The organism is Lysinibacillus sp. YS11 (assembly GCF_002896375.1).
Classification (GTDB): Bacteria; Bacillota; Bacilli; order Bacillales_A; family Planococcaceae; genus Lysinibacillus; species Lysinibacillus capsici.
In genome coordinates this window covers 1,526,617-1,641,959 of the sequence record NZ_CP026007.1, presented here as the reverse complement: position 1 = coordinate 1,641,959, position 115,343 = coordinate 1,526,617, and the positions used below count along the sequence as shown (strand labels likewise).

Here is a 115,343-nt window from a genome sequence, read left to right as displayed (position 1 = left end):
AAATCTACAGGGGCATTTTGTTCAAGTCCGTATGGAAGCCATCCTTATATTTTAATGTCTTGGAATGAACAAATGAATGAAGTCTTTACACTTATTCATGAGCTTGGTCATGCTGGACATTTTGCAAATACGTATGAACATCAATCTTATCTTAATAGTCGACCATCTCTATACTTTATTGAAGCGCCATCGACAATGAATGAAATGCTGTTAGCGAATTATTTACTAACACATAATGAAGATCTGCGCTTTAAACGTTGGGTAATTTCCAATATTGTAGCGAAAACATATTATCATAACTTTGTTACACATTTACTAGAAGCTGCCTATCAACGCAAAGTATATGAATTAATTGATGCTGGAGAAGCAGTTAATGCAACCATCCTCAATCAATTAAAACGTTCCGTGTTGGAAGATTTCTGGGGCGATACAGTCGCTATTTCTGAAGGTGCTGAACTCACATGGATGCGTCAGCCGCACTATTATATGGGCCTTTATCCATACACATATAGTGCAGGGTTAACCATCTCCACACAAGTGTCTCAACGTATTTTAAAAGAGGGCGCTCCAGCTGTTGAAGATTGGCTAGCAGTTCTTCGGGCTGGCGGTACAAAATCACCAGTGGAGTTAGCGCAAATGGCTGGTGTTGATATTACGACTGACCAACCACTTCGTGATACAATTGCTTACATTGGCCATTTAATTGATGAGCTTCAACGTCTAACAGTGGAAATCGAAGCGGTTCAGCAATAATTTAACTAGAAAACGGTCCTGCCTATTCAAGGTATTGATCGTTTTCTTTTTTAGTTCTAAGTATAAAAATACGTACATATACTAGAATCAGGGCGTCCCTCTATATTTTTTAGATATTTCAAAATAGACAATCATTTTTCTTCATACAAAAGTACCGTTATTATTAAGAGTACGCAAATTATTTAGCAATATACGATTAACAATGATTAAAGGAAGTGTTCTAATTATGGTAAAACGTAATGATCCATGCCCATGCGGTAGCGGCAAAAAATATAAAAAATGTTGTGAAGGCAAACAACAAGTAACAGTGGAAGCAGTACAAATCGAAGAATTAGAGCGTGTGCTACAAACATTTTACTTAGAATATCCAGAACGTAAAGATGTTCGTGCCTATATTGAGCATGTGGGCACATGGCAGCCTAAATTAGAGAGCGTTTTACAGCGAGAGCTTATTGAAGCCATCGCTTTAGACGACTTTTTCTTCCATCAAGAGCCATCTATTTGGAAAAATTATTTGAAGAAAACGAAGAAAAAAGCGGTAAGACCTTCTACAGTCAAAGTACTTGAAGATTGGTCTCAGCCTACTTTATTTATTGGTACGGTGTCTGTTGTTGAGGAAAAATATTTCAAGGCTAATCATATACTTACAAATGATGAACTTTATATTCGACGTGAAAATAACAAACCGATTCCTGAAGGTATGCATGTATTTGCCTTCATTTTACCAGATGGCACGAAGAAATCGGCTCATTATTTAGCTGTGTCTACACTGATTTTCTTCCCAGAGGATCATGCGAAGGTCTTTGAAGAATTTAAGAAGCGCTTTGAGGCTTCAGAGAAGAAGGTTGGCTCCTTCTTAAAAGAAGAGCACCTAGCATTTTGGGAGTTATTAGTATCAAATGGCTATAAAGGTGAGGAATTTTCAAACTTTGAGAGCAATGTCCTGACACAAGTAAAAGACTTCCTAGAGCAAAATGAGCGTGAAACAGCACCGATGCTTGAGCTTTTAGAAGACTATTTAATTGAAGGTCAACCGACTGCGCGTAAAGAAGCGGCCATTGCAGCTGGTGCTATTCGTTACGGTCAGGAAAAGGAGCTGTTTGAGTCCCTTTCTATGACGGTAAAAGAAATCGCTGCGACATTCGATATTTCGGCTTCCTCTCTTACAAAGTATTACCAAGATCTAAGCAGCTATGCTGAAACGAAATAATCTTGACAATTAAAGAAGCTACATGTACTAGCGTTTTGCTAATACATGTAGCTTTTTCTCATGTGTTTATTTGCTATAAACTTTTAAAAGTTCTTCCCCTAGGAACTGTAGCTTTTCTCCAACTGAACAGGCTTCAATGCAGAAACGATGAGCCCCTGGTTTACCACGTTCTTTACGTAATTGCTTAATCACTAAGCAATCCGAACAATACGTATCATGCAGTTCATCAATATCCTTCATAACCGTCACTTTATCCATGTTGAACTCTCGCTCCTTTCACGTCCAAAATTCACTTCCTACTATTATGAAGCGTTCAATTTCAACAAGCAACTATTTTGTTTACTTCCAACGTATTTTTTTCAAACACGAATTGCCCCACAAGGATGCTTTGCCCATAGCCTTGTTGTACAATTATAGAGAAGTCAAAACGCAAAGTAGGGATGATATGTTAGAGGTTTATATAGATGCTGCCAGTGCAGGAAATCCCGGGCCAAGTGGTATAGGAATATTTATTAAAGGTGAAGGTCACCAGATCCAAATCAGCGAGTATATTGGGGAAACAAACAACCATATTGCTGAGTTTTCAGCATTGGTTCGTGGTCTTGAAGAAGCACAAAAGCTAGGCTCCCCTCTTGTCTCGGTGCGTTCAGATTCCAAAATCGTTGTTGCTTCTATGGAAAAAGAATATGTGAAAAATGAGGAATTTAAACCTTATTTAGAAAAAGCTTTAGCGCTTGCTACTAGCTTTGATTTATTCTTTATCAAATGGGTGCCCGACTCACAAAATAAAGCGGCTGATGCCTTGGCACGAAAAGCAATCCAAAGCAAAAATGGCTAGCTCATTTCACAGGACTGTTCTATTGGAGCAGTCCCTTTTTCTTTTCCCTATTCTTCAGTTACTTACTTTCCCCCAATTTCATAATTTTATGATATTCAAAAAAATGCTAGATAACGCTGCTCATTTTCTGATTAATCGAAAACGATATTGACATTGTTAGAGTACGATGTTATCCTTTAACACATTAGTAGTTTAGCAAACGAAAGCGTTAGATTATAGGGGGAAACTAAAATGAAACGTGTATTGACTTTATTTATGATGCTGACAGCTGTCATCGTTTTAGCAGCATGCGGTACTTCAAAAGAAAAGACAGCAGAAAAAGACGAAACAGCAGCAGATCAAGAAAAAATTATTATTGGAATTGACGATAAATTTGCACCAATGGGCTTCCGCGATGATAAAAATGACATCGTTGGATTCGATATTGATTTAGCTCGCGCTGCAGCAGAGCATATGGGCGTTGAAGCAGAATTCCAGCCAATCGATTGGAAAACAAAAGAGGCTGAATTATTAAGTGGACGTATTGATTTAATATGGAACGGTTATACCATTACAGATGAACGTAAGGAAAAAGTTTTATTTACAAAGCCTTATCTTGAAAACTCTCAAGTTGTAATAACAAAGGCAGATTCAAAGATTACGAAGCTAAGTGATTTAGCTGGACAAGAAGTAGGTATTCAATCCCTTTCTTCTGCAGCCGATGCATTAAACGGTAATCCAATTCACAAAGAAGTGAAAAAAATTACAGAATTTGCGGATAATGTTTTAGCATTATCAGACTTAAAAACAGGCCGTGTTGATGCTGTGGTAATCGATGCTGTAGTTGCAGAATATTACATGACACAAGAGCCTGACACATTCAAATTATTAGAGGAATCACTCGCACCTGAGCAATACGGTATTGGTGTGAAACCAGGAAATGAAGCCTTATTAGAAAAACTACAAGCCGCGTTAGACAAAATGAATGAAGACGGTACTGCGGCTGACATTTCAACAAAATGGTTCGGTGAAGATAAAGTATTAAAATAATGACAGGATACATCAACTGTAAGAGTTTCCTTAGCGGAACTCTTACTCTTTTTGGAGGGACATCGTTATGGCGGATTACTGGCAAACTATGATATTACCGATGCTAGAAGGGGCAAAAATGACAGTTTTACTGTTCTTCATTGCCATTCTGGTATCGATTCCATTTGGCTTTTTACTAACACTCGCCGTAAAAAGTCGGATAAAACCACTCGCTTGGCTTGCACATACGTATATTTATATCATGCGTGGTACACCACTATTACTACAATTATTATTAATTTGCTTTGGTCTACCTATGCTGCCAGTAATCGGTGAATATTTAGTATTGGATCGTTTTGTGGCCGCTTGTCTTGGCTTTATTTTAAATTATGCTGCCTACTTTGCAGAAATATTCCGTGGTGGTCTTCTTGCCATCGATAAAGGACAATATGAGGCAGCCCAGGTACTCGGCTTATCCAAATGGCAAACGACGACACGTGTTATTTTGCCACAAATGTTTCGTGTCGCCTTACCCGCTTTATCAAATGAATCCGTTACACTAATTAAGGATACAGCCCTACTTTATGCAGTTGCTGTTCCAGAATTACTACATTTTGCGCAAACAGCTGTCAATCGTGACTTCACAATTACACCGTTCTTTATTGCTGGTGCAATTTACTTAGTCATGACCCTTGTCTTGACGGTGTTCTTTAAATGGCTAGAAAAACGCTTTAAATTCGAATAGAGGTGACACATATGGCATTAATGGAAGTAACAAATTTGAAGAAATCTTTCGATCAGGTGGAGGTTCTGAAACAAATTACATTTTCAGTAGAGAAGAATGATGTCATTGCAGTTATCGGTCCCTCTGGATCTGGGAAAAGTACAATGCTTCGAAGCTTAATACATTTAGAAGAAATCGATGGTGGCAGTATTGTAGTAGATGGCGATTATTTAGTGCAAGATGGTCGATATACAAAGCCACAAGACATCAAAGCAATCACAGCTAAAATGGGGATGGTCTTTCAACACTTTAACCTGTTCCCCCATTTAACCGTTCAGCAAAACCTTGAAATGGCACCGAGCTTATTAAAAACAGAATCGACAGAAGCCATGACAAAACGCTGTCAAGATTTACTACAAAAAATTGGTCTTTCCGACAAGGCCAAGGCTTTTCCAGCTAATCTTTCTGGCGGCCAAAAACAGCGGGTAGCAATTGCACGTGCCCTTATGATGAATCCTCAAATTTTATTATTTGATGAGCCTACCTCTGCCTTAGATCCTGAGCTGACAGGCGAAGTATTAAAGGTTATGAAAAGCCTAGCAGAGGATCAGATGACGATGATTGTGGTAACACACGAAATGGGCTTTGCACGAGAGGTAGCAAATAAGGTCGTCTTTATGGATGGTGGTCAAATTATCGAATCCGATCATCCAGACAACTTCTTTACAAACCCTCAAAACGACCGTACAAAGGCATTTTTACAAAAGAATTTTAACTAAGTTAAGGGAGAGTTGGCTTATGCCGCTCTCTTTTTTATCTTCTTTACGTACACAAAAGGAATAGGACTCGCATGTATCCTATTCCTTTATTACATTATTCATTTGGAAATTTCGGTAGGTAAATCATGACCTTAAATAAATCACCATCTACTTGAACTAAGAATTTGCCATTCTGGATGTGAATAAGGCTTTCAGCAATCGACAACCCTAATCCGCTACCTTGACTTGATCTTGATTCGTCACCTCGTTTAAAGCGTTCCATTAACTCATCAACTGAAATATTTAATTCATATGCTGAAATATTTTTAAATGTCACAAGTATTTCATTCCCTACGTCTTCAACACCAATATATACCCTTGATGTAGGCAGTGCGTATTTAAAAATATTCGAGAATAAGTTTTCGATGGAACGCCATAGGAGTTTACCATCAGCCTTCACATACACTTTTTCTGTTGGATGGGCTAACTTAAAATCTAATGACGAGGCTTCAATTTTTTCATCCATTTCTCCAATTCCTTGCGTTAGTAATGAGACGATATCAATCCGTTCTAACTGAACAGGTATACTACCACTTGATGCTTTAGCCGCTTCAAATAAATCATCCGTTAAAAGCTTGAGTCTTTTCGATTTTTGATCTAACACATCTACATATTCTTCAATCATTTTAGGATCGTTTTCTAATTTCAATAAATCAACATACGTAATAATTGACGTTAAAGGCGTTCTAATATCATGCGAAACATTCGTAATAAGTTCTGTTTTTAAACGCTCACTCTTGATTTCACTATCCACTGCCTTTTTTAACCCATCTGTAATACGGTTAATATTTTCTGCAAGTTGATTAAACTCCCCTTTTCCGTCAACTTCAATTCGATGATGAAGATCTCCATTTTTAATTTGCTCTACGCCCTCTTTAATGCGGTTAAACGACTTCACCTTTCTCATTGCCAACCAGGCAGCAATCCCCATCGTAATAGGAAACATGAAAAACGTAGCTGCCACTACTAATGGATAGCCAATAATTAGCAGCACAATTTTGACGCCTGTACTGCCACTGTCAAAAACATGTTTCAGCAAAATAAATAGCTTTTTGAAAAGTTGATAGAGGAGTGTATGCTGAAATAACGTTCTATTTTTAATATGCTTTACGAGTGATAAAATCAATAGTAAGCCAATGATAAAAATAGGCACGGTGAAGAACATGTACATATCACGGAAGACTTCAACAATCATGGCGATCCACATCGCTGTTAAGCAACCGATAAGCACAATATTAAGATCATTATAAAGTTTATCTATGGCATGGAAATGAATTTCTTCTTTATCAAATGGCGTTCTTCCAATAACTATGATTAAATACACAAAACATAAAATAAACCCTGCTAGAAATACTATCCATTCATTCAGAAAACCTTGGGCAGCCGCTTTATCTTTTTCCCATTCCGATATTTTTTGCTGTAGGTAAGAATCTTTAAAGGCCACATAAATAACATCTGTTTGTGGGTTCAACATGTTAACTTCGTGTGTAAAGTAATCCAAGTATTGACTTTCTTTCACTTCATTTGGGTAAAGCTTTTGTTGATAATCTTCAAATAACATATAGGCATCAAAGGATTCAAATTGCTCTTTCTTCGTGAGATCACTATTGGAGAACTTATGTTCACCGTCACTCGCATAAAACACAATTCCTTCATAGGCTTCGAGCGAACTGCGTAATTGATAAAAATTTCTTACCTGTTCTGTCATACTTTCTTCTTTTGTTCTAGCAATGTCTTTTGCATATTTTTCCTGATAGATGTGCTTATTTTCCTCTTCACTCAAATTAGGATTATATCTGTAAGAATTGCGAAAATCATAATATAATTCCTCTTCGATTCTTCTATTATCCTCTTCTGTTAGTGTCTTCCCACTTAAAATATATTCTTCACTTTTGTATTTTCCGATTAATTGCGCTAAAGGAGCAATAATGCTGTAACTTTCATCTGCGAATGCTCGACTTTCAAAATAGTTATCTTGATTTATACTACTAAGATGAATCTCATTAAATTCCATGTTAATCATTACTCTCGCTATACCAGTTAAACAAGCGACAGCAATTAGAAACACAACTACTTTCGTAATAAGTGCATGACTAATACTTCTCAACTTTCTCAACCTTATACCCAACTCCCCATACAACTTTTAAATACTTCGGCTCTTTTGGATTAATTTCAATTTTTTCTCGAATCTTTCGAATATGAACCGAAACCGTATTTTCAGGATTAATAGCCCTGACATTCCATACCTTTTCATAAATTTCTTCAATCGTGAATACTCTTCCAGCATTGGCTGTGAGAAGCTTTAAGATTTTATATTGCACTGGTGTCAAATGAACCTCTTGTTTATCAACAGTAATGATTTTCTGTTCATCATCAATCACAAGACCACCCGTTTGAAATACAGCACTACTCCTCTCAAGACTTCCAAAGGTCGTATACCTTCTGAGCTGCGATTTCACTCTAGCCACAAGTTCTAATGGATTAAACGGCTTGGCCATATAATCATCTGCTCCGATATTTAATCCCAGTATTTTATCATAATCCTCTGATTTAGCAGAAAGCATAATTAACGGAATCATATTATCTTGCCGAATCTTCATCGTCGCCGTAATCCCATCCATTTTGGGCATCATAATATCCATAATAATAAGATGAATAATGTGATCTCGAATAAGATCGATTGCCTCTATCCCATTGTAAGCTTTGAATACTTGATAGCCCTCATTTTCTAAATAAATGCTAATCGCCCTAACAATTTCTTTATCATCATCACAAATCAAAATGTTCAACTACATTCACTCCTCCACCGCTTTAGGTTCATGTCAATCACCCCTATAGGATTCGTATAAGGATATAATACTAATTAAATCTTAACAAACTCAGACATCAATTCTTAAGATTTTCTTAGTGTTTTCCTTTATGCACACTTTATGTCAAATACAAATTCGAAAAAATCGAAGAATACATAAAAAATGGAGAGCTGGTTTGAGCGGCTCTCCTTTAATCGTCAAATATACAATTCATATTATTCAGCTTGAGATTTCAATCAAAATAGGTAGGTAAATGTAGATTATTTAAATGACCAAAAGCTAATTTTACTTGTGATTCGGTATTTCTAGCCATTGATAGAGAGGGCGTTCATTTTCAGCTAAGAACGCAACAGCGTTAGTTTCCATGCCTTCTTCTGCACGTCCTCCAATGATTTCACATTGGATAAACATTTTATAGACATGGTAGAGAGATGGTGGCTGAGGGTGGCACTTCTTATCAAATACACTTATGAGTTTGATTGCTTTTACATCAAATCCCGATTCTTCTTTCGTTTCTTTGATGGCTACTTCACTAGGTGTAAAGCCGATGTCGCCCCAGCCACCTGGTAATGACCAATCACCATCCATTTTTTCTTTAACCATTAATATTTTATTGTCCCTAAAAACCACCGCCCGAATATCTATTTTGGGGGTCGCATAACCCGTCTCATTAGCAAATAAATCACGTATAACTGTCTTATCGATATCTGTATGGTGTGCTATAATGTCAACGCTTATTTCTCTTAATGATTCAAACCCTTTCCAAGTCATAAATATCCTTCGAATAAGTTAGTCCTGCCTGTGCAATTGATTGTGGCTGTTTTGCCCACTCAAGCCATTTAGGTTCCATATATTTTGTTTCCCAAAAATCATTGTAGTCAATGACAATTAAATTTACATTATTTGAAAAAAACCGTTTATCCATGTTATAATTCTTAGTGAAGATGTATATAAGTAAATAAGACCATTGGTGCTGGAACACCAATGGTCCTAGTAACAAGATGAATCGCTTCAAAGGCGATTTGCAAAGTGATGAAAGTAAACCATCTCACATGCTGGCGAGGCAGGGGCGGTTTACTTTTTTTGTGTAAAAGTAAATGACAATGCAAGTACAGAAACAATAAGTGTTGAAAGACTTATCGCAACCATTATTGCTTCAAAAATAGTCAAAGGCATCAACTCCTTTCTCTTCCATAAGTTGAATGAGATAGGTTAATATTGTGCCAACCGCCCATGAAACCTCTATCTAGTTACTCTCTTATTATACCATATTTTGGTCTAAAACGGCCACGCTACATGATTGCCTATAATCATAAAAACAGTTGGGACAGGCCCAACTGTTTTACTATATATTCACTATTTTTTTCGGTTTCATCTTTGCAAGTCGTAATAGATAAATAATAAAGACAACCCCTAGTAAGCCTGCACCTGACAAGTAAACTGAAGCATAGCCTGCCTGCACGGCTACCATTCCTAAAATATAAGAACCTAGTGCGATTCCAAGGTCAAACATCGTAAAATAGGTTGCTGTAGCATAACCACTTCGCTGGATGGCTGTGGATTGAACGGCTAATGCTTGCAAGCTTGTCGTCACAGCACCATAGCCGAAACCTACAAAAATTGCAGCACTCAAAAATAATACGGGCCCCTCTACAAAAGCGAGCATAACGAGCCCGATGGCGAAGGAGATAATGCCGGGAATAATAACAAATTGTGGTCCCTTCGTATCATAAAGTTTACCTGTGTACGGACGCGTAATTAACATGGATGCAGCAAACACCGCATAAAAAAGACTGGCCACAGCCATTAAATCCTTTTGCTGTGCATAAACCGATAAAAAGGATAAAACACTGGCATACGAAAAGGCTACTAAACTAGCAATCGCAGCAACAGGTAACGCTTTTCGCTCAAACAAATCATCAAATTTAAAGGTTAGTTTTCCTTCATGTGCAGGTTTCGGTAAATCATCAGTATTGACCGTTAACGCTAGAATTCCTCCTGCTAGAATACAGATACTCATAACGATGAACAATACGTTAAAGGTACTATATTGTATTAATAATAGTCCGATAAATGGACCAATAACGACAGCTAGATTTGTAGACATCGTGAAATAGCCAAGGCCTGCTCCTTTTCGTTTAGCTGGAACGATATCAGCTGCTAAAGATCCTGCAGCTGTTGTAATAATACTAAAGAAAATCCCTTGTATAAAACGTAGACCAAGTAAAAGGCCGAATGGATGAATAAATAAATATAAGACGGTACATATAAAATAGCCCACGATTGAGAGGACTAACAGTTTTTTCTTACCAAATACATCCAACAGTTTTCCTGAAAACGGGCGTACAATAATAGCTGACAATAAAAAGCCAGACAATAGAAGCCCTGCCTCCTTATCTGTCTGATGTAGCTCCCCTATTGCATAAAGCGGCAAAGTCGTTACAAGTCCATAAAATACAAAAAAAACTGAGATATTCGTTAAAAATAGACTAATGAAACGCTTCGTCCATATTTGTGTATTCTCTTCTTGCTGCATGTCCATCAACCTTTCATTTTTTCCAATAGCTTCAGAAATTGCTCTTGTTCTTCAGCAGTTAAAGAACCTACCATTTCCTCCTCAAACGCTCGAATAGTCGCTGTAATGGCTGGTAGGCGCTCCTCTGCTTGTGTGGATAAAGTCACTATCTTTTCTCGTTTATCCTCACCATCTAATCGTTGTACCCAGCCCAATGCCTCAAGCCTTGTAATCGCTCTGGTGATACTTGGCGCTTCCACATTTAAATATTTCCAAATTTGCGTCAATGTCATCGGTCCATTTTTATGTAAGCAATATAAAATGGTCCACTGAGAACTATATAAATGATGCTGTTTCAGCACTTCATTTAAGCAATTAGTTAAATAGCGATTTTTTTGGAATAAAGCATGGAAAATTGGATTCATCACTATCAACCTCCTAAAATTATTTACCTAGCTAAATAAATACTATACGCTTCATTTTTTTCTTTGTAAAGGAAGTAATTTGCCAAGATGGCTTGACCAGCAGCAGGAAATTTTTTGCATGTGTCGAATAAAAGTTAATAAACTTACAATGTAAAGGAGATGGAATCATGGGGAAAAAAGTTTTAATACTTGCAGGAGATGCCGTAGAGGCTTTAGAGATTTTTTATCCTTATTATCGTTGTCTTGAGGCAGGCTATGATGTCACAATTGCAGCACCATCAGCTAAGAAATTACAAACTGTACTACACGACTTTGTAGATGGCGTCGATACATACATCGAGCGACCTGCCTATGGTTTAGAGGCACATGCTTCTTTTGCTGATGTTGATCCAACCCATTTTGATGGATTGATTATTCCTGGTGGTCGTGCGCCCGAATACATTCGTTTAAATGAGCATGTGCCACCACTCGTATCCCACTTTTTCGAAACGAATAAACCGATTGCAGCCGTTTGTCATGCAGCACAAATTTTCGCAACGATTCCTGAAGTGCTAAAAGGACGTGAGTTGACAGCCTATATTGCTTGCAAGCCAGAGGTGCAAGTGGCTGGCGCTACTTATATTGATGCCAATCTTCATACAGATGGCAATTTAGTAAGTGGACATGCATGGCCTGATTTACCAGGCTTGATGCGTGCGTTTATTCAAAAGCTTGAAAATTAAATGAATGAGGATGCCTTTTCTGGGCATCCTTTTTTTCATGACGTGCTTTCTTGTAATTCAATTTTTTCTACCTTTTGTGTTGCACTTTGATAACTAATCCTTACATAGACACCAAATTCCTTATCGGGTTGCTTGAGCCAGAGCTTAAACTTTTCGATTGTTGACGCCCCATGTACTTCTCTACCCTCATGCAAATAATCGATAATTTTGGCTGAAGGATATTTTGCCTTTACCTCTTTGATGGCCATTTGTCCCCATTTGGCATAGGCTGGAGGTGTTTCTTGTTGTGCATTTGCGACCATTGCTGTTTGTATGAACACAGTAAGACAAACAAGCACAATCCCAAGTAAATATAACTTCCGCACTTGAATCACTCCTTTTAAAAAATAAGCGCTCCAAAAAGCTTTGGAGCAGCTTGTCTTTATTGCTTTGGCTGTTGAGGGTTATTATGAATGACTTGGTTAAACTCTGCTGAGTACTCTTCACGATCATTCCTTTTATGTGTATCTTCCTTCTTTTTCTTTTTAAAGCTTGTTTTTCTCTTCTTTGCCATGATTTGTACCTCCGTTATTTCGTTTTATTGGACTGCTGGTTTTTATCATGATTCGTTTTATTGTTTTTATTTTTAGCTTTTGCATCAAATTCTGCTGCGAATTCTTCGTTTAAGTTGTCATTCGGATTGTTGTTATTGCTATTACTTCGATCAAGATCCTTACTTTTGTAGGTACCAAATGGATTATGCGTTCGCATATTCATGGTTTTACTGTTATTTCGATTATTACGTTTCCCCACGTAACATCACCTCCTGCACATAATTTGTTCAAATTGAGGCGTTACTATGTAGGTCAGTTTCTTCGCTAATTGTAAAAAAATGAACATGACTAATATGTATTAGTCATGTTCATTCATATTTCGCCCTAGACAATTGTATATTCTGTGATGTTGAGCAATGCTCCGACAGCGCCTGAAAAACCATGATCGTTAATAAAGACAGGTGTATGCTTTTTCGTACGTGTATAATTTGCAATCACACGGGCAAGATGAGCATTATTGCTGAGAGTTGATCCAATATAGACAATATGCTGAGCCTTTTTTTCTTCCGCATATTGAATGCTAAGCGTGGTAATAACTTCACCTACTAGACCCTGAACAGTCGCTATAATATCCTCTGCAGGATGTTTCATGGACTGGGTAATGCCTACTTTCCCAAAATTACTTGCAGTTAAATGACCATCAATAGGTGTATCCATGCCCTGATAAATGTCCTTAACTAATAAATCAATGCTCTCACGATGGCCCTTGTCAGCCATTTCTCGTATTTCATTGTAATCTGTAATCCCTGTTGTAAGCGCTGACAATCCAATTAACGTCCCACCACCAACACCTGTCCCGCCAACGCGAATATGGGTATTGCCCTCCATGTAATGAATGGAAGTGCCTGTCCCGATATTGGTAATCATGCTACGCTCAAAAAAGTAGCCTTCTTTATTTAGTAAAAATCGGACACCCTTTAATGTTGCTTCAAATTCCACTATATAATGAATCGATTTCATTGTTTTAATGACATCAAGTAATTGCTCTGTACGTCCCCCCGTAACACCAATATCCTCAATATCTGGATGATCGATAATCCATTTTTTTACAGATTGCAGATCATTAGACGGAAAGGTTGTTAAAACAAGTTCATTGTGTTGATCTAAATAAGCAACCTTTGTCAATGTGCCGCCTGCATCAATACCTATAGCCTTTGGCATACAATTCTCCTTTGTTTTTATTACGCAACTTTGTCATATAATGATTGCAGTTTACGCGAAGATTAAGGCAACTATTAAAGTACATGCCCTCTTTGGTACGAAGGATTTTGCAAGGAGTTTTGTGTGCCAAAATCCTGACCAATTAATTTGTTCGTACAAAAGCTAAACGCTCAGTACAATCCCCCAAATTGTGTAATGACATTTTCGCCCTTTCTAAACTTTAACGCTGTTGAAATGATTGTGCAATAACTTCGTAAACTTTCATGAAAAAATCATGGAAAATATCAAATTTTTTCTATATGATAGCTGAATTTTAATGCATTTCTAAAGCTTTATTATCATTCTACTAAAAAAATAAAGCTTTGTTAAAGCATAATGCTGTTTTTGAAATTTAACGAATATTCTAAAGCGGAATATGAAGATTTATATAAACAGATTCCAGGAGAGCACTCATTAGTGCTTGAAATGAAGAGATTAGCTATGCACGATGCCTATCATATTAAGGCGCTTTGGGTGGTTCATGAAATAGTGATGGGAGAGTCCAAATCGGACGTTCCACTATTTAAATCTTGAAATGTAAAAAAAAGTGAAAATGCACTGCTTGAACAGGCACTTTCACTTTCCTAAAACGATTAATTAGCGTGCTGAATAGCCACCATCAATGACAAGCTCGGCACCTGTAATGTAAGAAGCTTCATCAGATGCTAAAAATAAAATAGCATTCGCTACTTCTTCTGGTTGACCAAGGCGACCCATTGGTGTTGCTCTTACTAACATATCCATTGCTTCTTTTGCTTCTGATAATTTAGCAGTCATTGGTGTTTCAATGACACCAGGGAATACTGTATTGACACGAACATTGAAAGCACCAAGCTCGGATGCCGCTGCACGAGCAATCGCACGTAAAGATCCTTTAGAGGCTGTATAGGCATTAAAGCCAGCGCCAATAATTGCAGTGTAAGAGGATGTATTAACGATAGAGCCTTTCCCAGCTTCTTTCATATAGTTAGAGGCATGTTTAATGCCCAGGAAAGGTCCAAAGGCATTGATATTATGCATGATTGACCAATCCGCTTGTGTAATTTGATCTGGCCCTTTTTCGGATGAAATACCAGCATTGTTAATTAAAATATCAATGCGACCATATTTCTCCACAATGGCTTTCGTCACTTCTGCCCAGTTTTCGTCAGAGGAAACATCTAATTTCATCCCCTCTACATGGTCAAGCTCAGAAATTTTTGCTAGGTTATCTTCATTAATATCAGCTGCAATTACCGTAGCACCCTCTTGGGCAAACAATTTCGCCATTGCTGCACCCATACCAGATGCGCCACCAGTAATCATCGCAATTTTGTTATCTAAACGTCCCATTTTTCTAAACTTCCTCTCTTCTGTAATGTGGTTTAACTTATACTTTCGTCCACAAAGAAAGTATAAACTTAAATAGTTTACTATTAAACTATATCACTTTTAGGAAACGTTTTCAAAGAATATCTCTCTAAATATGAACAATCTGTTTTATCTTTCCCTATTTTTACGATACGATATACTATAGATGTGGAACCATTTGAACGGAGGAATACAAGTGAACGAGCAAAAAAGACTTTACAAAGAAGCGATGCAGGTTTTGAAAGATACAAGCCGCACGTTTTATATACCTATTACATTTTTAAAAAATGATTTAAAGATATCAGTGGCTGCAGCCTATTTAGCAATGCGTGCTATTGATGAAATTGAAGACCATGAAGAACTTTCTAATGATGTAAAATTTGATTTACTGTCAGCTACGAGTGAATTACTAAAGGACAATTTCAATAACGAAGCCTATCAGTCATTACTTGCACCTTATGCAGAGCTATTACCTGAAGTATCCCTTCGTTTAGCAGATTGGCTGACATTTTGCCCTGAGGAATCCAGAAAAATTGTACAGGCTTCCACAAGTGAAATGGCTTTTGGGATGGCAAAATGGGCAAAGGCGAATTGGCAGGTCCGCACACGTGAGGATTTAGACGATTATACATACTACGTGGCTGGGCTTGTAGGGACGATGCTGTCTGAGCTTTGGGCATGGGGTGCAGGCGTTCAAACGGATCGCGAGCTAGCAATAGGCTATGGCCGTGGATTGCAGGCTGTCAACATCTTACGTAATCAGCATGAGGATTTAGATGAACGTGGTGTAAGTTTCGTACCAGAGGGATGGACACGCGAGGATTTATTTGCGTATGCAGAAGAAAATTTAGCCAAAGCAGATTTATATATGAAGGATATCAATAAACGTACTATTCTGCTATTCTGTCGCCTACCACTTGCCTTAGCGCACAAAACACTAAAGGCAATGCAAGAAGGACGAGAAAAAATGACTCGTGCTGAGGTAGAGCAAACTGTTGAAGAGGTACAGGCAGACTAACATGAAAAGCCCCAGTAAACGATTACTGGGGCTTTTCTTATTTATATCGCATCAATAAATCTTACAATTAATTCATAGCTGAAATAGATGGATAGCATCGATAACAACATCAGTACGATACCTTCTACCTTGCTACCAGTTTTCGTTGTAAGTGGAAAACGAATGGAGACAGTCGCAGGGAAAAATAGTTTAACCCCTTTTTTTGTACACATATCAAGTATGATATGACTAGCCATCCCGATAATTACTCCAATAGATATCGCTCGATAGGGAATTAACATATGTAATAAAACCATCATGCTTATTAAAAACAACAAACTATGTGTAAAGGAACGATGTCCAAATACTGTAGTCACTAGCTTCGCGATGAGGGGAAATGTTCGACCTATTTTACTACCTCTATGACAAATATCTGGAAGTAATGCACCAATAACCCCTGCACCAACTAAGACAAGTGGGTTATCATTTGAAAACTGAGCAAAGGCAAGACTTGCTGTAATGCCCCCAACGATATGGGTATTCCCTTGCATAAATTACTTCCACTCCTTTTCTCTTTTTTTTCCTTCTTAATGTAACATAATTCGACACAAAAGGGAACATACATTCCGAACGTACGCTCGAAACTTTTTCCACTCTGATTGTATAGCTAGTTAAATTATGGATAAACATAGTGATGGAGGTTAAATATGAGAGCCTATAAAGGAATACTTTTTATTTTCATCATTTTGTGTGGTAGTGCTTTGCTTTGGTATTTTAGCAAACCGATGGCACCGATTCATCCGTTGAACACACTTAGTCATGTCATTGGTGGCTTAGCCATAACTTGTTTATTTCTTGTATTCTTATTAGCTACACGAATAAAAATGTTAGAGCAATGGTTTGGTGGTCTTGAGCATGTCTATTTTTATCATAAATTACTAGCAATCCTTTCACTTGTATTGATTCTTATTCACGGGCAATTACAAAAAATGATTCCTGATGAAGAGCTAACGCAACAAACACCACTCAACGAATTCGCAAAAGATCTTGGCGAGCTTGCTCAATACGGCTTTATCTTCCTAATCATTCTTGCCTTTATTGCAAAATTCCTGAAGTACGAGCATTGGCGCTGGCTTCATCGCTTATTACTTGTACCCTATACATTGGGTATTTATCATGCTTATTTTTCTAGCAACTATGATTTATTACAACCCTCAGCTTTAGGGATTTTTACAGCATTAACAACTACAATTGGATTTATGTCAGCCCTTTATATGCTGACAATGTATCAGGATATGTTCTTTCCCTATAAAGGTCAGATTTCATCCATTCAAAGGCTGACTCCTGAGATATTGGAAATTAAGTTGAAGCTTACAAAACAGCTGGATTATCGACCAGGACAATTTCTCTTTCTGAAAGTCTTTCAAGAGGGTATCGAAAAAGCACCACATCCCTTCTCTATTTCTGGAGGGTGTGGACAACAAATCAATCTTACAATGAAAGCTATTGGAGATTATACCAAACAGGTCTACAACCTTATTCAGGTTCATACAGAGGTTGCTGTAGATGGCCCCTATGGTCATTTTGACTTCGGCAAGGGGAATGCACAGCAGCTATGGATTGCAGGTGGTATGGGCATCACCCCATTTCTTGCCTATTTACACACGCAGCCTGATAAGAAAATTGACTTATATTATTCTTTTCACGGGCAAGACAATGTCATCTACAAAGATTTTTTAGAGGATTATGCACAAGCAAATGACCATTTTAATGTCACATTTATTGATACAACACAGCGCAATAGACTCTCTGTTAATGAGTTATCCGTTTCTCCACAAACTAGTATTTATATATGTGGACCAGAAAAAATGATCAAGCATTTCAAATCGGCTGCACCTAAGAAAAATGTAAAATGGGAAGCTTTTTCATTTAGATCTTAAAAAGGTGTACACCTAAATCTAGATGTACACCTTAGCACTAAATCGTGAATTTAGTTGCTTCTTCTTGCAGATTTTGAGCAAGTTGCGCTAATTGCTCTGAGGCTACAGACATCTCATTCATTGTCGATGCCTGCTCCTCCGTGATGGCCGATACATTTAATGTATGATCATTTGTTGCAAGTGCCTGTTTGCTAATTTCCTGTACTTTTTCGGTTACTGCCTGCAACTTTTCAAAAGCATCAGATGTCGTTTTGCTTGTCTTTTGCATGGTGTTTTGGAGACCTTCAGTTGCACTGGCAATTGTATCGAAGGTCATGCCTGCCTGTTGAACAGAGCCAATGCCTTGATGAGCTATTTTTCGACTTTGCTCCATCATCTCTACCGCGTCATTCATTTGTTCCTGAATCGTCTGCACAACCTTTGCAATATCTAACGAAGCACGGCTAGTTTGTTCAGCCAGTGCTTTAACCTCTCCTGCAACAACGGCAAAGCCTTTCCCTGCTTCCCCTGCTCGTGCTGCCTCAATGGCAGCATTAAGTGATAGTAAATTAGTTTGGTCGGTAATAGCCGAAATGAGCTGACTCATCTGCTCTATTTGAATCGAATGCTCCTTCAACCCATTCACCAGATTGGCACTACTGTCAACCTGTGCATGTAGGTGGACAATATCATTCACGAAACCATGTATTTTTTGTGATCCGCCAGTAGCGAGTTCAGAGGTTTTTTGTGATTGTTGGACAGCTTCATGTAAATCGTCCATGGCGGTCTTCATATCCCCACCTAGTTGTGTTGTTACACCCTCTAACTCCCCACTCACCTGTTGTTGTGAACTCGTATTTTCTGCCACCTCTTGCATAGAAATCGCAACTTCTGTGACAGTTTTATTGACCTCTTGCACACTTGCCGTTAATTCCTCTGCAGTAGAAGCAACTGTCTCGGTTTCAGCTACAATGCGCTGCATCATCGAACCTAATGCTTCCACAGAGTCATTATAATACTGCGCCATTTCACCAAATTCGTCCTTCGTATGAACGGCCATTTGTTGCGTTAAATCACCTGTAGCAAGATAGCCTAAATGAGTATTCATTGTTTTCACTTCCCCACGGATATAACGAGCAAGGAAATAAATACTAATTGCGATAAGTAAAATTAGAACGACACTGATCACGATTTGCTGTTGAAGCATTGCCTGTATTTCGCCGTAAAGCTCAGTTGTCGGAACCAGTAAAACTAACTTCCACGGCATATCTTGTATTTGCATAAATTGTAAGGTAAAATCACTACCCTGACTGCTTGTATGTATTAACTTTTTTTGATCAGAAATCTGCTCCACAGGCATGTTCAACAACTGCTGGATCGTTTCTTTATTCACTTTATTTACATCAGGGTGCGTTAAAATTTTGCCACTATCATCAATTATAAATGCATAACCACTCTCTCGAATTTTCACGTCAGAAACAATGGATTGAATTGAATCTAATACATAATCCCCTGTAATAACGCCAATGGGCTTAGAATCTTTGACAATTTGTGTACCAAATGAGATAAACATTTCCCCAAGAGCTTCATCAAAATAAGGTGCAGTATGAACTACCTTATTAGATTGGATACTATTGCGATACCATTCTTGCTCGTGAAAATGATAGGCAGGATCTTCATAAGCATCCGTAGAGACAATTTTTTCTTCTTCCTTATAGGCATAAGGCCCGAAAATCTCTCCTTTTGCCACATCCTCCTCTAGCCATAATCCCATACCATACGTTTCCTTATTGAAAGGCAATAGCTGCTGTACGTAGCGAATAAATTGCTCTCTGGTCATCATACTGTCAGCCGATTCTATTGTTGTCTTTGCACTATTTATGAGCTGAATGTGTGCATGCAATTTGCTCTCAACGGAACCTGCAACATCATCCGCTAGTATAGACATTTCATTTTCAATAGAGCTTTCAAGTTCATTGGATACGTTCAAATAGTTAAGGAAGGTCATACCACCTAAAAAAACAGTGATGACAGGAATAAGCATTGCGATTTTTGCCATAATATTTAAATTTCCTAATAGCTTTTTCATTCACCTTCACTCCATATCTATTATTATTGCTCTATTCCATCTCTAGTATAAATGGATTATACGTACAAAAATATGTTTTTTTTGTAACTTTTAAATCCTAGTTTCAAGACTCTTTAATTCGAGCAATTTACTTGGAAAATGAATTCATTTATCGTATAGTAAAAAACGCATCATACCATGAAGGAGACAAAATAATGACAGTGACAAAAAGTTCTTTAACTAAAGTTATGCACGAGCGTAAATCCGTTCGTAAATACGATGAAAATTTTAAAATACCGCAGCAACAATTAGAAGAATTACTTGTAGAAGCAACGTCTGCTCCATCGTCTAGTAACCTACAGCCTTGGCGCTTTTTAGTAATTCAGGATGAAGCGGTCAAAAAAGAGCTACGTGCTATTGCCAATAACCAAGAACAAGTAGAAACTTCCTCAGCAATTATTGCCGTTTTAGGTGATACAAAGATGTACGAAAATGCCGAGGCCATCTATACAAAGAACTTCGAGCTTGGCTATATCAATGAGGCAACAAAAGATTTAATGATTAACAACTCAATCAATCTATATTCTCAACTTCCCCAAGAAGTGTTAAAAAATATCGTTACATTTGATGCTGGTCTAATTTCCATGCAAATCATGCTACTAGCTAAAGACATGGGCTATGATACAGTGCCAATGGGTGGATTTAATAAAGAAGCCTTTGCTCAACGCTTTGAATTAGCTGACCATATCGTCCCAGTTATTTTAATTGCCATTGGTAAGGCAGCCGCACCTGCTTACAATTCTTCCCGCATTGAACTTGAGCACATCGCCAAATTCATTTAATACACGTGAAAATAGTCATCTTACAATGTAGTTAAGATGGCTATTTTTATTTTTTGTGGCATTTCTTGTGCAACTACCATCATAGGATAGTAATGTTTTTGTACGTAATTTTTGAAATTAATAAAACGGAAAATGATTCTCAAAAACTAGCATAATAATGTTCCCGAGGATATTTTTTGCATTTTTATCACAAGGCACTCAAAAAATCATCATTAAAGTCTTAAATAATCAACTTCATTCTAGTACATTTGTGCGATTTCTACTAAATATTACATCTAAATTGTTGTAGCTTTAACATTTGAGGATTGTTATGATTAGGAGGTATTTTCATATGAAGGGAGGTTTTTCTGATGAATTATGACTATAATGATTCTTATTATTACTCAGATTTAGATGCAGCCATGGGTGGTTTATTTTTTATCTTTATACTAGCCGCTCTTGCTATTGGTTTAATTGCCTACATTATTAGTGCACTTATTTATTTTATGACATCTAAAACAAATGGTTTTGGAGATGTAGCCTATATTGCTTGGATTCCCATTATTAATGTATATAGTCTCTTCCTGCTGACAGCTGGTGGGGATACTCGAGAAACAATACGTGCAACAGCTTTAAAAAATACCCTTATTTATGCAGGATTGATCATTGTTTCGTTTATTCCATTTATCGGTATTCTGGCTTCTTTAGGAGCGGCAGGCTTTACACTGTATTTCACGTATCGCCTATTCTACCGCTGGTGTGGCGAAACAGGTAAGGCAGTATTATACACAATCTTAATGGTAATAACAGGTGGATTGTTCTTTGCCATCTACGGCTTAATGCGTATGAACAGACCTTTCGTTGCTTAATTGTTTAAAACCTCTTTATGCCCTTAGGCTAAAGAGGTTTTTTACGTAATTTCACAGAGTAATGGTGCATGGATTTAGGAATTCCCTTTAATTCAAAAACCCCGCTATATACTAAATAGCGAATTCTATATTCTAAAAAGAAGATATTTGGGGGGGCATCCATTCTTGTTAATAGCTCTGAGATGAATTCACCTGTTTGTATAAAATCAGTACCCCCTTGCTCCTTATGAAGTTGTTCCATCGTTGACATAATCAAATTATCATAATAGTTCTCTTGGACTGCTTCAATTTGTCGATGTAGCCATAGACGACAAACATCCTTTGTCTGTGCTAAACTTTCCCACTGTTGCTGAAAAATTAGACGCTCCTTTGCGGACATTCGCTTTATATCATACATTTCCATGTTCCATTGATGGTTGATAGCCCGCTGTTCACCTGTGTTGATAAGAACAACTTCATTGGCTTTATCACGTAATAAATAGAGTAGAAATCTAATACCACACTGTTCTTCTGCATTGTACCCACACCAAATGTAAATCTGCAGGTTGCTTGGAATATCCTGTATCTCTCTGATTGTGTTCATTAATTTATTTCGGTTTACAAAATCATCCATTCCATCATTAATATTTTCTCTTAGCCACTCATCACGGAATGCCTGTCCTCTTTTTTCATCGAGTTTCCACAAAGGTCCAATCGACAAATCCTCTGGAAACCCGATCACATATTTCGGTGGAGCAAGTGTCGCTCGTAAGGAGCCTGCTGCAGATTCCGAGCAAACAATATGTACCATCTGTGCTGAAGCAGTAGTTATGACCTGCTGAATATAATCATTAATAATTTCTACCAACTGATAGAGCTCTTCCTGCCCCATAAAGAAAGACCATCCCTGCTGAGGTGTGCTTTGTTCATGATGAAATGCTGTAAAAGATTCAGATGGCTCAAGCTCATACCCCTGCCATTCCCCCTCCCTCATCACCTCTGCTATTGTGATATACTCTAACGCTTGAATTCTATATACTAGCACCTGGTTTGTGTCGTAGAAGAAATAGATAAATGGATAATGCATGGATGTTTCCATTCGCACTGCCTCCTTTTTAAAAATTGTACCACAATGACAATCTCTTCCATCATTTTTCAAAAAAGTAGTTAGCTAGCACCATAAATATGCTATTATTATAGTTAGAAAATTTTGAATTTCTAGCAAAGGGGATAAATGAATATGTATGAAAATATTTTAAGACATCCGGGGCCAACACCGATTCCAAAAAAGGTACAGCTTGCGATGAATCGGGATATTTTTAGTCATCGTAGTCAGGAATTTGTAGAATTATACCGAGAAACAATTGAATTAGTAAAGCCTGTTTTCGGTACGACACAGGACATCTTACTTTTACCTTCGGGTGGGACAGCCGCGCTTGAGGCTGCAGCTGTTAATACTGTATCTGCTGGTGAAGAGGTTGTCGTCATCACAGTTGGAGCTTTTGGCGACTATTTCGTTTCAATCTGTGAGCAATATGGCTTCCATGTACATAAGCTCGAAAAAGAATGGGGACAGGCTTGTACAGCCGAAGAGCTTCGAGCATTTTTACAGCCATTACAAACTATTAAAGCCGTTTTTGTGACGTACAATGAAACATCCACAGGTATTTTAAACCCTGTTGCTGAACTAGCTCAGGTGATCCGTGAAGAAACAGATGCCCTCGTTATCGTTGATGGTGTAAGCTGTATTGGTGGCGTTCCTGCTGAAATGGATGCTTGGGGCATTGATATTCTGGTGACAGGCTCTCAAAAAGCCATGATGCTCCCACCTGGACTCTCTCTTGTCAGCGTAAGCGAAAGAGCTTGGGAAGTCATTGAAGAAAATCAAACACCTGCTTATTACTTAAATCTTCAAAGCTATCGTAGCTGGGCGGAAAAGGGCATGACTCCTAATACACCTGCTATCACACTGATTTATGGACTGCATGAGGTGTGTAAGTTAATCGAACAGGAAGGTGGCTTTACGCAAACAGTTGCCCGACATGACCTCATGAAAAACATGGTGCGAAATGCAATGAAAGCATTACACATGGAGCTATTAACTGAAGATCAATACGCTTCTCCAACAATTACAGCAATTAAAACACCTCAAGGAATTGATCTTGGTGAATTTTTGACGCATCTTAAGCAACACTATCATTTAGATTTCGCAGGCGGTCTAGGTCAACTACAGGGTAAAATTTTTAGATTCGGCCATATGGGCTATTGTTTCCCAAGTGACATTTTACAAGCCGTTTCCCTACTTGAGGCTGCCCTACAAGATTTCTCCTATGATTTCGAACCAGGAGCAGGCGTCCTTGCCGCACAAGAAGTATACTTAGTCGCACAACGTAAAGCACTACAACGTTAAACAGCAAAAACAGGTGGAGAAAAATGACTCCACCTGTTTTTTAATTTGATTTTGTTTCTACTAAACTTGAAATTGCGTTACGCGTTTGTGGACGCTAATCTAAGCGGGTTGCTTCACTTTTTGAGAGCTTAAGACCCCTGTTTGAGCGGATCCACACATTTTGTGAGCGCTTTGGTCTCCTATTGGAGCGGGTCATCTCACTATTCGAATGCTTTACTGCATGCTCGAGCGGGATATCACTAATAGAGGTCGAGCTTCCATCCAAACCTAGCTTCACATCGTCTTTAATTAAATTCCTTGGCCTTTGCTAAATAAGCAGCTCGCATCGTAGATGGGACCATACTACCGCCAGTTGCCCATACAAGATGTGTGGCTTGTGGTAGATGGTTTACTAATGCGTTCTTTTCTAGATAGGATTGACCTTGTTGTAATAAACGAATGGCTCCATACATTCCTGCGTGTGCAGATGGCTCTAAAAATAAACCTTCACTTTCCATCGCTAATCCCAGAGATGTAAACAGCTCTTCATCTGATACAGTATAGCAACCACTTATATACGTCTCCATCACTTTTCCTACAAATTTGGAGGCACGACCAACGGCTAACCCATCCGCTTCTGTTCGATTGTCAAGGCCAATATCTTCTACACTAATTGTATCATGTAAGCCTGTCATCAGCCCGATCGTCATACAAGGAGAAGCGACAGGTTCTGCAAAGAAAATATGCACATGCTCACCGTAAATTTCTTTTAATCCATAGGCAACACCACCTGGTCCTCCACCTACGCCACATGGTAAATAGACGAACAATGGATGTGCTTCATCCACTGAAATATTCGTCCTTTCTAGCTGTTCCTTTAAACGCTTGGCAGCTACGGCATAGCCAGCAAATAAATCCTTAGAATTTTCATCATCAATAAAATGACATTTTGGATCTTGCTCAGCTTCCTGTCGCCCCTGCTCAACAGCTACACTGTAATCAGCTTCATATTCAATCACTGTCGCACCCTTTTCACGCAGTAAGGCTTTTTTCCACTCCTTGGCATCACTCGACATATGTACAACGACATTAAAGCCGAGCTTCTTGCCCATAATGCCGATACTTAATCCTAAATTCCCCGTAGAGCCTACTGCAATCGTATATTGTTGGAAGAACGACTGAAATTCTTCTGTTGCTAAAATTGCATAATCATCCACTTCTTTAAGTCTTCCACTTGCCAAAGCTAGCCTTTCTGCATGTTTTAATACCTCATAAATTCCTCCACGTGCTTTGATCGAGCCAGAGATCGGTAATGCATGATCACATTTTAAAAGCAATTGGCCGGGAATCGCCACATCATATGCTTGTTCAATAGCACTTTTCATTGCAGGAATTTCCTTAATCGTTGATTCAATTAAACCATCACTTTCTAGAAGCTCTGGAAATGCTACTTTTAAATAAGAAGAAAAACGTTGTAATGTTGCTTCCGCATCATCCACTTCAGCCATAGTAAAGAGCGTTGTTTCAGGATTTTTCATCCAATTTGTATTTTCCCACAATACAGTAGCCTTTTTTGCTAGTTCGTTCAACTGCGGATATTGTTCGAATAGTTCGTGTTTATGTTCATTTTTCACCTGTAGATTCCTCCAGTTTATGGGCTAAAATTGCTCGTTCACAAATTTGTCGAAATTTCATTTCAAACGAAATATTGTTTTCTTGTGTTCTTTTTTTAGGTCCCTTTGTTCGTCCACCTGCCCTTCTAATTTTTTGACCAACATGCCGCATATCGAGCAAACGTTCGATGTTTTCATTAGACATTTCTCGTCCATTTTGATCAATCGGATACCCTCCTCGTGCTAAAACCATGGCTGCTAATCCGTAATCCTGTGTAATAACAATATCGTGTTTTGAAAGCGCGTTCACTAGCGTAAAATCAACCGAATCTGGACCTTTGGGTACAATAATTGTTATTACATTATCACGTTCAACACGATGTGATGTATCGCAAAACAAGATAGTTTCTATCTCAAACTCAGATGATATAGATAGCGCTAAATCCACTACTGGACAGGCATCAGCGTCTATAAGAACCTTCACAATAAGGCATCATTCCTTTCTCGTAATTAGATGAATCACTTAGAACTAAATTATTTTAATATAATTTTAAAACAACCTCTCTTGCTCAATTTTTCACAAACTTTAAAAGTATTTTATTGAATAGTTTGAAAAATAGATATACGATACATCTATCAACTAAATGGGGGTTTTATTTATGACAATTACAACTGTTAGCAATGAACAATTAGCAAAAGAATACGTAGATGGCGTATTTGAGCAACTTAAACAACAGAATAGTCATCAAGCGGAATTTTTACAAGCAGCTGAAGAAATTTTCATCTCATTAGTACCTGTATTCGCGCAACATCCTGAATATATTAAGGCCAATATTTTATCTCGTATTGTGGAGCCAGATCGTATTATTTCTTTCCGTGTAGCATGGCAAGATGATAACAATCAAGTGCAAGTGAATCGTGGCTATCGTGTACAATACAGCAATGTCATGGGCCCATATAAAGGCGGTCTTCGCTTCCATCCTTCCGTAAATGAATCCATCATTAAGTTCCTAGGCTTTGAGCAAATCTTTAAAAATGCTTTAACAGGGCAACCTATCGGTGGTGGTAAAGGTGGTTCAAACTTTGATCCGAAAGGTAAATCAGATTCAGAAATTATGCGTTTCTGCCAAGCATTCATGACTGAATTATACCGTCATATTGGTCCAGATGTCGATGTTCCTGCTGGTGATATTGGCGTAGGTGCTCGTGAAGTAGGTTATTTATGGGGTCAATATAAGCGTTTAACAAAAGCAAATGAATCAGGTGTATTAACTGGTAAGACTCCTGGCTACGGTGGCTCTTTAGCACGTAAAGAAGCAACTGGTTACGGTACTGTTTATTTTGTGAACGAAATGCTAAAGGATGCAAATGACTCATTCGAAGGAAAAACAGTAGTTGTTTCTGGATCTGGTAATGTGTCTACGTATGCGATTGAAAAAGCGCAACAGTATGGTGCCAAAGTGGTTGCTTGCTCGGACTCTTCAGGCTATATCTACGATCCAGAGGGCTTAGATTTAGATGCTATCAAAGAAATTAAAGAAGTAAAAGGTGACCGTATCTCAACTTACGTTAATTACCGACCAAATGCTACTTTTACAGAAGGTTGTACAGGAATTTGGACGATTCCTTGTGATATTGCCCTACCATGTGCTACGCAAAATGAAATTAACGGTGAGTCAGCTCGTACATTAATTTCGAATGGTGTGAAAGCAATCGGTGAAGGTGCTAATATGCCATCAGACCTTGAAGCAATCAATGAATTCCTAGAGGCAGGCGTATTATTTGGTCCAGCAAAAGCAGCGAATGCTGGTGGAGTTGCGGTATCTGCTCTTGAAATGGCACAAGATTCTAGTCGCGTATTTTGGTCATTTGAAGAAGTAGATGCGAAACTTCATCAAATTATGAAAAATATTTATACAGACAGCAAAGCGGCAGCAGAAAAATATGGCTTCCCAGGTAACCTAGTAGTTGGTGCAAACATTGCTGGCTTTATCAAAGTAGCAGATGGAATGCTTACTGAAGGCGTCTATTAATAACCTTCTATTTTCAATGTTTCCTAGGATTTGATTTCGGAATATTCTTAATTTCAACCGAGGTGGTAACGAACATTCGTTATCACCTTATTTTTTATTTGCAATTCCGTTATAAAACATCAAAATAAACGTTTTAAACGAACATTTTTATCATTAAATATTTAGAACATTCGTGTTATAATTTTAGAGTACTATGAAAAATATTGGAGGGTTTTTTGTGGAATTATTGTATACAGGTAAAACAAAAAATGTGTTCAAATTAGAAGATGGTCATTATTTATTAAAATTTAAAGACGATGTTACAGGAGAAAACGGCGTGTTTGATCCAGGTGCAAATACTGTTGGTTTAACAATTGATGGGGCTGGCTTGGCTGGTTTACGTTTAACTTCTTATTTTTATTCAAAATTAAACGAACAAGGAGTTCCTACTCATTTCGTTGATGCTAACTTTGAAGATGCAACAATGACAGTAAAACCGGCAACTGTTTTCGGTAACGGTTTAGAAGTGATTTGCCGCTTTAAGGCAGTTGGTTCGTTCCTACGCCGTTATGGTGCCTATGTAAAGGAAGGACAAGATTTAGACTCCTTTGTAGAAGTAACAATCAAAGATGATGATCGTTTAGATCCTCCAATTTCTGAAGATGCTTTAGCGATGTTAAACCTGTTAACTCATGAAGAATACGCCATTTTAAAACAACGTACAATTGAAATTTCCAAATTTGTAGCGGCAGAGCTTGCTAAAAAAGGCTTAACGCTTTATGACATTAAATTAGAATTCGGCCGCGATGCGAAAACGAATGAAATTTTATTAATCGATGAAATTTCAGGCGGTAATATGCGTGCTTACAAAGGTGATCAGTATATTGAGCCGTTAGAACTTGAGAAAATTATGTTAGCTGAATAATAGAAACAACCCTAAAAAGAGTCGACAATTACGACTCTTTTTTTATGTGTGGGCTTATTTTTATTTTCCATGAAACTTTTCTTTACTTCACTCGTATATTAACTATATGTAACAAGCAATTATTCTATTATTTTGGAGGTAGTTTGATGGAAAACTTGAATGAGACATCAAAAGAAGAAAGGTCAAAACTAAATCCATTTTTATCGGTTTGGATGCATCCAAAGCAAACGACTCGTTATATGATTAATGAAAAATCTATCGGCTTTGCAATTTTGGTTTTGTCTATTGGTTATATTGGCTCCCTTATGTCTGGATTAATTGATTCAGAATTTCTTCCTGATTTTTCGCCATGGCTTTTAGTCCTATTATGTGTCATTTTTGCTCCTATCGCAGGTATGATTGGCACAGCTATTTCTGCACTCATCTCTTGGCTATTCGGGAAATTATTTAAAGGTACTGGGACTTACTCGGACTTATTTAAGGGGTTAAGCTTAACTGCAATCCCATATATCGTACTGATTCCACTTTATATTATTTGGTTAATGACTTCACCCGATTCATTATTGGATCCTAATTTTATGGGTTCATTACCGTGGATTTTTTGGCCAACTATTTTAGTAAGCATCATTGTGACGATTTGGTCATTTGTTATTTCTGTAGGTGTAGTCGCTGAAGCACATCAAATTTCAAACTGGATGGCTTTCTTCACCATCTTTATTCCAGCCATTATTATCTTCATCGTATTATTTGTTCTTTTCTTTGTCATACTCATCGGAATTATTGGTGTTGGCATGATGTAAAAACATCTCCCCTCTCATTTAAGAGAGTGGGAGATGTTTTTTATAGTTTGAATTGAGCAATGAGAGATTTCAATTGTAATGCTAATTCTGATAGTTGAGCAGACTTTCCAGCCATATTCTCCATTGAGCTACTTGTCTCTTCTGTCGTAGCTGTTGTTTGCTCGACCCCTGCAGCAGATTCCTCTGCCACCGCAGCAATTTCTTGAATAGAGTTATTCATTTTATGGCCATCTTCTGTAACTTTCGATAAATTCGTTGAAATTAATTGGACACTCTCCACTACATCATTAATGGAGTGGCTAATCGTGTTAAATGTTTCAGTAGTAGCTTTTATTTGATTCGTTCCCTCTTTTACTTCTTGGTAACCATCCTCTAAAGAGTTCGTGACAACATCAAAATCTTGCTGAATATTCGTGACGATGGATGTAATATCGTTTACTGAAAAGGCTACTTGTTCGGCAAGCTTACGTACTTCATCTGCCACTACAGCAAATCCTTTGCCATGCTCTCCCGCTCTTGCCGCTTCAATCGCAGCATTTAAAGCCAACAGGTTCGTTTGATCTGCAATATCCTTAATGACCACGACCAATTTAGAGATTTCCTGTGCTTGAGCATCTAATTTTTTCACTTTCTCAACGGCATTTTGCACGATGCTATCAATCTTTTCCATTTGAGAATTAGAGGATGTCATTAGCTGACTTCCTTCATTCGTTAATGTTAAAACTTCTACTGAAGATTGATGAATATGTGCACCATGCTGATTCGTTTCCTGTAAATCTGCTGTAAAGCGCTCCATTAATGAAGTTAATGCACTAGAATGGTGAGCTTGTCCCTCAGCACCCGATGCTAATTCATGCATCGTAATCGCAACTTGCTCCGCTCCCATATTGACTTCATTTGCTGAATGCGTTAGCTCTTTACTAGATGTATTAATTAAGTCTGATGCTTGGGCAATATTATGAATCATATCCTTCAACCTTATTTGCATTTGATTCATGGCGTTTGCCAGTTTTCCAATTTCATCTTTTGAACGTATAGCCATACTTTCTTGAGATAAATCTCCCTCTGCAAAACGCTCCATCGCTTGAGCCGCTTGGTTAATAGGCTTTGTCATACTACTCGCATATTGCCAAATGATCAATATCCCCACCATAATGGCCAAGCCAATTACTATAAGTGTTATCTTAAGAATACTTTGTGCTGGTTTATTGAAGTCCATTAAATAGGTGCTCGCACCAATGACCCAACCCCAATATGGATCTGTTTCTGCATAAACCCCTTTGTCCTCTAATTGACCTGAATTGGGTAACGGCCACGAATATGAAACAAATCCACCACCTTCATTCCCTTTAGCAATGATTTCTTGTATGTACTTAACGCCTTTATCATCCTCTTCATCCCAAACACTCGTACCCTCTATATTTGGATGGGCAACGGACATCCCTTTTTGGTCAACAACAAAAATATAACCATTGTCGCCAAGTTTAATGTCCTTATTAATCGGTCGCTTTCCTTCACTATCCTTTTCTCCTAAAATAGCAATCTTTACTTTTTCCTGAGCTTCCTCTAATGATAAATTGCCTGCTTCTACCTCTTGATTGAATTGCTCAATCATAGCAATCGTCATTTCGACACTATTTTTTAGATTTTCTTTCCCTACTGTTTCTAGGTTTGATTTACTTTGCTGATAGCTTATAAAACCTAAGATAAGTAACGGAATCATTAAAAGCAGCAATGAAAAAGCGATTAGCTTCGTTTTAATAGATCGAAATTGTACGATTGATGTCATTTTCCCTCATCACTTCTTTCAATTTTAAATGGACTTAAGACTTATTTTTTTAACCTAAATCTGTCATCAATAAGTATTTCTTCTCTTCAATCAACTATGTAAAACATTCCATTTTACTTAATCATTTTATTACATAAAACACCAAAAAACAACAAATTTCGAGCATATTTGATAAAAAACAGATAGAGAAAAAGCAATACACTTTTCCCTATCTGTTCTAATTCCCTATTCAATTTTATTAAACAGATAGTGCTGTACTTTGCTGGAATAGCTCAGATACGCCAGATTCTACAGCTGCCCCACTTACTGCGCGTGAGACGATTGCCACAACGCGTTCGTCCAAAGATTTAGGCACAATATATTCTTCCTTTAGTTCTTTATCACTCACAAGGGAGGCAATGGCTTCTACAGCAGCTAGCTTCATCGACTCATTAATATCCGTAGCACGCACATCTAAAGCTCCCCGGAAAATACCAGGGAATGCAAGAACATTATTAATTTGATTTGGATAATCTGAACGGCCAGTTCCCATAACACGTACCCCCCATACTTTGGCATTTTCATACGTGATCTCTGGATTTGGATTGGCTAAGGCAAAGACAACTGGATTTTCATTCATGGACGCAATATGTGCCTCTGTTAATAGATTGGCTACAGAAACTCCAATAAAGACATCTGCACCTGTTAGTGCATCCTCTAGTGTACCATGTTGCTTCTCTGGATTCGTCAAATGAGCAACCGCTTCTTTAATCGGATTCATCCCCTCTGTACGACCCTCATAAATAATACCCTTTGTATCGCACATATAAATATTCTTATAGCCCATTTGTACAAGTATACGTAAGATCGCAATGCCTGCAGCACCAGCACCGTTAATCACAACCTTCATCGTTGCAATATCCTTTTTCACAATACGATTGGCATTAATCATCGCTGCTCCTACAACAATCGCTGTTCCATGTTGATCATCATGAAAAACTGGAATATCACATTCTTGACGTAGGCGATCTTCAATTTCAAAGCATCTTGGTGCTGAAATATCCTCTAAGTTTACCGCACCAAATGTCGGGGCAAGCGCCTTCACAATGCTGACGATTTCATCCGTATTTTTTGTATCTAAGCATATTGGAAAAGCATCAACATTGGCAAAACGCTTTAGTAAAATCGCCTTCCCTTCCATTACAGGTAATGCCGCTTTCGGTCCGATATCTCCTAACCCTAAAACCGCTGTCCCATCCGACACAACAGCTACCATATTACCCTTCATTGTATAGTCGTACACAAGCGAAGGATTTTTCTCAATCTCCACACATGGCGCTGCTACCCCTGGTGAATAAGCCAAGCTAAGATCATAGGAATCTTGTACAGGTACCTTTGAGCTCACCTCTAATTTCCCGCTATAGTGTGCATGCATTTCTAAAGCCTTTTTCATTACGTCCATTCCATCCCATCCTTTTCCCTTTGATTTTTTTATTATATTTCAGAATCATAATACTTTGTGAAAATATAGTCAACGAATTTTCTGTCAATTTATTCTTAACTTCAATAATTCAATGTTTAATGACTTCCATTACATTTTTCTGTCAAATTAAACATTTCACAATCAATTATTTTAAGATAATTAATGCGATTATTAACACATTATAAAGTGTACACATAGAGCCATTTAGCCTGTTCAACTTTTCACATAGTATTTTTCTTATGTAAATGAGAATTTTTTCACAAACTTTTGTAAGCGCATCCATTGCCCTGATTGACTTCGTCACAATTTATTCACATTTTTTCACAAAGTTTTTTATTATACAGATCAAAGTATTTGTGAAATTCTTAACAAGATAAAAAAGAGCCCTATATAAAGGACTCTTCGGTAAAATGATTAATAAAGGCCGTGATGATATGCTTGGAAGACCATTGCTCTCCCGAAACTTTTGTAATCGGATAATCACGAGGAAAAATGGTTTTGGTGATTTCCTCAACAGAATAACCTTGCATAAATAATTGCTTCACTTTTCCTTGCATGTCTTCCAAATAAGCAATTTTTTCTTGTATTTTCGTTCGACCATCCACTATAAAGCCTGCATGACAGCAATAGACGACATCGAAATCATAGTTTACTATTTTCCTTAAAGACGCCAAGGTATGGACAATGTTTTCTTCATCAAGCACAACCTTTGTCTTTGGCTGGATAAACAAATCACCTGTAAACATAGCGCCTGTTTCCCGATTGTAAAAAGAAAGATGATCTGTAGTATGCCCAGGTGTTTCAATAACATCCCATGTTGCTGCGTTCGTTTGTAAGGTTTGACCAAATGGTTGGGCAACAAACGCGGGTCGTTCCCCCCACAATGCCTGACGATAGAGTGGATAGTCTCCATCTTCAGCACAAAGATTGACTGAATCACGATGAATATAAATAGGTACATTCTTATGATGTTGAATCCACGCTGCATTTCCTGCATGATCCTCATGTGAATGCGTTAATGCCAATTGCTCTATAGGTATACCCTTAAAAAAGGATTGAAATTCCTGCGATAGTGAGTAGGAACCTGTATCAATTAGTAACCCATCCACAAAAAAACTGTACACACTCATACCAACCCCCTGCACCGCAACTTTCCCATGCGCACATTGTACACCGCGATGATGCTGAATCTCGATACTTTTCTCCCGTTTAAACATCCTGCTCCCCCTTTGCCCCTTGTACAAAAAGTGTAGCATAAAATGAATGGTGAGTCATTTTTGTAAGTAGGTAACAACAAAGGATTTGTTTTTTACATGTTTACGAAGTGCTAACACATGAAGAAATAATCGTATATTTACAGCCAATAAAAGCAATGCGCCTAGGAACAATAATCCCATCTGCCAATCATTTGTAACATTCATTAACAGCGTCCAACTTATAATGACAGCAAAGGTAATCGCTATATATTTTTTCATCACTCTTGTAGTGGAACCCTGTATATCGTGTTTTTGTTCAATGCTTAATAAAATTTTTCCAAATTCCATTATGATCAGCAATTTAATTCCTTGAATTAAAACCGTACTCCAATAGAAGAGAAGATGTGAAGAAAAGAAAGTACTCATCAAGGCAAGAATCATAGCGCAAGCCATATATTTGCTGATAGGTGTTTTTTCTTTATAGAATGAAAGACTTTTTAAATAGGCCCCATAAACAAGGATATCTTGTAGAAGATTAGCGTATTTAAAAACATTTAAATAGATAAATTGAAAAAAGAGCGCCACTGCAAACCATTGTAAAAGTTTTACCTGTTGTTTAGATTCACTCATTGTTTTCACGCACCTTTTCTACCAAATTCGACGTAAAATACGCTTGTGAATATAATCTTTTAGTTAAATAACCATCCGGGCCACTAAAACCTATGGATGTATTGATATCTAAGGGGTCTTCCTTAAATTGAATAATCATCTCCAAGCGTTGACCTTTCGTCACTGAAAAAGGAAAATCACTTGCTGTGTAGCGCTGACCGTTTAATCGCCATTCTTTCAACAGTATTTTCTCCTCTAATGTAGCTGGAACATAAAATGCATCAAAAACTGCATCCTGCTGAAGGGTAAATGATATGATTTGTTCCGAATCATGTTGTGACTGACTATAGCTATTATTCATGATCTGATTTTCATCAATGAAGGTTTCCCTCGTAAAATGAATTGGGGCAGGTAATTTCACCCCGTCATTTAATACAAGATAAATAGTTTTACTTGCCATCACTTTTTTCATCGTGTTTAAATCAAACTGAAAAAAAGCTAATCGAATATTTTGATAGCGTAAATCTTGAGAAGTATCCAATGGATAATAAAAGCCATTGACTAGATTTGCTTGCTCTGTTTGATCATATACTATTGGTAATTGCACGTCTTCTGCCTGTAAATATTTCACATATCGATGGTCATCTTTGTTTGTAATATAGCGTACCTCTAAAGCATTCTGTAAGCTATCTGTAACTTCAATTGCAGCAGGTATCACTATCGGTTTTATGAATTGATGTTGTAAAAAAATCGTACTGTTACCGATCAGTAAAATCAAAATCATGGCAACACCAATCGTCTTTTTCTGATCAGCGCCAACTTTAAGCTTTTTCCTAGAGATGTATAGTATGATGCATACGCAAAAAATAGCCAAAATCCAGTACATTGGCGAAGATAAATGATCTAATTGTGACATTAACGCACTAGCCCGATCATTATCTACGTGTTGTTCCCCCACCATGAATGCCACAAATCCACCCGTTGCAAGTGTTACAGCAACAGTCAAGCCTTTAGGTACCCAGTGCAAAGGCTTATGCTGCTCTTTTGTTGCTTGTTCAATACCTTGTAGACTACGCTGATGTAACGATTCTGGAATGTCTATTTGATCCATCTGCTTTTTTAGATCGTTCACCCTGCCCCTCCTGTTCCAGTGCCTGCTTTAATTTTTTAATGCACGATACAAAATGGTTTTCGTCGTCCCTAATTTAAGCTGCAATACCTGAGCCACGTGAGACAATGTATAATCATGATAGAATCTCAACAAAATAATATCCTTTTCCTCCTTTGTGAGCTTTGTCATCACATCTTCCAACGCCCACCTCTCAGGAAGTTCTTCATGCGGTTCTTCACCTAGTTCTGACTCCAGCTCAAACTCGACGATCGGTTCACGCTTTTTTAGCAAATTTATTGCACAGTTTATGACAATCCTTATTAACCATGTTTTTAAATAGGATGAACTTTGAAGAGAATGTATGTATTTAAAGCTACGGTAAGCGACTTCCTGTACGACATCGAGTGCATCTACCTTTTGATCAAGTATAAAATTCTATCCCCTACTTTAAAAGGGGTATCCTTCACTTTTTCATTTTTATCCGTCACTTTGAACAGGTTATCCGCTACATTAAATTTTATCCGTCACTTTGAACGTTCTATCCTCCACTTTTTCATTCTTATCCGCCAATCTGAACAGGTTAGCCGCTACATTAAATTTTATCCGTCACTTTGAACGTTCTATCCTCCACTTTTTCTTTCTTATCCGCCAATCTGAACAGGTTAGCCGCTACATTAAATTTTATCCGTCACTTTGAACGTTCTATCCTCCACTTTTTCATTTTTATCCGTCACTTTGAACAGGTTATCCGCTACATTAAATTTTATCCGTCACTTTGAACGTTCTATCCTCCACTTTTTCTTTCTTATCCGCAACTTTGAACAGGTTATCCGCTACATTAGATTTTATCCGTCACTTTGAACGTTCTATCCTCCACTTTTTCTTCCGTATCCGCCAATCTGAAGAGGTTATCCGCTACATTAAATTCTAACCTCTACTTTACGCTCTATCCACCGCACTATAAAAAAACGCCCACCGAAGTGAGCGTTTCTTTTTATTCGTTTGTGCCTTTTTCCACGTCATATTCTGTAATCCAATCACTGAAGCTACCTACATATAATTGGATGTTGTCATAGCCTTCATCTGCTAATACGGCATAAAGTGGAGAGGCGGTTACGCCGCTGCCACAGTAAACCACAACCGGTTCATCAGCTGCAACTTTTTGACGTAATGCATCGTTTGCCTTTAGTTGACCATTTGACTTCAATTGCTCCCAGTCAAAGTTTTTCGCAGTTGGGATATGACCTGCTACTTTATCCAAAGGCTCTACTTCTCCTCGATACCTTTCAGCCGCGCGGGCATCGAGTAAAGTAGCTTTTACCTCTCCATCTACAATGGCTTTTACGGCTTGGCGTGGAGCATAAAGCTCATCTTTCCAATCAAACTCAATGATAGTTGGAGGATATTTAATAATATCCTTGGTAAAAGGAATTTTTGCCTCTAGCGCAGGGGCACCTCCGTTGACAATCACTACATTTGGGAAACCAGCATATGTTAGCATCCACCAGGCGCGTGGGGCAAATGGAGCTGCTCCTTGGTCATAAACTACAATCTGATCTTCATACCGTAATCCTAGTTCTTGAAAAACGGATGCCAATTTTTCTTTGCTTGGCATTGGATGACGACCTTCTTTGCTGTCCATATCCGATAACTGCTGTTCTAAATCAATATAGATAGCACCAGTAGCATGACCTTCCTCGAATGCTTTTTTGCCAGCCTCTTTGTCCTGAAGATCGAAACGAGCATCGATAAAACGGACGCCATCATACTGAATTTCATCCACTGATTTGAATACTTTTCCCATTAGAATCACCTCATGCGTATTGTAATTGTGCGTAAATCGCTTTCCAAGAAGCTAAACGACTCTCTTCTTGTAAGGCTAATCTTTCTGTGTCAATTTGTTCAAGCGCTTGATGATAAATATAGTAACGTAATTTTTCGGCTTCCTCTGCTATAAACGTAATCGCCCATGTCATGAGAGAAACTTTCTGTGCATCTAAATAGTCTTGTGCATCTGGCTTTGTTACAGCCTCTAGTGCCTCACTTAGCTTCACTTTTTCATTCTTTTCAAAGAAAGCTTTTTGATTGCGGAAATGAGATTTTACGCTAGCATATTTGGAAATATCCGCAAACGGTCCTTCAAAATCCAATAAATTTGGCTCAGAGGATTCAAAGGCTAGGAATGAGAAGCTTCGATTTAACTCTTTCAATTCGCGCACTTCATCTTTAAAACGTTGTTGCATCTTTTTGCTAATGAATTGCGATAAACGGAAGTTTGTTACACGCATTTCTTGAGTAAAATCAAAACGCAAGCTTTGCATCACTTCTTTTAATGCATGCTCCAACGCTTGCTGTGCGGGCATTGCAGCAAAGGTAGAAGGATTGTAGCCTTCCTTAAAGAACTCAGGGTAACGATAATAAACACGCTGAAGAACATAATAGAGTAGCTCATCAAGCTCCTGCTTTGTTTCACTCTCTAACATGCTCGTATTCAGCACACTGAACTTCGATTGAATATGTTGTTCAAGTGTTGCTAATTCCTCTAGTCGCTCATCTTTACGTTTTAAGTTTTCCTCTGTTTGGGCAATTAAATCCGCCAAACGTTGCTCTGTTTTATCAACTTCCTCTGCAAGAGCTTGAACGGCTAATGCACTCAATTCATCATTTAAGAATGTATGGAAGTCTTTTTCAAATGGTGGCATACCTGATGTTAAATCGGCACCTTCTACCTTTTCCTTCAACGCTAAAAGACTAGATACCCCATATAGTCTTGGGAAGCGAATGCCAAAGCGTTGTAACTCTGAGCGTACATAGCCTTTTACATCTTCCTGTTCCTCACCCGTTGTTGCCAAATCAATTGCATTGACAATAAAGAACATTTTATCTAGCTCAAATGCATCCTTCACACGACCAAGTTGAATTAAAAACTCTCGGTCAGCTTTGGCAAAGGCATGATTATAGTACGTAATAAATAGGATGGCATCAGCATTACGAATATATTCAAATGCTACGCCTGTATGGCGGGCATTAATAGAGTCCGCTCCTGGCGTGTCAACAAGTGTCACGCCCATACGTGTTAATGGACTATCATAATAGAAGTCGATATTATCAACAAAGCAAGATTTATTTTCTTGTGCTACAAATTTTTCAAACTCTTCACGGTCTACGCGGAGGATAGAACCAAACTCAGACTTAAAGGTTGGATAGCCTTCTTTATAGGCACGAATAAATGATTTATGAACATTTAAGCGTTCGTCCGTTAACTGCACTGCAAGCCCTTCATCAGCACGATTATAGGCTTCCTCCAATGTCGATACAGACAAACCAATCGCCGCATAGGAGCCTTGAATATCCTCTAGCATTTGTTCCGCAGTTTTAAGCTGTACATCCGCTGTTTCATGTGGGTGTTCAGGTGTAACTGGACGAATTTTATTGATGGCCGCAGTTGTTGGGTTTGGTGATACAGGTAACACCTTGGCTCCCATTAAAGCGTTTGAGAAGGAAGATTTCCCAGCACTAAATGCGCCAAACAATGCAATGGTAAAATCCTTTTTCTGTAGTCGTTCTACTTTATTTTCAAGGTATTGGGCTACTTCAGCAAAGCCTTGCACCTCTTTGACTGCATTGGCAGTATGGAGTGCACGATTAATCACACCATCGATTGGTAGAGTCGTTGCACTAGTAGCTTGCTGAGCTTCCTCTTGTTGGATGATTTGCTCTTTTGGCTGCAACATGGACTCGTCAAATAGACGAATTTCTGCTAAATCTTGCTTAAATGATTGTTCCCAATTTGTAAGCTGTTGATTGGCAACTTTACGAATTTCATTGCTCGCTTGATGCATAGTGCTTGCACTATATTGCTGATAGCCTTCAATTTCAAGGACCGCATTAATGGCATCTACTTTGTCCTGCATACCCGCCATTTTTAATTTTGATGGTGCGGCAGTTTCTGTTGCTACAGCTTCAAGAGTTGTCGCTTGCGCATTTTTCCAGCTATCTGTCTCCTGAATGAAATAGCGCTTTGTTGCTTCTGCGATACGGTTAGCGAAGTTTAACACAGCATCACCTGTTAAAATAGCGCCTGTTTGAACTTGCTGCTCAATCAATGAAAAAGGTAAGTCAAATACATAGGCATCAATAGCAGCGGCACGTTCCTCATTTAATGCACCAACGTCCTTCAATGCCTTTTTCATAAGACCTTTTAAATGCCCCGTGATTTGTGCATGGACCACATTTTGATAGGCACTATACGCATTTTCTTTACGTCTGTTTCGCTCTTCCTCTGTTTTTTTCTTTGCAGTAAAGAGCCCTCCAACTTTAAAGCCTTCCTGCATGCTTTCTAAATAAAGGCGTAAGTGATCGCGTAAATCAGCTGGCATAATTGCAGCATTCGCGAGCAACTCCTTACGTTGCTCCTCAAACGTTTCGTTCCAAGCTTCTACTGAAAATAATTCAACCTGACGATTTAATTTATTGTATTGCTCTAAAATATCTTGATGGTGTGCCCAGTCATCCGCACTTAAAATTTCTTCATCAATTGCTAAACGATCCTGTCTTTCTTCCATTAAATAATTGTCATGCTCGCTTTGCAATAAACGCAATGTATTCGTAGCTGTTTGCACAAGCTGCTCCTGCCAGTCATTCATACTGTCCATCACGATTTTCTTTACTGCCTCAAAATCATTATGTGGATGCTCTGGCTCTCTTAATGATGTAAAGAAAACACCCTTCGGTACAACACCCCATGCTGCAAAGGACTGATGAACAGTTGCTTTAAATTCTTCGAAGCTCAATTCATTATCCTTATGCTTATCAATCATATTGACAATTAAATAAACATTTGGATTATATTTCATTAATTGCTTTGTGAATTGGAAATTTAATTCCGACTGCACATGGTTGTAGTCCATTGTATAAAATACGATATCGGCAATATGTAATGCTGATTCCGTTGACATGCGATGTGCATCATCTGTGGAGTCTACCCCTGGCGTATCCATTACAGTAACACCTAGTGGTAGTGTAGAGGCACTGTGTCCAATCTCAATCTGTGACACTAAATCCCCATTTTTACTTAGCTCTTTTACTGTTTTAAAATCATAGCCAGCCTCAAATTTTACGGGCTTTTCATTGTGCATATAAACAATTGCATAGTCTTCCTCTGATTTATGAACTTTGACGATGTTCGCACTTGTTGGAATTGGACTAGATGCTAGTAGATTTTCACCAGACAGCGCATTAATCATACTTGACTTCCCTGCAGAGAAATGGCCTGCAAAGCCAATCACATACTCTTTTTGCTGAATTTTTCGAGCAAAAAGTGATGTTTTATCCATGCGCTCTGTATCACCATTATGCTGATAAATTATGTATTGCAAAGAGGCTTGCTTTAATAGCCCCTCCAATTGTTGTTCAAAATCTTTCATGAAACCAGTAACCCCTTTTTCATTAATTATTCATAATTAGTATTCTACCTTATTCAACTAGCAAAGTATAACACTAATTTAAAGCATATATGCCAACGTTTCCATCCTTACAAAAACATGTTTATACAAAAAATCTATGCCAAATGATAGATGGTCAACTAGTTCTTTTTATATTTACTTCATATTTTATAGTAAGCATATTCGGGGCAAAGTTATATTTTTTATGAAGGGAGTGTGATGCCATATGATAAATCCTAAGTCTCATCAAATCATTGAAAAATATTGTTCATGTAACTGTGAGGATCGATTTATCTGGCCCCGTATAAAAGCAACAAACGGAATACCCATGGATCCTCCTGAAATAGTCCCTGAAGGTATGATTATACCAACGATCCAACGATATTTTTATATCGTTACAGCTGATCTTGATCTATCGAATGGGGCAACTCTTCCAGCCGATCTCTTTTGGAATGATGAAGCAAATTCCGTTACTGAGTTTACAATTTTTTCACCTAATGGTTACGTTAACCTTTATATTAATGCAGTAATGCAGGAAGGCGGTATTTATACGGTAACCCCAGCCTCCCTGACAATCGTACCTTATAATGCGACATTGTATAGAGGAACACCCATTATTATTGAATCGCTAGGCTTTACAACGAAATAAAGGAAATGAAAGGAGGTGAATTGGGTGGCACTTTCCATTATTAATATTCACGTCAATGTTACAGGTAGTTCTACAAGGTTTTTTAACGTCTTAGCTGCACCCCTTGTCATTGCAGATGGCACGACAGTCGCTGCAACAACGTTTTTAAATGATAGCGGTACAGCCGCAACAGCATTCCCAGAAGTCGCAAATGGTTACTATAACTTATATATCAATGGTGTTCTTCAGGAGGGTGGTGCCTATACAGTTTCTACAACTGAAATAACGTTCAATACTGTCACAGGTACACTTTCTGCTGGTACGCCAATTGTGCTAGAAGCTGTGGAGCTAGTGACAACAATCTAAATAAAATGGATGCCTTATTTAGGGCATCCATTCTTACATTTTATTGTAATTGCTTTCTAAGACCTGCAATTTTTTTCGCATAGTCTAGCGCATGTGGGCCATCTCCATGTATACATAAGGTTTGGACTGCCACTTTAATTTTTTTGGACTGGACCGACATCACTTCATTCGCAGTCAAAATTCCTTTTACATGCACTAGCATTTCCTCTTCCGATTGTATGAAGGCATTTGGCACCTGTCTGTTCACTAATGTGCCATCTTCGTTATAGCGTCGATCCGAAAAAACCTCCTCATATACTTGAAGCCCTTGGTCTCTAGCAATCTCTACGATGAGGCTACCAGATAAGCCATATAAAATAAGCTGCGGATTAAGATCATACACTGCATTGACTACAGCTAACGCTTTTTCACGATCATTCGCGCATTGATTATAGAGTGCGCCATGTGGTTTAACATGATGAAGCATACCATTTTCAATCTGTACAAATGCTTGTAAGGCACCAATTTGATAAACCATCATATCGTAAATTTCAGCTGGGCTACATTCCATGTTACGGCGACCAAATCCCTCTCGATCGGGATAGCCTGGATGTGCACCAATGTGAACGTTTTTACGAATGGCGCTGCGTACAATTTGATGCATAATTGAATGATGACCCGCATGATAACCGCATGCAATGTTGATGGAAGTTACATAGTCTAATAGTTCTTCGTCCTTACCCGCGATAAAAGCATCATAGCTTTCACCCAGATCACAATTGATATCAATTGACATCATGGTTCCTCCAGTACAAAGTGAATTGTGTTAAACATACGCATTTGCGCTACTTTATGTAAATCTTCTTCATGAACTGTTGCAATAATAGGATAGCCTCCTACTGTTTGAGCATCAGCCATTAGGATAATGGGATTACCACTTTGAGGCACTTGGATTGTTCCGAACTGTGTAGCTTCTGATAGAATATCCTTCATCTCCTGAAATTGTAAGGTAGGTCCTTTGATGTAGTAGCCCATACGATTGCCGCCGATAAATTGAAAAGGATCTTGTAAAAATTGTCGCTGACTCTCCTCAGCAAATAAATGGAAATGCGGCCCTTTAAACAGTCGAACCGTAATCGAACTGTCAAAACCTGGACGATAGGGTGCATATAGCCCTCTATTATATTTTAAAGATGCTGATACCTGCCCATATAAAATACTTCCTTTTGTAATGCATGTTCCCAAATTTCCAAGTGGAAGGTAGGATTGGCTACCAAGCTCATCATTTGTACGAAAACCTCCTAATGGAGTTAAGTAAACAATAGAGCCCTGATGGACACCCTTGATAGATAATCTATCTCCCCTCGTTAAATGGAAAGTTTTCCACATTTCGATTGGTACATGATTAACCAAGCATGTACTATGCCCCCCTGTTAATACATAAACACCATCAGCAAGCGCCTCAAATTCAAAACCACCCACAAACATTTCAAAAGACGTTTGATCATGGTGATGCTGTAAGATTCTTTGAGCTGCTTGATATGAACGGTAATCCATTGGTCCAGATAGCGGAATACCAAATGCCCGATAGCCGAACCTTCCTTTGTCTTGTAAGCTACCATACACCCCTAGTTTTGTTACGAGCAGAAGTGGCTCCAATTGCTACACTCCTTTGCTTTTTACTTCCCAAAATTGCTGTTTGGTTATTTCATAAAATTGAACTTCATCACCAAGTTCAAATAAAAATGGCTCTTTGCCATGAACATGAAATAAATCCAAAGGTGTTTTCCCTATAATATTCCAGCCTCCAGGTGAATCAACAGGATAGATGCCTGTTTGTCCACCACCAACCCCAACTGAACTCGCTGATACAGATGCCCTTGGTTTCTGTAAGCGGGGCACAAATAATTTAGCATCAAGCTCACCTAAGTAAGGAAAGCCTGGTAAAAAGCCGATTAAATAAACATAATAGCTTTTGGACATATGCAAAGTTTTAATATCCTCAAAAGGTAAACCTGTGAAATCCATGACACGCTTTTGATCTAAAGCAAATTCCTCATCATAGCAGACGGGTATTTTTAAAAGTCGATTCGTTCCTTTATTAATTGTTGTGGAGGCTTGCATCTCAAGCCACTGCGACCTTAAACGTTCAATATCTATTTTTTGTTTAATATAAGCTGTTACTGTATGGTAGCTTGCAACACTTTCAATTAGGTGATGCTGTAGCTGCTGTTTCAGAAACCGATTAAACGCTTGGACCGCGTGAAAGTTTGAGTGGGAAATTTCCTCTTTGAATGCAAAACGAATAGTATGTTGACTAATCCACATTGAATGCGGAAAATCAATGATTGGTTGCACGTGCCGTCTCCTCAATACAAAGCTGTACCGCAGCTACTAAATCTCTAATACTCCAGCCGGGAATTTTGCCATGTTGGATTGCCAGCTCAAATGATGCTGGAATATGAATAAAGCCAGCACGAACCCCTTCATGTTGCTGTGCATAAGCAAGCCCCTCATACATAATGTTATTACATAAGTATGTACCCGCTGTATTAGAGATTTCCGCTGGATATCCTTCTGCCTGCAAACGATTTACCATACTGCGAATTGGTAAGTTTGTTAGATAAGCATCTGCCCCCTCCTCATGGATACGCTCATCAACTGGTGTATAGCCATTATTATCAGGCTCTCCGTCTTTCACATTAATAGCAATGCGCTCTGGTGTTACTTTAAAACGTCCTCCAGCCAATCCTAATGAAATAATGATTTGTGGTTTCACTTCTTCTATATGTTGTTTTAATTGCTCCGCTGATTGCTGAAAATCTACAGATAGAATTCGTCCGACGATATCATAGCAATCTATTTTCTTTCCGTTTAATTCTTCCACAATTTGCATCGTTGGATTTATTTTATAATCAAGAAATGGCTCAAACCCTGTTACTAATATTTTTGTCATATTTGTCACCTGATTTCTTTAAATAACCTTAAAGGTTTGCTTCATTTTACAATAGATTTCTGAAAAAACAAATATTTCCTGCGAACAAAAACATGTAAAAAAGAGGAGATTCTTTCCCTACACTATTGGTAATATGGAAGAAAATTTTGTAGCCTAATTAATTGAAGCGGAGACAGCGTCATTCCTAGGAGATTAGTGTTACTGATCAGATTCTAGAGGGTAAGTTAAAATGGACACTGGCGTAACAGGAATCACCTCTCGCCTTGCTAAAGCCCTTTTCTGCACGTGCTATTTTCTTTTTTAACAACATGAAAAAGAGTATGAAGCATAGCAGCTTCATACCCTTTTGTTTAGCTCTTATTTCAAATGTGCAGTTGCCTGGTTCATGACGTATTTTCCAACTCCAATATAGATCACTACAGCTGCTCCAATCAATACGAATGTCATTGCGAACCGCTCCTTCTTAGTTATTTTTCGTTAAGTTTTCAGACGTTTACATTGAATTTGAAAATCATTCTCATTAATATATTATAAATTTCATGTGAATTCGTCAAGACATACTTTCATCTTACCCTTTTTACATGGTAAGATGTAGAAAAGTCGGAAAAAGGATGCGGTAATGATGAGTAATTCGAAGTACTTTCAAACTATTTTAAACGGGACAATTCACGCTTTAAAAACCATTCTTCCTATGGATATAGAAGTAAAGTCGCCTAGTATTATTTCTGAACCCTTTCAACAACAACAAATGGGCGTATTAATTGGCTTAATCGGAGATTTAAAGGGACGCGTCATCATTGACTCCTCTCCCGAAGTGTTCAGCGGGATCGGTAGTACCATGTTCGGTATGCCGCTTGAAGGAGAAATGCTAGAATCCTTTACAGGGGAATTTGGTAACATGATTGCAGGAAATTTATGTACAGCTGTTGGGCAAGAAAGCTTAGAAATTGATATCACTCCGCCAACGGTGATGGTGGGCAATACAAAATTATATGGCTTTGAAAAGGCATTTGCTCTCCCAGTTTCGGTCCCAAGCGTCGGTGCCCTAACAGTTCTATTAACGATTGAGGAAGAAGAATAGAAAACAAGATTTGAGGAATGTTCCAAATAAGACATTGTATGCTCAAACAGACAGCACACATGCAAAAGATTTATCATTTGCACAAAAAAGAATGTACTTTCCTACCAATCTCTTATTTTTACTAAAATTAAGCAAAATATAGTACGGTGACAAGCTATCTCAATGACTTTTGAGATAGCTTGTTTTTTTTTCTTCGTAATTCTTCACACTTTTTTCACATAATTCCTCTAGAAGTGTGATTTTTTTCACATCAAAATGCAGGGGATTTTTATATGATGACTGTAAGAAACAACAATAAAAAGCGTAGGAGGAGCAAAAATGGCAAATAAAAAGAAGTCAGATGAAAATTTAAAAGGTTCACTCTATGCAGTTTTTGGAGTAGGTATTATCATCATTTTACTTTGGGTGTACTGCTTCGATTTGTTCATTGGACGGTTTTAATCTACGAAGAAGGGACAGAAATATATGCACATACATAAGTATGAGAAATACTGGCTTGTGTTTGGAGTTACCACTTTAGTGGCATTCCTGATCATTCTCGGTATCGGAGCATTTCATCAAGGCTCCCATCCAAACAATGGTAAAAAAACACTAGATTACGAGAAAGTGAAAGAGACAGCGCCTTTTGATAATCCAGGTGTCCATAAGGTTGAAGGTAAAGATTGGGATTACGAAGTGGTAGTAGTTGCTTCTGCATTCAATTATAATCCTCCACAAATTGAGGTTCCACTTGGTGCAAAAGTGAAATTTATCGCGACAAGCGAGGATGTTATGCATGGTTTTGAGGTTGCAGGTACGAATATCAATATGATGCTTGAGCCTGGCTATATTTCGGAATATGTGACAGAAGTCAATAAGGTTGGCGAGTTTTTAATCGTATGTAATGAGTATTGTGGTACAGGACATACGATGATGCACTCTATGCTAAAGGTGGTGGATTCAAATGAGTCACACTAATTCAATGACAAAAGTGGATCGTCGAGATGCAAAGCTAGCAATGGCACATATTTACGTGGCATTTATCGCATTGTTATTAGGTGGTCTTGCAGGTTTATTACAGGTTTTTGTACGTTCTGGTCAATTTACATTACCAGCAGGCATTGGTTATTATCAAGTATTAACAGTTCATGGTGTCTTACTCGGTCTTATATTAACTACATTCTTTATTTACGGCTTCCAAATTGCAAGTGTAAGTCGAACATCTGGTACATTCACTGATACTCAGAGAAGACTTGGCTGGATTGGTTTCTGGTTAATGACGATCGGTACAGCTGCTGCCGCAACGATGGTTTTATTGAATAAAGCAACTGTTCTTTATACCTTCTATGCACCATTAAAGGCACATTGGATTTTCTATTTAGGTCTTACATTAGTCGTAGTTGGTTCTTGGGTTGGCGGCGCAGGTCAAATTTTACGTTATGTCCAATGGCGCAAAGAAAATAAAGCGAGTGGACAACGCAGCCCGTTACTATCATTTATGGTAGTTGTTAATAATTTAATGTGGTTCGTGGCAACGCTTGGTGTTGCAGCTTCTGTTTTAATTCAATTATTACCATGGTCTTTAGGTTTAATTGAACGTGTCGATGTGGCATTATCGCGTACCCTTTTCTGGTATTTTGGTCATGCACTTGTATACTTCTGGTTATTACCTGCCTATATGGTTTGGTACGTGATTATTCCAAAAGTAATTGGTGGAAAAATTTTCTCCGATTCTTTAGCAAGACTTTCATTTATGCTATTCTTACTCTTCTCTATTCCTGTTGGGATTCACCATCAGTTAACAGAGCCTGGTATTGATGGTACATGGAAGTTCATTCAAGTTGTTTTAACATTTGCTGTTATCGTACCTTCTCTCATGACAGCCTTCTCGATGTTTGCCATGTTCGAGTTACGCGGACGTGAATTAGGTGGCAAAGGACTATTTGGTTGGTTTAAAAAATTACCTTGGAAGGATGCTCGTTTCTTCGTACCATTTATCGGTATGGTGTCATTTATTCCAGGGGGTGCAGGCGGTATTGTCAATGCCTCTTATCAAATGAACCAATTAATTCATAATACCATTTGGGTTACAGGGCATTTCCATTTAACGATTGCAACAGCTGTTGTTTTAACTTACTTCGGTGCGGCATTCTGGTTAATTCCACATTTAACAGGTCGTACACTTTCGAAGTCTTTAAATAATCTTAGTAATTTCGCTGGTATCTTATGGGCTACTGGTATGACGATTATGTCTTCTGCAATGCATATTGCTGGTCTAATTGGTGCGCCTCGTCGCTCAGATTACTCAGAATATGGTGGCGCTCAGCAGGCTTACGATTGGATTCCTTATCAAATCGCGCAAGCTGTGGGTGGAACAATCCTCTTTATCGCCATCCTAGTGATCATTTATATCGTCGTGAAATTAGCTTGGTTCGCACCTAAAGGTGACGAAGAATTCCCTGTAGGTGATGTACATGAGCTTAGCGGTCCAACACCAGCTATTTTAGAAAACTTTAAAATATGGCTTGTTATTTTAGTAGCCTTAATTTTATTCGCTTACACAGTACCAATTATCGATATTATTTCAAACTCACCAGCCGGCTCTAAAGGCTATCAATTGTGGTAAGCATCCAAACGCATCTTCCTATAAAAAAGCGATTTCTCTGTAACGAGAAATCGCTTTTTTCACTTTATAATCAAAGCTTGCTCTTATTGAATGGCATCGATTAAATTTTTAAAGTTCGATAATTTTTGAAACTCTTGTTTTACAAAGCACCTCGTTAACTCAATTAGTAATACATTATTTAACCAACGTTTGAAGACTTATTAACACGGGGGGCATACACAATTAGTGGAATAAGCAAAATTACTGCACCAATTTTTTTATTCCCCTTTTGTAATAGTAAAAGAGTAGTAAGAAAAATAATGGATAAATAATAAAAGTAATTATTAATACACCATCAACTACTTGATACAATTTTCCTGTAAATGCACTTATGAATGGGATTGAAATCCATTCTAGTACGCAAAATGCAATAACCAATATCCACAACCATTTAAGTGTCACCATAATCACCCCTAAATTTTTAATTGGTCAAAAAGTAAAAACTATATACGGTTCATCATACATAAGCTACACAAATAAATATTTACTCAACAATCTGGCCAGATTGTTTAACACAATAGTTCAATTTAAAAATGACTCTTTATAATGTTGAACATTATATAAAAAATATTGATGTAACATGAAATGTAGCTTACTTTAAATCTTGACTTGTAATTTTAGTAGCCTTATTTATATTAGCTTACACAATTCCAATCTTCGAAATTATTTCAAATTCACCAGCGGGCTCAAAGGCTTTAAGCTTTGGTAAGAATATTTTCAAAGCAACAAGCGATTTCTCATTAGTAGAGAAATCGCTTGTTTTTTATAACTGATATAGCTTTGTATATTTTTCTTGTAAGTAGTCTGCCAGATACTTGGCATTTAAGCCTTCCCCTGTCGCTTCTTTCAGCAATTCAAATGGCTTTTTCAATGCTCCATATTGATGAACTTTTTCAGTTAGCCACTCTCGAATTGGCAGTAGCTCTCCCTTTTCTAGTAATTCATCAAAATTAGGAATATCCTTGTCCATTGCATGCTTCCACTGTGCTGCATAAATCATCCCCAATGCATAGGATGGGAAATAGCCAAACATACCGCCTGACCAATGCATGTCTTGTAGCACTCCTTGTGCATCTGTCTCAGGACGAATACCTAAATATTCCTCATATTTATCATTCCATACCTGTGGTAGATCCTTCGCCTGTAAATCCCCATTGAACAGGTCACGTTCAATTTCATAGCGAATCATGATATGTAATGGATATGTTAGTTCATCTGCTTCAATGCGAATCAATGATGGTTCTACCATATTAATGGCAAGTAAAAAATCGGCTAACGCTACATCACCAAATTGAGCTGGTGAAAAATGCTGAAGACGACCGTAGTTATGCTCCCAGAACTTTTCATTTCTGCCGACAAAGTTTTCATAAAATAATGATTGTGATTCATGAATCCCCATCGATGTACCAGTCGCTAATGGCAGTCCTGCAAGCTTCTCATCAATATTTTGTTCATACATCGCATGACCACATTCATGAATTGTGCCAAAAATAGCTGAACGGAAATCATTTTCATCATATTTCGTCGTAATACGCGCGTCACCATAGTTTAAGCCAATCATGAATGGATGGACACTTTCATCCAAGCGACCAGCATCGAAGTCATAGCCGAGCTGAGCAAGCAATTCTAACGATAATTCACGCTGTGCCTCACGCGGGAAATGCTTAAATAACATGGTAGTATCGGGTTTATTCGATGAATGAGCAATTTTTTGAACAAGCGTCACAATAGACTCTCGTAATTCACCAAATACTTGATCTACGACATCTGTTGTCATATCTGGCTCATATAAATCTAGTAATGTATTGTATGGAGATCCATTTTTAATGCCCCAATATTGAATGAATTTTTTCTGCCATTGTATGATTTCTTCTAGGTATGGTAGGAATAGAGCAAAATTATTCTTCGCCTTCGCTTCTTCCCAAGCCGTTTCTGCCTTCGATTGAAGAATGACGAATTCTTTATATTCATTCGCAGGGATTTTTTTATTTTGATCGTAATTCTTTCTTACTTCTTCTACTAAACGTAGTGTTACATAGTCAAGATCAGCTTTTTGTGCCTCTAATGCTGCTAGAAGCTCTCCTAGTTCCTCACTCGTCTGCATATCAAATAAGGAGGCTGATAATGTACCAATTACCTCAGAACGTTGTGCTAACCCCTTTTTCGGTGCACCCGTCCGCATATCCCAATAAATCACATTGAGCGCTTCCTCATAATGCTGCATTTTCTTCACATAGTCTGTAAATTGTTGAACAGTCATGCATTCATCCTCCTTTTCACGTTATAAGTTTATCATATTTTCGAAAATTTTGTATATTGCGGACTTTCTAGGATAATTATTCAGAATATTCCTTTTTTAATTTCTCTATTATTTTGATGTATTGTCTATCCCCTAATCCATAGTGTGGAAATAGGGAAAACAATTGCTTTAACAGGTCATTTTGAGATAGATTGAGGTGTTTTTTTATATACGTAGTGATCTCATTCTCTTCATTTAAATAGCTGAAAAATAATTGAATGCCCTGATACATGACAGGTATAAACGTTGTCTTGGGTAGACGATGGTGCATTAAGACCTCTTGATAGACCTCCCCATACGGTCCAAGTTCTATCTCTGTTTCTTCCACATCATAGGTCATTTCCTTGACCATATAATAATAGACTTTGCCTTGATACCTTTGTTGCTCTAGGAAAGCAAGGACGGTCAATAAATTCATCTGACAAAACATATCATCTCCAAACCATAAAACAATACATTTATAGTCATTTGTTAACAATGGCTTCAACGGGTTCAATGTCACCTGCTCATATTGCTGTAAAGACACCTCATGCCCTATAGCACGCAGTTTATTAAATTCTTCACTGAAAATCGGACTAATCGTTGGATTCGCACACATCGCTTCATTGAAAGGAACGTAATCACTGTTGCCCATTAATTTTTGTTTTGCGAACTCCTCATACATCATTTGACCATTTAATACATTCAATAGCTCTTGATCGTATTGCGCATTCATCTTCTCTTGTAATGCTTGAATTTTAAATTTCTGAGAAATATCCATCGTCAACCATCCTCCATCATCCTGTAATCTCAACTTTACAAAGGTTTGTAAAGGTTGAGGAGACTTTCTGTAATCATTCGGACTTATACCAAAGTACCTTTTAAAAGCTCTAGAAAAGGATTCCTGCGATGAAAAGCCGTAGTGAAAGGCGATGTCGATTATTTTCTTTTGGGGATCTTTTAATGCAATAGTAGAAAGATAAATTTTACGTAGTGATCTATATTTTTTAATCGTCATCCCTGTCGTCTGATGGAATTTAAAAGAACAGTAATAAGGAGAATAACCTATATCCTTTCCTAATTGCTCTAATGAAAATCCTTCTAATAGATGAAGCTCAATCCAATCAATCATCTCCTGTACAATGTTGTTCATCCACATCCCTCCTAATTTCATTATAGTAGAAGCGATTATGATTTTTTTGATATAAGTTGTGAATAAAAAAACTGCAGCAAACTTTACAGTCTGCTACAGTTTCTGCTCTCATAAATAGTGGAGAGCTTTCTATATAATTGGGGATTTATACTAGCCTTCAAGTCATGTTCGGTTTCCAATCAAACATTTTTTGAGCTATCATGAAGTTTTATTGGAAAGAAAGTTGGGGATCCTTTCGATCCATTTAAAAATAGAGTCTGTTTACTCTATTCAATGTTTTGGCAAATAGCAATTACCTGTTTCACAGCCTCTGCAGAGTGCTGAAGGGCTGTTTGTTCTTCATTTGTTAGGTGCAATTCGATGACAGATTCGATGCCATTGCCACCTAAAATAGTTGGTACCCCTAAAAAGAGATCGTGGTACCCATATTCTCCTTCTAATAGGGCAATAGAAGGGATAATTTTTCGTTGATCTTTGATAATAATTTCAACCATTTGGGCACACGCTGCGGCTGGAGCATAGTAGGCACTACCATTACCTAGTAAGCCAACAATTTCACCGCCGCCTTTACGCGTACGCTCCACGATTTGCTGTAGTCGTTCCTGAGGAATTAGTTTCTCTAATGGAATGCCGCCTGCATAGGAATAACGGATTAATGGAACCATTTCATCGCCATGTCCTCCTAGGACGAAGCCTGATACATCCTCTGGTGCAATGTGAAGCTCCTGCGCCACAAACGTGTTGAAGCGAGCTGTATCTAACACACCAGATTGACCGATGATACGATTTTTGGCAAAGCCTGTTTCCTTATGACACACATACGTCATGGCATCAACAGGATTACTCAACACAACAACAATACTATTTGGAGCATAGTGTTTAATTTGTCTTGAAACCTGTTGAATAATTTTAGCATTTGTTGTGACTAAGTCATCACGACTCATCCCTGGTTTACGTGGAATACCTGCTGTAATGACAACAATATCCGCGCCTGCGATATCTTCATATTGACTCGTGCCTTTAATGGACACATTGAATTTTTCGATGGGGCCTGTTTGTAGCAAATCCAAAGCTTTCCCTTTTGTCGGGTTCTCGGCCTCTGGAATATCAACAAGCACTACATCGCCTAATTCTTTCTGTGCTAAAAATAAACTCAGTGTGGAACCGGTGTGGCCTGCTCCAATAACAGCGATTTTATTTTTACGAAATGCCATTATGCCTCACCTCGATTATCTGTCGCCAATGTTGTTTCTGTTGTTTTTTTAGCACGCGTTGCTGCTGGTGCAGAGACAGCCTTTTTCTTTGGTGCCTCTGGTCCTTTAATCATTTTAAAGACATCTTCATCAGGTCTCGGAATGACGTGAGCGCCTAATAATTCACCAACACGCATAGCGGCTGCTTTTCCAGCCTCTACTGCAGCTTGTACAGAACCTACGTCACCCTTCACGACAATCGTCACGATGCCACCATCCACAAACTCTTGTTTGACGATTGTGACGTCTGACGCTTTAATCATCGCATCAGCAGCTTCATAAGAGCCTACTAATCCTTTTGTTTCGATCATTCCAATTGCGCTACTCATTGTCCTCACCTCTCATTACTTCCGTAGAATCAATAATACCAATGACAACTGCATCAATCGGTAACGGATTATCTTTCATAATATAGCGAGATGACCCACCACTTGTAATCAGGACATCATCACCAATACCCGCTCCTATACGATCAGCTGCAACCATTTCTGTGCGAATCGGCTGTTGATTGGAATCAATAGGTTGAATGATTAGTAGCTTTAAACCATTCAGTCCCTCTTCCTTGCGTGTTGCCCATACACTGCCTATCACTCTTCCCATTTGCATGAACTTCACCCTCTTTATGCGACACACATTGTCTAACTACTCTGAACGAATCGTTAATGTTTTATTTAACTCTCGCAGCTTATCATAAGCCAATGCTGTCACAATGGTTTTCTTTGGAACGACAATTTCTTGTGCATCGATATCGAGCACTTCTATTTGTGAAAGTAGCTTTTTGTCATAATGATAGACGGACGGTTGCTCTACTTTCTGTACGACTGGCGACTGCTCTTTCACAGTGATCATAGGTTCACTTACTTGATGATGCACGATTTCTGCAAGCGTTCCTTGCTGAATTAACCCTGCATTTGCTTCATCTGTATCAATATGCATTTCTAAGCGATAGCGCTCTGAAACACGGATAACCACATTCGATAAAATAATTGGGCGAATACCTTCTACCTTAATTTGGACAGATTGCCCATCTACGACTTGGAATCTCGCACTATCCGCTGGGGACATATGAATATGTGCCTGTGCAATAATGAGGCCTTCATTTAACACAACACTTCCCTTTGGACCAATTAATGTAACAGGACTGGAACCTTGAATATCACCAGAAATTCTTAATGGTGGCTTCAGACCTAATTTCATAGCATCTGTCCAGCTTACTTCCACTTGCGATAAGGAACGAGCGGGACCAAGAATACGCACGCGCTCAATTGACCCTTTTGGACCTGCAATTACTACAGTTTCCTCCGCAGCAAATTGCCCTGGCTGTGAAAGCTCGAATTTCGGTGTGAGCTGATAATTTTCACCAAAGAGCTGTTCCACTTCTGCTTGTGCAAGATGGACATGGCGGGCAGATACACCAATCGGAATTTTACCGTCATGTGGAGGGGAAGACTGATTTTTTAAGACCTGTTGCAGAACTTCTTCCACAATTTTTTGCACTAAATTTTCTTGCATCTTGCCTCCTCCTTACGATGATACTTTTATTAATTTACCCTGTGCCTGCTGTTCGATAAAACCAGCATTTGCTTCATCTGTATCAATGTGCATTTCCAGACTAAAATCATTGGAAACACGTACAACGACACCTCGGAAAGTGACAGGTCGATCACTTACAACTTCTACTGAAACTATTTCATTATTGCGTACTTCCAATGCTTTGGCATCTTCCTCAGTCATATGAATATGCGCTTGCGCAATGATGACTCCCTGCTGGATCTCTATTTCTTTGTCTTGAGAAAGTATTTTAATGCCCGCAGAATTGTCTATATCACCTGATTGGCGTAAAGGTGGTGTCACTCCTAGCTTCATGGCATCAGTGCGGCTTACCTCTACTTGGGTTGCTAGTCTTACAGGTCCAAGGACACGGACATTATGAATAACGCCTTTAGGTCCCTCAATAGAGACGCGCTCTTTTGCAGCAAATTGCCCTGGCTGTGATAAGTCGAAATCTTTCGATAGGGTTGCATTTGGACCAAAAAGTGCTTGTAAATCCGCTTCACTTAGATGGATATGACGAGCCGAAATGGCCACTGGAAAAGTTTTTGTTGCTGTTGTCATGTTAGCCACCTCTTTATTTTGTTGATTATTTTATCAGGACAAGGTGAGAGCTGTTCTAGAGTTAGATCCAGCTCTCTTCTATAAATGGTAGTTATTTTTCCATCTATAGCGTTTGAAAGAACATGAAATTATGCTTCTGCTTTTGGTAAAATCATTTCTAATTCGTGGTGTGGACGTGGAATTACATGGACAGATAATAGCTCTCCTACACGTTGTGCTGCTGCTGCCCCTGCATCTGTTGCTGCTTTTACTGCACCTACATCACCACGTACAAGAACTGTTACGATCCCGCCACCTACATGTACTTTGCCTACTAAATTAACGCTTGCTGCCTTTACCATTGCGTCTGCTGCTTCAATTGCTCCTACTAAACCTTTTGTTTCTACCATTCCTAATGCTGTACTCATTTGTCATTCCTCCAAATAATTTATTTATTTTGTAATGTGATTTGTTTTAATACTTGATCGACAATTTGTTGAACCATCGTTGTATCAAGAGTAGGTTCTTGTGAAACTACCGATTCAACAACGGACTGTACTTCGAATTCTGGTTTTGGCACTTCGACATCTTTAATGCCATACGCCATACGTTTGATATTTAATAAATGTCTTGCTGTAATGTTGTCTGACGTAATATTGCCGCCAAATGTCCCACAGCCTAATGTAAAGGATGGTGCTAAGCCCGTTGTGCCACCTACTGCACCAATTGAGGATAATGTATTAACCACAATTCGTGATACTGGTAATTCGACAGAAAATTGCTCTGCTAATGCTGCATTTTCAGTGTGAATTGAGCATGTATGTCCGCGTCCTCCAATATTGAGCAGGTCAATCATCACCTGCTTGGCTTCTGTACTGTTTTCAACAACATAAAGCGCAAAGATTGGTGATAGTTTTTCAAGAGAAAACGGAATATTTTTACCAATCATTGTTTCGAAGCCCACAAGAACTTTTGTATCGTCTGGTACCGTGATACCAACAGAATCAGCTAGGCAAGTAGCTGATTTACCGACAATCTGGGGATTTACTTTCCCAGGAACTGGCGAGATCAATTTTTCCATTTTAGCTTTTTCTTCGGCATTTAATAGATAGGCACCATTTTTCTTTAATTCTGTTTGCACTTGCTCGGCAATCACCTTATCCACAATAATAGCTTGCTCTGTTGCACAGATTGTGCCATTATCGAACGATTTACTTTGCACCAATTGGCGTACAGATTTTTGAATATTAGCCGATTTTTCAATGTAAGCTGGTACATTTCCTGGTCCAACCCCATAGGCAGGTTTGCCAGAGCTATAGGCTGCCTTGACCAATGCACCACCACCCGTAGCTAAAATTAAATGGATGTTTGGATGCTTCATTAGCTGCTGTGTTGCTTCCATGGAGGACATTGTTAAACATTGTAGTAATCCTTCTGGCGCGCCTGCTTTCTCAGCAGCTACTCGACAAATATCTAAAGCCTCTTTTGTACATTTCACTGCATATGGGTGTGGACTAAGCACTAAACCATTTCTCGTTTTTAAAGAAATAAGTGTCTTAAAGATCGCTGTAGAGGTTGGATTTGTTGTTGGCACGATACCAGCAATGACACCAAAAGGACTTGCAATTTCGGCTACTTTTTTCATCCGATCATAGCCCACAATACCAACTGTTTTTAATTCTTTAATATCTTCATAGACATCTCGTGAAGCTACTTCATTTTTCATCTTTTTATGGTTAGGAATACCCATTCCTGTTTCTTGCACAGCCATTTTTGCTAAACGCTCTGCTTCCTTAAAGGCAGCATCCGCGACAGCCTTTACAATGTTGTCTACTTGTTGCTGAGAAAATTGCATATAGGCAGCCTGTGCTGTATTAGCATGTTTAACGGCATCTCTCATTTCCTGAATCGCTAATAAGTCTTTGTCTAATGTGGCCATAAAGCCGCCTCCTTTCTAAATCACTGGGTTTCTAGCTATATTTTCAATAGCTTCTCTGAATGCATGTGCCGCAGCCTCGCATGAAGATTGGCTGCCAGTTAATAAGCCGCCCCCAAAGTTAGTTTCAGATGGAGGACCAAAGAAAACCTTTAGCTCAACATCTGCAGCCTTTAATGCTGCATCTAATCCAACAACCGCTTCAAGCGGCGGAGCAATTAAATAAGCAAGTGGGGTGCCAACCTTTACATCTGCAAGCTCAGCAAGATACGTCCCACAGCTTGCCACGGTATGGGCAAACAAGGCATGATTGTCATTATTATTAATAGCTTCAAAATACGTATCAAATTCAATTTTTTGTTGAATGGCATCAAGACCACTACGAATTTCATCAGGTGAGCTTCCAGCAATAATGCCAATTACTTCACCTGACAATGGACCAGACGCATGTGCCGCTCCAGCATAAAAGCTTTTTGCATAAACAACATCGACATCTGCCTTTTTCGTCGCCTCATCTAAGGCAACATAGCCAACATCGTCGATTGTCAGTGTGACAAGCCCAATGCTATGATGATGTGGCTTTAAATCTAACTGCTCTGCTAGTTCACTGTTGACTCTTGGAATGGTTTGCATCGCCAAGATTTGCGCCATAATTTTTTGAGGATACATATTTCAGCCTCCTAACCTTCTTTTGCGACAAGCTCTACGCCACTTGCCTGATAACGCAGGATTTTTTCTACGACTGTGCCAAGATAAGCTCCCGCTTCTAATGGTGGGATACCACCCTTATGGATATTTGAAATTACCATACGTTCCGCTTCCACTGTCCCAATTCTTGGCTTGTAGCATAAATATGCACTCATCGATTCTGCTGATACGAGCCCTGGACGCTCACCAATTAGATAAACAATAACCTCTGCCTGTAGCAGCTCACCAATCTCATCCATTAAAGCAACACGCCCTTTATCGATATAGAACGTAGTACCAATGTCAATATTTAAATTGCTAAGACTTTGCTGAAGGGCTAAGTAAACATCTTGAACATTCTCCTCAATCGCACTTGCACTCAAGCCATTCGAGATAATAATCTGTACCTTTGGCTGTGGTTTACATTTTTGCTGAATCAATGCCTTTGATTCTTCTGATAAACGACGCCCTAAGTCAGGTCTTGTAATGTATTCTTCTTTATCTGTGACTTTCGTTGTGACCTGAAAGACATCAAGCTTTTGTAAAAGATCTTCTGTCACTTCGCCATATACAGCATCTACCGCAGCAGCATGATCAAGTCGGAATTTTAACCAGGTTTTCGTTTTCGGTCTTGTCCCTGCTCTTCCTACACCAATACGAGCAGGTGTATGTTTCTTAGCAGCCTGCACACTTTCACTTAACGAGCCCGCCTCAAACTGAAAGGGCTTGATCGGCACAGCGTCATTTACTGGTTGTTCGAAAGTAGCAGAAGTAACCGTCGTTACTTGCTGTGGAGCTCCATGCTGATACAGCTGAATTAATGGCTCCTGTGATGTTGCTATAGCTTCTGTTGTTCCTGAAAAACGATTTTCTACTGTATCATAAAATTTAATAAGTGGTTGTTCTGTTGGAGTAGCTGCTATTTCAGGTGTTTGGCTACCTGTACTTTTCTCCATCTTCTCCATGACAAGCTGTGTAATCATAGAAACTAATTGATCATTCACTTGACTCACCTACCTTTCAAAAATGGATAAATCGCCAGCTCTTGCTGACAGTCGACCATTTTCATAAATGCCCATTTTCTCTAACCATGCTAAATACTCTGGTGCTGGTTTTTTACCAAATGTTTGGAGTAATGTAGCCACATCATGGAAGCTCATCGATTGATAGTTGAGCATCACGTCATCGCCCATTGGCGCAGCAATAATAAAGTTAACACCAGCAGCTGTCAGCAATACACTCAAATCTTCCACATCATTTTGGTCTGCCTTAATATGGTTGGTATAGCAAATATCTACCCCCATAGGAATACCATGCATTTTGCCCATGAAATGATCTTCGAGACCTGCTCGAATTACTTGTTTATTGTTGTATAAATACTCTGGGCCAATAAAGCCAACTACAGTGTTCACAATATAAGGATTAAAATGTCTAGCAAATCCATAATTGCGGGATTCCAGTGTTACTTGGTCAATACCCATATGTGCCTCTGCCGATAGCTCTGAGCCTTGACCTGTTTCAAAGTAGAATAAATTTGGACCAGTACCTGTTCCTTGTTTTTTAATGAGCTCCTCTGCTTCTCGTATTAAATCAGCAGAAATACCGAACGAACGGTTAGCAATTTCTGTCCCTGCGATACTTTGGAAAATCATATCTGCTGGGGCGCCTTGTTTAATTGCCTTCATCTGTGTTGTAATATGAGCTAATACACAGTTTTGCGTAGGAATGGACCAATCATTGATGAATTCCTTTGTAGCTGTAAGCACTTTTTTGACACTTTCAACTGAATCATCTACAGGATTAATGCCGATAACAGCATCCCCAATACCATAGGACAATCCTTCTTTTAGAGAGGCGATGATGCCATCAATATTATCTGTCGGATGATTTGGCTGTAGACGAGATGACAGCGTCCCTTTTTGACCAATCGTAATATTACACGTTGAAAGTATTTCAACTTTATTGGCTGCATGTACAAGATCTAAATTGGACATTAGTTTTGTAACAGCGGCAATAATCTCGGAATTCATCCCTTTACTTAAACGCTTTAATTCACGATCACCCGTGTCATTTGATAAAATGTATTCACGCAGCTGCTCGATGCTCCAGTTTTTGATTTCTCCATATATTTGCTCATTAATATCGCCCTCAATAATGCGTGAAACCTCATCATTTTCTTGTGGCACTAATGGGTTTTCGCGGATATCTTTAACTAAAAGCTCACTTAATACTGCCTTTGCTGCGATCCGTTGTTGAACCGTCTCAGCGGCAATACCTGCTAGCTGATCGCCTGATTTTTCTTCATTGGCCTTAGCCATAACATCTTTTAATGATTTAAAATTATATTTTTCTCCACCAAATATCACCGATAAGTTCACATTCATCCTCCTTACTTTGAATGGAAGGCAAGGGTCTTCACCACAACAGGAACGACGCCAGATGGCAGAACCTCTCCAATGTCGATGTAATCGCCCGTTTCCACTTTAATTTGATCGATGCAAATAATTGGTACTGTCGCATTTATGGCTTGTATGGTCTGTCCAATAATCTTTGCATAATCTGATTGAATGACTATGATAATTGGTATGTCCTTAGAGCATCTTGTCGCCAAATGTAACAAAATGGCCTGACACAATGCATGTACATCCTGAAAGCTTAAATATGGCAATTCACTAAAATAGAGGGCAAATGGCGAACGATTGTCCTGTATAGAAAATAGATCATTTGCTCTCTCTACTGCTGTCTTCACCGTCGAGTTAAAATCTGTTGAAGAATCTATATGACAATTGAAGACAGGTACATTTTTTAGTGGTAATACTTGGGCATCCACCTGAATGGTTGCCCCACTGATTTCAGTGGTTTGTGTACCAGCACCAGTCACTGTTGCACGTGCTGTTTCCTCTGGTCGTAACCATAAAAATGATTGTAGCTGTTCATGCTGAAGTAGCATTTTCGCTAATTTTTCACCAATATCATCATATTGACGCTGGGTACATTCATTTTCATAAATACAAGAGGCCACACCACCCGTAAAAACGATGGCATCCACAGGTTTATGCCAGTTTGGTAAATGCCCTAGTAATAATGGATGCTTTTCATCTCTGCATTGCCCATGAAGAATCATGGCAAGTGTTTGCACCATTTCTTCAATACAATGTGTCACTCGAATATCTTCGGCCGCATCACCGACCGCTAACGGATTAGCCCATCGTTCCATCAATCGCATGAGTGGCGGAGAAATTGATTGAATCTTGCCATCCTTAAACTCAATCAATCTACCACCAACATGTAAGGTACATGTACCAATGACCTCTCCAAATTGCATAACAGCAATATTCGCTGTCCCTCCACCAATATCGATATTGGCGATGACTTTGGATGAATTCTTTGATTGCTGTAAAGTACCTGCCCCTTTGGCAGCAATGATGCCCTCTAAATCAGGACCTGCGGTAGCAACTAAAAAATGACCTGCGCCATCTGCAATGGTATGGACAACCTCACTTGCATTTTCCTTCGTGGCTGATTCACCAGTAATGATGATGGCCCCAGTTGCAATATCAGATGGAGCAATTTGTGCCAATTGATACTGTTGAGAAATAAATTCCTCTATCTTTTTCATATCAATGATGTCTTTATTGATAAAAGGGGTTCTAATAATTGGACTTTGATGCAACACCGTTTTCTCAATAATTTCAATCCTTGGCACATGTGTTACGCCAGCCACATTCTTTAACAGAAAACTACTGACAACCATTTTTGTGGTACTTGTCCCAATATCAATGCCTGCACTAAATATTTTTTCAGTTTTCACCCTACACCTCCCTCTCGCTACTGTGAGCAATACATGAGATACGGACTATCGCTTTCCTTAACAAATTGTCGAATTTCTTCATTTGACTTGAGTTGAATCAATGGTTCAATCAATTCAATGCCAAGCTTTTGCCAGGAAGAGGTTTTCACGATAGGGCCCTGCGTCATAACATTTTTTAATAAGGCGGTAGCCCTTTCTACATCTGCTTCAGGGGCATCAATCTTGGTAATAACCCCTATTTGTATTTTGGGAATCCCTAAGCTGAATTGCGGAGGGAATACACTCCTTGCTGATGTGGCATCCTGCAAGTAAATCACATGGGTTACTTCCAAAGATGTTGCCATAATATTTCTGTAATACATTGGATTTTCAACATATTCACCTGGTGTATCAACAATCCAGTCATCATAAACGAGTGCTTGTGTTTTGTTGGCACTGCTTTCTTTGCCCAACAATGTATTCATCAATGTTGACTTTCCTGCTTGCACACCGCCAATTATCATTACTCGATTTTTCATATGACACATCCTATGATTTTGTTATTTTTGATGGTGTATAACCTAATACCTCGGATAAAAAACGATTGATTTCTAACATCGCCATTTCTACCTCTGACACACTACCAACAATAACGAGACTACCTGTAAAACGATCTAAAAATCCTAGTTTGACATTGGCAGCCTTTGTTGCTAAGTCTCCTGCAATAATTACCGTTTCACTTGGCGTACAAGTCATAATGCCAAGGGCACCTGCTTCTTGGATACCTAGCTTTTGAAACATTTCTGGATCAGGATTGGCAATAAGGTGACTCAATGTTAGCTGTTTACCCGGCACAAACTCCTGAATAAATCGTTTTTTCTCTTCACTCACACGTCATCACCTCACTTTTTAATCAATTAAGATTTTTGATCTGTTAAATACTCGCCTTCTTTGATAATGCCAGCCTTACGATCTTCAATTTCCAACCTTAATGCAGTTGGTACTGAAAGCTTATAGGCTAAAATAATCGCAATAACACCCGCTAAAAACTTCCCTGCAATAACAGGTAAAATAATGGTTGGCTGGAAGTTCGCCGTGAATGATAAGTGATCACCTAATAAAAAGGCGGAACATACACCAAATGCAATGTTAATTACTTTGTCTTTTGGTGGCATATGGCGAATTAGTGTAAACATCGCTAAAATATTCGCAATCGTTGCTAAAATCCCAGCACTTCCTACAGAGGATAAGCCTAATTTTTTACCAGCTGCTTCAAGTGGCTTGGAAGCATACTTTCGAATTAGATACACCATTGGGAAGGCACCCGCTAGCATAATCCCGATATAACCAGCTGTTTCTAATGCTCGGAACTGATCGATTTCATCAGCCATGATTGGATCGAAGCCCCACGCGCCAAAAATCTTTGTAAAAATACCTGTAAAAATCTCAACAATAGAGAACACTAACACCAGTTTAATTCCCGCATCCATTACACGACCGAATACCATGAAGCCAGTAATCATGCCGTTTGGAATAAGCTTTAAGCCTAGTGCGATTAAGATAACGAAAATGAATAAAGGTAGTAAGTTAATTAATATTTGTAAAACAGAAATGGCAAATACATATGTAGGAGCCTCTGTTGTACTAATGACTTCACGTACTTCTGTGTTGAATAGCACAATCATGATCGAAGAAATAAATGCACCAATCGGAATTGTTAAAACGCCAGCCATAATTCCTAGCGCCATGTATTTATGATCACGCTTATCCAACATCGCAAGGCCCATTGGAATTGAGAATACGATAGTAGCACCTGACATAAAACCAACAACAAGAGCCATTACCCATCCCTCATAAGACTCCTTTAATGCATTGGCTAATTGGTAACCACCCATGTCCGAGGCTAAAATCGTCGTCGCTGCAATCGCAGGATCTGCGCCAATTAACTCAAAAATCGGACTAATAAAATGACTAATAAACCATGTTAAGTAAGGTATAGCTGCCATGATCCCTGCTGCTGGGACAAAAATATGACCAACCGTATGGATCCCATTCATAAATTCTTTCCCAATTCCATACTCAGCATCTCGGATAGCTCCGATTGCCCCTAAAACAGCACAAATCATAATAATATAAACGATAACCGTTCCTATCATTGCCATCTTACTCATCACCCCTTTTTTATTTATAAATTTATATAAAAAAAGGCACTTTAAAGAAGAAATCTCTTTAAAGCGCCTTTGCTTCAACTATTGACTTGTAAGTTGTTAATAATTTGCTGTGCAATATGCACCATTTCCTGTTGTGTTTGCATGCTTTCATTGCGAATCTTACGGTAAGCCTCGTCCTCGCTTATATTTTCAGCCTGCATCAGCAAGCCCTTCGCTCGTTCAATGACTTTTCGCTTATCTAATTGTGTTTGCTTATGTAAGATCTCCCCATTGAGACGGTTGAATTTATCAATTTGATGAAAAGCAACCTCAAGCACAGGCAACACATTTTTTTCAGAAAACGGTTTCATTACATATCCTAATATATTATCCTGCTTCATGTATAGCAACAATTCTTTTTCACTATAGGCCGAGATGAAAAGAACGGGTATACCAAGCTGTTGTTCAATAATTTTACTTGCCTTTAAACCGTCAAGTTTAGGCATTTTAATGTCCATTAAGATTAACTGTGGTTTGTGTAAAAAGGCTAATTCAATGGCTGTTTCCCCATTGTTCGCTTGTGCTACAACTTCGTAGCCGTTATCTTCTAACATAAACTTCAAATCAATCGCAATCAGTGATTCATCTTCGACAATCATAACTTTCCTAGTCATTTACGATAAATACCTCCTCACTTACAGGGAACTGAATTTGAGTATGTGTACCTTCATTACTAGGGATAATTGAAAATGAGCCAGCTAAATCATATTCTACAAGCCTTGTGATAATCTCCATACCAAAAGATGCCTTCACCTCTTGCATTCCAACGCCGTTGTCAGAAATATGAAGCGAAATTGTAGAATCTTCCTGAATGAATTGAATATCGATAACTCCTTCATCACGTCCGATAAACGCATACTTTAATGCATTTTGCAGTAGCTCACAAATAATGAGTGCTAAAGAGACTGCCTTTTTTGAATGGCAGAACAGCTGCAAATTTTCATGATGAAAGGCTAGTTGAATAGTTGCTGTATTAGACGTACCAATCATTTTATGACCAATTTTTTTAGCTAATGCGATAACGTCTACTCTTTCTTCAGCGTTATCTTCATTTTCTAAAATCAGCTCATACACCGATGAAATACTATAGATTCGATTTAATGCCTCTTGAAACGCACTTGCATTTGAAGCAGACAGATCATTTCGCATTTGCAAACGTAATAGACTTGTCACTGTCTGAAGATTGTTTTTCACGCGGTGGTGAATTTCTCGTATCGCAAATGTTTTCATCATTAGCTCATTTTCTTTCAGCTTAAGCTCTGTTAGATCATGAATAATGAGTAGCGTGACTTTCTCGTTATGACTGCGAATAGGAATCTTCTTCACAATAAAGGACTTACGATCAATCGTAATTTCTAGGAAAAAGACATCGTCGCCTTTATCATAGACCTCCTGTAAAAAAGGTAAGATTTTATCCAACGCTATATTGTCAAAATTTTCTAATCCAGATAGCTCCGAAATAAAATGATAGCCTGCTGGATTACTATAAATCACTTTATTTTCGTGATTTGTGAGAATAATCGACTCTACGAGTAAATCAGAAACAACTGGAATTGGTTGAGAATTAGGTTCGACAATATGCTCAATTAATGCAAACGGCATATTTTGAAAATCATCCTTCGGTGTCGTTTGCATCTTCACCATTTTTTCCTGAATCAACACAGCAATTACTTGCTGCTGCTCATTAAAAATGGGAATGACATTTTGCTCCACCGTTATGCCTTCCTGCGTAATTGCTCTGGAAATGGATGATTTTTCTTTATGTTTAAACGCAGCAAATACGGCTGGTTCAAAACTTTCAAATACGAATTTTCCGATAACTGATTTTTCGTATAAACCAATCTCTTTCTTCGGGAATGCCTCTGCCACAACAATTGCATGCGGTAAATTCTCCAACAAGCAATCTATGAACATGTAACAATCTGTCAACTCAGCATAATACGTTAGCGTAGCCTCTATTTCTATTAACTTGTCAATATCCGTTGCCGATAGATTTGTATATTTTCTACACAATGATTGAATGTTCGACAGGTTTAAGCCCCCTATCAAGGAATAGTCAGTAAGCAATTTGACTATTCTTAAAAATCTTTGTCATTATTATAAACCTTTTGTGAAATTATTTTCAATATAAAAAATATATTCTTTCACAAGATTTCGTTGCATTACAAAGAACTATATAGCTTAAAAGAGAAATATTCAACAGTTTTTTAAAGATCCATAATTTAACTACACACATAATGTTATTTCGATATAACAAAAAACGAGCTTACCGTTTGGGTAAACTCGCTTCTTTCTATTTTATTTCTGGTACAACTGCTACTATATTTTCAAAGGCTGCGCGCTGCTTTTGTTCATCTTCATTTAATAAAATGTGAATATCACCATGGTCATTCGATGTACGAATTAAGCGCCCCATCCCTTGCTGCAAGCGTAATTGCATGAAAGGTAATTCTACTTCCTCAAATGGGTTTTCGGCAAATGTACGTTTCGCATCAAATAATGGGTCCTGTGGAGGAAATGGTAAATCATAAATAATCACACGTGTTAATGCTTCCTCAGGCAAATCTAACCCCTCCCATAAATGATATGAACATAATGTTTTAACTGTTCCTTGCTGGAAGTCTCGAACAATGGCTGATAGCTCTCGATCTCCCTCAAATGCTACATACATACGTTCCATTAGTGGTAATTCTGCCTTGAAGTTTAGCATGGCTTGCTTCGATTTAAACAAAATCAACGTTTGCTCGCCATCACGCAGCAACTGCTGAACACGCGCTGTTTTGTCTCGTTGTGTAAGCTCATGTAAATAGATTTTCATAACTTCTTCATAGTCGAATGGGGATGGCACAGAAAATGATTGGTAATCTCGAATTCCTAAACTATAGGCAATATAAGAAAAGTCTTTATTGACCGATAGAGTGGCAGAAGAAAAGACGATTGGAAGCTTTTTAGAGAATAATTTTTCTGCTAAAACTTCTGTGATTAAACGAGGCATAATGACGAGCGTTTCTTCACCATCTGTTTCCTCTAACCAATCTACTGCATCTCCCTGTGCGATGAAAATACGCAACGAAGCCTCATATTGTTCTAAATATTCTTCCGCCATATTTAGCTCATATTCAGGTATCATGTACATTTCTGATTCAAAAACGAATTCTTCCATCAATGTTTCTACATCATCTATTAATTGCTTCCCGTAAGCAAGCAATGTTTTTGATTTGTTTATGCGTTTGCGATCTTCATTAGAAGCGACGATATCATCACGAAGCTGATCAAAAATAGTTCATGATCATCCTGTAATTTCTCCATTGCATACAGTGTGCGCTCGCGTACACCATCTACCATCAAGCGCTCCAATAATTGCACGATAGTCGTCGCCTGTACTTTATAGGTCATCGCTTTTTGCGCAGCATACTCCAATAAATGTCCTTCATCCAGCACCATCATTGATACCTCAGGCAGTAATGCTAACTGACCTTCACGCTCACGAGATTCCTTTGTAGCCAAATGCTCCATTAGAAAATCTTGTGAACAAATAACAAGATCGGTTGATTTTCGATAATGAGAGCGATGCAATGTTTGCCCACAGCGATTACGAAGGTCACAAACCGAACATTGCATAATCGAATTGTAATTAACCTTTTGCCAATCCTCATCACTGACTGTTGGATAATTACTGCGTTCCCCATATGGATGAACAGCAATCATCGAACCTTGTGCATAAACACCATCAGGGATAGAAAAGGAAATATCATCAATCCATTCATCCGACTCCACTTTCTCTGCTTCCTCAAAGCGTTTTAAGCATAAATACTGATCTCTCGATTTTGCAAGTCGAACATCAATATCAAGTCCTAACGTTTTTTGGAGTTTATAAATATCGCCCCCCTCTTTTACAAGTTGGTCGATTAATGTTTCATCTGCACAAGCAATCAACGCAGGTTTCCCTGTGTAACGTGCGTAGGAAATAGCTGGAAGCAAATAAGCGATCGTTTTGCCAGTTCCCACTCCTGCCTCTGCAAAGAGAACATTTTTTTCTTTTAGTGCTTGTTCTATTTGATAAGCCATAAAGATTTGCTCATCACGGCATTCAAAGCCCTTTTCTGGTAATTCATCATAAAGAACATCGCCCATCCAGTCACCTAATGAATCGAAAAATGAACGGTCCTTTGATAATGCAAATGGTAAAGATTTACGCAATTAATGTTCCCCCTCTAACTATCTGGTGCTATTATACGCGACGAAACGGAAGATAAGAAAAAATCTTATCTTCCGTTACTATTCGTTAATCTCTTTTAGACTTTTGACCCCAGAACTGATAATAATTTGTTTCAATAAAACCATTAAATAATTTACGTTTTTTCGTCGCTTGGCGTCCATATAATTCTTCAAAATTCTTCATGGAGGATAGCATATATACAGACCAAGTTGGATAGTTTTTCATGACCTTCCCAACATCGCGAATCACCTGTTCCACGACTTCCACATCACCAATACGCTCTCCGTACGGCGGGTTCCCAATCATGACACCATCCGTTAACTGTGTTGTAAAATCACGTGCTTGCATTTGCTTAAACGTGATTAACTCTCCAAAGCCTGCTTCCATTGCGTTTTCTTGCGCAATGCTGACCATACGGTGATCAATATCGGAACCAATAATTTCTAAAGGCTGATCATAGTTCGCTAAACTATCTGCTTCATCACGAACCGTATCCCAGATTGCAGCTTTCATCCATGGCCATTCCTCAGAAATAAATTCTCGGTTATAGCCTGGAGCTATATTTTGTCCAAACATCGCCGCTTCCAATGCAATAGTACCAGAGCCACAGAATGGGTCAACAAACGGGCGATTTGGATTCCATTTTGAAATTTGTACAAGTGCAGCTGCTAATGTTTCTTTTAATGGTGCCTCACCTTGAGCCTGACGATAGCCACGCTTATGTAGGCCAGCTCCAGATGTATCAATCGTTAGTGTCGCCACATCTTTTAAAATTGAAACCTCAATTTTGTAAGTCGCTCCAGATTCATCTAAAAAGCCAAGACGCTTATAATGCTGTTTCATTCGCTCAACGATTGCTTTTTTGGTAATGGCTTGACAATCAGGTACACTAAATAATTTCGATTTTACGGACTTTCCTGAAACAGGAAAAGCAGCGTCCACTGGTAAATACTTCTCCCAAGGGAGTGCCTTTACACTTTCAAATAATTGTTCGAACGATTTTACTGGGAATTGCCCAACAACAATCTTTACACGATCCGCTACACGTAGCCATAGATTGGTACGCGCAATCGCCGTTTCATCACCTTCAAAATATACTTTGCCATTGTCAACGGTTGTTTCATAGCCAAGTGCTTTTACTTCTTGTGCCACAATAGCTTCTAAGCCCATTGCTGACGTAGCTACTAATTGATAGTTTGCCATAGATTATTTCCTTCCTTGATGCTCAATTTCCCAATACTCCATAAACTCCATCAATTCGTTTAACGGGAGTGGTTTGCTGTAATAATAGCCTTGGATAATATCACAGTTCATTTTACGTAGTATATCCACTTGTTGTGCTTGTTCTACACCTTCAGCAACAACTTTCATTTTTAAGCGATGGGACATTTGAATAATCGCATCTACAACTGCCTGTTTTTCATCGAGTGATCCAATATGCTGGATAAAGCTACGATCAATTTTTAAACAATCTAATGGGAAGCGAACCAAATAGCTTAAGGATGAATAGCCAGTCCCAAAATCATCGATTGAGATTTTAAAGCCTAATTGTTTTAAACGAACCAATTTACTAACTGTCTCATTGGCACTGTTCATCACCGTTCGCTCTGTCACTTCTATTTCAAAATTGTTAGCTGGCATATTATAGCGCTCTAATATTGTTTGTATCGACTCCAAAAAATTCTGCTGTTTAAAGTGAATGCTCGAGATATTAATGGCGACAGGTGTTTTCCAACCATATTGTTGCATTTGAATGACTGCCTCACAAGCTTTTTCGATAATAAGCTCACTTAATGGAATGATTAGACCTGTATCCTCCGCATAAGTGATAAACTCAGCAGGCGAAACAAAGCCTAGCCTCTCGCTATTCCAGCGGACTAGTGCTTCTAAACCTTGAATCTGCTCATTTTCCATAGAAATCTTTGGCTGAAAATGTAGCTCAAATTCACGGTTTTCTATTGCTCTTCTTAACTCAGAATCTAGCAATAGCACTCGTTGTGCGTCGGTTTGCAGTTCATCAAAATAGAAGGAATAGCCGTTTAGTTCATTCTTTTTTGAATAAGTCATCGCTCTATCTGCACAATTGATCAGTTCTTCTGTGTTTTTACTATCAACTGGATAAACGCTAATACCAATACTTGTAGAAATAAAAACTTCCTGATCATTTATCATCATTGGCTGTTCAATACTACTAATAATTTGTTCAGCAAATTTTGCAGCCTCTTTCACATTTTTCACATTGGTTAATGTAATGACGAATTCATCTCCGCCATATCTTGCAATAATATCTTTATTTTTCAGTAATTTTTTTAGTCGATTTGCTACTTCTATTAAAATTGAATCTCCAACAGCATGGCCTAATGTATCATTAATTTGCTTAAATCGATCCAAATCTAAGAAATAGATCGCATGCTGCACTGAATGAGAAATAGCAGAAGTCGATTCCAAGAGATTATCCATTCTTTCGATATAGGCAAAACGATTGGATACATCTGTTAATGAATCCGTGAGCAAACGCTTTTCTAATTCATTTTCTACTATTTTTCTTTCAGACAAATCTGTGAAAATACCACAGTAATTTGTAACCTCACCCTCATCGTTGGTTACACAAACAATTGTTAACCATTCAGGATATACGTCTCCAGTTTTACGACGATTCCATATCTCACCTTGCCAAATGCCTTCTTGTCGTATCTGCTCCCACATCTCTAAATAGAACGGCAATTCATGTACACCAGATTGTAAAACGGCTGGCGTTTTTCCAACCACATCATCACATGTATAGCCTGTCACAAATTCAAAGGCAGGATTAACCATTACTATTTTTTTGTATTCATCAGTAATCATGATACCTTCAGATACATTTTCGAAGATTTTAAGTATTAAGGAAGTCGGATATTTAGATATCAGTTTCAGTTTATCCGTACTTTCCCAATTGTTTACTCCGTTCATGTTTCCGCTCCATCCTATCTCTCTATACTCCCTCTCAGAAGGGCATTTACGTCAGGCCAACCACTATGTAATCTATTACGCTCGGTGTAATTGTCACTGACGCTTCTCTTTCGTGCAATGAATGCGTCCAGATTTTTCGAATTTGCTCGAAAAGCGCCTCAAGTAAATCTATGACAATCGCGGAAGGCATTCTCTTGATAAACAGGTAACCATACACCTAAACTGATAAACCATTTATAGAGGTGGTTATTATACCTGGCGTTTGCTTACAATACAAGTATGTGAGCAGTCAAGATCAATACATCACATTGATGCTATAACCGTTTTCAGATGTTGTGACTTAGAAGCGGTAGCGATACTTCTCAAACGTATAGCGCATACCAAGACTTGATTAACAAGGTTACTTTTTCCTCATGAATTCAAAATAAAAGCTCTCCACCGAATTGGAGAGCGCTTGTTATTTCGTAGATAAGCATCAAAAAATTCCATAAGCCATGTTTTGTTCCCGAGTACTCAAACAGCTTGCGCCTCGTACGATCAGGTGGTAATCATCTATCTACAGAGCAAACTCTGTCCCTCTATCCGTTCAATTCCTTCTAGAGAGTGCCCCTACCATAATTTGGGTTTCTCACTCGTGGGGTTTACCTCGTTCCACCTTGCAAGTTTCCAAGCAAGCTTCGTCACTGTGGCACTTTCAGGAAGTGTCAACCATATCCAGAGGACTTAGGTTTTCCTTCCGCCGTCAGCCTTAATAGCTGCCTTACCTTATTTTTTCAGTAAGCACGAACACTACGGTCATCTCAGAACCGTGCGAGCATGGACTTTCCTCTACGACGTCTAGCGCCGCAGCGATTACCAGAATTTCGTGATGATACGAAAGATTATACTAGAGTTTTATGTTAAATACAATATAATTGACTAAATTTATTCGTACAGCTTGCTACCAAATACATGTTTTTCTAAATTAGAAAGACGTTTTAAAATATCAAAATTCGTTGTACCAGCTGCCGCTGAAGCAACCGGTTGTCTCTTAGGTGTGCTTTCAATTTCTTCTTTTAACTGTCTATTTTCTTCACGTAGTTGGGCCACCACTTTTTCAAACGTTTCATAGTCTTGAATAATTTCATCAAGAAAAGAATCTACTTCTTCTACATTGTAGCCTTTAAAGTTCTTTTTAAATTCCTTTTCAAGGATCATTTTTGACGTTAATTTAATGTCCATTCACATCGCCCTTCCTCACACTACATACACGAATACATTATAGCATACTTCATCACATTATATCGTCTGAAAATACTAATTGTAAGGCTAAACTTGTCGTTTCACGCGCTTACCCACGAATTTATTTCTTATTTCCTAATCTGTGTAGTCTCTTTTCCCAAGAAATTTCCCATTTTTGTTTTTGTTCTGCTCTCCATTGCCCATTATTTCGAATGAGACGTATGCCTTCTTGCGTATAATAAAGGGCCTGCTCATAATCCTTCATTTGGTGCTCATAAAGTATGGCTAGCTGCTCAAGGGCATGTAACTTTGTTCTTGCTTCAACAAAATGAAGGGAGGCCACGAATGAGTCAATAGCTTCACTATAGCGTTTATTCTTCTTGTGCTGTAAAGCTAAATAATATTGAGCATGGCCCGCTTCTAGCGCATCAAATTTTGATGTCACCTTTTCTAAAATCCTCACACTTTGTGTGCTTTCTCTTAAATCACCATACCATTTCCCAATGTTGGTGAAAGTTTTTGCTGATTCTTCATGGTCCTGCTCGAACAATAAATACGTAGAATGACTATACAGTGTGATAAGTGATAGTAAATCCCACTCATTATGATGCAAAACCTTTATAAGAGCATCTGGAATGCCACTTTTTACTGCATCCAAATAAATAATAGGTGCGAGATGGCCTGGAATATCCCCTTTACGCGAAAAACCAAGCTTTTCTTCCTCGACAGATTTTAATTTTAAACGCTCCATATCATTTTTCCATAAACGCTTCGAACTATGCAACAAATCGATCTGTCGCTGAGAGCGTAATTTTGGTAAGATTTTTTGATGCAATGTCCATCGTGTTTCAAGCTGTGGCCAATCAAAGCTTTTCCCATTATAGGTAATCACAGTAGCTGACTTTTGCCAAAGCTTGGATTCAAATAAGAAGGCTGCTTCATGTGCAGGATCTGCCATAATATATTGTGTGAGGATAAAGGATTCTTCAGCTACTTCTAAAAATCCAAGCAAAAAAATATGGGTCCCAACACCCTTTAAACCTGTTGTTTCCGTGTCAAAAAATAAGACGGATTCTTCCATATCTAGCGCATAAGGATGATCAAACTCAGAATCTTGCCATTTTTTCAGGGCTTCAAAGAATGATTGCAGTTGATAATGTCCATGCTGATAGCTAAACGGATAGCTTACTTGACGCTTAAATACGATGCCGAAATCATTTTCAACAACCGTTAGTCCCGCCTGTTTCCATTGCTCTGTATAGCTTGGCCTAGCAGGCTTTTGGAACGCTGGTTCTTCAACTTTTTTGGCGGACATCGGTTTTTTTCCCAGCATTTTTTTCATTTGTAATATTTTATTTTCGTAAGACATGAATTTCACTCATTTTCTGCTTATTGTATAAGACATCTCTCTTGCAAGAGTAACATGATTGTTAACCTCATTCAAAATATTCTTCGAGGAAAATCGATTTACCATGAATACAAACAAGAGGGTGAAAGAACATATTGGCGTTCCTCACCCTCTGTTTACTATGCCATTAATTGTTGCAGTAATTTAGCTACCTTTCCTTTTGTTTGGAGCAATGATTCTTGTGCCCCAATACAGGAAGGACAGCCTGATTCACATGCACAATTTGTAACATGCTCATATGTTTTCATGATTAGCTCTTCCCATAGTTCATATACCTTTTCACTTAAGCCGATGCCACCAGGATACTTATCATAGACAAAAAACGTTGGCCGCTCATTATGTGTGGCCTTCACCTGTGGTACAACGGCTACATCGCTACTATCACATTGAATAAACAAAGGAATGAAGGCATTCATCGCGTAGGCTACCCCAGTCATAGCATCTGTTAGCTCTTCCTCTGTCCATTTATCTGGTGCTGTAAACGATAGCCACGAAGCACTTGTATGCATTTCATCAGGTGGTAAATGTATAGGTCCTGAGCCAATATTGTCATGTGTGCCGAAGCGTATTTTCTTGAAAATCGTTGCTTGTGCAACTAAGCCAACATCGCCAAAGCAGATTGTACCACCTGCATATGAACGGTTACGATCTTCCTCTAAAACTTTCATTTCAACTGCTAGATTGGCATCTGTATAGTAATCAACATCTACTTCACGTACGTAGGCTTTCTTTTCTTCCCAGTCAAGCTTCTCTACTTGGAACTGAATGCCTTGGTGCAAGTAAATGGCTTCTTCATGCAAGAGTGTCATGGCACTATGACGATCCATTTCACCAATAACCTTTGTCTGTGCAGGAATGGTAAGATCAATAATGACTACATTTTCTTGTGACGCTGAACGTAAGCTAATATCATGCGCCGGGAAACGATCACTCATCCAATGCCATTTATCACTCGTCTTAAAAACTACCCCTTCTTCTGCTAAATACTCCAGCAATTCTTGTATGTCATATTCTCCATACGTATCGCCTGTTGAAAAAGGTAGCTCGAAGGCAGCACATTTCAAATGATCCATTAAAATCAGCATATTTTCTGGATAAATACGTGCTTCCTCTGGTGTACTGCCTAGTAAAAATAGTGGATGATTGACTACATACTGGTCCAATGCGGAAGATTGCGCAACATAAATAATCAATGCCTCATCCTGACGTCTCCCTGCACGTCCTGCTTGCTGCCAAGCACTCGCAATATTTCCTGGGTAACCTGTCATAATACATGCTTGTAATTGACCAATATCGACACCTAATTCTAATGCATTGGTGCTAACTACTGTCTGGATTGTCCCATCACGTAAGCCTTTTTCGATGACACGTCGTTCAGATGGCAGATACCCACCTCGATAGCCACGTACAGATTCATCGAGCAGCTTATTACGTGTAAGTTCCTTTAAATAGGTTACAATCATTTCTACGCGTACCCGGCTTTTGGCAAAAATAATGGATTGAATGCCAGCCGTGTACAACCTCTTAGCTAAATCACTTACCTCTAATACAGCACTTCTACGCACGCCAAATGTTTTATGAATAATTGGCGGATTGTAAAAAAGAAAGGTTTTCTTACCAACTGGAGCACCCGAATCAGCAATGAGCATGTGTGATTCATTCGTTAGTAGCTCAGCAAGCTCTTTAGGATTTTTTATGGTAGCCGATGTACAAATAAACACTGGTTTACTCCCATAAAATTCACAAATTCTTTTTAATCTCCGAATAACATGCGCCACATGGGAACCAAACACACCTTTGTATGTATGCAATTCATCAATCACAATATATTGTAAATTCTCAAAAAGTGAAACCCATTTTGTATGATGCGGCAAAATCCCCGAATGAAGCATATCAGGATTCGTCATCACGATATGCCCTGCCTTACGAACCTTTTGGCGAATGCCTGGAGCCGTATCTCCATCATAGGTATAGCTTAAAATCTCCTCACCGCTTTGCTCAATGAGCTCATTCAAATCATTTTTCTGGTCCTGTGCCAGTGCCTTTGTTGGAAATAAATAAATGGCACGTGCATTTTTATCCTCCATTATTTTTTGTAGCACTGGCAGATGATAGCAATAGGATTTACCTGAAGCAGTTGGCGTAACCGCTGTAAAAGATGTACCACTCTGTGCCAAATCAAATGCCTCTCGCTGATGTGTATAAAGCTGCTCAATCCCTCTTGTCTGTAAGGCTTTCACTAAAGAAGGATGTAAATTCCCAGGAAATGGTGCATAGTTAGCTGGACGCCCCTCTAATGTTTGCCAGTGCAGGATACGCTCTTTAAGTTCTTCATCATATCTCCACTCATGTAAAAGCTCACTAATCGTTCGTTTCTTCGATAGCATCCTTTTCTCCCTCCTTAACTAATCGTTCAAATATTTTCAAAGTATAGGAAGTAGAATGTATGGCATCTAAAAAACGTTTTTTACTTGTTTCTTTATAAAAAGATTGCACAACAAATTGCTCCATCGATTCAACGACTGAAGCAATTTGTTGCGTATGCATATATTTTGGTCGATTTTTTTGAATCCATTTATTGGCTTCTTGCTGCCATACCTTTAAAAGTTGATGAATTTCATCTGCATGTGGCTTTACCTCTTGAAAAAAATCAGGTGTTCGATCTTCCTCACGCATTTGCCAAAAACGTGAAACGCACTGATCACATTCATCTATTAATTTGGATGTTTGCTGGATAACTAACAATTTTGCACCTCATCTCTCAACAATTATACATAGCAAATATATTTCGTAGTGACGGCATATACATGCTGAGTATGTTTTGTTCAGCTCGTCATCTATGGAAATATCACTGTTTATGACACCTATTTACCACACCTTTATGGAAAATAATGTATCAATCTTCATGCTATTGCGTTAGTTCAATTGCTTATAAGATAAGTGTACCAAAGTCTATGATTTTTCACTACTAATAGGCGAACAAGCATTCTTTACTTGCCAGTTCTTTTCTGCTAAGCTTACTTTCTGGCTAACCGCTTTAAGTTGCATAAAAAAATGCAAACTATGAGCATTGTTTTCCAATGACACTCTCGTGAAAAGTAATTGATTGACCAGATCTAACTGCGCAACTAATTGTTCTAACTTGTTCAAAATAACGCCTCCTTTGCTTTACTTTAGTATTCCTCGTATGTATAGAATTACCTTCAGGCGTGACAAAATAAGCGTAAGTTAGCTGAAAGAAGAAGATTTTCGATAAAATTTTAATAGTGAACCTCTGACCAAAAAAATCGTCATGAATGAAAGGTTGCTGTGTGAGTATATTTTCATCCCAATGACCTATTTAAATTTATCAGTTATTTTGACGATTCTAGTAATAATAAAGCTGGCGATTTTTCGACGCAAATTATTCATACGTACCATTTGTTTTCTACTATTCTAGTAACAATTTCATGAATGATGGAGGTAGAGAACAGCTATTAAAACATGGTAAACTAGTGGATAGAAAAGCAGTAAGGTAAAGGGTGAGTTTAATGACAATTCGTTATCCAAACGGGAAATTGTATACCCCAAATGCTTCTGTACAGAAAACAGAAAAAAAGAGCAAAAGCAAAGATTTATCTTTTAGTAATCGCGGGAAGACGCTAGAAGATGAAATTAATGAAGCAAACGACTATTATATAAAAAGGCGACTTGCTATCATTCATAAGAAACCTGTTCCTGTGCAAATCGTCAAAGTAGAGTACCCTTCACGAAGTGCTGCTGTCATTCGTGAAGCTTATTTTCGAACACCCTCTACAACCGACTACAATGGTGTTTGGAATGGGCATTATATAGATTTTGATGCAAAGGAAACGGCTTCCAAAACAAGTTTCCCCTTAAAAAATATTCATGAGCATCAAATGACACATATGCAGCAAGTGACGGAACAAAATGGTGTGGCTTTTATTATCGTTCGTTTTTCTGCTTTTGAACGATATTTTATTGTGCCATACAAAGTTTTACAAAAGGCCTGGCAAGCAATGGAAAATGGCAATCGTAAATCGATACCCTTTTCGATCATCGAAGAAGAGGCATATGAAATTCCCACGAGCTATTATCCGCGTATCGATTATTTACCTATCATCCAACAATTGATTGATGCAAAATGCTACGGGTCTGAAAGTGAGGAGAAATAAGAATGACTGAACGTCGTCGAACACGTGGAGAGCATCAAAAAGCTCTCGCTGAAAAAAATAAAAAGAAAAAAACGAAACCAGCCTCATCCGCTAAGACATGGTTTAAACGCATTTTATTAACTGTCTTAGCCATCGGTGTAGCAGGCTTAATTGGAGGAGGTGCATTATTTGCCTTCTATGCAAGCACGGCTCCTGAGCTCGATGAAGAATTATTGAAAGATCCTGTTTCTTCAGAGTTCTACGATAAAAACGGTGAATTATTTGCAACAATCGGTGCTGAAAACCGTAAATATATAAAATATGAAGATATACCTGAAGATATGATCAATGCTATTCTGGCTACAGAAGATGTACGCTTTTTTGAGCATCATGGTATGGATTTTTATCGTCTAGGCGGTGCAATCCTTGCAAACTTCCGTGATGGCTTTGGTGCGCAAGGTGCATCAACTTTAACACAGCAAGTAGTCAAAAACTCATTTTTACAAAACGAGAAGAAATTAAAGCGTAAAGCACAGGAAGCATGGCTTGCCTTCCAATTAGAGCGTAAGTATACGAAAGAAGAAATTTTTGAAATGTACTTCAACAAAATGCTTATGTCAGGTCGTATCTATGGCTTCGGTACAGCCTCACAATACTTCTATGGTAAAGAATTAAAAGATTTAACTTTAGATGAAGAAGCACTATTAGCAGGGCTAGTGCAACGACCAAATGCGTATAATCCATTAAAAAACCCTGAGCTTGCAAAAAAACGACGTAATACCGTTTTAGGATTAATGTATCAACACGGAAAAATTTCTAAAGCCGAAATGGAAGAAGCCAAAAAAGCAGAAGTTCAATCAGGTTTAGCGGATGATGCAACACGCCAATCTTTTGCAGGTTCCAAATATGATGCCTTCCTGGATATTGTTATTAATGAATTAGAAAATAATGGTGACGGTTCGGCAATGGCAGAAGGAATCAAAGTCTATACGACGCTTGATCCAAATGCTCAACAAGTTGTAGAAAATGTGATGAATGATGATAGTAATTTCCCAACTGAAGATATTCAGTCAGGTGTGGCGGTCGTTGATACAAAAACAGGTGCCATTCAAGCCGTTGGTGGCGGTCGTAAATATGGTGCAGAACGTGGCTGGAATTATGCCGAGGACTTAACAAATAATCAACCAGGTTCCACAATGAAACCGTTAGTCGACTATGGGCCAGCAATTGAATATTTAAAATGGTCTACAGGTCAAACACTTGTCGACGAACCAATGAACTATACAGGTACAAAGCAAACAATCACAAACTGGGATGGCAGATATATGGGTGCCATGACTGCACGTAAAGCATTATATGCTTCACGGAACGTTCCAGCTGTCAAAGCATTACAGGAGGTTGGCACAGAAAAAGCCAAGGAATTTGTTGGACGTTTAGGAATTGAAACAGAAAATCTCTATGAGTCCGATGCAATTGGCGGTGGTGCTATTACTATCTCTCCTATTCAAATGGCAGCTTCCTATGCTGCTTTCGGTAATAACGGGGTCTATACAGATCCACATTCGATTACAAAAATTGTCTATCGAGATGGTAAAACGTCTAAAAACTATACACCTGAGTCTAAAGTGGCTATGAATGATTATACGGCTTACATGGTAACAGACATGCTACGTGATGTAGTCGGCAATAAGCCTGATGCCTCAGGAACTGCAGCCAATGTGCCTGGCTTGGATATCGCAGGTAAAACAGGTACAACTAACTATTCAGCAGAAGACTTTAACAAATATAATTTACCGAATACAAGTGTGCCAGATTCATGGTTTGCTGGTTACACAACTAACTATTCCATCGCTATATGGAGTGGCTATGAAAAACACTTTGATCCAATTACAACGTGGGAAGAACGTCGATTACCACAAAACTTATTTAAGACGATTATGCAAGAAATTTCAGCGAATGTTGAGACAGCTAGCTTCAAAAAGCCAAGTACTGTTGTAGAAGCAACGGTGGAAGTAGGCTCTAAACCTTTAAGATTGGCAAGTGACTATACACCTAGCGAACTACGTCAAACAGAGTTATTCGTTCGCGGGACTGAACCAACAGAGGTTTCTGAGGTCTATGAGGCGCCAGAGCTATCTACACCTTATAATGTTTCAGCAAACTTAGATTTAGGAGCACAGTCGATCAATATTTCTTGGGAACATGATGCCATCCTAAATCCAGAAACCGATGAACCCTTACCAACTTCATTTGAAGTTTCTGCCACACGTGAAGGTGGAGAAACGGTTGTCCTTGGCACAGCAGACACCAAAGGCCTAACTGTTGCTAACACACTTGAAGATGGTAACTATACAATCTCTGTCGTAGCCATTGTAGATGGCACACGCAGTGAGCCTGGGACAACTACCTTCCAGATCACAAGTACCCCTGAGGAAGATTTGGAAACGGAAGATCCAGATGAACCAGATATTGATTTACCGATTGATCCTGGTCAAGAGGATAATGATCAAGGTAATAACAATAATGGTAATGGCGACAACGGTAATAACAACAATAATAATGGTAATAACGGGCATGGAAATGGCAATGGGCATGGAAATAACGGCAATGGTGGAAACAATGGCAATAATGATGGAAATCAGCAGCCAACACCTCCTACCGAGCCTACCAACCCAAATGAAGAAGACCAAAGCTCAGAATAAAGAAAAAACCGAGAAGCAGTTCATTCACTGCTTCTCGGTTTTTTTATTGATGAAGGGCTTTGAGGAGGCTATCCGTCAGTTTTGACGGTCTATCCTTCACTCTACAAGGTCTATTCGCCACTTTTCGCGTTCTATCCTTCCCTTTACATGTCCTATCCACTTTTTATACTCTATCCATCAACTCTAACTTTTACTAGCTTGAATCCGCAGTCGTGCTGTGCGCTTTTTCGTTTCTTTAAATAGCTCATCTAGTTGACGATAGCATGCATATTGACCTGGCTTAGCTTTAATAAAGGCTAATCGCTCAACCCCATTAATCGGTAGCACTTCATCTCCTGCAGCTTGCACAAGTTGTTCAAATAGCTCGATGGCATCTTCCATTAGCCCTTTTGCCAGTCCATTTCTTGCATCATGTGCTGTATGGATAGCGGCTTGTAGTGAAGTCCATTGGGCAAACCATGCATCTACTTTTTCTTTTGCAATGGCTTCGCTATTCATGCTTCCTTCACCATGCCTTTCTTTAAACGCTTTTGCCCTTCACGACAATCGTCGAGTAAAGGGCAAGTACCACATCCAGGATTTTGGGCCTTACAATGATAACGCCCAAAGAAAATTAATTGGTGATGCGTTTTTGACCATTTGTCCATTGGCGTTTTCTTCATAATCGTCTCTTCCACTTCAAGCACCGAATCTTTCCATCGACAGAGCCCTAGGCGTTTGGATACTCGCTCCACATGGGTATCCACTGCAAGTGCTGGAATATCAAAGGCTACTGAAAGCACAACATTGGCCGTTTTTCGTCCTACACCTGGTAATGTCACCAATGCTTCACGTGTTGCAGGGATTTCGCCACCGTACTCATCTAGTAAACGTTGACATAGAGCCTGAATGTTCTTCGCCTTATTGCGATAAAGGCCAATAGAGCGAATATCCTGTTGCAATTCCTCTATAGAAACAGCTAAATAATCTTCTGGTGTTTTATATTTTTGAAATAAGGTTTTCGTTACTTTATTGACTAGTACATCTGTACATTGTGCAGATAATAATGTGGCAATCGTTAGCTCAAAAGCATTATCATGGACGAGCTCACAATGTGCGTCGGGAAACATTCGATCCATTTCTTCTAGACAATGCTCCCACTGTTTTTTCGTTAACAAACTGGATGCCCCCTATTCTCTTTCTTCCAACCAATTATAAAAAGGAACTCTACCCGTTGATTGCGTTTCTTGTTGAACTGTTCGAGCTGGTGCTCTGTTAAATGTCTGTTTCTCACGGAACTGTTCACTTTGCTTTTGTGCGGCTTGAGGTGTCGTAATATTTTTCTTTTTCCATTCTAATAAAATGCGATCAATATAGCGAATACTCAATTTCCCAGCAAAGACAGCCTCCTTTAGCGCCTCTTTGATGAGTGCGGGACTATGTTTGTCCTCATCAAGCCAGCATCCAATTTTTTCAAGTTCTAAAGGAGATAAAAGACGCCCCATTTCCTCTTCAAAAAGACGGAATATCTCCCCTTCTTCTTGCTGAAGTGTCACTGCCGTTTGTTGCTGCTCTTTCATATCAATCATCTGTAAAATGCGCTCCCATAGCGGGTATACGGAATACTTTTCATATAGCTTGCCACCCGCGTCGACATCTCGTGTAATTTCAAGAAAACCCTTCTGCATTAATCGCTGTAAACGGGATGTGATGTCATTATCAGACATTGTGAGACGATTTTTTAGATCATTAGGTGTTGGGAAGTCATTCTCCTCCATATGAAAGGCCAATAAGTGCATGACAATCAGTGCCTCTTCATCCTCCATGTTTAACTCCTTATAAAACTGAAAAAAAAGCTGTGGAATGGGAATCATTCTCTGCTCAGTCCATGTACGGAGTCGATGATTATTTACGTTCATTATTCTCCAGACTCCTTCTTTAAGTAAGTAGAAAAGCCGCGTAGATAGTTCACTACGCGACTTTTAAATTGATTAGCTTATGGATATAAGCGGTTTAGTAAACGTGGGAATGGAATTGTTTCACGGATATGCTCTGTGCCTGAAATCCATGCTACAGTTCGCTCTAACCCTAGACCAAAACCTGAATGTGGGACAGAGCCATGTTTGCGAAGCTCTAAATACCAAGCATAGGCATCTAATGATAGGTTATGCTCTTCCAGACGTGATTTTAATAAATCGTAGTCATGGATTCGCTCTGAACCACCAATAATTTCTCCGTAACCCTCTGGTGCAATTAAATCTGCACATAATACAACATCATCACGATCTGGGTGTGGTTGCATATAGAACGGTTTAATGCCTACTGGGTAACAAGTAATAAATACTGGTTTGTCAAATGAATTCGCAATCGCTGTTTCATGTGGCGCACCAAAATCATCGCCCCACTCAATATCGTCAAAGCCTTGTTCGTGTAAAAGCTTAATCGCATCATCATAAGAAATTCGAGGGAATGGCGCTTTAATGTTTTCAAGTGTTGATGTATCACGGCCAAGTCGCTCAAGATCTAATTTGCAGTTTGCAAGTACAGATTGTACGATGTGCGCTACATATTGCTCTTGTACTTCTAAATTTTCTTCAAATTCTACGAATGCCATTTCAGGCTCAATCATCCAAAACTCGATTAAATGACGACGAGTCTTAGATTTTTCAGCACGGAAAGTTGGACCAAATGAGAAGACTTTTCCTAAAGCCATCGCAGCAGCTTCCATGTAAAGCTGACCAGATTGAGATAGATAAGCATCTTCATCAAAATATTTTGTATGGAACAGCTCTGAAGTACCTTCAGGCGCAGAACCTGTTAAAATTGGTGGGTCCATTTTTGTAAAACCGTTGTTATTGAAAAATTCGTATGTAGCGCGAATAATTTCATTACGAATTTTCATAATGGCATGTTGTTTACGAGAGCGCAGCCATAAATGACGGTTATCCATTAAGAATTCTGGACCATGTTCTTTTGGTGTGATTGGGAAATCTGTTGCTGCATGTAGTACCTCGATACCAGTTATAGCAAGCTCACAGCCAAAGCTTGAACGTTCGTCAGCTTTCACCTCACCAATCACATACATAGAAGTTTCTTGCGTCATCCCTTTTGCCGTAGCAAAAATTTCTTCGCCTACTTCTTCTTTCACTACAACGCCCTGTACAAAGCCAGAGCCATCACGTAGCTGTAGGAACGCGATTTTTCCACTTGAACGTTTATTGGCTAACCAAGCGCCAATTTTGACTGTTTCACCGATATGCTGTGGCATATCTTTAATCATAATTTTTTTCATAGAAATCCTCCAAAGTTGACTAGAAGGATTAGTCTTGCCATTTTGATTTTACGAATGTATCAATACGACGGACTGCCTCTTCTAATAAGTCTAAAGATGTAGCATAAGATAATCGCATAGTAGTTGGTGTACCGAAGCCAGAGCCTGGAATCACTGCTACGTTTGCTTCTGTTAAAATATCCGCAGCAAATGCATCTACTGAATCATAGCCAGTGTGAGCCATAGCTTCTGCTACGTCCGGTAATAGGTAGAATGCACCCTGTGGCTTTAATACATGGAAGCCAGGAATAGCACTTAACTGTGGGTAAATTTTTTCAAGACGAGATTCAAATGCCTGACGCATTTCCTCTACCGCATCCTGAGAGCCATTATACGCCTCCACAGTTGCATATTGTGCTGTTGTTGTCGCATTAGATGTTGAGTGTGATGCAAGGTCAGTCATTGCTTTAATAATGTCTGTGTCACCTGCAGCATATCCAATACGCCAGCCTGTCATAGAGTGAGATTTTGCCACACCATTAACAACGATTGTACGTGCTTTCACTGCATCAGAAAGTTGTGCAATTGAAAAATGCTCAATACCATTGTATACAAGCTTCTCATAAATTTCATCTGACACGATTAAAATATCTTTTTCTTCTGCAACAGCAGCAAGTTCTGCAAGCTCTTCACGAGAATAAATCATGCCTGATGGGTTGCTAGGAGAATTAATAATCACTGCTTTTGTCTTGTCTGTCACAGCTGCTCTCAGTTGATCCGCTGTAATTTTATAGCTTTGTTCACGTGTACCTTCAACATAAACTGGTACGCCGCCAGCTAATTTCACTTGTTCTGGATAAGACACCCAATAAGGAATTGGAATAATAACCTCGTCACCTTCATTTAAAATCACTTGGAATAGCGTGTATAAAATATGCTTTGCCCCTACACCAACAATGATTTCATTTGGCTGATAGGTAAGGTTATTGTCGCGTTGAAGCTTATCAATAATGGCTTTTTTCAGAACTGGAAGTCCGCCAGCAGGTGTATATTTTGTATACCCTTTCTCCATTGAATCAATGGCAGCATTTAAAATATTTTGAGGTGTATTAAAGTCTGGTTCACCAGCTCCAAGACCAATCACATCAATACCTTGCTCTTTCAATGCTTTTGCTTTTGCAGTAATCGCTAATGTTGAAGATGGTGTTAAAGTTTTTACACGTGTTGCTAATAAATTTTTCATTCGGGATCTACTCCTCTTATAAATTCGTAATGCGCTTCCACCAGTCGCCATCCTTAAACAGAATATAGACATAGTTGAGCTGGTCGTGGTCGTTCAGATATGTAATTTCCCAAACTGCGCCAGGCTCCTCATAGCCTAATTTCATGTGGAGGACTTTTTGTACATTTCCTTCATTTTTAAAAACCGATAATGCTTGCTTTTCCGTAATACCATCTTCTAATATCACTTCCTGAATGGAATCCTCGTCTAGATTCGTCGGAACAAAGACAGCTTTTTTATCACCGTATTCGTCTACCCCGAACACAGTAACATACGAATGTTTGCCATTATATGTGTAGGACTCCGATACAATTGCGAGGGCTTTGGCATCGAGTGCCAACTGTTCAGCCTGCTCTTCAATTGAACGGAACGGAGCCTCGGCTTTCCAGAGTACTAAAATACTAATGACAAGTGACAACGAAACAATAAAGACAGAAATGAAAATTAACCAGTTTTTCATCTATTCACCTTATGTTTCACATCGAGCTGTTTTGGCATAACACATAGCTGATGCATGTGTGTGTCTATAACTGTGTAACCATTCATTTTGCTTTCCATTTTGTCAACCTGCTTTCTTTCCTCATACCACAACATTATACAACAATTTTGTGCTGTCGTGTTTCTTAATTTCATATATTGTACGTTGCTAGAACAACGTTTTCAAATGATGACTACAGTAAATTTCATTTCACCTCATAGAAGCCTCGTTTTGGGCATAAAAAACATGGTCCTATCACAAGAAAAATTCCTATTTAACTATGTAAATAGGAACCTGTCATTATGATAATTCGTATAGCACACAGCTAGCACGGCCATTCGCCTTTGCTTGGTATAAACAGCTATCCGCTTGCTCAAATAGCTCCTTGTATTGATAGTTTTTCTGATTATTCACACAAGCACCCATACTGACCCTTAAGGGATAACTTTGCTGTTCCTGTTCGAGCTTTAGTGAGAGCAAATAGGCATGTGTGTTATGGACCAATGTTTTGATATAGTCCTTCTGAGAATGCCTCAAACAAAGGATGAATTCATCTCCGCCATAACGAATAATTTCCACATCTTCATCCTGTAAAAAATCCTTCAAGCTGTTAGCTAAAAGCTGTAAAATCATATCTCCAAATAAATGACCATGCGTGTCGTTAAATAGTTTAAAATAATCGACATCCAAAACCGTAATACATACATAGGATTGCGTTATTTCGGCTGCATTGAGCCATTCCTGTAGCTCATAGTCTAAAAAATGTCGATTTAAAACGCCTGTTAATGGATCATAATGTGCTTTTTTCTCAAGCTTTTCCTTTTGACGCTTAAATTCTAAGTTCATTACTTGTTGTAATAAATTTGCAACACTCATTTTTTCCGAGAGATCAATATATTCACGCTGTACATCAAAAATTTCATCTCGCCAATCCAATTGATACAATACATTTAACAGTAAGCGCATCACTTTTTTTGTAATTGGCTTATCTCCATAAGATCGGGCAAGATCTATGGCTTGTTTATAATAAAATACAGCTTCTTCAAGCTTTTGCTGTTTTTCAAATAAAAAACCGTAGCCAAACAATGCCGCTACTTTTTCTCGTTTATGATGATGAATAATAGTAGAGGATAACGTACTGTCCAGCAATGCCTTCCCCTTTTTAAAATCCCCTTCTAAAATATACACATCTGCTAAATTATTATTAATACGAATATCATGTAATTTTGCTAGATCAGGCATTGTTCTAGCAAGAGATTTATTATATTCTCTAGCTAATAGCCCTGCTTGAAGTGCTTCCTTTGTACAGCCCTTCTCTACCTCTAAATAGCACAGATTATTATGACAGCGAACAAGCATGACAGGATCTTGTAGCTCCTGTGCATAGGCGATAGATTTTTTCGTCATCTCCACCGTTTTTTCACGGATGCCAACTAAATCATAGATTAATGACATTACTAAATGATAATGCATTAAATCTTTTGTCGTACCATAATTTTGACAAATAGCCTCATAATCATGAATAAGATTAACCATGCTTAATGTGTCACCTAAAGAATGATGAACTAATATTTTTTGATAGTACAAATCCATGACATATGGATAGTTATTGCTCTCTAATGCGACCAAAAGACCTTGATCAGCAAGCTTTAGTGCTTTCGTTAAATACCCCTTTGTGCGCATCTCCATTATCGTTTTATTTAATTCTTCTAATGTTAATTCCACCGTTTCACCACTTCTCCATACCCCATATCATCCAGTTTACTTTGTGCTTTCTCAATTATAAGACATATGTATTCACTTAGTCCGCATTTTTCGTATGATACCAACTATTACCTACAACGCAAAAATCTTTTTTGATGATTGTTTTAAAATCTTACATCTGTTTGCTTGAAAGTGAATCATCTTATCTCATCATAATATGTAGGTAATTTTTTTATGTCTTTACACATTTTTCTCCATTTTTGTCCTCGTTACCTGTTGTTTTTACCCATATGATGAGTTAATTAGCTTTTTTAGTATCGAAAAGGGACGTGATGTTGTGAGTATGCAAATTAACCCTTCTGATCCAGCAACGATTCCAAAATTTGTAGATGAACTTCCAAAACCAATGATTGCTAAACCAAAATACAGCAGAGGGCAACAGAAGAATGATTATTACGAATTGGTCATGATGGAGGGCCAGCATCGTTTTCATAAGCATTTTCCAAACTCATTAATTTGGGGCTACAATGGGCTTTACCCAGGGCCAACCATAGAAGCTTCTAAAGATAAAACTATCTATGTGAAATACAAAAACCAGCTGCCCTTACAGCACTTTTTACCAGTAGATTTTACGCTTCATGCTGCAAACGATTCACAAGAAGTAAGAACAGTTACTCACTTACATGGTGCCAATGTGGATTGGCAGAGTGATGGCCATCCTGAAGCATGGTACACAAGAGACTATCGGCATACTGGTCCAAAATTTAATAAGGAAATACATGAATATACGAATCATCAACCTGGCACTACCATGTGGTATCATGACCATGCCATGGCTTTAACGCGTTTAAATGTATATGCAGGATTAGCAGGCTTTTATTTACTGAGGGATGCCCTTGAGGAACGCTCTAATTTACCATGTGGAGACTATGAATATCCGATTTTAATTCAAGATAAAACGTTTAATGAGGATGGCTCATTGTTTTATCCTGACGAACCACCCTTTCCCGTGCCTGTTCATCCCTCTATCACACCAGGCTTTGTTGGCAATACGATAGTGGTTAACGGAAAACTATGGCCTTTTTTAGATGTTGAGCCACGTAAATATAGATTTCGTTTACTAAATGGCTCTAATCGACGAGGCTATGTCATCAGTCTTTCCAATGATCAACCAATGTTTCAAATTGGTACAGATGGCGGTTTCTTATCAGCACCACAACTTATCCAATCTGTCGAGTTGCTGCCAGCTGAACGCACGGATGTCATTATCGATTTTTCAAGCTGTGCTGGACAGGAGATTACCTTACTTAATACTGATACCGATTTCAGTGATGAACACACAAACGTGATTATGCAGTTTCGAGTAACTTTACCTTTGAAATGTGAAGATACAAGTGAGATTCCAGAAAGACTTGCCGTTTCTATGGATCTACATCCACACCATGCCCATATTGAAAGACAACTACCATTGACGGCGACTACCGATGAGTTTGGTCGACCTATGTTGCTGTTAAATGATCGAATGTACCATGATCCAGCAACGGAAAAACCTTCTTTAGATAGTGTGGAAATCTGGAGCTTTATTAATGCTACACCCTTTATCCATCCTATTCACCTGCACCTCATTCAATTTAAAATTCTGGAACGAAGGCCGTTTGATTTAGAAATCTATCAAAATGAAGGCATCGTACAATTTACAGGGCCGCCTGAAGAACCAAGAGACTATGAGCGAGGTTGGAAAGACACTGTGAAGGCTGACGCTGGAAAGGTGACAAAAATTATTATGCATTGGAAAGATCATGTCGGGAATTATATGTGGCATTGTCATTTCCTTGAGCATGAGGATCATGATATGATGCGACCCATTCTCGTTATGAAAGACGTCCATGCTGTTCAGCAGCCTCATGCAGCAGTAGAACATCCTGTAACACATCAAGAATCAACAGCTCCCACAAATCCTACAAATCCTACAAATCCTACAAATACTACCCATCATAGTGAATCTTCAGCACCACTATTAAATGAGGTAGAACACTCACAACTTGAGGAAGAAAAGGTAGTCTCACCTCAAGAAGAAGAATCCATTACTATTCATATAGGAGATAATACACAACATATGCCAACGCTACTGTTTCCAACCCTTCCTTCCAATACTCCTACGAGCAGGCATAGGCCTCGTCAAAGAACCCGAAGATTTTAGCTAAGTACGCTTTACAAAGAAAACTACCAATGAAAAGGTGGTTTTCTTTGTTCCAGCAATTTATTTGACCTCCAATCGCCATATTCTTCTCGTTACGAAAGCTAATAATAATACACACACAGAGATTATAAACACTGGTATATAGATGTTGGCTTGAAAGAACTCAAATAGCAACCCATACCCCATCTGCCCAAGTGGTGCCATACACTGTGATACTGCCATCATAATTGCCATGACTTTCCCTAATTGTTCATTTGGTGTTTCTTTTTGGACAAGGGTCATTACGTAAATGGAGATAATCGTCATCATCATCGCAATGATAAGAGCACAACCAATAAATAAGCTATACGATGGATAATAGCCAATTTGAAGGGCGCGAGGTAGCACAGACATAGCCATGGGAATTACCAAAAAGGCTGACATCAATACCCAAATATAGAGGGTGTGAATACGCAGCTTTTTTGCAAAGTACCCCATCGTTAACGCGCCTAAAATCGTCGCAAAATCAATAATCCCCATTCCTATTCCATACAATGTATCACTACTTTTCATCGTGACACGAAGAATAATAGGCACACCAACGATAAAAAGTGGAGTCAATAGTAAATTCAATAAAGCAGCAAGTAGCGTACATTTTAAAATAAAAGTTTGCTTCACCACATAAGTAAAACCTTCTTTCATGTCTTTGATTAAGGTCGGCATCAAATGACCATCATAGCTACGTTTCACAAATGGGATTGTCATAAACATTTCTACAATAGCCGTAAAGAAAAATAATAAACCACTTACTATGACGAGAAGTTTGAGGCCAAGCATTCCATATAGTATCCCCCCTAGCACAGGTGCTGTCACTCCTGCTAATGCCTGGACCCCATTGACGATCCCATTAGCCTGCTCAAGCTTTTGTCCGCTAACTAATAGCGGAATACTAGCCATTACAGCTGGCGTGTACATTGCACTAATGAATGAAAGAAGCACCATAACCAACCCAATCCATAGCACAGAATGATTGTTTGTTAGTAATACAATAAAAAAAATCAATACAATGCCACTACTGATAAAATCAAATAGGACCATTAAATTTCGCCGATTAAAACGATCTGCTATAGCGCCACCAAATGGTGTAAGTAAAACAGGAAGGCTTGAAATAGCGAAAAGCACAGCAAAAAGATCTGCCCGTCCTGTTATATCTAAAACAAAAAGTGAAAGAGCAAATCTTAAAAGCGCAGAGCCTAAAATAGAAATAATCTGCCCAGCTACCATAATGATAAAATCTTTCGAAAAGCCTTTTTCTTTGACTAGCATTTCCATATAAAAAACACCCCTTATTATTTTTAGACCGACAGTCGGTCATTTAATATGTTAAAAAATTGTAGGCACAAGCTTCTAGGACTTGCCCTACAAATTAGACTGACTGTCGGTTTATAAATAGTATATGTGAACTCCCTAAAAAAAGGAACATATTTTTATATCTTCCTTTTTGTTAACCCTATTTACTTTTAAAGTAATGTTTAATTTGCTCAATCATAGCAGTAGTTGCCTGACTAACATAGCGATCTACGCGGAAAATAATGGATAGGCTTCGGCTTGGAGCACCATTTGAAATTCGTATACTACACAAACTAGGATCATTCATTTGTTGGAGCAAAGGATAGGGTTGCACCGTTACACCAATATTGGCTCGAACGAGATTCATAATGGACGTGACAGAGCTTGTTTCAAGAATAGAATGAATGTGAAAACCATGCTTTTTTACAGCCTCTTCTACTATCTCTCTACCAAGAAAACCTTCTGGATACATCACCATAGGAAGTCCTTCTAATTCAGCAATTGGGATCACTGTTTGCTGTGCCAATGGATGCTCCTTTGAAACGGTCAGTACATATTCCTCTCTACATAAAGGAATAATGACCAATCGATCATCTGATTCTACATTCGTCCCAATACCGATATCCACTTCATTTTCGAGAACCTGCCGCATAATATCGATGGAAGCAAGTATCTTTAATTTTACCTTTGGAAATTTTTGATGGAAATCAATAACAAGCTGTGTAATCCGATAATCAAGATCAGATGGCATGATGCCAATACTTATTTGTCCCCCTTGTAGCCCCTGTAAATCTTTAATCGAATCTTTGACATTTTGTAATGTATTAAATACCTCTGTTGTATAGCTAAACAAAAGAGAGCCTGCCTCAGTCACAACAATTTTTTTGCCAATACGATCGAACAATGGCATTCCTAGCTCATCCTCCAGCACACGTATTTGCTGGCTTAACGTTGGCTGAGAGATGCCAAGTTTCTCAGCAGCTTTTGTAAAATGTAGCTCCTCATAGACTGCCATAAAATAATGCAGATGCCGTATTTCCACATAGACCACGCCCTATCATAGTTTCTAACTATCATTGTAATAGTAATAATAGTATTGTTCAATCATTCTAATTCAGATAGACTTCAATTTAGGCTTACTATTTATTTGATAGGACGGAGAGGAAAGACAATGAATATAAATCACAAAATTGTACCAATTATTTCCATTATTTTAGCTTCTTTTAATTTACGGCCTGTCATTACTTCGGTGTCCCCCTTGTTAGGAACTATTCGCCAGACTTTACATATGAGCGCAGCTACTGCTAGTTTGCTAACTTCTTTAGCTGTGCTATGTATGGGCTTATTTGCACCTTTCGCAATCAAACTAGCTAATCGTTGGAGCATCGAGCGAACTATCGCTTACGCTCTTATTCTTATTGGACTAGCAACAGCTACCAGATATTTTGCTAATACTGCTTGGGTCATGCTAGTAACAGCCTTGTTATCAGGCATTGGCATTGCCATCGTAGGACCACTGTTATCGGGCTATATTAAGGAGAAATTTGCGAACCCTTCCCGTGTAGTGGGGATTTACTCGCTAGCACTTGTAGTAGGAGCTGCACTTGGCTCTGGGCTTTCTATTCCACTAAGCAATTTTTTTCATTCATGGCAAGCTTCTTCTGCCTCCTGGGCTATTCTTGCTTTAATCGCTTTATTCTTTTGGTGGAAGCCAATTGAACAAAAAGCAGTTACTGCATCAGTCACAAATTCACCTAGTAAGAGCAACAGTGTGAAGCAAATGTTAATGAATCAAAAGGCTTGGCTTTTAACAGGCTTTTTTGGGTTAATGGCCTTTATGTTTTATACCATCATGGCTTGGTTACCTCCCATCGCAGAAAATTTAGGCTATAGCAAACACGACGCTGGAATGATGCTGACACTATTAACAATTGCCCAAATGCCAGCTACATTTTTAGTGCCTATATTAAATAACCGTTTTCAGCATCGAGCCGTATGGCTAGTAGGTAGTTCATCATTAGAATTAATTGGTTTATTGATGCTACTGTTTTCTTATAATCCTTGGCTGAGCAGTATTCTGATTGGCCTTGGTGCAGGTGGGCTTTTCTCATTAGGGCTAACATTACCAATTGATGAGGCCAAAGATATTCACGAGGCTAGCTTCTTAGCTGCTATGACACAATCAGTTGGCTTTGTATTTGCTGCATTGGGCCCCTTCTTTGTCGGTCTTGTTCGAGATTTCACAGGCAATTTTACAACTGCTATTATTGGCATGATCATCATCGTCCTTGTGATGATTCTGATTCAACTAAAAATTGGAAACCAAAAGCAACCACAAATGCATCATATTCACATGAAAAAGACGACTTTCTAACAAGGAAGGTCGTCTTTTAATGATGGAATCGATTTTGTGCCTTTGTTGTATTGCCTTCACGGGATGACACTGGCCATACATGTAGCGTCTTCAACTGATGCTTGCTAATTAGCTGACTGAAGCATATCTTAGCACAACTGCCTCTAAAACATCGATTCCTATTAATATATCTTCAAGCTCCGTATGTTCATCTGGATGGTGACTTAAACCATCCACTGAAGGAATAAAAATAAGGCCAACTGGTCCGAGCCTTGTCATATTCATAGAATCGTGACCTGCTCCACTTTGCATATATTGATAGGATAGTTTCTTCTCTACACAAATTGTTTCTAAATCTTGCATTAGCTTTGGAGAAAGCTGGACAGGATCCTCTGAGCTAATGACATTGTATTCAATCGCAAGCTGCCTCTTTTGTTGAACGTTTGCAATAACCGTATAAAAATGCTGAAGCACACGTTCTCTCGATTCCACAGAGGATGATCGGATATCTACAGTTAACTCCACTTCACCTGGAACTACATTCATCGAGCCTGCCACAACCTCTAGTATTCCAACAGTTGCCACAGTGCCAAACTCCTGCTCTGCTATCGCCGCTTTTTCTAATTCTAATGCCAATTCGGATGCTCCTAAAAGAGCGTCCTTTCTCATATTCATTGGAGTCGTGCCTGAATGGGACGCTTTTCCATTTAACTTCATTAATAAGCGAACTGGTGCTGCTACCCCTGTGACAATACCAATTTTCTTTTCATAGTTAATTAGCAGTGGTCCCTGTTCAATATGCAATTCGAAAAAGGCATGGAATCCTTCCTCTACTCTTGTCGCTTGATCAACACTACTAAAATCAAGTCCACAATGAGCAAAAGCCTGCTCCATCGTAATACCATCTCGATCGACTAAATGGCGATATTTTTCTTTATCAATTAATCCTGCCATTGCTTTACTGCCTACTGTTGACACACCAAATCTTGAAGACTCCTCACAGGCAAAGGCGATAATTTCAATTGGATGCTCTGTCACAATAGATCGCTCGTTTAATCGCTTGATGACCTCTAGGGCAGCGGTTACCCCTACAACGCCATCATATTTACCGCCTTGATAGACAGTATCTAAATGAGATCCCATGACAACAGGCTGCAATCCTGGCACACTGCCTTCTCTTCGAGCAATAAGATTTCCACAATGGTCAATATGAATTTGAAGATTTTCATCTTTACATAAACGAATAAAGGCATGTAAACAAGCCTGTTCTTCATTCGTATAGGCAACTCTCGTAATCCCTTTTTCGCCTGAATTATATTGATTCATTTTATCTAGTAATTGTTGATAACGTTCTTTATAGATCATGTAAACAGCTCCTTTTGAAGAATTACGAAGATGAAAATCAGACCAAATGTACGCTTGTATAGTATCTATTTTACACCTTTTTGGTTGAAAATTAGAAAAGGGATTCTCCATAACGAGATCCCTACTCTAATTCACTGGAAAGACTTAAGCAGTATATGACTGCTCTAATCTATTTACTATTAGCCATTTTGTCATTGAAATGATGGAACAAAGCATCACATTCTTCAGTCGTTTCAATTTTTTGCATGCTCAGGACACTTTTATCTTTACCCGTTAAGTAATCACGTAGATGCATATCAGAGAAGCCATGTACATGAGCATCTTCTGCTGTATTACAATAATGAACTTCTTTAATACCCGACCAAATAATAGCGCCCACACACATTGGACATGGTTCGCAAGTAGCGTAGATGACACAATCGGATAAATCCATTGTGCCAAGCTTTTTAGAGGCTTCACGAATGGCTACTATTTCTGCATGTGCAGTGATGTCTGTATCACGCATCATTGTATTGCCAACAACAGCGATGATTTCATCACCTCTTACAATGGTTGCACCAAATGGTCCACCAATATTTTGATCGATGCCTTCTTTTGTTTTGTCAACAGCTAGTTGAATATAATCCATACCGTGATTCCTCCTAGTTAATAATATGAGTACCAGCCTGATTATTGATCGCTTCTTTCAGACTTTCAGGGTTTGTAATAATTACTCGATGACCACCATTTTCTAAGAAGCTTAAGCTTGCTTCGATTTTTGGTAGCATACTTCCTGGCGGGAACTGATTATCTTGAACATGCTGCTTTGTTTCCTCAACAGTAATTTCTTCAAGTGCTTGTTGTTCAGGTTTTCCAAAGTTAATAAACACACGCGGAACACCCGTTGTAATAATTAATGAATCCGCATTTACTTGTGCCGCTAATAGACTTGTTGCAAAGTCTTTGTCAATGACTGCATCTACACCCTCATAGACATTGTTTTCTTTTTTCACAACTGGAATTCCACCACCGCCTACAGCGATCACGACATAATCATTATCAATTAATGATTTAATCGCCTCTTTTTCCACGATATCGATTGGTTTTGGTGAAGGCACAACGCGACGGTAGCCACGGCCAGAATCCTCTACCATTTTCCAATCTGGATGCTCTACTAGCATCGCCTCCGCTTGCTCCTTTGTAAAGAATGAACCAACTGGCTTTGTAGGGTTAATAAAGTTGGGATCATGTTCATTGATTTCAACTTGTGTAATCACACTGACTACCTTTTTATTAATTTGACGTTTAGTCAGTTCGTTAATTAATGCTTGTTGAATTAAATAGCCAATTCCACCTTGTGTGTCAGCCACACAGTTTACTAACGGAATTGCTGGCATGCCTGATACTTCATTAGCAATTTCACTTCGTTGTAAAGTGAAACCAACTTGTGGACCATTGCCGTGTGTGACAACCACTTTATAACCTTCCTGAATCATATCCGCGATATGCTCGACAGTTTGAGCAACTGCCTCTTGCTGACTTTGAATAGATTCACTTCCACTATCCTTTACCAACGAGTTACCGCCGATTGCTACAATTACTAATTTATTCACAACTACACCCCTACTTCTTTTTCTACACTATTTTGAACATTTTGCTGATTAAATTTATATAACAGCTTATATAAAATGAATGACACGATCAGTCCGCTAAAGAAAGCAAAGTTATTTAGCTGTACTAAAAACGGCACACTTTTCAGGAAAGCACCTGACATTGGTAAGAGGAAGCTTATTAATAGAACGATACATGCTACGATGTTATAGCCAGATTTATAAGCTCCATTATGACCTTCTTCCACATAAATCATAGATAAATCTAAACGTCTTTTACGCTCGATAAAGAAGCTAGACAACATAATACCTGCAATCGGTCCAAACATAGAGCCTATAAAACTATAAAAGAAAAATAACGTTTCTGTACTCGATACTAGTTTCCAAGGCAAAATGACTGTGCCAATAATCGCTGTTAAAATACCTGCTGTTTTGACCGTAAATACTTTAGGGAATAAAGTTGTCATTTGTAATCCAGATGGTAATAAATTACCAAAAACTACAAAAGCTGTTGCGCCTACATTTAACGCTAAAATTAATACAATCACTGAAAAGGGATTTTGAATTTTATCAATAGCATCTACAATATTAAAAATTGGTTGCCCAAAAGCAATTTCTGTCCCTGCTATTAAACTAATACAAGTAATCGCAAATAATAGATACGAGCCGATCATACCGATGGATAAGCCATAGATCATTGCTTTTGGCGATTTAGCTCTATGCGTAAAATCTGCAATATTTACAATTGGACCAGCCCAGTTAGACACCAATGCGCTAACACATGCAATAAAAACCAATGGACTTTCCATCGTTGTAGAAGGCTTATATTCTAAAATTGGTCCAATTCCTCCAGCAATATTAATTGCCCAAATCGCTGCGCCAATAATGAAAATATAAACAATCGGTGATGAGTATTTACCGAAGACTGTTAGCATATCCATGCCACCTAAAAAAAGTAAAACTGTAATTACCCATAAAATAATATAAGAAATCATAGTCGGAACATCTAAGCCAAAAATAGTGAAGTCTCCACCAATAGACATATAGTTCGGAATGAATCTTGCAAATAATACATTAAGGGATTGAGCGCCCACAACGGTCGTCGTACCAAAGAATACAACCCCAGCAATCAACCCTCGACATAACGCCGGAATAATAGAGCCTTTTACTCCAAATGAATCTCTTAGTAATATGGCAAACGGAATGCCATATTTAGAGGCGGAATATCCATTTAAGCAATAGCCTGCTGAGACGATTACTGCTGAAAGCATAATGGCTAAGAAAACTTGATTAACTGATAATCCTAAGACAAAAAACCCTGCAACCGTCATATAAGACATAATATTGTGAACTGCGCCCATCCACACGGTAATGTAGTTAAAGATTCCCCAGTCTCTTTCCTGAGGACCTTTTGGTAAAAGTTCTTCCGAATAGCCAAGTGCTCTATAATCTTGATTGGACTGTTCAATTTTTGCGTGTTCCATAGAAAGCTCCTCCTACTTATAGGAAGTGGGCTTAAGCCCACTTCTCACTAATTGTAATTAATGCTTTTTCAAAAGCTTCCATTGGAGGATTTGTGATACCAGCACCAATCATACCGATTCCAGCCTCTTTATGTGCGATAGCTGTATTAATAATTGGAAGAATACCTGATTGGATGACTTTGCGAATATCAATACCAGTAGGAATTCCCATGAAGTTTAATAATGGAATGGTAATATTTTGGTTTTCTGTCGTCGTAATTTCTTTCATTTTACGAGAATAACCAATTGCTTCATCCACTGTTCCACCTACTAAAGCAACGATTGCTGGTGCAGTAGCCATTGCGAAACCACCAATACCGTAAGTTTCTGTAATAGCACTATCCCCTATATCAAGACCTGAATCCTCTGGTTTGTAGCCAGCAAACATCGGTCCGATTACTTTTTGTGCTGGGCCAGTAAACCATGTATTACCTGGCATGCCACTAATACGAACACCAAATTCTACACCGTTACGTGCCATTGTTGTCACGACAGTACTATATTCGATTCCATGTGCAGCATCTAATGCACATTTACAGCATGCCATCCATGTAGGACCTGAAAAATAATCACTACTTGCCACGAAATCAAATACTGCTCGCTTCTGTTCAACAGGATAATCTGTTTCTAAGATATATGGTGTCAATGCTTGAATTAATAAGCTTGTACCTGCATTATTACGGTTATGACATTCGTCACCCATGTGGAGCGCTTGTGCAAGCATTAATCGTAGATCGATGCCGTCTTTATTTAATTTCATTGCATCACGTAAAATTGGTCCTAACACATCACGCATCCATATTAATCGCTCGACAACGCTGTCATCGTTGGCACCCATACGCAAGATTTTTGCCATTTGCTCACTTAAATTTGTATAGGCGATATTGCCATACGTTTTATTTTCAACGATGTGCATAAACATCGAAGCAGATGTTACCCCAGCCATTGAACCAACTGCATTATGCTCATGGCAAGGTGAGAATGTAATATCTCCAGACGCCGCTACCTCTGCTGCTTCTTCTAAATCTTTTGCTAATCCTTCGAATACAAGAGCACCCATCACAGCGCCCTTCATTGGGCCATTCATATCTTCCCAAGTAATGGGTGGTCCTGCGTGTAAAATTGTTTTTTTCGTCATGCCAGGTACAACATTGATGGCTTGATCGAAACCAATCAACACGGGTTGAGAGTTCACAATTTTTTCCACCGCAAGACGATTTGCTGCTTCGATTTTTTCAGCAAGTTCTGCTTTATCGATTTTGTTTAGTGCTGCAATAATTTCTGGCTTACCTCCTCCCGGTGGTGACCACTCTAGGTGTGTAGCACTTGCATTTTGTGCTAATATATCATCCTTAAAAAGTTCAATACCTACGTTAATTACGTTAATTTTACTTGTGAAAAGTTCATTAATCTTACTCATGATTTTCTCCTTTCAACACCATTTCTCTAGCAAGTAACCCTGCATTTGTACTACTGCTTGCATGTGTAACACCTGCATCGACTAATTTTTCCACTTGCTCATCTATGTTTGGCGTATCTAAGTCTGTTCCAAGGACATACCCAATGATCTCTAAATGTCTACCTTCTTTTTCAGCAAATTGTTTAGCTTCAATGATGGCGGGAAGCATAACACCTACTGGGTCTTCATGAGAGCCAAAGCCTAATACGAAGTCCATCACAATGACACCAACTGTCGGATCTTTTGCTTCTTGTAAGAAGCGCTCTATGCGAGAAGACGGATCGATCATTGGATGTGGTTTACCATTTGTAAAATCATCATCACCGAAGTCAATGAATGTATGTTCCTGACTCACATTGATATCTTTCAATAAGAAATCAGGATTCTTTTGGATGTTACTGTAAATATTATCTAATTTTTCCATAGCTAGATACATAGATTCATCACAAAGCGTACCGCCACAGAATAACCCACGAATGTATTTTTGCTCTGGCGCTAATTTTGCACGAACCGCTTCAACTAATGGAATGTTAAGTGCACGTTTGTTAATACCTGCTTCATCAATACCTGCTAGTAAGACTGCCTTTAAGGCTGCTTCTTTCGATGTTTTAGCAAATTGTCCACCAGCTGCGACTACAGCCTCTTCATTACCACCTATAAAATAAACCACTACCGGTTTGCTGCATTCTTTAATTTGTGCGAGTACTTTTTTCTCAACACTTGCTTCAGGTGGCTTCGATACAAGTACAATCACTTTAGTGGCTTCATCGGCTTCTAGTGCTTTGATTCCATCAAGCATCATCATACCGCCCACTTCTTTACTTAAATCTCTTCCGCCAGTACCGATCAGTTGTGTGATACCACCACCGAAGTCATGAATGCGAACACTTACTTCTTGGCTACCTGTACCAGATGCCGCTACGATACCGATATTGCCTTTTCTTACAGCGTTTGCAAAGCAAAGTCCTGTATTACCAATAATAGCGGTACCACAGTCTGGTCCCATCATTAATAAGCCTTTTTCATGTGCTAAAGTTTTTAATTCTACTTCGTCTTCAACGCTCACATTATCACTGAAAAGCATCACGTGTAGATCATTTTCAAGTGCTTTGCGTGCTTCGCGAACAGCAAATGCCCCATTGACAGAAATGACCGCAAAGTTTGCATCAGGAATTCCTTGTGCAGCTGAATCAATCGTTGCATATTTAATATCACTTTTTGCTTGTGCTTTATCTTTATTTGTTAGTAATTCTTCCACTGCTAGGTAAGCGCTTTCTATTTGATCCGCATTAGCAGTTTTAACAATAATCATTAAGTCCCCTGCTGTTGCTTCCTCCACTTCTGGCGTCATCAAACCAACGTTACGAATGACTCCTTTGTTCATCTCCGTACCCATACCAATAATTGCTTGCTCGACGCCTTCAATTTGATTCGCTTTTGTAGATAGTGACATCAATGACACTGAATCAAAATATGTGTTGCGCTTAATTACGACTTTAATACTCATCATTATCCTCCTAATTTTATATTGGCTTCTAAGCCACTTATCAGCCCTAAGGCAATATCTGTTCCTGAGGAAGAGCCAATAGCAAGCACCTTTCTCAGAGCCTCAATGGATTCCACTTCTGTGCCATATAAAATGGCGTGTATGAATGAACAGATGGACTCCCTTACTTGTCCATATGCTGCCTTCTTCAATGTTGTAAAGCTAATCTCATTGGTCAAAGGCTGAATCACTTTGATGACGCTTTCACACAAAGGTTTATACATAGAACACGGGCTATTTTGTAAGTGAATGATAGCAAATAAGCCTACTAAAAAATCATCCCCTGATGGTGTTAGCCCTGGCCCCAAGCCTACTAAATCAGCTGCATATGCCTGAAAACGATCCAAACGTTGATTCAATATTTCCTCATAAAGTAAAGTTGTGCGCTGCTGTAATAATCTCGATGTCTCCGCTTCAAATTCACTGACGGGAGAATCATTACGTTTTATGCCGCCGCCTTTCCCATGTAAATCAATGAATTGTTTTACACGGATCATATTCATTTTTAAGCGTGTACAATTTGCTGGATAAATAGGTAGCTGACATTGCCAACGAGAGGCGGTTGGGATCGCTATTATTAATTTTTCTTCTATTAATAGTTGATTATGGCGAACCGATACCCTGTCATGTTGCTGAATGCCCAGGTGATCCAATGTATCAAGATCAATGACAAGTGTATTGGGTGCCCGATCCATTGCCTTCGTAGCAAGTGTAAAAATTTCATCCTTACCATCACTCCGTATATTTAAGGCATGTTTAAACACGCTATGAACCGTTCCCGTAAACGTCGCCACTATTTGCTGCAGGAAATAATCATCACCCGATTTGGCATGTATCATATGTACACCTCTTTATGTCGTAGGAGTACTACTATTTCGCTCCTGCTTCTAGTAGAATTTTTTCAATTTCAGTAAATCCTTTTTCTCTAGCCATTGTTAATGGTGTCACACCATATTGATCCACTAATTGTGTATCTGCTCCATGTTCAACTAATAGACGAACTATTTCTTGTTGCTTTTCTCCCCCATCATTGAGGAGAATGGCTTCAATCAATGGTGTCCATCCACAAATATTTGTATGGTTGACATTGATGTCTGTAGTCGTTACAAGTTCACGAACTACCTCTACAAAGCCCTTCTCACTTGCTGGATGAATCCCTACACCGCCAAAGCGTGTTAAACGCTCTAAATCTGTGTTTGCTTGTAGCATTATTTTCACAAGCTCTAACTTTCCATTTATACATCCATACAAAAATGGGTTTAAACAAATTTGATCTTGAAGGTCAATATCTGCCCCTTCCTGAATTAAAAATTTTACTGTTTCTAATTGATCATTCATCGCAGCAAGTAAAATTGCTGTACGTTTGCGCTTATTTTGAGAATTAATATCCACACCTTGTTGTAAATAACCTTTCAGAGCGTTATTATCACCTGCTTCAGCTGCAGTTAAAAATTCTGAGACCACATTCATATCTACCAATTTCATTCCTCCATTTCTCTGACCTATTGTTCATTTCAACTAAAAAGAAATAAACCGCGAGAATGTTACTACTTTCACATTTCCGTCTTACAAGCTTTATTTTATTCTCTTATGCCGTAGATATCATTGTTTAGCAAAACCAAAAAGAATGTAGATCATTTAGGCAATATGTACAATGTTTTGTGATAAGATTATGGCGAAGGAGTGAAATCATTTGCTAACAATTAAAGATATATTAGAGATAAAGGCACTTGAAGGAATTAAAATTGTTGCTGGAGAGCAAGGAATTCACAATGAAATTGCACTTGTGAATATTATCGAAAATCCCGATGCATTTGATTGGCTGACACCGAATGAATTACTGTTAACGACTGGTTACATCTTCCAAGATGACGAAGCCTTACAAAATAAAATTATCCAAGAAATCTCTAAAATCAATTGTGCAGGCCTTGTTATTAAAATGAGACGCTATTTACAAAAGACGCCTCAAAACATGATCGATATTGCCAATCAGCATGGATTGCCGTTATTAGAGTTACCTTATAATTACACCCTTTCCAAGGTCATCTCGATTATCAATGAAAAGGCATCTGGCCGTTATGATCTATTAAATAGAAAATCTTTGGACATGCACAATACGCTATTTAAGGTGGCGCTTGAAGGAGGAGGCATCGAATCTATTTCCTCTAAGTTAGCTGAAACAATTAATAACCCGATTATTTTTTTAGATAATGACTGGAATTTACTGCATTATACAGATCTTGATACGAATCCTGTGCCCCTTGCCTATGGCATTAATTTAAAGAAGAATCGTCCAACATTTTCAAAGGATTTTATAAATACCATTCCGAATGATCTCAATGAAATGCAAAAATCCATTACACGAATCTATCAATTAGAAGATCTAGCCGTAAAATGTAGAATTCTTCCTGTTGCAGTAGCCAACTATATTTATGGCTATATTGTCATTTGGCAAACTGTACGGGATCTGAATGAGTTTGATTTCATCGTTTTAGAGCAAGCCTCCACGATTGTGGCACTAGAAAGGATAAAACAGAAGGAAATTGAGGGTGTACGACTAAAGATTAAACAAGAGTTTTTTGATGATTTATTGACTGGAAAAATCACTTCGCTTGAAACGCTACAAACACTATGCGATCTCCACGGCTTAAAGATCAACCATAAATATTATTGCATCGTCATCTCTATTAGCCATGAAAATTTGCAAAACCAGCATGATTTAATTTCTAGAAAATACGAAACCGATAATATTGCAAAAAAATGTATGAATTTAATTTATGAGCACTCTAGCACAATTAATGGAGAAATTACATGCCTTTATCGCAACAATCAAATCATTATATTAGTTGGACAGCAAGACAGCAAACAAGATTTCACGATCAATGAAACAAAGCAATACGCAGAAAACATTCTCCAATTATTAGTACAGCAACATACGCAAAGCTCTTTCTTAATGGGAATTGGCAAAGAATATAAACATATACGTTTTGTCCATAAAAGCTTTGCAGAGGCACATGAAGCTCTCCGTCTTATGCACCGCTTCGAAGAGCGTGGAGCAGTGGCTCATTATGCGGATCACTCCATTTATCATTTTTTAGATTCGAATATTAATGAAGTGCAGCTAAAGGACTTTTTCTTAGAAAGCTTGGGTTCTGTCTTTGAGCATGATCTATTACATGGGACAAGCTATCTACTTACATTAGAAAATTACTTTATCAATCATATGAATATAAGTGAAACAGCCAAGGAAATGTTTATCCATCGCAATACGTTAATTTATCGGATTGAAAAGATTAAAGAAATTTTAAAAACAGATTTAAAAAGCTATGAGGAGCTGTTACAAATCCAGCTAGCCTTAAGAATCTATCGCTTGCTTGGTAAGTCTTTATACCACGATGAATTTGCAGACTAGTATCAAAAGGTGGTGATCGCATCACCTTTTTTGATGACCATTCATTTCATATTCAGTTCATAAACGCATGCTATAGTAAAGCCATAGAAACGAAATACATTGTTTTCAGACAATGAAGGAGGCTTATTTCTTTGCAAGAAACATCAAATGATATGTCTAAACAAAAAGATTGGCGCCGTTTTATACAGTTAGTAAAACGTGCCGAACCACCGATATGGCTACTTGTCATCGCTTTAGTGATGAGTTTAGCAACGACAGGTGTAGGGTTTATTGTTCCATTATTTACAAAACAATTAGTGGATGGCTTTTCGTTAGAATCGCTTAATTATTGGCAAATTATTGTACTAGGTATTGCCTTTATCGCCCAGGCTATTGCCAGTGGATTATCCATCTATTATTTAAATCGAGTTGGACATCATGTTGTGGCAAAATTACGTGACCAGCTATGGCGAAAGCTGTTGCATTTACCAATCCCCTATTATGATGAACATGATACTGGTGAAACATTGAGCCGTGTTACGAATGACACAGGGGTTGTGAAAGAGCTTATAACAGAGCATTTAGCAAACTGTTTATCTGGCGTTATTTCCATTATAGGTTCTATCATCATTCTTCTATTTTTAGATTGGAAAATGACATTAGTCATGCTGATTGCCGTACCACTGGCTATGGTGATCTTAATGTTGTTAGGGCGACGCATGTTTGTGATTTCAAAAGGAATGCAAGATGAAACAGCAAAATTTACGTCTGTATTAAATCAAGTTTTACCTGAAACGCGCCTAGTCAAGGCTTCAAATGCTGAGCAAATTGAATATGAGCGTGGAAAAAAGGGCATTACGAATCTCTTTACATTTGGCTTAAAAGAAGCAAAAATTCATGCACTGATTTCCCCGCTGATTTCATTCGTTCTGATGTCTGTGCTTGTAGCTATTATTGGCTATGGTGGTGTCCGTGTTTCCTCTGGAGAGCTGACGGCTGGCGATATGGTGGCATTTATTTTATATTTAATCCAAATCATTATGCCAATGACGCAATTAACGATGTTCTTTACCCAGCTCCAAAAAGCCATGGGTGCTACAGAACGAATTAGTGCATTGCTTGAATACGAGGAAGAACGTATTGAAGAAGGCTTAACAGTAGAAAAAATAGATCAACCCATTTATCTTAAAAATGTTGATTTTTCTTATGGTGAGGAGCCCATTTTATCCGATATTAACTTCACAATTGAGCCAGGCAAAGTAACAGCCATCGTTGGACCAAGTGGTGGCGGTAAAACAACTACATTTTCACTGCTAGAACGATATTATCAGCCAACGAACGGCAGTATCACACTAGGAGATACACCAATCGAAACTTTTTCACTCCACTCTTGGCGCAGTCAAATCGGCTATGTAGCGCAGGAAAGTGCCCTGCTCTCAGGTACGATTCGAGAAAACATTTGCTATGGTATAGACCGTGAAGTGCAAGATGATGAGCTAGAAAAAGTGGCTAAAATGGCCTATGCAGATCAATTTATTAACGAGCTTCCAGATAAGTTCGATACTGAAGTTGGAGAACGAGGCATCAAGCTTTCAGGAGGACAACGTCAGCGTATCTCTATCGCAAGAGCGCTCTTACGTAATCCGCAAATATTAATGCTGGATGAGGCAACATCAAGCTTAGATAGTAATTCAGAAATTTATGTACAAAAAGCATTAGACAACTTAATGCAAGGACGCACAACACTAGTCATTGCGCACCGTTTATCGACAGTGGTAGATGCCGATCAAATATTGTTTATTGAGAAAGGGCATATTACAGGCTGTGGTACACACGAAACACTCTTTGAAACACATGCTATGTATCGTGAGTTTGCCATGCAGCAATTACGCATTAAAGACGTAGAATAAAGGGGTTTGTTGAGATGACAAAACTATTAGTCGTGGATGATGATGCACATATTCGCGAATTGGTAAAAGTGTTTCTGCAAAACGAGGGCTTAGAAGTAATAGAGGCTATCGATGGTGTCGATGCACTGTCTAAATTAGACACTGAGAAAGTCGATATGGTCGTGATGGATATTATGATGCCCAACATGGATGGCTGGGCATTATGTGAGGAAATACGTTCATTCAATACAGATCTACCAATCCTTATGCTAACAGCTAAAGGAGAAACCTCTCAAAAAATCAAGGGCTTTCATTTAGGGACAGATGATTATCTTGTGAAGCCATTCGAGCCTGCCGAGCTAATCGTACGTGTTAAGTCTATTTTAAAAAGATATCGTATCTCCCTTTCTCAAGTTGTAGAGGCTGGTCATGTCAAATTAAATCGCCATACACATGAAGTGGAAATGAACGGCGAGACGATTCTCCTTCGTTTGAAGGAGTTCGAGCTATTATTTACACTTGCAAGCTATGTTGGCAAAACCTTTTCCCGTGAACAGTTGATCGAAGAAATCTGGGGCTACGACTATGAGGGAGATGAACGAACAGTTGATGTCCATATCAAAAGAATACGAGAACGCTTTCCACAGGAGACGAGTGGCTTTGTCATTCGCACCATTCGTGGTCTTGGTTACCGCTTGGAACTAGGCACATGAGAAAACGAAGATTCTTGTTAAGATTAGCGCTGGTCTTTTGCCTGTTTCTGATTGCAAACACCGTTTTCGCTTTTATTTCCTATCATGTAACTTCATGGCTGTATGGACGGTTAGGAACTGAGCCTCATGGATTTTGGCTACAACTAGCAACAGTGATTGGGGTGTTTGCACTCTTTGCCTGTTCAGCTGCCATTATCTTTTTAATCGGACTAAATCGACAACGTAACTATTGGGATACGATTGTAGATGCATTAAGCCGCATGGCAAAAGGTGATTTTGATGTTCAGCTGGATTTGAGAGCAGATGAGGAGGATCAATTTGGGCAATTGATTCATGGTATTAATCATATGGCTGTTGAGTTAGGTGAACTGGAAAGAATGCGTCAGGAGTTCATTTCCAATGTCTCCCATGAAATTCAATCACCTTTAACATCTATAAATGGCTTTGCCAAGGCTTTGAAAAATATTAACCTACCTGAAGAAAAACGTCAGCATTATTTAGCTATAATTGAATTAGAAAGTAATCGTTTATCAAAAATTAGCGACAATTTGCTCAAGCTAACTTCCTTAGAATCGCAGCACCATCCATTTGAGCCTATAACTTATCGACTCGATAAACAATTACGCAATGTTGTGCTGGCACTAGAACCGAATTGGTTAGCCAAACAGATTGACTTTGATCTCGATCTTGATAACCTAAGCATCACTGCAGATGAGGATTTGATGAATCAAGTCTGGATGAATTTACTGACAAACAGTATTAAGTTTACACCTACCAATGGAACCATCTCATTATCTATGAAAAAGCAGTTCGACACGATAACCATTCTGGTTCAAGATACTGGCATAGGCTTAACCGAAGAACAACAAAAGCATATTTTCGAAAGGTTTTATAAGGCCGATCAATCGCGAACTGCTGGAAATGGCGGTAGCGGATTAGGGCTAGCCATTGTCAAAAAAATAATTGAGATGCATCATGGAACCATTGCTGTAGAAAGCACAATAGCAGAATATACAAGATTTTTGATTACTGTCCCCATCGACAGTACGCCAACTCATGCAAACGACTAACCCCGTCTGCATGAGTTATTTTTTCTAGTATGCTACTTTACTAAAGTATCGATATACTTTATTTAGTTTTTGCTGTTGCTTCCCCTTTTTACTTTCCATATTACCAAACTCAAAAAACTTCACTTTTTTCATTCCAACAAATTTAAACAACGCCCTTTTCATTAAAATTTTATGTGCATTGTTCAACCATAAAAATGGATAATTGGTTGGCCCCTTCATCGTGGACACACAGACTACAGATTTCCCTTTTAAAAGACCCTCTGGAAATAAACCCTTTGTATCTCGATAAGCAAAATTTGCTGCAAATAATTGGTCGATATATCCTAACAGCATGGCTGGCGGTCTCCCCCACCATATCGGATAAACAAATACAATTTGATCTGCCCAAGAGAGCTGTTGGCGGTATTTTTCCATTTTCGGATCCCGATACATATCACGACGTCGTTTATGTTCATGGAAAATTAAGCGTGGATCGAACTCTTCTTCATATAAATCTAGTATCTGAATCTCCTCGATGGCAGGATTCTCTCGACACCCCTTTATCACTTCTTGTAAAAAAGCATAATTTAAACTTTTATGGTTGGGATATGTATAAACAATTAACGTTTTCATTGTGCGCCTCCTCATTACTTATCATTTGATAACAAAATAATAATTCATTTCATTTTAGTTGTCAAATGATAATTGTTTTAGGACAAGTTATTTGTTATCTTGACAGTAAGAGGTGATCCCATTGAATAAAAGCGCTTTATTTCATCAGTTTGTAGCATTTACAGCCACAATCCATCAAGTGACACATGATCTCACACAAAATGTTAACACTGCGAATATCACACCGCTACAATATAAAATTCTTGAATATATTAAAGTAAGCCAACCTGTCACACCAACGGAAATCAGTGAATGTCAGCATATGTCCCTACCCAACACAAGCCGTGAACTTCGGAAATTGCAGGAACGGCAGCTAATCGAAAAATTTAACGACACAGCCGACCGCAGAAAGCAGTATGTCCGTTTATCCAAAGAGGGTGAAAAAATGATGGAGGAGGCATTTGCCTGTATCGAAGAACGCTTTTTACAGCTTATTCAACACGCAACACAGGATGATCTAAAGGACATCCAACATGCTCTAACCATTTTAGAGGAAAAGGTTTTACAGCAAAACGGCTAAGACCATGCTGCTTTTCGGGTGTGGTGATCGCTACTATTGGAGAAGCAGGAGGCGAGATCTTTTTTGACTGAAATTGCTCTTGCTTTAGTTTGAAGTGATCATTTTTTTCACAACCGATCTTTTCTTTGCTCGAAGTGATCATTTTTTGTTCAAAACCGCTCTTTCTTTGGTTTAAAGTGCTCGCTTCTGATTCAAAGCTGCTCTTTTATTGGCTTGAAACACTCTCTTTTCATGCAAAGCCGCTCTTTCCTTGGTTCGAAGCGCTCTCTTTTACTTCAAATTGCTCATCTCCTTGCTCGGAGTGATCACTTCTAAACCAAAACTGCTCATTCTTCTTTATGGAATTATTCATCTTACACGCAAAAAGGTTAGCCATAATTTGACTTGAATCATTAAAAATCTTTAGTGTCACGCACCACAGATTCGTAACCACTTTGTCTTTTCTTTAATAGTATAAAGGTGAGTAGAAGGAGGAGTCTCAAGTGGAAGTAGTGTTTGATCGGGAGTGGATTGAAGAACAGTTTGATACACTTCCATTATGGCAACGGTCAGCCTATACAGATTTTGCTGCCACGATTGCGGATGAAGCAAATACGTTTCCGTGTATACCAGCAAGAATGGGCTTTTTATCAAACCATTTGCGCTATAGTTTTGTCGGGGATCCACGGGAAGAGCAATCGATTAAAATGTTAGCACAATGCTTAAAGGACTATACGAAAGCATCACGAACTTTCGGGAAGTATACAACTCTTACTGTGTTCTTTCATACCCCTCACGATATGCAAGATAGCTTTGAGGTAGCAGATTATCAGCAGTTATTTTGGTCCATATTAAATAATTTAACCAAATTGGATGAGATGAATTGGCCTGAAGGAATACCAATGGAGCCTACTCACCATGAATGGGAGTTTTGCTTTCATGGTGAACCCTATTTTATCTCTTGTGCAACACCAGCCCATAAATTGCGAAAGAGTCGTCATTTTTCCACTTTATTAATGGCCATTCAACCCCGTTGGATATTCGATGATATAAACGACACCACAGCCTTTGGGCGAAAAATCAAAAAGCTCATTCGTCAGCGGATTGCAGACTACGACACAGTCCCAGGACATCCAGATTTGAAATGGTATGGGCAAGAAGATAGTTATGAATGGAAGCAGTACTTCTTAAGTGATGATAACCATAGTCCATCCAAATGTCCTTTTTTAAGGATGTCTCAGGAAAACGGTTCATTACGTAATGTTTTTTTGCCTTTTCACAACAATCCAGGTCGCCACACTGATTAAGGCTATAAAGAGCAGGCTCACATAAAAACCGAGTCTGCTTGTTTTTTCACCTAAAGTTCCAGATACCGTCACAGCAATGAGCAACATCCCCATAGCATTCTTTGCATGCCCCCACTTAGTTAACTCCATGAGCTTCCAGTAGGTCACTAAAATAAAAAGCCAATTATAGATCAACATTAAACCCGCCGCTGTAATCAAATATTCAAAGATTTTTTCTGGCATCAAAAAACCAATTACAATCGTAATTACTAGCCCACTCGTTAAAAATAAAAAGGCTGGAAAAGGAACTTTCATTTTTCCTTTCTTTGCAAGGACTGCCGGTGCATCATGATCCTCTGCAAGTGTAGTGAGAATGGTGATCACCGCGTAAAGCGAGGCCACCATCGTTGAAAAACCAGCAATGATTAGCACACCATTAAAGATATCTGCCACAAAAGGGATATGGTGTCCTTGAAGCGCTGTAATAAAAGGACTTTCATCAATCGAAAAGTCTTTCCATGAAACGAGTACTAATGCAAGGGCGATGGCCATGATAAAAATAACGGTAATCACGATCAGCATAATTCTCCCCGCTTTTGGCGCCTCTTTTGGATTTTTCAAATCGATGACCATTAAACCCATCACTTCAATTCCTCCGTAGGCATAAAAGGCATAAAGTAATCCGAGCCAAATACCTTTTAGTCCTTGTGAAAAAAATGCTTCATAATTAGCTTGAAGTGAAGCCATTGTAGTAGATGGTGTACCTCTCATGATGATAACCACTGCTACAATAATGAACATAATGATGGCAGCTGCCTTTAAGGCACCGAAGATATTTTGGAAATTTTCAAAGCCCTTCATGCCTGTGAGAATAACGACTAAACCAATAGCAGCATAAATCGATGCAGCAATCCACAGGGGCAGCACCGGAAACCAAAATTTCGTAAAAATGCCGAGCGCCATCAGCTGGCTTCCCATGATTAATAGCTCAGAAATCAAGTACACCCAGCCATTGCTAAATCCTGCCCAGCGTCCAAAGGCTTGCTTGGCATAGGTACGAAAAGAGCCTTTATCTGGATTTTCCACAGACATTTTAACAAGTGCATCATACACGATATACGTACAAATGGCCGCTAATAAAAAAGGTATTAATACCGCAGGCCCACTTTTATGAATGGCCATACTTGTCCCAAGAAAAAAGCCAGTGCCCAAAGTACAACCGATACCAAGAAGCGAAAGCTGCCACCAGGCCATACTTCCTTTAGCTGATTTTGAAGTCATTTGTTCTCAACCCTTCGTTACGTTCTTACCAATGGCAATGTCATACATCGAATGCCACCACCGCCTTTTTCAAGCTCCGTGACATCAACTTCAAGCAAGTTTTTATTCTTCAGCAGTGGATGCGCTAATAATTGTTGTTGTGTTGCCTGCTTGCTTATCAACAGTGTTTCTGGATTCAGGTTAATAAAGTTGATGTCTGGAATGGTCTTATACGAGTTCAGCCAGTAAACATCCAAACCATGACGCTTTAAAAATGACTCTACCATATCAAAACGACTGCTTTGAGCTGTTAACACCTGAATAGGAAAATGGCGTACAAAGCTTTTAGCAACAACCAGATTCGCATTTACAACATTACAATTCATATCTAAATGCAGTGTATCATTGCTTTTCGGTAAATCAATTATGGCAATTTCAGAAAACCCCTCTTGAAAAATGCCTTCCTTTAAGCTTTCGATAGCTTCTATCGAAGTTCTCATTCCAAGATTAATAAGTACAGCATCTTTATTTAAAATTAACAAATCTCCACATTCGAAGGAATGAAGCGGCTGCAAATTAGCTTTCCATTGTTGTGGAAACCATTTTTCTAATAGTGAATGTGCAAGAGGGTACTCTGGTTTTCTAAGTGAGGTTCCAGCATTTCCAAGTAAAAGCCGATTCCCAATGACACAGGCTAGGTCACGCACAAAATAACGATTGAGGAGCTGCTCACTTAATAGCTGCTGATCGTAGGCTAGTTCTCTTGCATAATCAAGTACATGTACCCCTGCGTTTTCGAATGTTGTCTTTAATGCCATGAAATTATCCATCGCCTTCTGATGGTTGACCGTATCACTCCAACCAACCTGCTCTGCTATTGTTAAATCCGTTACATCTACGAGTGAAGGTGCACAAAGCATCACTACTTTCAGTTCTCCATGTTCTGACCAACAATTTAGTTGAAATGAATCCATTCAAGTATTCTCTCCTTCTTCACAACAATCTATGTTAGCGTTACCATTGACTTTCAGATTATACAAAGACCATAATTAAGAAGAATTTACCAATTATAATTATTTAGAGAAAGAGGTGTCATTATGGAATACTATAAATTTTTAAGACAGTATGTAGGACACCAACCAATTATTTTACCTGGTTCGGTGGTTCTCATTCTTAATACTGAAAACGAAATATTACTACAAAAAAGATATGATGGCGGTTGGGGGCTCCCTGGAGGCTTAATGGAATTAGGAGAGAGCTTAGAGGATACTGCCAAAAGAGAGGTACAAGAAGAGACAGGACTAGCCATCACAGATTTACAGTTACTAGGTGTTTTTTCTGGTCCGGATTGTTACCTTCAAGTTTCGAATGGGGACGAATTATACGCCGTTACAGCAGTCTTCTATACAAGAAATGTGCTTGGTAATTTAGTGATTGATTACAATGAATCAGAGACAATGCAATATTTCTCTCTTTACCATTTACCAAACGATTTAAAAGATCGTCGATATATTGAACCTTATATCGCACAATTAATTTAGAGAGAAAACAAGCCGTTCTCTCTCTAATTATCATGTAAAATATTCTAATTTTGCTTGAGGGAAAAATTTCTGCATATAGCGATACAAATGTTCCTTAATGTCTTCCTCTTCCTCTTTTTGATAAATATATTTACCTATGCCATATTTGCCCCATTTATACCGTCTTACAGTCTCGTCGAGCTCTAGCTTTGTCATTGGATAATTTTTTTCAATCACTCGTTTTGCAGGCTTTGTAAAGCGATGTTGAATAAATTCAAAGGTGATGTCATCGCGCACATCCTTTGGCAATTCAGCGTCCAATCGCTCAAACATATGATAATAGCCCTCCTGCCAGCCATCATGAAGATAGATTGGCGCAACAATAAATCCGAGTGGGTATCCAGCTCTTGCCACTTTCCCCGCTGCCTCAATGCGCTTTTCCAATGGTGATGTACCTGGCTCAAAGTGCTTAATCACATAATCAGCATTGACACTAAAACGAAACCTTGTACGACCATTATGCTTGGCATCTAATAAATGATCCACATGATGGAATTTCGTTACAAATCGTAACTGACCTAGCTCACTTTGTCCAAAATGCTCAATGGCTCGCTTTAAGGTATGGGTAAGATGATCAATTCCTACAATATCAGAAGTACAGGATGCCTCAAAGCGAGTGATGTCAGGTGCTCGTTCAGCCATATAGTGATCGGCCTGTTCCAGGATTTCATCGACATTGACATACGTCCGAATATAAGGTTTGCTGCCCATAGTTGTTTGTAAATAGCAATAATGACAATGTCCCATACAGCCAGTCGCAAATGGGATGGCATATTCTGCTGAGGGCTTAGATGTATCAAACTTTAATGTTTTTCGAATACCCACTACTAAGGTCGATTTTGCTACCCGATACTTTTGAAAATCATTGTCTCCAGGAAGGTTTCTCACTTGATTATGGGAAGTTGTATAGCGAATTTCAATTCCCATCTGCTCAAACTTCTCTTTTAGCTCCTTACCTAATGGATACTGGAGGGCATCTGGCTCAAAATAAACAAGCTGAGGGGTAAATGGCTTTATCATGTGAGTCCTCCCTTAATGAAAATACTGGTGATAGGCCTGTTCAGCCGCCATCTCGCTTGCAAAAATTACCATGTCATTCGTGATTGGATAATAGGTTTCAAATAAAAATAGAGCTAGCTCCTCTGGTTTTTCTGGATGATAAACGACTGCCGCTTCCTGTATATTTGTTACATCTTGAATATGTGGATTACGGTAAAAAATATAAACAATATCACCCACATCAAATGGTTGTTGCATCTCTTCACCTTCCTCTGCCTTTCCCTTAGTTTGGTGAAAGTGTACAAAAAATATGTCATAAAAAATTTAGTTGGTAATATACATACAGTCTTGCGGTTATTTTAAGAAAATTCACTTCTCGTAAATTGTAACACTTCAATTTAACCTGCTTTATTCAATTCTCCTACGTCGAATAGTGTGAGGTTATCCACTCAAAATCCCCTTACTCTTTTCAATCCTCTTGTAAGGAAAGTAAGCCAGAATACGTATCAAAACTGCATGATGGTTAAATTTTCTTCAAAAGGTAAAAGGGTGAAACTTTTAGGCTGCTCATACGTTAAATTAGATGTCATGCTAAGTCAATCAAATGGCATGAAGAAGGGTGGAATTTATGAAAAAAATATGGACTTTACTTTTTGCTGTGATACTTATTGTACCGTTAGTATTGCAGCCGGCAACCGCACAAGCGGCAAAAGCCATCACAATTAATGTGGATGGGGTGCAATTAAAAACCGATCAGCCACCAGCGATGATTCAAGGACGTGTTATGCTACCACTTAGAGCGATCTTTGAAGCATTGAATGCAAGCGTAAACTGGGACCAAAAGACTCAAACAGTCACAGGGATAAAAGGTGATACAACGGTAGTTCTCAAGATTAAATCGAAGACAGCTACTATTAATAACCAGACAGTAACGCTTGATGTACCAGCACAGGTATTAAAAGGTAGAACAATGGTACCAGTACGCTTCGTCAGTGAAGCACTTGGGCAGGATGTTGATTGGAACTCAGAAAAACAGCAAGTATCTATTAAATCTGACACTCCAAGTAATATCAGTATTGCTCCAGCGAGCAATGTGTCAGTTCGAGATGTGAATGATCAGGGAGATGGGCGTGATCTTGAGGTTAGCTTCTCTAAATCGTCTACAGAATCATATGTAGATCATTATCGGGTTATGGTTGTGAAGGCTTCTAAAAGTTTTAATTTGTCATCAGCTCTTAAAGTCTCCT

Annotated in this window: 107 protein-coding genes, 1 other RNA gene and 2 pseudogenes (2 of these 110 only partly in view); 33 read left to right on the top strand and 77 right to left on the bottom strand. The window is 38.6% G+C overall.

Features of this window, described 5'->3' with window-relative positions; all coding sequences use genetic code 11:
- A protein-coding gene (gene pepF, locus LBYS11_RS07785) for an oligoendopeptidase F (protein WP_103117785.1) crosses the window boundary here: on the top strand, window positions 1-753 show its final stretch. Its footprint begins 1,062 nt before the window's first position; 753 of the gene's 1,815 nt are visible here — the last part of the coding sequence; its start codon lies off the left edge, out of view; it ends in the stop codon at window positions 751-753.
- Between the two features lie 226 nt (window positions 754-979).
- Entirely contained in the window at window positions 980-1,963 is a 984-nt protein-coding gene (locus tag LBYS11_RS07780; RefSeq protein WP_004269384.1) for an SEC-C domain-containing protein, read from the top strand.
- 66 nt (window positions 1,964-2,029) lie between these two features.
- Here LBYS11_RS07780 and LBYS11_RS07775 read toward each other — a convergent pair whose 3' ends face one another.
- Complete coding sequence (locus tag LBYS11_RS07775; RefSeq protein WP_004269383.1) at window positions 2,030-2,221, bottom strand: zinc-finger domain-containing protein; 192 nt, start codon at window positions 2,219-2,221, stop codon at window positions 2,030-2,032.
- 187 nt (window positions 2,222-2,408) lie between these two features.
- Between LBYS11_RS07775 and LBYS11_RS07770 the strand changes: the two genes are divergently transcribed.
- The 4 genes from LBYS11_RS07770 to LBYS11_RS07755 all read left to right on the top strand — a co-directional run bounded on the left by LBYS11_RS07770 (window position 2,409) and on the right by LBYS11_RS07755 (window position 5,312).
- A complete protein-coding gene (locus LBYS11_RS07770) occupies window positions 2,409-2,801 on the top strand; it encodes a ribonuclease HI family protein (protein WP_066037704.1) in 393 nt (130 codons plus the stop codon).
- A 231-nt stretch (window positions 2,802-3,032) separates the two neighbouring features.
- Window positions 3,033-3,830, top strand: coding sequence for an amino acid ABC transporter substrate-binding protein (locus LBYS11_RS07765; RefSeq protein WP_054550807.1), 798 nt, complete (start codon window positions 3,033-3,035; stop codon window positions 3,828-3,830).
- 67 nt (window positions 3,831-3,897) lie between these two features.
- Window positions 3,898-4,554 (top strand): amino acid ABC transporter permease, encoded by a 657-nt coding sequence (locus LBYS11_RS07760; protein ID WP_004269380.1) that lies wholly within the window; start codon window positions 3,898-3,900, stop codon window positions 4,552-4,554.
- Between the two features lie 11 nt (window positions 4,555-4,565).
- Window positions 4,566-5,312, top strand: a complete 747-nt coding sequence (locus tag LBYS11_RS07755) for an amino acid ABC transporter ATP-binding protein (protein WP_103117784.1) — start codon at window positions 4,566-4,568, stop codon at window positions 5,310-5,312.
- Between the two features lie 94 nt (window positions 5,313-5,406).
- Here the strand turns inward: LBYS11_RS07755 and LBYS11_RS07750 are convergent, their stop codons facing one another.
- The 5 genes and pseudogenes from LBYS11_RS07750 to LBYS11_RS07730 all read right to left on the bottom strand — a co-directional run bounded on the left by LBYS11_RS07750 (window position 5,407) and on the right by LBYS11_RS07730 (window position 11,101).
- Complete coding sequence (locus LBYS11_RS07750; protein WP_103117783.1) at window positions 5,407-7,467, bottom strand: HAMP domain-containing sensor histidine kinase; 2,061 nt, start codon at window positions 7,465-7,467, stop codon at window positions 5,407-5,409.
- Window positions 7,445-8,140 carry a response regulator transcription factor gene (locus LBYS11_RS07745; RefSeq protein ID WP_048390068.1) on the bottom strand — a complete coding sequence of 232 codons (696 nt, stop codon included), beginning with the start codon at window positions 8,138-8,140 and terminating at the stop codon, window positions 7,445-7,447. Before LBYS11_RS07745 ends, LBYS11_RS07750 begins: the two co-directional genes overlap by 23 nt.
- 253 nt (window positions 8,141-8,393) lie before the next feature.
- Window positions 8,394-9,011: pseudogene (locus LBYS11_RS07740) on the bottom strand (NUDIX hydrolase).
- A gap of 495 nt (window positions 9,012-9,506) precedes the next feature.
- Window positions 9,507-10,703, bottom strand: coding sequence for an MFS transporter (locus tag LBYS11_RS07735; protein WP_103117782.1), 1,197 nt, complete (start codon window positions 10,701-10,703; stop codon window positions 9,507-9,509).
- Window positions 10,703-11,101: a MarR family winged helix-turn-helix transcriptional regulator gene (locus tag LBYS11_RS07730; RefSeq protein ID WP_004269373.1), complete on the bottom strand. Its 399-nt coding sequence runs from the start codon at window positions 11,099-11,101 to the stop codon at window positions 10,703-10,705. Before LBYS11_RS07730 ends, LBYS11_RS07735 begins: the two co-directional genes overlap by 1 nt.
- Before the next feature lie 167 nt (window positions 11,102-11,268).
- Between LBYS11_RS07730 and LBYS11_RS07725 the strand changes: the two genes are divergently transcribed.
- A complete protein-coding gene (locus tag LBYS11_RS07725; RefSeq protein ID WP_103117781.1) occupies window positions 11,269-11,823 on the top strand; it encodes a DJ-1/PfpI family protein in 555 nt (184 codons plus the stop codon).
- Between the two features lie 35 nt (window positions 11,824-11,858).
- On the opposite strand, the gene LBYS11_RS07720 is transcribed toward LBYS11_RS07725, so the two are convergent.
- The 5 genes from LBYS11_RS07720 to LBYS11_RS07700 all read right to left on the bottom strand — a co-directional run bounded on the left by LBYS11_RS07720 (window position 11,859) and on the right by LBYS11_RS07700 (window position 14,948).
- A complete protein-coding gene (locus tag LBYS11_RS07720) occupies window positions 11,859-12,188 on the bottom strand; it encodes a DUF3889 domain-containing protein (RefSeq protein WP_103117780.1) in 330 nt (109 codons plus the stop codon).
- Window positions 12,189-12,244: 56 nt separating this feature from the next.
- Window positions 12,245-12,376, bottom strand: coding sequence for a hypothetical protein (locus tag LBYS11_RS23940; RefSeq protein WP_255409656.1), 132 nt, complete (start codon window positions 12,374-12,376; stop codon window positions 12,245-12,247).
- A gap of 14 nt (window positions 12,377-12,390) precedes the next feature.
- Window positions 12,391-12,615, bottom strand: a complete 225-nt coding sequence (locus LBYS11_RS07715; RefSeq protein WP_004269369.1) for a hypothetical protein — start codon at window positions 12,613-12,615, stop codon at window positions 12,391-12,393.
- Between the two features lie 125 nt (window positions 12,616-12,740).
- Complete coding sequence (gene coaW, locus LBYS11_RS07710; protein WP_036076313.1) at window positions 12,741-13,577, bottom strand: type II pantothenate kinase; 837 nt, start codon at window positions 13,575-13,577, stop codon at window positions 12,741-12,743.
- A gap of 636 nt (window positions 13,578-14,213) precedes the next feature.
- Window positions 14,214-14,948: an SDR family NAD(P)-dependent oxidoreductase gene (locus tag LBYS11_RS07700; protein ID WP_004269367.1), complete on the bottom strand. Its 735-nt coding sequence runs from the start codon at window positions 14,946-14,948 to the stop codon at window positions 14,214-14,216.
- A gap of 214 nt (window positions 14,949-15,162) precedes the next feature.
- On the opposite strand from LBYS11_RS07700, the gene LBYS11_RS07695 reads away from it, so the two are divergent.
- Window positions 15,163-15,984, top strand: a complete 822-nt coding sequence (locus LBYS11_RS07695) for a squalene/phytoene synthase family protein (RefSeq protein WP_082148098.1) — start codon at window positions 15,163-15,165, stop codon at window positions 15,982-15,984.
- A 41-nt stretch (window positions 15,985-16,025) separates the two neighbouring features.
- Here the strand turns inward: LBYS11_RS07695 and LBYS11_RS07690 are convergent, their stop codons facing one another.
- Window positions 16,026-16,514 carry a metal-dependent hydrolase gene (locus LBYS11_RS07690; RefSeq protein ID WP_048390054.1) on the bottom strand — a complete coding sequence of 163 codons (489 nt, stop codon included), beginning with the start codon at window positions 16,512-16,514 and terminating at the stop codon, window positions 16,026-16,028.
- Window positions 16,515-16,748: 234 nt separating this feature from the next.
- Here LBYS11_RS07690 and LBYS11_RS07685 point away from each other — a divergent pair, with 234 nt between their 5' ends.
- On the top strand, window positions 16,749-17,903 hold the full coding sequence (locus tag LBYS11_RS07685) for a ferredoxin reductase family protein (protein ID WP_233732553.1): 1,155 nt from the start codon (window positions 16,749-16,751) through the stop codon (window positions 17,901-17,903).
- Between the two features lie 37 nt (window positions 17,904-17,940).
- On the opposite strand, the gene LBYS11_RS07680 is transcribed toward LBYS11_RS07685, so the two are convergent.
- Window positions 17,941-19,971 (bottom strand): methyl-accepting chemotaxis protein, encoded by a 2,031-nt coding sequence (locus LBYS11_RS07680; RefSeq protein WP_103117777.1) that lies wholly within the window; start codon window positions 19,969-19,971, stop codon window positions 17,941-17,943.
- A 194-nt stretch (window positions 19,972-20,165) separates the two neighbouring features.
- Here LBYS11_RS07680 and LBYS11_RS07675 point away from each other — a divergent pair, with 194 nt between their 5' ends.
- Window positions 20,166-20,792 carry a nitroreductase family protein gene (locus tag LBYS11_RS07675; RefSeq protein ID WP_054550798.1) on the top strand — a complete coding sequence of 209 codons (627 nt, stop codon included), beginning with the start codon at window positions 20,166-20,168 and terminating at the stop codon, window positions 20,790-20,792.
- Window positions 20,793-21,142: 350 nt separating this feature from the next.
- A complete protein-coding gene (locus LBYS11_RS07670) occupies window positions 21,143-21,640 on the top strand; it encodes a hypothetical protein (RefSeq protein WP_004269361.1) in 498 nt (165 codons plus the stop codon).
- Window positions 21,641-21,668: 28 nt separating this feature from the next.
- Here LBYS11_RS07670 and LBYS11_RS07665 read toward each other — a convergent pair whose 3' ends face one another.
- Entirely contained in the window at window positions 21,669-22,718 is a 1,050-nt protein-coding gene (locus tag LBYS11_RS07665) for a DUF1835 domain-containing protein (RefSeq protein WP_103117776.1), read from the bottom strand.
- A gap of 141 nt (window positions 22,719-22,859) precedes the next feature.
- Between LBYS11_RS07665 and LBYS11_RS07660 the strand changes: the two genes are divergently transcribed.
- The gene (locus tag LBYS11_RS07660; RefSeq protein ID WP_103117775.1) at window positions 22,860-24,029 is read left to right on the top strand and encodes a pyridoxal-phosphate-dependent aminotransferase family protein; all 1,170 of its coding nucleotides are present in this window, start codon (window positions 22,860-22,862) and stop codon (window positions 24,027-24,029) included.
- A 284-nt stretch (window positions 24,030-24,313) separates the two neighbouring features.
- Here LBYS11_RS07660 and LBYS11_RS07655 read toward each other — a convergent pair whose 3' ends face one another.
- Both LBYS11_RS07655 and LBYS11_RS07650 read right to left on the bottom strand, forming a co-directional pair.
- On the bottom strand, window positions 24,314-25,642 hold the full coding sequence (locus tag LBYS11_RS07655) for a D-serine ammonia-lyase (RefSeq protein WP_103117774.1): 1,329 nt from the start codon (window positions 25,640-25,642) through the stop codon (window positions 24,314-24,316).
- Window positions 25,632-26,105 (bottom strand): YaiI/YqxD family protein, encoded by a 474-nt coding sequence (locus LBYS11_RS07650; RefSeq protein WP_004269357.1) that lies wholly within the window; start codon window positions 26,103-26,105, stop codon window positions 25,632-25,634. The genes LBYS11_RS07655 and LBYS11_RS07650 overlap by 11 nt, the downstream gene beginning before the upstream one ends.
- Window positions 26,106-26,280: 175 nt before the next feature.
- Between LBYS11_RS07650 and gdhA the strand changes: the two genes are divergently transcribed.
- From gdhA to LBYS11_RS07635, 3 genes are all read left to right on the top strand, one after another.
- Entirely contained in the window at window positions 26,281-27,654 is a 1,374-nt protein-coding gene (gene gdhA, locus LBYS11_RS07645) for an NADP-specific glutamate dehydrogenase (protein WP_004269356.1), read from the top strand.
- Window positions 27,655-27,871: 217 nt separating this feature from the next.
- Window positions 27,872-28,558, top strand: coding sequence for a phosphoribosylaminoimidazolesuccinocarboxamide synthase (locus LBYS11_RS07640; RefSeq protein WP_004269355.1), 687 nt, complete (start codon window positions 27,872-27,874; stop codon window positions 28,556-28,558).
- Between the two features lie 146 nt (window positions 28,559-28,704).
- Complete coding sequence (locus LBYS11_RS07635; RefSeq protein WP_048390041.1) at window positions 28,705-29,358, top strand: Yip1 family protein; 654 nt, start codon at window positions 28,705-28,707, stop codon at window positions 29,356-29,358.
- A gap of 40 nt (window positions 29,359-29,398) precedes the next feature.
- On the opposite strand, the gene LBYS11_RS07630 is transcribed toward LBYS11_RS07635, so the two are convergent.
- From LBYS11_RS07630 to LBYS11_RS07595, 8 genes are all read right to left on the bottom strand, one after another.
- Window positions 29,399-31,147: a methyl-accepting chemotaxis protein gene (locus LBYS11_RS07630; protein ID WP_054550794.1), complete on the bottom strand. Its 1,749-nt coding sequence runs from the start codon at window positions 31,145-31,147 to the stop codon at window positions 29,399-29,401.
- Window positions 31,148-31,385: 238 nt separating this feature from the next.
- Window positions 31,386-32,588: an NAD(P)-dependent malic enzyme gene (locus tag LBYS11_RS07625; protein WP_103117773.1), complete on the bottom strand. Its 1,203-nt coding sequence runs from the start codon at window positions 32,586-32,588 to the stop codon at window positions 31,386-31,388.
- A 407-nt stretch (window positions 32,589-32,995) separates the two neighbouring features.
- Window positions 32,996-33,826 carry an MBL fold metallo-hydrolase gene (locus tag LBYS11_RS07620; RefSeq protein WP_048390035.1) on the bottom strand — a complete coding sequence of 277 codons (831 nt, stop codon included), beginning with the start codon at window positions 33,824-33,826 and terminating at the stop codon, window positions 32,996-32,998.
- A gap of 54 nt (window positions 33,827-33,880) precedes the next feature.
- Complete coding sequence (locus LBYS11_RS07615; RefSeq protein ID WP_066037692.1) at window positions 33,881-34,435, bottom strand: hypothetical protein; 555 nt, start codon at window positions 34,433-34,435, stop codon at window positions 33,881-33,883.
- The gene (locus tag LBYS11_RS23525; RefSeq protein WP_233732550.1) at window positions 34,428-35,546 is read right to left on the bottom strand and encodes a hypothetical protein; all 1,119 of its coding nucleotides are present in this window, start codon (window positions 35,544-35,546) and stop codon (window positions 34,428-34,430) included. Before LBYS11_RS23525 ends, LBYS11_RS07615 begins: the two co-directional genes overlap by 8 nt.
- Before the next feature lie 27 nt (window positions 35,547-35,573).
- Window positions 35,574-35,954, bottom strand: coding sequence for a sigma-70 family RNA polymerase sigma factor (locus tag LBYS11_RS07605; RefSeq protein ID WP_103117772.1), 381 nt, complete (start codon window positions 35,952-35,954; stop codon window positions 35,574-35,576).
- Between the two features lie 565 nt (window positions 35,955-36,519).
- Complete coding sequence (locus tag LBYS11_RS07600) at window positions 36,520-37,329, bottom strand: sulfurtransferase (RefSeq protein WP_103117771.1); 810 nt, start codon at window positions 37,327-37,329, stop codon at window positions 36,520-36,522.
- Between the two features lie 10 nt (window positions 37,330-37,339).
- Window positions 37,340-40,951, bottom strand: coding sequence for a dynamin family protein (locus LBYS11_RS07595; protein WP_048390030.1), 3,612 nt, complete (start codon window positions 40,949-40,951; stop codon window positions 37,340-37,342).
- Between the two features lie 244 nt (window positions 40,952-41,195).
- On the opposite strand from LBYS11_RS07595, the gene LBYS11_RS07590 reads away from it, so the two are divergent.
- Window positions 41,196-41,618, top strand: a complete 423-nt coding sequence (locus LBYS11_RS07590) for a DUF4183 domain-containing protein (RefSeq protein WP_048390027.1) — start codon at window positions 41,196-41,198, stop codon at window positions 41,616-41,618.
- Window positions 41,619-41,642: 24 nt separating this feature from the next.
- Window positions 41,643-41,963 carry a DUF4183 domain-containing protein gene (locus tag LBYS11_RS07585; protein ID WP_048390025.1) on the top strand — a complete coding sequence of 107 codons (321 nt, stop codon included), beginning with the start codon at window positions 41,643-41,645 and terminating at the stop codon, window positions 41,961-41,963.
- 40 nt (window positions 41,964-42,003) lie between these two features.
- Here the strand turns inward: LBYS11_RS07585 and LBYS11_RS07580 are convergent, their stop codons facing one another.
- Genes LBYS11_RS07580 through pcp form a run of 4 tightly spaced genes read right to left on the bottom strand, consistent with a single transcriptional unit; the run spans window position 42,004 to window position 44,898 of the window.
- Complete coding sequence (locus LBYS11_RS07580; protein ID WP_369823972.1) at window positions 42,004-42,741, bottom strand: 5-oxoprolinase subunit PxpA; 738 nt, start codon at window positions 42,739-42,741, stop codon at window positions 42,004-42,006.
- Window positions 42,738-43,601, bottom strand: coding sequence for a 5-oxoprolinase subunit C family protein (locus LBYS11_RS07575; RefSeq protein WP_103117769.1), 864 nt, complete (start codon window positions 43,599-43,601; stop codon window positions 42,738-42,740). Before LBYS11_RS07575 ends, LBYS11_RS07580 begins: the two co-directional genes overlap by 4 nt.
- A 3-nt stretch (window positions 43,602-43,604) precedes the next feature.
- Complete coding sequence (gene pxpB, locus LBYS11_RS07570) at window positions 43,605-44,300, bottom strand: 5-oxoprolinase subunit PxpB (RefSeq protein ID WP_103117768.1); 696 nt, start codon at window positions 44,298-44,300, stop codon at window positions 43,605-43,607.
- Window positions 44,284-44,898 carry a pyroglutamyl-peptidase I gene (pcp, locus tag LBYS11_RS07565; RefSeq protein ID WP_103117767.1) on the bottom strand — a complete coding sequence of 205 codons (615 nt, stop codon included), beginning with the start codon at window positions 44,896-44,898 and terminating at the stop codon, window positions 44,284-44,286. The genes pxpB and pcp overlap by 17 nt, the downstream gene beginning before the upstream one ends.
- 622 nt (window positions 44,899-45,520) lie before the next feature.
- Between pcp and LBYS11_RS07560 the strand changes: the two genes are divergently transcribed.
- The 4 genes from LBYS11_RS07560 (at window position 45,521) to LBYS11_RS07550 (ending at window position 48,584) form a co-directional block, all read left to right on the top strand.
- The gene (locus tag LBYS11_RS07560) at window positions 45,521-45,979 is read left to right on the top strand and encodes a chemotaxis protein CheX (RefSeq protein WP_048390015.1); all 459 of its coding nucleotides are present in this window, start codon (window positions 45,521-45,523) and stop codon (window positions 45,977-45,979) included.
- A 318-nt stretch (window positions 45,980-46,297) separates the two neighbouring features.
- Window positions 46,298-46,420: a hypothetical protein gene (locus LBYS11_RS23935; RefSeq protein WP_009370491.1), complete on the top strand. Its 123-nt coding sequence runs from the start codon at window positions 46,298-46,300 to the stop codon at window positions 46,418-46,420.
- 24 nt (window positions 46,421-46,444) lie between these two features.
- On the top strand, window positions 46,445-46,936 hold the full coding sequence (locus LBYS11_RS07555) for a cupredoxin domain-containing protein (RefSeq protein ID WP_004269330.1): 492 nt from the start codon (window positions 46,445-46,447) through the stop codon (window positions 46,934-46,936).
- On the top strand, window positions 46,923-48,584 hold the full coding sequence (locus LBYS11_RS07550; protein WP_048390013.1) for a b(o/a)3-type cytochrome-c oxidase subunit 1: 1,662 nt from the start codon (window positions 46,923-46,925) through the stop codon (window positions 48,582-48,584). Before LBYS11_RS07555 ends, LBYS11_RS07550 begins: the two co-directional genes overlap by 14 nt.
- Window positions 48,585-49,386: 802 nt before the next feature.
- Here the strand turns inward: LBYS11_RS07550 and LBYS11_RS07540 are convergent.
- The 27 genes and pseudogenes from LBYS11_RS07540 to LBYS11_RS07410 form a co-directional block, all read right to left on the bottom strand.
- Window positions 49,387-50,883: a carboxypeptidase M32 gene (locus tag LBYS11_RS07540; protein ID WP_103117765.1), complete on the bottom strand. Its 1,497-nt coding sequence runs from the start codon at window positions 50,881-50,883 to the stop codon at window positions 49,387-49,389.
- Window positions 50,884-50,959: 76 nt separating this feature from the next.
- The gene (locus LBYS11_RS07535) at window positions 50,960-52,054 is read right to left on the bottom strand and encodes a helix-turn-helix domain-containing protein (RefSeq protein ID WP_103117764.1); all 1,095 of its coding nucleotides are present in this window, start codon (window positions 52,052-52,054) and stop codon (window positions 50,960-50,962) included.
- 266 nt (window positions 52,055-52,320) lie between these two features.
- Complete coding sequence (mdh, locus tag LBYS11_RS07530) at window positions 52,321-53,268, bottom strand: malate dehydrogenase (RefSeq protein ID WP_016991928.1); 948 nt, start codon at window positions 53,266-53,268, stop codon at window positions 52,321-52,323.
- Window positions 53,268-53,636, bottom strand: coding sequence for a BMC domain-containing protein (locus LBYS11_RS07525; RefSeq protein ID WP_048390006.1), 369 nt, complete (start codon window positions 53,634-53,636; stop codon window positions 53,268-53,270). The genes mdh and LBYS11_RS07525 overlap by 1 nt, the downstream gene beginning before the upstream one ends.
- The gene (locus LBYS11_RS07520) at window positions 53,629-53,913 is read right to left on the bottom strand and encodes a EutN/CcmL family microcompartment protein (protein ID WP_004269324.1); all 285 of its coding nucleotides are present in this window, start codon (window positions 53,911-53,913) and stop codon (window positions 53,629-53,631) included. Before LBYS11_RS07520 ends, LBYS11_RS07525 begins: the two co-directional genes overlap by 8 nt.
- Window positions 53,914-53,949: 36 nt before the next feature.
- Window positions 53,950-54,819: a phosphate propanoyltransferase gene (locus LBYS11_RS07515; RefSeq protein ID WP_009370493.1), complete on the bottom strand. Its 870-nt coding sequence runs from the start codon at window positions 54,817-54,819 to the stop codon at window positions 53,950-53,952.
- A 12-nt stretch (window positions 54,820-54,831) separates the two neighbouring features.
- Window positions 54,832-55,422, bottom strand: a complete 591-nt coding sequence (locus LBYS11_RS07510) for a phosphate propanoyltransferase (RefSeq protein WP_103117763.1) — start codon at window positions 55,420-55,422, stop codon at window positions 54,832-54,834.
- A gap of 128 nt (window positions 55,423-55,550) precedes the next feature.
- Window positions 55,551-55,829 (bottom strand): BMC domain-containing protein, encoded by a 279-nt coding sequence (locus LBYS11_RS07505; protein ID WP_004269321.1) that lies wholly within the window; start codon window positions 55,827-55,829, stop codon window positions 55,551-55,553.
- 20 nt (window positions 55,830-55,849) lie between these two features.
- A complete protein-coding gene (locus tag LBYS11_RS07500; RefSeq protein ID WP_009370494.1) occupies window positions 55,850-57,340 on the bottom strand; it encodes an aldehyde dehydrogenase family protein in 1,491 nt (496 codons plus the stop codon).
- 15 nt (window positions 57,341-57,355) lie between these two features.
- A complete protein-coding gene (gene eutL, locus LBYS11_RS07495; protein ID WP_036077522.1) occupies window positions 57,356-58,006 on the bottom strand; it encodes an ethanolamine utilization microcompartment protein EutL in 651 nt (216 codons plus the stop codon).
- Window positions 58,007-58,017: 11 nt separating this feature from the next.
- Window positions 58,018-59,028 (bottom strand): ethanolamine ammonia-lyase subunit EutC, encoded by a 1,011-nt coding sequence (gene eutC / locus LBYS11_RS07490; protein WP_066037675.1) that lies wholly within the window; start codon window positions 59,026-59,028, stop codon window positions 58,018-58,020.
- A gap of 9 nt (window positions 59,029-59,037) precedes the next feature.
- The gene (locus LBYS11_RS07485; protein ID WP_008176446.1) at window positions 59,038-60,408 is read right to left on the bottom strand and encodes an ethanolamine ammonia-lyase subunit EutB; all 1,371 of its coding nucleotides are present in this window, start codon (window positions 60,406-60,408) and stop codon (window positions 59,038-59,040) included.
- Between the two features lie 5 nt (window positions 60,409-60,413).
- Window positions 60,414-61,835 (bottom strand): ethanolamine ammonia-lyase reactivating factor EutA, encoded by a 1,422-nt coding sequence (locus LBYS11_RS07480; protein WP_103117762.1) that lies wholly within the window; start codon window positions 61,833-61,835, stop codon window positions 60,414-60,416.
- Window positions 61,836-61,852: 17 nt separating this feature from the next.
- Window positions 61,853-62,353 carry a EutP/PduV family microcompartment system protein gene (locus tag LBYS11_RS07475; RefSeq protein ID WP_103117761.1) on the bottom strand — a complete coding sequence of 167 codons (501 nt, stop codon included), beginning with the start codon at window positions 62,351-62,353 and terminating at the stop codon, window positions 61,853-61,855.
- 10 nt (window positions 62,354-62,363) lie between these two features.
- Window positions 62,364-62,705 (bottom strand): ethanolamine utilization microcompartment protein EutS, encoded by a 342-nt coding sequence (eutS, locus tag LBYS11_RS07470; RefSeq protein ID WP_004269314.1) that lies wholly within the window; start codon window positions 62,703-62,705, stop codon window positions 62,364-62,366.
- Between the two features lie 26 nt (window positions 62,706-62,731).
- Window positions 62,732-63,976, bottom strand: coding sequence for an ethanolamine utilization protein EutH (eutH, locus tag LBYS11_RS07465; protein ID WP_016991938.1), 1,245 nt, complete (start codon window positions 63,974-63,976; stop codon window positions 62,732-62,734).
- 83 nt (window positions 63,977-64,059) lie between these two features.
- Window positions 64,060-64,638, bottom strand: coding sequence for an ANTAR domain-containing response regulator (locus LBYS11_RS07460; protein ID WP_004269312.1), 579 nt, complete (start codon window positions 64,636-64,638; stop codon window positions 64,060-64,062).
- Window positions 64,631-66,037, bottom strand: coding sequence for a sensor histidine kinase (locus LBYS11_RS07455; RefSeq protein ID WP_016991941.1), 1,407 nt, complete (start codon window positions 66,035-66,037; stop codon window positions 64,631-64,633). Before LBYS11_RS07455 ends, LBYS11_RS07460 begins: the two co-directional genes overlap by 8 nt.
- Before the next feature lie 280 nt (window positions 66,038-66,317).
- A pseudogene (locus LBYS11_RS07450) lies at window positions 66,318-68,224 on the bottom strand (ATP-dependent DNA helicase).
- Window positions 68,225-68,309: 85 nt separating this feature from the next.
- On the bottom strand, window positions 68,310-69,446 hold the full coding sequence (locus LBYS11_RS07445; RefSeq protein ID WP_054550771.1) for a THUMP domain-containing class I SAM-dependent RNA methyltransferase: 1,137 nt from the start codon (window positions 69,444-69,446) through the stop codon (window positions 68,310-68,312).
- Window positions 69,447-69,449: 3 nt separating this feature from the next.
- Complete coding sequence (locus LBYS11_RS07440) at window positions 69,450-71,195, bottom strand: GGDEF domain-containing phosphodiesterase (RefSeq protein ID WP_054550770.1); 1,746 nt, start codon at window positions 71,193-71,195, stop codon at window positions 69,450-69,452.
- 483 nt (window positions 71,196-71,678) lie between these two features.
- Window positions 71,679-72,059: RNase P RNA component class B (rnpB, locus tag LBYS11_RS07435), an RNA gene on the bottom strand.
- 60 nt (window positions 72,060-72,119) lie between these two features.
- A complete protein-coding gene (gpsB, locus tag LBYS11_RS07430; protein WP_004269307.1) occupies window positions 72,120-72,416 on the bottom strand; it encodes a cell division regulator GpsB in 297 nt (98 codons plus the stop codon).
- A gap of 121 nt (window positions 72,417-72,537) precedes the next feature.
- Window positions 72,538-73,785 carry a ribonuclease H-like domain-containing protein gene (locus LBYS11_RS07425; protein ID WP_103117759.1) on the bottom strand — a complete coding sequence of 416 codons (1,248 nt, stop codon included), beginning with the start codon at window positions 73,783-73,785 and terminating at the stop codon, window positions 72,538-72,540.
- 158 nt (window positions 73,786-73,943) lie between these two features.
- Entirely contained in the window at window positions 73,944-76,211 is a 2,268-nt protein-coding gene (locus tag LBYS11_RS07420; RefSeq protein ID WP_103117758.1) for a DEAD/DEAH box helicase, read from the bottom strand.
- The gene (locus LBYS11_RS07415) at window positions 76,186-76,569 is read right to left on the bottom strand and encodes a YppE family protein (RefSeq protein WP_054550767.1); all 384 of its coding nucleotides are present in this window, start codon (window positions 76,567-76,569) and stop codon (window positions 76,186-76,188) included. Before LBYS11_RS07415 ends, LBYS11_RS07420 begins: the two co-directional genes overlap by 26 nt.
- A gap of 207 nt (window positions 76,570-76,776) precedes the next feature.
- Window positions 76,777-76,974, bottom strand: coding sequence for a hypothetical protein (locus tag LBYS11_RS07410; protein WP_004225568.1), 198 nt, complete (start codon window positions 76,972-76,974; stop codon window positions 76,777-76,779).
- Window positions 76,975-77,354: 380 nt separating this feature from the next.
- Here LBYS11_RS07410 and recU point away from each other — a divergent pair, with 380 nt between their 5' ends.
- Together recU and LBYS11_RS07400 are read left to right on the top strand one after the other, a co-directional pair.
- A complete protein-coding gene (recU, locus tag LBYS11_RS07405; protein ID WP_048389981.1) occupies window positions 77,355-77,999 on the top strand; it encodes a Holliday junction resolvase RecU in 645 nt (214 codons plus the stop codon).
- A gap of 2 nt (window positions 78,000-78,001) precedes the next feature.
- A complete protein-coding gene (locus LBYS11_RS07400) occupies window positions 78,002-80,680 on the top strand; it encodes a penicillin-binding protein 1A (RefSeq protein WP_103117757.1) in 2,679 nt (892 codons plus the stop codon).
- A 183-nt stretch (window positions 80,681-80,863) separates the two neighbouring features.
- Here the strand turns inward: LBYS11_RS07400 and LBYS11_RS07395 are convergent, their stop codons facing one another.
- The 7 genes from LBYS11_RS07395 to LBYS11_RS07365 all read right to left on the bottom strand — a co-directional run bounded on the left by LBYS11_RS07395 (window position 80,864) and on the right by LBYS11_RS07365 (window position 87,415).
- A complete protein-coding gene (locus LBYS11_RS07395) occupies window positions 80,864-81,178 on the bottom strand; it encodes a YpoC family protein (protein WP_066037666.1) in 315 nt (104 codons plus the stop codon).
- Complete coding sequence (gene nth, locus LBYS11_RS07390) at window positions 81,175-81,837, bottom strand: endonuclease III (protein WP_048389975.1); 663 nt, start codon at window positions 81,835-81,837, stop codon at window positions 81,175-81,177. The genes LBYS11_RS07395 and nth overlap by 4 nt, the downstream gene beginning before the upstream one ends.
- A gap of 12 nt (window positions 81,838-81,849) precedes the next feature.
- Entirely contained in the window at window positions 81,850-82,578 is a 729-nt protein-coding gene (locus tag LBYS11_RS07385; RefSeq protein ID WP_016994290.1) for a DnaD domain-containing protein, read from the bottom strand.
- 77 nt (window positions 82,579-82,655) lie between these two features.
- Window positions 82,656-83,951: an asparagine--tRNA ligase gene (gene asnS / locus LBYS11_RS07380; RefSeq protein ID WP_004232833.1), complete on the bottom strand. Its 1,296-nt coding sequence runs from the start codon at window positions 83,949-83,951 to the stop codon at window positions 82,656-82,658.
- Between the two features lie 28 nt (window positions 83,952-83,979).
- Window positions 83,980-85,173 (bottom strand): pyridoxal phosphate-dependent aminotransferase, encoded by a 1,194-nt coding sequence (locus LBYS11_RS07375; RefSeq protein ID WP_048389971.1) that lies wholly within the window; start codon window positions 85,171-85,173, stop codon window positions 83,980-83,982.
- Between the two features lie 16 nt (window positions 85,174-85,189).
- A complete protein-coding gene (locus LBYS11_RS07370; RefSeq protein WP_048389969.1) occupies window positions 85,190-85,672 on the bottom strand; it encodes a cell wall elongation regulator TseB-like domain-containing protein in 483 nt (160 codons plus the stop codon).
- Window positions 85,673-85,990: 318 nt separating this feature from the next.
- The gene (locus LBYS11_RS07365) at window positions 85,991-87,415 is read right to left on the bottom strand and encodes a tetratricopeptide repeat-containing diguanylate cyclase (protein ID WP_066037664.1); all 1,425 of its coding nucleotides are present in this window, start codon (window positions 87,413-87,415) and stop codon (window positions 85,991-85,993) included.
- A gap of 322 nt (window positions 87,416-87,737) precedes the next feature.
- Between LBYS11_RS07365 and LBYS11_RS07360 the strand changes: the two genes are divergently transcribed.
- Window positions 87,738-89,594, top strand: coding sequence for a multicopper oxidase family protein (locus LBYS11_RS07360; RefSeq protein WP_103119061.1), 1,857 nt, complete (start codon window positions 87,738-87,740; stop codon window positions 89,592-89,594).
- A 60-nt stretch (window positions 89,595-89,654) separates the two neighbouring features.
- On the opposite strand, the gene LBYS11_RS07355 is transcribed toward LBYS11_RS07360, so the two are convergent.
- On the bottom strand, window positions 89,655-90,905 hold the full coding sequence (locus LBYS11_RS07355; RefSeq protein ID WP_103117756.1) for an MFS transporter: 1,251 nt from the start codon (window positions 90,903-90,905) through the stop codon (window positions 89,655-89,657).
- A gap of 178 nt (window positions 90,906-91,083) precedes the next feature.
- Window positions 91,084-91,965: a LysR family transcriptional regulator gene (locus LBYS11_RS07350; RefSeq protein ID WP_048389964.1), complete on the bottom strand. Its 882-nt coding sequence runs from the start codon at window positions 91,963-91,965 to the stop codon at window positions 91,084-91,086.
- A gap of 129 nt (window positions 91,966-92,094) precedes the next feature.
- Between LBYS11_RS07350 and LBYS11_RS07345 the strand changes: the two genes are divergently transcribed.
- Complete coding sequence (locus LBYS11_RS07345; protein ID WP_103117755.1) at window positions 92,095-93,297, top strand: MFS transporter; 1,203 nt, start codon at window positions 92,095-92,097, stop codon at window positions 93,295-93,297.
- Between the two features lie 108 nt (window positions 93,298-93,405).
- Here the strand turns inward: LBYS11_RS07345 and LBYS11_RS07340 are convergent, their stop codons facing one another.
- From LBYS11_RS07340 to LBYS11_RS07305, 8 genes are all read right to left on the bottom strand, one after another.
- The gene (locus LBYS11_RS07340) at window positions 93,406-94,641 is read right to left on the bottom strand and encodes a Zn-dependent hydrolase (protein WP_048389960.1); all 1,236 of its coding nucleotides are present in this window, start codon (window positions 94,639-94,641) and stop codon (window positions 93,406-93,408) included.
- A gap of 169 nt (window positions 94,642-94,810) precedes the next feature.
- Window positions 94,811-95,269, bottom strand: a complete 459-nt coding sequence (locus tag LBYS11_RS07335) for a nucleoside deaminase (RefSeq protein ID WP_048389958.1) — start codon at window positions 95,267-95,269, stop codon at window positions 94,811-94,813.
- A 13-nt stretch (window positions 95,270-95,282) separates the two neighbouring features.
- Complete coding sequence (arcC, locus tag LBYS11_RS07330; RefSeq protein ID WP_048389956.1) at window positions 95,283-96,233, bottom strand: carbamate kinase; 951 nt, start codon at window positions 96,231-96,233, stop codon at window positions 95,283-95,285.
- Window positions 96,234-96,235: 2 nt separating this feature from the next.
- Complete coding sequence (locus LBYS11_RS07325) at window positions 96,236-97,714, bottom strand: cytosine permease (protein WP_103117754.1); 1,479 nt, start codon at window positions 97,712-97,714, stop codon at window positions 96,236-96,238.
- Between the two features lie 31 nt (window positions 97,715-97,745).
- Window positions 97,746-99,173 carry a YlbE family protein gene (locus LBYS11_RS07320; protein WP_048389952.1) on the bottom strand — a complete coding sequence of 476 codons (1,428 nt, stop codon included), beginning with the start codon at window positions 99,171-99,173 and terminating at the stop codon, window positions 97,746-97,748.
- Window positions 99,166-100,719, bottom strand: coding sequence for an acyl-CoA synthetase FdrA (fdrA, locus tag LBYS11_RS07315; protein WP_103117753.1), 1,554 nt, complete (start codon window positions 100,717-100,719; stop codon window positions 99,166-99,168). Before fdrA ends, LBYS11_RS07320 begins: the two co-directional genes overlap by 8 nt.
- Before the next feature lie 2 nt (window positions 100,720-100,721).
- Complete coding sequence (locus LBYS11_RS07310) at window positions 100,722-101,597, bottom strand: oxamate carbamoyltransferase subunit AllH family protein (protein WP_103117752.1); 876 nt, start codon at window positions 101,595-101,597, stop codon at window positions 100,722-100,724.
- 31 nt (window positions 101,598-101,628) lie between these two features.
- Window positions 101,629-102,237 carry an ankyrin repeat domain-containing protein gene (locus tag LBYS11_RS07305; protein ID WP_103117751.1) on the bottom strand — a complete coding sequence of 203 codons (609 nt, stop codon included), beginning with the start codon at window positions 102,235-102,237 and terminating at the stop codon, window positions 101,629-101,631.
- A gap of 214 nt (window positions 102,238-102,451) precedes the next feature.
- Between LBYS11_RS07305 and LBYS11_RS07300 the strand changes: the two genes are divergently transcribed.
- From LBYS11_RS07300 to LBYS11_RS07285, 4 genes are all read left to right on the top strand, one after another.
- Entirely contained in the window at window positions 102,452-104,170 is a 1,719-nt protein-coding gene (locus LBYS11_RS07300) for a PucR family transcriptional regulator (protein ID WP_054550754.1), read from the top strand.
- 131 nt (window positions 104,171-104,301) lie between these two features.
- Window positions 104,302-106,059 (top strand): ABC transporter ATP-binding protein, encoded by a 1,758-nt coding sequence (locus LBYS11_RS07295; protein WP_103117750.1) that lies wholly within the window; start codon window positions 104,302-104,304, stop codon window positions 106,057-106,059.
- Window positions 106,060-106,073: 14 nt separating this feature from the next.
- Window positions 106,074-106,751, top strand: a complete 678-nt coding sequence (locus tag LBYS11_RS07290; RefSeq protein ID WP_103117749.1) for a response regulator transcription factor — start codon at window positions 106,074-106,076, stop codon at window positions 106,749-106,751.
- The gene (locus LBYS11_RS07285; RefSeq protein WP_199768301.1) at window positions 106,748-107,821 is read left to right on the top strand and encodes a sensor histidine kinase; all 1,074 of its coding nucleotides are present in this window, start codon (window positions 106,748-106,750) and stop codon (window positions 107,819-107,821) included. Before LBYS11_RS07290 ends, LBYS11_RS07285 begins: the two co-directional genes overlap by 4 nt.
- A 24-nt stretch (window positions 107,822-107,845) precedes the next feature.
- On the opposite strand, the gene LBYS11_RS07280 is transcribed toward LBYS11_RS07285, so the two are convergent.
- Entirely contained in the window at window positions 107,846-108,433 is a 588-nt protein-coding gene (locus LBYS11_RS07280; protein WP_004232802.1) for an NAD(P)H-dependent oxidoreductase, read from the bottom strand.
- A gap of 121 nt (window positions 108,434-108,554) precedes the next feature.
- Between LBYS11_RS07280 and LBYS11_RS07275 the strand changes: the two genes are divergently transcribed.
- Together LBYS11_RS07275 and LBYS11_RS07265 are read left to right on the top strand one after the other, a co-directional pair.
- Window positions 108,555-108,992, top strand: coding sequence for a MarR family winged helix-turn-helix transcriptional regulator (locus tag LBYS11_RS07275; protein ID WP_016994314.1), 438 nt, complete (start codon window positions 108,555-108,557; stop codon window positions 108,990-108,992).
- A 482-nt stretch (window positions 108,993-109,474) separates the two neighbouring features.
- Window positions 109,475-110,278 (top strand): YqcI/YcgG family protein, encoded by an 804-nt coding sequence (locus LBYS11_RS07265; RefSeq protein ID WP_054550748.1) that lies wholly within the window; start codon window positions 109,475-109,477, stop codon window positions 110,276-110,278.
- Here LBYS11_RS07265 and LBYS11_RS07260 read toward each other — a convergent pair.
- Complete coding sequence (locus LBYS11_RS07260; protein ID WP_103117746.1) at window positions 110,225-111,538, bottom strand: amino acid permease; 1,314 nt, start codon at window positions 111,536-111,538, stop codon at window positions 110,225-110,227. The genes LBYS11_RS07265 and LBYS11_RS07260 overlap by 54 nt on opposite strands.
- Before the next feature lie 17 nt (window positions 111,539-111,555).
- Complete coding sequence (locus LBYS11_RS07255; RefSeq protein WP_103117745.1) at window positions 111,556-112,491, bottom strand: arginine deiminase family protein; 936 nt, start codon at window positions 112,489-112,491, stop codon at window positions 111,556-111,558.
- Between the two features lie 123 nt (window positions 112,492-112,614).
- Here LBYS11_RS07255 and LBYS11_RS07250 point away from each other — a divergent pair, with 123 nt between their 5' ends.
- Window positions 112,615-113,058 carry an NUDIX hydrolase gene (locus LBYS11_RS07250; RefSeq protein WP_103117744.1) on the top strand — a complete coding sequence of 148 codons (444 nt, stop codon included), beginning with the start codon at window positions 112,615-112,617 and terminating at the stop codon, window positions 113,056-113,058.
- 30 nt (window positions 113,059-113,088) lie between these two features.
- Here LBYS11_RS07250 and splB read toward each other — a convergent pair whose 3' ends face one another.
- The gene (splB, locus tag LBYS11_RS07245) at window positions 113,089-114,117 is read right to left on the bottom strand and encodes a spore photoproduct lyase (RefSeq protein WP_103117743.1); all 1,029 of its coding nucleotides are present in this window, start codon (window positions 114,115-114,117) and stop codon (window positions 113,089-113,091) included.
- Between the two features lie 12 nt (window positions 114,118-114,129).
- Window positions 114,130-114,354 (bottom strand): transcriptional regulator SplA domain-containing protein, encoded by a 225-nt coding sequence (locus tag LBYS11_RS07240; protein WP_004232790.1) that lies wholly within the window; start codon window positions 114,352-114,354, stop codon window positions 114,130-114,132.
- A gap of 370 nt (window positions 114,355-114,724) precedes the next feature.
- On the opposite strand from LBYS11_RS07240, the gene LBYS11_RS07235 reads away from it, so the two are divergent.
- Window positions 114,725-115,343: the beginning of a copper amine oxidase N-terminal domain-containing protein gene (locus LBYS11_RS07235; protein WP_103117742.1), read on the top strand. It continues 2,480 nt past the right edge of the window; only the first 619 of its 3,099 coding nucleotides appear in the window; its start codon is at window positions 114,725-114,727; its stop codon lies beyond the right edge, outside the window.

Bases quoted from the DNA above. Each gene is read 5' to 3' on its own strand.
- LBYS11_RS07340 (WP_048389960.1), bottom strand. From the start codon at position 94,641: ATGATCTATAAAGAACGTTATCAACAATTACTAGATAAAATGAATCAA.
- LBYS11_RS07360 (WP_103119061.1), top strand. From the start codon at position 87,738: ATGCAAATTAACCCTTCTGATCCAGCAACGATTCCAAAATTTGTAGAT.
- splB (WP_103117743.1), bottom strand. From the start codon at position 114,117: ATGATAAAGCCATTTACCCCTCAGCTTGTTTATTTTGAGCCAGATGCC.
- coaW (WP_036076313.1), bottom strand. From the start codon at position 13,577: ATGCCAAAGGCTATAGGTATTGATGCAGGCGGCACATTGACAAAGGTT.
- LBYS11_RS07635 (WP_048390041.1), top strand. From the start codon at position 28,705: ATGGAAAACTTGAATGAGACATCAAAAGAAGAAAGGTCAAAACTAAAT.
- eutL (WP_036077522.1), bottom strand. From the start codon at position 58,006: ATGTATCCTCAAAAAATTATGGCGCAAATCTTGGCGATGCAAACCATT.
- LBYS11_RS07370 (WP_048389969.1), bottom strand. From the start codon at position 85,672: ATGAAAAACTGGTTAATTTTCATTTCTGTCTTTATTGTTTCGTTGTCA.
- LBYS11_RS07325 (WP_103117754.1), bottom strand. From the start codon at position 97,714: ATGGAACACGCAAAAATTGAACAGTCCAATCAAGATTATAGAGCACTT.
- LBYS11_RS07335 (WP_048389958.1), bottom strand. From the start codon at position 95,269: ATGGATTATATTCAACTAGCTGTTGACAAAACAAAAGAAGGCATCGAT.
- LBYS11_RS07510 (WP_103117763.1), bottom strand. From the start codon at position 55,422: ATGACAACAGCAACAAAAACTTTTCCAGTGGCCATTTCGGCTCGTCAT.
- LBYS11_RS07445 (WP_054550771.1), bottom strand. From the start codon at position 69,446: ATGGCAAACTATCAATTAGTAGCTACGTCAGCAATGGGCTTAGAAGCT.
- LBYS11_RS07475 (WP_103117761.1), bottom strand. From the start codon at position 62,353: ATGAAAAATCGAGTAATGATAATTGGCGGTGTGCAAGCAGGAAAGTCA.
- LBYS11_RS07500 (WP_009370494.1), bottom strand. From the start codon at position 57,340: ATGGCCACATTAGACAAAGACTTATTAGCGATTCAGGAAATGAGAGAT.
- LBYS11_RS07520 (WP_004269324.1), bottom strand. From the start codon at position 53,913: ATGCAAATGGGAAGAGTGATAGGCAGTGTATGGGCAACACGCAAGGAA.
- LBYS11_RS07425 (WP_103117759.1), bottom strand. From the start codon at position 73,785: ATGTCTTACGAAAATAAAATATTACAAATGAAAAAAATGCTGGGAAAA.
- LBYS11_RS07260 (WP_103117746.1), bottom strand. From the start codon at position 111,538: ATGACTTCAAAATCAGCTAAAGGAAGTATGGCCTGGTGGCAGCTTTCG.
- LBYS11_RS07755 (WP_103117784.1), top strand. From the start codon at position 4,566: ATGGCATTAATGGAAGTAACAAATTTGAAGAAATCTTTCGATCAGGTG.
- LBYS11_RS07485 (WP_008176446.1), bottom strand. From the start codon at position 60,408: ATGAATGTGAACTTATCGGTGATATTTGGTGGAGAAAAATATAATTTT.
- LBYS11_RS07285 (WP_199768301.1), top strand. From the start codon at position 106,748: ATGAGAAAACGAAGATTCTTGTTAAGATTAGCGCTGGTCTTTTGCCTG.
- LBYS11_RS07670 (WP_004269361.1), top strand. From the start codon at position 21,143: ATGAATTATGACTATAATGATTCTTATTATTACTCAGATTTAGATGCA.
- LBYS11_RS07515 (WP_009370493.1), bottom strand. From the start codon at position 54,819: ATGCAAGAAAATTTAGTGCAAAAAATTGTGGAAGAAGTTCTGCAACAG.
- LBYS11_RS07290 (WP_103117749.1), top strand. From the start codon at position 106,074: ATGACAAAACTATTAGTCGTGGATGATGATGCACATATTCGCGAATTG.
- LBYS11_RS07250 (WP_103117744.1), top strand. From the start codon at position 112,615: ATGGAATACTATAAATTTTTAAGACAGTATGTAGGACACCAACCAATT.
- LBYS11_RS07700 (WP_004269367.1), bottom strand. From the start codon at position 14,948: ATGGGACGTTTAGATAACAAAATTGCGATGATTACTGGTGGCGCATCT.
- LBYS11_RS07600 (WP_103117771.1), bottom strand. From the start codon at position 37,329: ATGGGAAAAGTATTCAAATCAGTGGATGAAATTCAGTATGATGGCGTC.
- LBYS11_RS07735 (WP_103117782.1), bottom strand. From the start codon at position 10,703: ATGGACATGCAGCAAGAAGAGAATACACAAATATGGACGAAGCGTTTC.
- LBYS11_RS07760 (WP_004269380.1), top strand. From the start codon at position 3,898: ATGGCGGATTACTGGCAAACTATGATATTACCGATGCTAGAAGGGGCA.
- LBYS11_RS07420 (WP_103117758.1), bottom strand. From the start codon at position 76,211: ATGCTATCGAAGAAACGAACGATTAGTGAGCTTTTACATGAGTGGAGA.
- LBYS11_RS07240 (WP_004232790.1), bottom strand. From the start codon at position 114,354: ATGCAACAACCATTTGATGTGGGTGATATTGTTTATATTTTTTACCGT.
- LBYS11_RS07660 (WP_103117775.1), top strand. From the start codon at position 22,860: ATGTATGAAAATATTTTAAGACATCCGGGGCCAACACCGATTCCAAAA.
- LBYS11_RS07310 (WP_103117752.1), bottom strand. From the start codon at position 101,597: ATGATACATGCCAAATCGGGTGATGATTATTTCCTGCAGCAAATAGTG.
- LBYS11_RS07525 (WP_048390006.1), bottom strand. From the start codon at position 53,636: ATGAGTAGCGCAATTGGAATGATCGAAACAAAAGGATTAGTAGGCTCT.
- LBYS11_RS23940 (WP_255409656.1), bottom strand. From the start codon at position 12,376: ATGGCAAAGAAGAGAAAAACAAGCTTTAAAAAGAAAAAGAAGGAAGAT.
- LBYS11_RS07685 (WP_233732553.1), top strand. From the start codon at position 16,749: ATGGCACCGATTCATCCGTTGAACACACTTAGTCATGTCATTGGTGGC.
- LBYS11_RS07505 (WP_004269321.1), bottom strand. From the start codon at position 55,829: ATGAGTACAGCATTAGGAATGGTAGAAACAAAAGGTTTAGTAGGAGCA.
- LBYS11_RS07725 (WP_103117781.1), top strand. From the start codon at position 11,269: ATGGGGAAAAAAGTTTTAATACTTGCAGGAGATGCCGTAGAGGCTTTA.
- LBYS11_RS07595 (WP_048390030.1), bottom strand. From the start codon at position 40,951: ATGAAAGATTTTGAACAACAATTGGAGGGGCTATTAAAGCAAGCCTCT.
- LBYS11_RS07615 (WP_066037692.1), bottom strand. From the start codon at position 34,435: ATGAGTGAATCTAAACAACAGGTAAAACTTTTACAATGGTTTGCAGTG.
- LBYS11_RS07375 (WP_048389971.1), bottom strand. From the start codon at position 85,173: ATGAAAAATTTATTAGCAACACGTGTAAAAACTTTAACACCATCTTCA.
- LBYS11_RS07620 (WP_048390035.1), bottom strand. From the start codon at position 33,826: ATGTTTAAACGGGAGAAAAGTATCGAGATTCAGCATCATCGCGGTGTA.
- LBYS11_RS23935 (WP_009370491.1), top strand. From the start codon at position 46,298: ATGGCAAATAAAAAGAAGTCAGATGAAAATTTAAAAGGTTCACTCTAT.
- LBYS11_RS07550 (WP_048390013.1), top strand. From the start codon at position 46,923: ATGAGTCACACTAATTCAATGACAAAAGTGGATCGTCGAGATGCAAAG.
- fdrA (WP_103117753.1), bottom strand. From the start codon at position 100,719: ATGAGTATTAAAGTCGTAATTAAGCGCAACACATATTTTGATTCAGTG.
- pcp (WP_103117767.1), bottom strand. From the start codon at position 44,898: ATGACAAAAATATTAGTAACAGGGTTTGAGCCATTTCTTGATTATAAA.
- LBYS11_RS07560 (WP_048390015.1), top strand. From the start codon at position 45,521: ATGAGTAATTCGAAGTACTTTCAAACTATTTTAAACGGGACAATTCAC.
- LBYS11_RS07460 (WP_004269312.1), bottom strand. From the start codon at position 64,638: ATGACTAGGAAAGTTATGATTGTCGAAGATGAATCACTGATTGCGATT.
- LBYS11_RS07665 (WP_103117776.1), bottom strand. From the start codon at position 22,718: ATGGAAACATCCATGCATTATCCATTTATCTATTTCTTCTACGACACA.
- LBYS11_RS07690 (WP_048390054.1), bottom strand. From the start codon at position 16,514: ATGCAAGGGAATACCCATATCGTTGGGGGCATTACAGCAAGTCTTGCC.
- LBYS11_RS07320 (WP_048389952.1), bottom strand. From the start codon at position 99,173: ATGAGTAAGATTAATGAACTTTTCACAAGTAAAATTAACGTAATTAAC.
- LBYS11_RS07580 (WP_369823972.1), bottom strand. From the start codon at position 42,741: ATGATGTCAATTGATATCAATTGTGATCTGGGTGAAAGCTATGATGCT.
- gdhA (WP_004269356.1), top strand. From the start codon at position 26,281: ATGACAATTACAACTGTTAGCAATGAACAATTAGCAAAAGAATACGTA.
- LBYS11_RS07255 (WP_103117745.1), bottom strand. From the start codon at position 112,491: ATGGATTCATTTCAACTAAATTGTTGGTCAGAACATGGAGAACTGAAA.
- LBYS11_RS07675 (WP_054550798.1), top strand. From the start codon at position 20,166: ATGACAGTGACAAAAAGTTCTTTAACTAAAGTTATGCACGAGCGTAAA.
- LBYS11_RS07780 (WP_004269384.1), top strand. From the start codon at position 980: ATGGTAAAACGTAATGATCCATGCCCATGCGGTAGCGGCAAAAAATAT.
- mdh (WP_016991928.1), bottom strand. From the start codon at position 53,268: ATGGCATTTCGTAAAAATAAAATCGCTGTTATTGGAGCAGGCCACACC.
- LBYS11_RS07440 (WP_054550770.1), bottom strand. From the start codon at position 71,195: ATGAACGGAGTAAACAATTGGGAAAGTACGGATAAACTGAAACTGATA.
- recU (WP_048389981.1), top strand. From the start codon at position 77,355: ATGACAATTCGTTATCCAAACGGGAAATTGTATACCCCAAATGCTTCT.
- LBYS11_RS07770 (WP_066037704.1), top strand. From the start codon at position 2,409: ATGTTAGAGGTTTATATAGATGCTGCCAGTGCAGGAAATCCCGGGCCA.
- LBYS11_RS07400 (WP_103117757.1), top strand. From the start codon at position 78,002: ATGACTGAACGTCGTCGAACACGTGGAGAGCATCAAAAAGCTCTCGCT.
- asnS (WP_004232833.1), bottom strand. From the start codon at position 83,951: ATGAAAAAAATTATGATTAAAGATATGCCACAGCATATCGGTGAAACA.
- LBYS11_RS07590 (WP_048390027.1), top strand. From the start codon at position 41,196: ATGATAAATCCTAAGTCTCATCAAATCATTGAAAAATATTGTTCATGT.
- LBYS11_RS07680 (WP_103117777.1), bottom strand. From the start codon at position 19,971: ATGAAAAAGCTATTAGGAAATTTAAATATTATGGCAAAAATCGCAATG.
- LBYS11_RS07540 (WP_103117765.1), bottom strand. From the start codon at position 50,883: ATGACTGTTCAACAATTTACAGACTATGTGAAGAAAATGCAGCATTAT.
- LBYS11_RS07775 (WP_004269383.1), bottom strand. From the start codon at position 2,221: ATGGATAAAGTGACGGTTATGAAGGATATTGATGAACTGCATGATACG.
- LBYS11_RS07535 (WP_103117764.1), bottom strand. From the start codon at position 52,054: ATGAACAACATTGTACAGGAGATGATTGATTGGATTGAGCTTCATCTA.
- LBYS11_RS07355 (WP_103117756.1), bottom strand. From the start codon at position 90,905: ATGGAAATGCTAGTCAAAGAAAAAGGCTTTTCGAAAGATTTTATCATT.
- LBYS11_RS07280 (WP_004232802.1), bottom strand. From the start codon at position 108,433: ATGAAAACGTTAATTGTTTATACATATCCCAACCATAAAAGTTTAAAT.
- LBYS11_RS07730 (WP_004269373.1), bottom strand. From the start codon at position 11,101: ATGAATCCAATTTTCCATGCTTTATTCCAAAAAAATCGCTATTTAACT.
- LBYS11_RS07765 (WP_054550807.1), top strand. From the start codon at position 3,033: ATGAAACGTGTATTGACTTTATTTATGATGCTGACAGCTGTCATCGTT.
- LBYS11_RS07345 (WP_103117755.1), top strand. From the start codon at position 92,095: ATGAATATAAATCACAAAATTGTACCAATTATTTCCATTATTTTAGCT.
- eutH (WP_016991938.1), bottom strand. From the start codon at position 63,976: ATGGCAATGATAGGAACGGTTATCGTTTATATTATTATGATTTGTGCT.
- LBYS11_RS07395 (WP_066037666.1), bottom strand. From the start codon at position 81,178: ATGAATAGCGAAGCCATTGCAAAAGAAAAAGTAGATGCATGGTTTGCC.
- gpsB (WP_004269307.1), bottom strand. From the start codon at position 72,416: ATGGACATTAAATTAACGTCAAAAATGATCCTTGAAAAGGAATTTAAA.
- LBYS11_RS07555 (WP_004269330.1), top strand. From the start codon at position 46,445: ATGCACATACATAAGTATGAGAAATACTGGCTTGTGTTTGGAGTTACC.
- LBYS11_RS07385 (WP_016994290.1), bottom strand. From the start codon at position 82,578: ATGAACGTAAATAATCATCGACTCCGTACATGGACTGAGCAGAGAATG.
- LBYS11_RS07630 (WP_054550794.1), bottom strand. From the start codon at position 31,147: ATGACATCAATCGTACAATTTCGATCTATTAAAACGAAGCTAATCGCT.
- LBYS11_RS07625 (WP_103117773.1), bottom strand. From the start codon at position 32,588: ATGGACGTAATGAAAAAGGCTTTAGAAATGCATGCACACTATAGCGGG.